The sequence below is a fragment of the Bradyrhizobium sp. WSM1743 genome, from assembly GCF_000473065.1.
Lineage (GTDB): Bacteria > Pseudomonadota > Alphaproteobacteria > Rhizobiales > Xanthobacteraceae > Bradyrhizobium.
The window spans coordinates 1-113,485 of sequence record NZ_AXAZ01000017.1 but is presented as its reverse complement, the minus strand read 5'-3'; the positions used below and the strand labels follow the sequence as shown (position 1 = coordinate 113,485).

At 64.6% G+C, this 113,485-nt stretch carries 106 protein-coding genes, 2 tRNA genes and 1 pseudogene (1 of these 109 cut by a window edge); 56 read left to right on the top strand and 53 right to left on the bottom strand.

The window, feature by feature from the left end; genetic code table 11:
- A protein-coding gene (locus tag YU9_RS0114200; protein WP_027573442.1) for an AEC family transporter crosses the window boundary here: on the top strand, positions 1-593 show its 3' portion. Its footprint begins 361 nt before the window's first position; only the last 593 of its 954 coding nucleotides appear in the window; its start codon lies off the left edge, out of view; it ends in the stop codon at positions 591-593.
- Between the two features lie 118 nt (positions 594-711).
- On the opposite strand, the gene YU9_RS0114195 is transcribed toward YU9_RS0114200, so the two are convergent.
- Positions 712-1,896: a UbiH/UbiF family hydroxylase gene (locus YU9_RS0114195; protein ID WP_027573441.1), complete on the bottom strand. Its 1,185-nt coding sequence runs from the start codon at positions 1,894-1,896 to the stop codon at positions 712-714.
- Between the two features lie 86 nt (positions 1,897-1,982).
- On the opposite strand from YU9_RS0114195, the gene pcsA reads away from it, so the two are divergent.
- The 3 genes from pcsA (at position 1,983) to YU9_RS0114180 (ending at position 4,544) form a co-directional block, all read left to right on the top strand.
- Positions 1,983-2,762: a phosphatidylcholine synthase gene (gene pcsA / locus YU9_RS0114190; protein WP_027573440.1), complete on the top strand. Its 780-nt coding sequence runs from the start codon at positions 1,983-1,985 to the stop codon at positions 2,760-2,762.
- Positions 2,759-3,493 (top strand): TerC family protein, encoded by a 735-nt coding sequence (locus tag YU9_RS0114185; protein ID WP_027573439.1) that lies wholly within the window; start codon positions 2,759-2,761, stop codon positions 3,491-3,493. The genes pcsA and YU9_RS0114185 overlap by 4 nt, the downstream gene beginning before the upstream one ends.
- Positions 3,494-3,569: 76 nt before the next feature.
- A complete protein-coding gene (locus YU9_RS0114180) occupies positions 3,570-4,544 on the top strand; it encodes a quinone oxidoreductase (RefSeq protein WP_027573438.1) in 975 nt (324 codons plus the stop codon).
- 104 nt (positions 4,545-4,648) lie between these two features.
- Here the strand turns inward: YU9_RS0114180 and YU9_RS0114175 are convergent, their stop codons facing one another.
- Positions 4,649-5,845 (bottom strand): acetylornithine transaminase, encoded by a 1,197-nt coding sequence (locus tag YU9_RS0114175; RefSeq protein ID WP_027573437.1) that lies wholly within the window; start codon positions 5,843-5,845, stop codon positions 4,649-4,651.
- 408 nt (positions 5,846-6,253) lie between these two features.
- On the opposite strand from YU9_RS0114175, the gene YU9_RS0114170 reads away from it, so the two are divergent.
- Positions 6,254-7,189 (top strand): hypothetical protein, encoded by a 936-nt coding sequence (locus YU9_RS0114170; protein ID WP_027573436.1) that lies wholly within the window; start codon positions 6,254-6,256, stop codon positions 7,187-7,189.
- Positions 7,190-7,365: 176 nt separating this feature from the next.
- Here the strand turns inward: YU9_RS0114170 and rimO are convergent, their stop codons facing one another.
- A complete protein-coding gene (gene rimO, locus YU9_RS0114165) occupies positions 7,366-8,685 on the bottom strand; it encodes a 30S ribosomal protein S12 methylthiotransferase RimO (RefSeq protein WP_027573435.1) in 1,320 nt (439 codons plus the stop codon).
- A 284-nt stretch (positions 8,686-8,969) separates the two neighbouring features.
- Here rimO and YU9_RS0114160 point away from each other — a divergent pair, with 284 nt between their 5' ends.
- The 6 genes from YU9_RS0114160 (at position 8,970) to YU9_RS47655 (ending at position 15,634) form a co-directional block, all read left to right on the top strand.
- Complete coding sequence (locus YU9_RS0114160) at positions 8,970-9,533, top strand: hypothetical protein (protein ID WP_027573434.1); 564 nt, start codon at positions 8,970-8,972, stop codon at positions 9,531-9,533.
- 278 nt (positions 9,534-9,811) lie between these two features.
- Positions 9,812-10,402, top strand: coding sequence for an ANTAR domain-containing response regulator (locus tag YU9_RS0114155; protein WP_008564898.1), 591 nt, complete (start codon positions 9,812-9,814; stop codon positions 10,400-10,402).
- Positions 10,399-11,562, top strand: a complete 1,164-nt coding sequence (locus tag YU9_RS0114150) for a CmpA/NrtA family ABC transporter substrate-binding protein (protein ID WP_027573433.1) — start codon at positions 10,399-10,401, stop codon at positions 11,560-11,562. The genes YU9_RS0114155 and YU9_RS0114150 overlap by 4 nt, the downstream gene beginning before the upstream one ends.
- Before the next feature lie 333 nt (positions 11,563-11,895).
- Positions 11,896-13,677: a NirA family protein gene (locus YU9_RS0114145; RefSeq protein ID WP_027573432.1), complete on the top strand. Its 1,782-nt coding sequence runs from the start codon at positions 11,896-11,898 to the stop codon at positions 13,675-13,677.
- Entirely contained in the window at positions 13,674-15,278 is a 1,605-nt protein-coding gene (locus tag YU9_RS0114140; RefSeq protein WP_027573431.1) for a sulfite reductase subunit alpha, read from the top strand. Before YU9_RS0114145 ends, YU9_RS0114140 begins: the two co-directional genes overlap by 4 nt.
- Positions 15,279-15,481: 203 nt before the next feature.
- Complete coding sequence (locus tag YU9_RS47655; protein WP_036017269.1) at positions 15,482-15,634, top strand: hypothetical protein; 153 nt, start codon at positions 15,482-15,484, stop codon at positions 15,632-15,634.
- A gap of 88 nt (positions 15,635-15,722) precedes the next feature.
- Here the strand turns inward: YU9_RS47655 and YU9_RS0114130 are convergent, their stop codons facing one another.
- The 3 genes from YU9_RS0114130 to pxpB are packed head-to-tail and all read right to left on the bottom strand — an operon-like array spanning position 15,723 to position 18,291.
- Positions 15,723-16,493 carry a LamB/YcsF family protein gene (locus YU9_RS0114130; RefSeq protein ID WP_027573430.1) on the bottom strand — a complete coding sequence of 257 codons (771 nt, stop codon included), beginning with the start codon at positions 16,491-16,493 and terminating at the stop codon, positions 15,723-15,725.
- A gap of 32 nt (positions 16,494-16,525) precedes the next feature.
- Positions 16,526-17,563 (bottom strand): biotin-dependent carboxyltransferase family protein, encoded by a 1,038-nt coding sequence (locus YU9_RS0114125; protein WP_027573429.1) that lies wholly within the window; start codon positions 17,561-17,563, stop codon positions 16,526-16,528.
- The gene (pxpB, locus tag YU9_RS0114120; protein ID WP_027573428.1) at positions 17,560-18,291 is read right to left on the bottom strand and encodes a 5-oxoprolinase subunit PxpB; all 732 of its coding nucleotides are present in this window, start codon (positions 18,289-18,291) and stop codon (positions 17,560-17,562) included. The genes YU9_RS0114125 and pxpB overlap by 4 nt, the downstream gene beginning before the upstream one ends.
- Before the next feature lie 258 nt (positions 18,292-18,549).
- Between pxpB and YU9_RS0114115 the strand changes: the two genes are divergently transcribed.
- Together YU9_RS0114115 and YU9_RS0114110 are read left to right on the top strand one after the other, a co-directional pair.
- Positions 18,550-19,248, top strand: a complete 699-nt coding sequence (locus YU9_RS0114115; RefSeq protein WP_027550912.1) for a ribonuclease activity regulator RraA — start codon at positions 18,550-18,552, stop codon at positions 19,246-19,248.
- A 16-nt stretch (positions 19,249-19,264) separates the two neighbouring features.
- Positions 19,265-19,669 carry a cupin domain-containing protein gene (locus tag YU9_RS0114110; protein WP_027573427.1) on the top strand — a complete coding sequence of 135 codons (405 nt, stop codon included), beginning with the start codon at positions 19,265-19,267 and terminating at the stop codon, positions 19,667-19,669.
- 152 nt (positions 19,670-19,821) lie between these two features.
- Here YU9_RS0114110 and YU9_RS0114105 read toward each other — a convergent pair whose 3' ends face one another.
- The 4 genes from YU9_RS0114105 to YU9_RS0114090 form a co-directional block, all read right to left on the bottom strand.
- On the bottom strand, positions 19,822-20,178 hold the full coding sequence (locus YU9_RS0114105) for a hypothetical protein (RefSeq protein ID WP_027573426.1): 357 nt from the start codon (positions 20,176-20,178) through the stop codon (positions 19,822-19,824).
- Positions 20,179-20,414: 236 nt separating this feature from the next.
- Positions 20,415-21,287, bottom strand: a complete 873-nt coding sequence (locus YU9_RS0114100) for a DUF2147 domain-containing protein (RefSeq protein ID WP_027573425.1) — start codon at positions 21,285-21,287, stop codon at positions 20,415-20,417.
- A 201-nt stretch (positions 21,288-21,488) separates the two neighbouring features.
- On the bottom strand, positions 21,489-21,989 hold the full coding sequence (locus tag YU9_RS0114095) for a hypothetical protein (RefSeq protein WP_051380388.1): 501 nt from the start codon (positions 21,987-21,989) through the stop codon (positions 21,489-21,491).
- A gap of 1 nt (position 21,990) precedes the next feature.
- On the bottom strand, positions 21,991-22,770 hold the full coding sequence (locus tag YU9_RS0114090; protein ID WP_027573423.1) for a transporter substrate-binding domain-containing protein: 780 nt from the start codon (positions 22,768-22,770) through the stop codon (positions 21,991-21,993).
- Between the two features lie 115 nt (positions 22,771-22,885).
- Here YU9_RS0114090 and YU9_RS0114085 point away from each other — a divergent pair, with 115 nt between their 5' ends.
- Positions 22,886-23,383 (top strand): DUF1993 family protein, encoded by a 498-nt coding sequence (locus YU9_RS0114085; RefSeq protein ID WP_036017278.1) that lies wholly within the window; start codon positions 22,886-22,888, stop codon positions 23,381-23,383.
- Between the two features lie 65 nt (positions 23,384-23,448).
- Here YU9_RS0114085 and YU9_RS48990 read toward each other — a convergent pair whose 3' ends face one another.
- The 6 genes from YU9_RS48990 to YU9_RS0114055 form a co-directional block, all read right to left on the bottom strand.
- Complete coding sequence (locus YU9_RS48990) at positions 23,449-23,922, bottom strand: hypothetical protein (protein WP_027573421.1); 474 nt, start codon at positions 23,920-23,922, stop codon at positions 23,449-23,451.
- Positions 23,923-24,091: 169 nt separating this feature from the next.
- A complete protein-coding gene (locus YU9_RS0114075) occupies positions 24,092-25,081 on the bottom strand; it encodes a hydroxyacid dehydrogenase (protein ID WP_027573420.1) in 990 nt (329 codons plus the stop codon).
- Positions 25,082-25,117: 36 nt separating this feature from the next.
- Positions 25,118-26,218, bottom strand: a complete 1,101-nt coding sequence (locus YU9_RS0114070) for an ABC transporter ATP-binding protein (protein WP_027573419.1) — start codon at positions 26,216-26,218, stop codon at positions 25,118-25,120.
- 5 nt (positions 26,219-26,223) lie between these two features.
- A complete protein-coding gene (locus YU9_RS0114065; protein ID WP_027573418.1) occupies positions 26,224-27,135 on the bottom strand; it encodes a carbohydrate ABC transporter permease in 912 nt (303 codons plus the stop codon).
- A complete protein-coding gene (locus YU9_RS0114060) occupies positions 27,135-28,073 on the bottom strand; it encodes a carbohydrate ABC transporter permease (RefSeq protein WP_027573417.1) in 939 nt (312 codons plus the stop codon). The genes YU9_RS0114065 and YU9_RS0114060 overlap by 1 nt, the downstream gene beginning before the upstream one ends.
- A gap of 100 nt (positions 28,074-28,173) precedes the next feature.
- Complete coding sequence (locus YU9_RS0114055; protein ID WP_027573416.1) at positions 28,174-29,514, bottom strand: ABC transporter substrate-binding protein; 1,341 nt, start codon at positions 29,512-29,514, stop codon at positions 28,174-28,176.
- Positions 29,515-29,993: 479 nt separating this feature from the next.
- On the opposite strand from YU9_RS0114055, the gene YU9_RS0114050 reads away from it, so the two are divergent.
- Entirely contained in the window at positions 29,994-30,788 is a 795-nt protein-coding gene (locus tag YU9_RS0114050; RefSeq protein ID WP_027573415.1) for a Spy/CpxP family protein refolding chaperone, read from the top strand.
- 111 nt (positions 30,789-30,899) lie between these two features.
- The gene (locus YU9_RS0114045; RefSeq protein ID WP_027573414.1) at positions 30,900-31,277 is read left to right on the top strand and encodes a response regulator; all 378 of its coding nucleotides are present in this window, start codon (positions 30,900-30,902) and stop codon (positions 31,275-31,277) included.
- 41 nt (positions 31,278-31,318) lie between these two features.
- Here YU9_RS0114045 and YU9_RS0114040 read toward each other — a convergent pair whose 3' ends face one another.
- Complete coding sequence (locus YU9_RS0114040; RefSeq protein WP_027573413.1) at positions 31,319-31,531, bottom strand: hypothetical protein; 213 nt, start codon at positions 31,529-31,531, stop codon at positions 31,319-31,321.
- A gap of 146 nt (positions 31,532-31,677) precedes the next feature.
- Positions 31,678-32,664 carry a glucokinase gene (gene glk, locus YU9_RS0114035; RefSeq protein ID WP_027573412.1) on the bottom strand — a complete coding sequence of 329 codons (987 nt, stop codon included), beginning with the start codon at positions 32,662-32,664 and terminating at the stop codon, positions 31,678-31,680.
- 265 nt (positions 32,665-32,929) lie between these two features.
- Here glk and pncA point away from each other — a divergent pair, with 265 nt between their 5' ends.
- The 14 genes from pncA (at position 32,930) to YU9_RS0113965 (ending at position 47,865) form a co-directional block, all read left to right on the top strand.
- Complete coding sequence (gene pncA, locus YU9_RS0114030; RefSeq protein ID WP_027573411.1) at positions 32,930-33,556, top strand: bifunctional nicotinamidase/pyrazinamidase; 627 nt, start codon at positions 32,930-32,932, stop codon at positions 33,554-33,556.
- 16 nt (positions 33,557-33,572) lie between these two features.
- Positions 33,573-34,688, top strand: coding sequence for an alpha/beta fold hydrolase (locus YU9_RS0114025; RefSeq protein WP_027573410.1), 1,116 nt, complete (start codon positions 33,573-33,575; stop codon positions 34,686-34,688).
- A gap of 140 nt (positions 34,689-34,828) precedes the next feature.
- Entirely contained in the window at positions 34,829-36,862 is a 2,034-nt protein-coding gene (locus YU9_RS0114020; RefSeq protein ID WP_027573409.1) for an NAD(+) synthase, read from the top strand.
- 30 nt (positions 36,863-36,892) lie between these two features.
- Positions 36,893-37,288: a GrlR family regulatory protein gene (locus YU9_RS0114015; RefSeq protein ID WP_027573408.1), complete on the top strand. Its 396-nt coding sequence runs from the start codon at positions 36,893-36,895 to the stop codon at positions 37,286-37,288.
- A gap of 482 nt (positions 37,289-37,770) precedes the next feature.
- On the top strand, positions 37,771-38,586 hold the full coding sequence (locus YU9_RS0114010) for a sugar phosphate isomerase/epimerase (RefSeq protein WP_027573407.1): 816 nt from the start codon (positions 37,771-37,773) through the stop codon (positions 38,584-38,586).
- Between the two features lie 30 nt (positions 38,587-38,616).
- On the top strand, positions 38,617-40,254 hold the full coding sequence (locus YU9_RS0114005) for an ABC transporter substrate-binding protein (RefSeq protein ID WP_027573406.1): 1,638 nt from the start codon (positions 38,617-38,619) through the stop codon (positions 40,252-40,254).
- 1 nt (position 40,255) lies between these two features.
- Positions 40,256-41,239 (top strand): ABC transporter ATP-binding protein, encoded by a 984-nt coding sequence (locus YU9_RS0114000; RefSeq protein WP_027573405.1) that lies wholly within the window; start codon positions 40,256-40,258, stop codon positions 41,237-41,239.
- Entirely contained in the window at positions 41,236-42,222 is a 987-nt protein-coding gene (locus YU9_RS0113995; protein WP_027573404.1) for an ABC transporter ATP-binding protein, read from the top strand. Before YU9_RS0114000 ends, YU9_RS0113995 begins: the two co-directional genes overlap by 4 nt.
- Positions 42,222-43,151, top strand: a complete 930-nt coding sequence (locus YU9_RS0113990) for an ABC transporter permease (protein ID WP_027573403.1) — start codon at positions 42,222-42,224, stop codon at positions 43,149-43,151. Before YU9_RS0113995 ends, YU9_RS0113990 begins: the two co-directional genes overlap by 1 nt.
- Positions 43,148-44,008, top strand: coding sequence for an ABC transporter permease (locus tag YU9_RS0113985; RefSeq protein ID WP_027573402.1), 861 nt, complete (start codon positions 43,148-43,150; stop codon positions 44,006-44,008). The genes YU9_RS0113990 and YU9_RS0113985 overlap by 4 nt, the downstream gene beginning before the upstream one ends.
- A 272-nt stretch (positions 44,009-44,280) precedes the next feature.
- Entirely contained in the window at positions 44,281-46,131 is a 1,851-nt protein-coding gene (ilvD, locus tag YU9_RS0113980) for a dihydroxy-acid dehydratase (RefSeq protein ID WP_027573401.1), read from the top strand.
- 398 nt (positions 46,132-46,529) lie between these two features.
- Complete coding sequence (locus YU9_RS0113975; protein ID WP_027573400.1) at positions 46,530-46,847, top strand: hypothetical protein; 318 nt, start codon at positions 46,530-46,532, stop codon at positions 46,845-46,847.
- Between the two features lie 334 nt (positions 46,848-47,181).
- The gene (locus tag YU9_RS0113970; RefSeq protein ID WP_036017268.1) at positions 47,182-47,505 is read left to right on the top strand and encodes a hypothetical protein; all 324 of its coding nucleotides are present in this window, start codon (positions 47,182-47,184) and stop codon (positions 47,503-47,505) included.
- A gap of 270 nt (positions 47,506-47,775) precedes the next feature.
- A tRNA-Ser gene (locus tag YU9_RS0113965) sits at positions 47,776-47,865 on the top strand.
- A gap of 154 nt (positions 47,866-48,019) precedes the next feature.
- Here the strand turns inward: YU9_RS0113965 and YU9_RS51050 are convergent.
- Positions 48,020-48,226, bottom strand: a complete 207-nt coding sequence (locus YU9_RS51050; protein ID WP_027573398.1) for a hypothetical protein — start codon at positions 48,224-48,226, stop codon at positions 48,020-48,022.
- A gap of 357 nt (positions 48,227-48,583) precedes the next feature.
- Here YU9_RS51050 and YU9_RS0113950 point away from each other — a divergent pair, with 357 nt between their 5' ends.
- The 4 genes from YU9_RS0113950 (at position 48,584) to YU9_RS0113935 (ending at position 52,179) form a co-directional block, all read left to right on the top strand.
- Complete coding sequence (locus YU9_RS0113950) at positions 48,584-48,880, top strand: hypothetical protein (RefSeq protein WP_027573397.1); 297 nt, start codon at positions 48,584-48,586, stop codon at positions 48,878-48,880.
- Between the two features lie 157 nt (positions 48,881-49,037).
- On the top strand, positions 49,038-51,071 hold the full coding sequence (locus YU9_RS0113945; RefSeq protein ID WP_027573396.1) for a VTT domain-containing protein: 2,034 nt from the start codon (positions 49,038-49,040) through the stop codon (positions 51,069-51,071).
- Positions 51,071-51,778, top strand: coding sequence for an endonuclease/exonuclease/phosphatase family protein (locus YU9_RS0113940; protein ID WP_027573395.1), 708 nt, complete (start codon positions 51,071-51,073; stop codon positions 51,776-51,778). The genes YU9_RS0113945 and YU9_RS0113940 overlap by 1 nt, the downstream gene beginning before the upstream one ends.
- A gap of 209 nt (positions 51,779-51,987) precedes the next feature.
- Positions 51,988-52,179, top strand: coding sequence for a hypothetical protein (locus tag YU9_RS0113935; RefSeq protein ID WP_027573394.1), 192 nt, complete (start codon positions 51,988-51,990; stop codon positions 52,177-52,179).
- A 55-nt stretch (positions 52,180-52,234) separates the two neighbouring features.
- Here YU9_RS0113935 and YU9_RS0113930 read toward each other — a convergent pair whose 3' ends face one another.
- Positions 52,235-52,447 (bottom strand): hypothetical protein, encoded by a 213-nt coding sequence (locus tag YU9_RS0113930; protein ID WP_027573393.1) that lies wholly within the window; start codon positions 52,445-52,447, stop codon positions 52,235-52,237.
- A 247-nt stretch (positions 52,448-52,694) separates the two neighbouring features.
- Here YU9_RS0113930 and YU9_RS0113925 point away from each other — a divergent pair, with 247 nt between their 5' ends.
- Positions 52,695-53,015, top strand: coding sequence for a DUF1476 domain-containing protein (locus YU9_RS0113925; RefSeq protein ID WP_036017277.1), 321 nt, complete (start codon positions 52,695-52,697; stop codon positions 53,013-53,015).
- Between the two features lie 16 nt (positions 53,016-53,031).
- On the opposite strand, the gene YU9_RS0113920 is transcribed toward YU9_RS0113925, so the two are convergent.
- Complete coding sequence (locus YU9_RS0113920) at positions 53,032-53,610, bottom strand: TIGR00645 family protein (RefSeq protein WP_027573391.1); 579 nt, start codon at positions 53,608-53,610, stop codon at positions 53,032-53,034.
- A gap of 135 nt (positions 53,611-53,745) precedes the next feature.
- Here YU9_RS0113920 and YU9_RS0113915 point away from each other — a divergent pair, with 135 nt between their 5' ends.
- The gene (locus tag YU9_RS0113915) at positions 53,746-54,060 is read left to right on the top strand and encodes a hypothetical protein (RefSeq protein ID WP_036017276.1); all 315 of its coding nucleotides are present in this window, start codon (positions 53,746-53,748) and stop codon (positions 54,058-54,060) included.
- A gap of 32 nt (positions 54,061-54,092) precedes the next feature.
- On the opposite strand, the gene YU9_RS47645 is transcribed toward YU9_RS0113915, so the two are convergent.
- A complete protein-coding gene (locus tag YU9_RS47645) occupies positions 54,093-54,236 on the bottom strand; it encodes a hypothetical protein (protein ID WP_156951867.1) in 144 nt (47 codons plus the stop codon).
- Positions 54,237-55,011: 775 nt separating this feature from the next.
- Here YU9_RS47645 and YU9_RS0113895 point away from each other — a divergent pair.
- On the top strand, positions 55,012-55,938 hold the full coding sequence (locus YU9_RS0113895; protein WP_051380387.1) for a septal ring lytic transglycosylase RlpA family protein: 927 nt from the start codon (positions 55,012-55,014) through the stop codon (positions 55,936-55,938).
- Here YU9_RS0113895 and YU9_RS0113890 read toward each other — a convergent pair.
- Positions 55,932-56,888, bottom strand: coding sequence for an alpha/beta fold hydrolase (locus YU9_RS0113890; RefSeq protein ID WP_027573388.1), 957 nt, complete (start codon positions 56,886-56,888; stop codon positions 55,932-55,934). The two genes, YU9_RS0113895 and YU9_RS0113890, sit on opposite strands and share 7 nt — an antisense overlap.
- A gap of 154 nt (positions 56,889-57,042) precedes the next feature.
- Here YU9_RS0113890 and YU9_RS0113885 point away from each other — a divergent pair, with 154 nt between their 5' ends.
- From YU9_RS0113885 to YU9_RS0113845, 9 genes are all read left to right on the top strand, one after another.
- A complete protein-coding gene (locus tag YU9_RS0113885; RefSeq protein WP_027573387.1) occupies positions 57,043-58,305 on the top strand; it encodes a D-alanyl-D-alanine carboxypeptidase family protein in 1,263 nt (420 codons plus the stop codon).
- A gap of 2 nt (positions 58,306-58,307) precedes the next feature.
- Positions 58,308-58,994, top strand: coding sequence for a dTMP kinase (tmk, locus tag YU9_RS0113880; protein WP_027573386.1), 687 nt, complete (start codon positions 58,308-58,310; stop codon positions 58,992-58,994).
- A complete protein-coding gene (locus YU9_RS0113875; protein ID WP_027573385.1) occupies positions 58,991-60,037 on the top strand; it encodes a DNA polymerase III subunit delta' in 1,047 nt (348 codons plus the stop codon). The genes tmk and YU9_RS0113875 overlap by 4 nt, the downstream gene beginning before the upstream one ends.
- 110 nt (positions 60,038-60,147) lie before the next feature.
- Positions 60,148-62,118 carry a methionine--tRNA ligase gene (gene metG, locus YU9_RS0113870; protein ID WP_084298953.1) on the top strand — a complete coding sequence of 657 codons (1,971 nt, stop codon included), beginning with the start codon at positions 60,148-60,150 and terminating at the stop codon, positions 62,116-62,118.
- 13 nt (positions 62,119-62,131) lie between these two features.
- Positions 62,132-62,908, top strand: coding sequence for a TatD family hydrolase (locus YU9_RS0113865; RefSeq protein WP_027573383.1), 777 nt, complete (start codon positions 62,132-62,134; stop codon positions 62,906-62,908).
- Positions 62,909-62,921: 13 nt separating this feature from the next.
- Complete coding sequence (locus YU9_RS0113860; RefSeq protein ID WP_027573382.1) at positions 62,922-63,719, top strand: MBL fold metallo-hydrolase; 798 nt, start codon at positions 62,922-62,924, stop codon at positions 63,717-63,719.
- Positions 63,720-63,882: 163 nt separating this feature from the next.
- Positions 63,883-64,476 carry a TRAP transporter small permease gene (locus YU9_RS0113855; protein WP_027573381.1) on the top strand — a complete coding sequence of 198 codons (594 nt, stop codon included), beginning with the start codon at positions 63,883-63,885 and terminating at the stop codon, positions 64,474-64,476.
- Positions 64,477-64,478: 2 nt separating this feature from the next.
- The gene (locus YU9_RS0113850; RefSeq protein ID WP_027573380.1) at positions 64,479-65,792 is read left to right on the top strand and encodes a TRAP transporter large permease; all 1,314 of its coding nucleotides are present in this window, start codon (positions 64,479-64,481) and stop codon (positions 65,790-65,792) included.
- A 37-nt stretch (positions 65,793-65,829) separates the two neighbouring features.
- Positions 65,830-66,807, top strand: a complete 978-nt coding sequence (locus YU9_RS0113845) for a TRAP transporter substrate-binding protein (RefSeq protein WP_027573379.1) — start codon at positions 65,830-65,832, stop codon at positions 66,805-66,807.
- 59 nt (positions 66,808-66,866) lie between these two features.
- On the opposite strand, the gene YU9_RS0113840 is transcribed toward YU9_RS0113845, so the two are convergent.
- The 3 genes from YU9_RS0113840 to YU9_RS0113830 are packed head-to-tail and all read right to left on the bottom strand — an operon-like array spanning position 66,867 to position 71,461.
- Positions 66,867-68,516, bottom strand: coding sequence for an acyl-CoA synthetase (locus tag YU9_RS0113840; protein WP_027573378.1), 1,650 nt, complete (start codon positions 68,514-68,516; stop codon positions 66,867-66,869).
- 20 nt (positions 68,517-68,536) lie between these two features.
- The gene (locus tag YU9_RS0113835; protein ID WP_027573377.1) at positions 68,537-70,426 is read right to left on the bottom strand and encodes a TRAP transporter large permease subunit; all 1,890 of its coding nucleotides are present in this window, start codon (positions 70,424-70,426) and stop codon (positions 68,537-68,539) included.
- 15 nt (positions 70,427-70,441) lie between these two features.
- Positions 70,442-71,461 (bottom strand): TRAP transporter substrate-binding protein, encoded by a 1,020-nt coding sequence (locus YU9_RS0113830; RefSeq protein WP_027573376.1) that lies wholly within the window; start codon positions 71,459-71,461, stop codon positions 70,442-70,444.
- Between the two features lie 463 nt (positions 71,462-71,924).
- Here YU9_RS0113830 and YU9_RS0113825 point away from each other — a divergent pair, with 463 nt between their 5' ends.
- Positions 71,925-73,130: a Xaa-Pro peptidase family protein gene (locus YU9_RS0113825; RefSeq protein ID WP_027573375.1), complete on the top strand. Its 1,206-nt coding sequence runs from the start codon at positions 71,925-71,927 to the stop codon at positions 73,128-73,130.
- Between the two features lie 683 nt (positions 73,131-73,813).
- Here the strand turns inward: YU9_RS0113825 and YU9_RS0113815 are convergent.
- From YU9_RS0113815 to YU9_RS0113790, 6 genes are all read right to left on the bottom strand, one after another.
- A complete protein-coding gene (locus tag YU9_RS0113815) occupies positions 73,814-74,629 on the bottom strand; it encodes a hypothetical protein (RefSeq protein ID WP_027573374.1) in 816 nt (271 codons plus the stop codon).
- A gap of 86 nt (positions 74,630-74,715) precedes the next feature.
- Positions 74,716-76,008, bottom strand: coding sequence for a siderophore utilization protein FsrB (gene fsrB / locus YU9_RS0113810; protein WP_027573373.1), 1,293 nt, complete (start codon positions 76,006-76,008; stop codon positions 74,716-74,718).
- A 55-nt stretch (positions 76,009-76,063) separates the two neighbouring features.
- The gene (locus YU9_RS0113805; protein ID WP_027573372.1) at positions 76,064-78,055 is read right to left on the bottom strand and encodes a TonB-dependent siderophore receptor; all 1,992 of its coding nucleotides are present in this window, start codon (positions 78,053-78,055) and stop codon (positions 76,064-76,066) included.
- 518 nt (positions 78,056-78,573) lie between these two features.
- Positions 78,574-79,239, bottom strand: a complete 666-nt coding sequence (locus YU9_RS0113800; RefSeq protein ID WP_027573371.1) for a methionine ABC transporter permease — start codon at positions 79,237-79,239, stop codon at positions 78,574-78,576.
- Positions 79,229-80,368, bottom strand: a complete 1,140-nt coding sequence (locus tag YU9_RS0113795) for a methionine ABC transporter ATP-binding protein (protein ID WP_027573370.1) — start codon at positions 80,366-80,368, stop codon at positions 79,229-79,231. The genes YU9_RS0113800 and YU9_RS0113795 overlap by 11 nt, the downstream gene beginning before the upstream one ends.
- Before the next feature lie 236 nt (positions 80,369-80,604).
- Complete coding sequence (locus YU9_RS0113790) at positions 80,605-82,077, bottom strand: DASS family sodium-coupled anion symporter (protein WP_027573369.1); 1,473 nt, start codon at positions 82,075-82,077, stop codon at positions 80,605-80,607.
- A gap of 244 nt (positions 82,078-82,321) precedes the next feature.
- Between YU9_RS0113790 and nthA the strand changes: the two genes are divergently transcribed.
- Genes nthA through YU9_RS0113775 form a run of 3 tightly spaced genes read left to right on the top strand, consistent with a single transcriptional unit; the run spans position 82,322 to position 83,984 of the window.
- Positions 82,322-82,951, top strand: a complete 630-nt coding sequence (gene nthA, locus YU9_RS0113785) for a nitrile hydratase subunit alpha (protein ID WP_027573368.1) — start codon at positions 82,322-82,324, stop codon at positions 82,949-82,951.
- Entirely contained in the window at positions 82,948-83,607 is a 660-nt protein-coding gene (nthB, locus tag YU9_RS0113780; RefSeq protein ID WP_027573367.1) for a nitrile hydratase subunit beta, read from the top strand. The genes nthA and nthB overlap by 4 nt, the downstream gene beginning before the upstream one ends.
- The gene (locus YU9_RS0113775) at positions 83,607-83,984 is read left to right on the top strand and encodes a nitrile hydratase accessory protein (RefSeq protein WP_027573366.1); all 378 of its coding nucleotides are present in this window, start codon (positions 83,607-83,609) and stop codon (positions 83,982-83,984) included. The genes nthB and YU9_RS0113775 overlap by 1 nt, the downstream gene beginning before the upstream one ends.
- A gap of 166 nt (positions 83,985-84,150) precedes the next feature.
- Here YU9_RS0113775 and queC read toward each other — a convergent pair whose 3' ends face one another.
- Positions 84,151-84,864: a 7-cyano-7-deazaguanine synthase QueC gene (queC, locus tag YU9_RS0113770; RefSeq protein ID WP_027573365.1), complete on the bottom strand. Its 714-nt coding sequence runs from the start codon at positions 84,862-84,864 to the stop codon at positions 84,151-84,153.
- Positions 84,865-84,990: 126 nt separating this feature from the next.
- Between queC and mazG the strand changes: the two genes are divergently transcribed.
- On the top strand, positions 84,991-85,851 hold the full coding sequence (mazG, locus tag YU9_RS0113765; RefSeq protein WP_027573364.1) for a nucleoside triphosphate pyrophosphohydrolase: 861 nt from the start codon (positions 84,991-84,993) through the stop codon (positions 85,849-85,851).
- Positions 85,852-86,062: 211 nt separating this feature from the next.
- On the opposite strand, the gene hflX is transcribed toward mazG, so the two are convergent.
- The 4 genes and pseudogenes from hflX to YU9_RS41400 all read right to left on the bottom strand — a co-directional run bounded on the left by hflX (position 86,063) and on the right by YU9_RS41400 (position 91,704).
- Complete coding sequence (hflX, locus tag YU9_RS0113760) at positions 86,063-87,442, bottom strand: GTPase HflX (protein ID WP_027573363.1); 1,380 nt, start codon at positions 87,440-87,442, stop codon at positions 86,063-86,065.
- Positions 87,443-87,453: 11 nt separating this feature from the next.
- On the bottom strand, positions 87,454-87,702 hold the full coding sequence (gene hfq / locus YU9_RS0113755; protein ID WP_007591126.1) for an RNA chaperone Hfq: 249 nt from the start codon (positions 87,700-87,702) through the stop codon (positions 87,454-87,456).
- A 248-nt stretch (positions 87,703-87,950) separates the two neighbouring features.
- The gene (locus YU9_RS0113750) at positions 87,951-89,321 is read right to left on the bottom strand and encodes a sigma-54 dependent transcriptional regulator (protein ID WP_027573362.1); all 1,371 of its coding nucleotides are present in this window, start codon (positions 89,319-89,321) and stop codon (positions 87,951-87,953) included.
- A gap of 17 nt (positions 89,322-89,338) precedes the next feature.
- A pseudogene (locus YU9_RS41400) lies at positions 89,339-91,704 on the bottom strand (ATP-binding protein).
- A gap of 176 nt (positions 91,705-91,880) precedes the next feature.
- Here YU9_RS41400 and YU9_RS48985 point away from each other — a divergent pair.
- Positions 91,881-92,027 carry a hypothetical protein gene (locus YU9_RS48985; protein ID WP_198028241.1) on the top strand — a complete coding sequence of 49 codons (147 nt, stop codon included), beginning with the start codon at positions 91,881-91,883 and terminating at the stop codon, positions 92,025-92,027.
- Positions 92,028-92,195: 168 nt separating this feature from the next.
- On the opposite strand, the gene ntrC is transcribed toward YU9_RS48985, so the two are convergent.
- The 3 genes from ntrC to dusB are packed head-to-tail and all read right to left on the bottom strand — an operon-like array spanning position 92,196 to position 95,821.
- On the bottom strand, positions 92,196-93,638 hold the full coding sequence (gene ntrC / locus YU9_RS0113735; protein ID WP_025036261.1) for a nitrogen regulation protein NR(I): 1,443 nt from the start codon (positions 93,636-93,638) through the stop codon (positions 92,196-92,198).
- 9 nt (positions 93,639-93,647) lie between these two features.
- On the bottom strand, positions 93,648-94,823 hold the full coding sequence (locus YU9_RS0113730) for a nitrogen regulation protein NR(II) (protein WP_027573361.1): 1,176 nt from the start codon (positions 94,821-94,823) through the stop codon (positions 93,648-93,650).
- Positions 94,820-95,821, bottom strand: a complete 1,002-nt coding sequence (gene dusB, locus YU9_RS0113725) for a tRNA dihydrouridine synthase DusB (RefSeq protein ID WP_027573360.1) — start codon at positions 95,819-95,821, stop codon at positions 94,820-94,822. Before dusB ends, YU9_RS0113730 begins: the two co-directional genes overlap by 4 nt.
- A gap of 277 nt (positions 95,822-96,098) precedes the next feature.
- Here dusB and YU9_RS0113720 point away from each other — a divergent pair, with 277 nt between their 5' ends.
- Genes YU9_RS0113720 through YU9_RS0113710 form a run of 3 tightly spaced genes read left to right on the top strand, consistent with a single transcriptional unit; the run spans position 96,099 to position 98,083 of the window.
- The gene (locus tag YU9_RS0113720; RefSeq protein ID WP_027573359.1) at positions 96,099-97,280 is read left to right on the top strand and encodes a bifunctional 2-C-methyl-D-erythritol 4-phosphate cytidylyltransferase/2-C-methyl-D-erythritol 2,4-cyclodiphosphate synthase; all 1,182 of its coding nucleotides are present in this window, start codon (positions 96,099-96,101) and stop codon (positions 97,278-97,280) included.
- A gap of 3 nt (positions 97,281-97,283) precedes the next feature.
- Complete coding sequence (locus tag YU9_RS0113715) at positions 97,284-97,892, top strand: CinA family protein (RefSeq protein WP_027573358.1); 609 nt, start codon at positions 97,284-97,286, stop codon at positions 97,890-97,892.
- Positions 97,889-98,083: a hypothetical protein gene (locus tag YU9_RS0113710; RefSeq protein WP_027573357.1), complete on the top strand. Its 195-nt coding sequence runs from the start codon at positions 97,889-97,891 to the stop codon at positions 98,081-98,083. The genes YU9_RS0113715 and YU9_RS0113710 overlap by 4 nt, the downstream gene beginning before the upstream one ends.
- A 12-nt stretch (positions 98,084-98,095) precedes the next feature.
- Here YU9_RS0113710 and YU9_RS0113705 read toward each other — a convergent pair whose 3' ends face one another.
- The 3 genes from YU9_RS0113705 to lipA form a co-directional block, all read right to left on the bottom strand.
- On the bottom strand, positions 98,096-98,872 hold the full coding sequence (locus tag YU9_RS0113705; protein ID WP_027573356.1) for a mechanosensitive ion channel family protein: 777 nt from the start codon (positions 98,870-98,872) through the stop codon (positions 98,096-98,098).
- Positions 98,873-99,106: 234 nt separating this feature from the next.
- Positions 99,107-99,589, bottom strand: a complete 483-nt coding sequence (locus YU9_RS0113700; protein WP_027573355.1) for a type II toxin-antitoxin system RatA family toxin — start codon at positions 99,587-99,589, stop codon at positions 99,107-99,109.
- Positions 99,590-99,595: 6 nt separating this feature from the next.
- Positions 99,596-100,552 (bottom strand): lipoyl synthase, encoded by a 957-nt coding sequence (gene lipA, locus YU9_RS0113695; RefSeq protein ID WP_027573354.1) that lies wholly within the window; start codon positions 100,550-100,552, stop codon positions 99,596-99,598.
- A 130-nt stretch (positions 100,553-100,682) separates the two neighbouring features.
- Here lipA and YU9_RS0113690 point away from each other — a divergent pair, with 130 nt between their 5' ends.
- Positions 100,683-101,285, top strand: a complete 603-nt coding sequence (locus YU9_RS0113690) for a DNA-3-methyladenine glycosylase (RefSeq protein WP_027573353.1) — start codon at positions 100,683-100,685, stop codon at positions 101,283-101,285.
- A 110-nt stretch (positions 101,286-101,395) separates the two neighbouring features.
- On the opposite strand, the gene YU9_RS0113685 is transcribed toward YU9_RS0113690, so the two are convergent.
- The 10 genes from YU9_RS0113685 to YU9_RS0113640 form a co-directional block, all read right to left on the bottom strand.
- The gene (locus tag YU9_RS0113685; protein ID WP_027573352.1) at positions 101,396-104,272 is read right to left on the bottom strand and encodes a valine--tRNA ligase; all 2,877 of its coding nucleotides are present in this window, start codon (positions 104,270-104,272) and stop codon (positions 101,396-101,398) included.
- Positions 104,273-104,397: 125 nt separating this feature from the next.
- Complete coding sequence (locus YU9_RS0113680) at positions 104,398-105,162, bottom strand: PopZ family protein (RefSeq protein WP_027573351.1); 765 nt, start codon at positions 105,160-105,162, stop codon at positions 104,398-104,400.
- 300 nt (positions 105,163-105,462) lie between these two features.
- Positions 105,463-106,848, bottom strand: a complete 1,386-nt coding sequence (locus YU9_RS0113675) for a TolC family outer membrane protein (RefSeq protein ID WP_027573350.1) — start codon at positions 106,846-106,848, stop codon at positions 105,463-105,465.
- Between the two features lie 206 nt (positions 106,849-107,054).
- A complete protein-coding gene (locus tag YU9_RS0113670) occupies positions 107,055-107,717 on the bottom strand; it encodes a protein-L-isoaspartate O-methyltransferase (RefSeq protein ID WP_027573349.1) in 663 nt (220 codons plus the stop codon).
- 140 nt (positions 107,718-107,857) lie between these two features.
- Complete coding sequence (locus YU9_RS0113665; RefSeq protein WP_027573348.1) at positions 107,858-108,037, bottom strand: hypothetical protein; 180 nt, start codon at positions 108,035-108,037, stop codon at positions 107,858-107,860.
- A 211-nt stretch (positions 108,038-108,248) separates the two neighbouring features.
- Positions 108,249-108,323, bottom strand: a tRNA-Asn gene (locus YU9_RS0113660).
- Between the two features lie 138 nt (positions 108,324-108,461).
- On the bottom strand, positions 108,462-108,830 hold the full coding sequence (locus YU9_RS0113655; protein ID WP_027573347.1) for a hypothetical protein: 369 nt from the start codon (positions 108,828-108,830) through the stop codon (positions 108,462-108,464).
- 207 nt (positions 108,831-109,037) lie between these two features.
- A complete protein-coding gene (locus YU9_RS0113650; RefSeq protein WP_027573346.1) occupies positions 109,038-110,732 on the bottom strand; it encodes a flotillin family protein in 1,695 nt (564 codons plus the stop codon).
- 31 nt (positions 110,733-110,763) lie between these two features.
- Complete coding sequence (locus tag YU9_RS0113645; protein WP_027573345.1) at positions 110,764-111,429, bottom strand: OB-fold-containig protein; 666 nt, start codon at positions 111,427-111,429, stop codon at positions 110,764-110,766.
- A 10-nt stretch (positions 111,430-111,439) separates the two neighbouring features.
- Positions 111,440-112,603 (bottom strand): PspA/IM30 family protein, encoded by a 1,164-nt coding sequence (locus YU9_RS0113640; protein WP_027573344.1) that lies wholly within the window; start codon positions 112,601-112,603, stop codon positions 111,440-111,442.
- Between the last annotated feature and the right edge of the window lie 882 nt (positions 112,604-113,485).

The window sequence follows — 113,485 nt, the reverse complement described above, 5'->3', positions numbered from 1 at the left end:
CGAAGGCGGCGGCGCCCACCGCGCTGATCTTCTGCTGCGACAGCATCTTCCTGTTCACGATCGTGCCGCTCTTGATCGAGCTCTCCGACCGCGATCATCCCTCGATCGTCCACGCCTTCGGCGTCGTGCTGAAGCAGATCGTGCTCAACCCGCTGATCATGTCGGCCTGCTTCGGCGCGGCGGTCGCAGCGCTACATATCGAGCTGCCGGTCGCGCTCGACCGCACCATCACCTTCCTGCAAAACGCGGCCGCGCCGACCGCGCTGTTCGTGCTCGGCGTGACCGTGGCGCTCCGCCCGTTCGACCGGGTGCCGTGGGAGGTGCCGGGCGTGATCGCGGTGAAGCTGCTGATCCATCCGCTCACGGCGTTCGCCCTGATGCTGGCATTCGGCCCGTTCGCGCAGCCCTGGGCCGCCACCGCCGTGCTGATGGCCTCGCTGCCGCCGGCACTGAACGTGTTCGTGATCGCCCGGCAGAACGATGCCTGGATCGAATCCGCCTCCGTGGCGGTGCTGCTAGGAACGTTCGCGTCGGTGGTCACGCTGACCAGCGTGATGTGGGCGATCCAAAGTGGGCGGGTGGCGTTTCCTTGAGCGCGAGAGATTGGCTTGATTGCTTGCCGCGGGGACGGTGAGCTCCCTCTCCCGCTTGCAAGCGGGAGAGATTGCACCGAGCCAGCGGTGAATTCGTTCAACCCAACGCGCTTCGAAGCTACCTGCGCCAGGTCGGCGTCAGGCCCTCGCGCATCGCAAACCGCCGGAGCGGGCCGATGGTGCCGAGCAGGTGCATGCCGACGGCGCGGACCGGCTGGAGCGGCAGGAAGTCGTTGAGCAGGGAGCGGTTGGCGAGGTCGATCGCAAAGGTGCGGCTCAAAATGTCCGGCCGCCGGGCGCGGTCGTAGCGCTTGAGGACCGCGTCGGCGCCGGGATCCTGTCCCGCGACGATGGCTTCGCCTGCGAGCCGGGCCATGTCGGCGGCATCGCGCAGGCCGAGATTGAGGCCCTGGGCGCCGATTGGCGGAACCACATGGGCGGCTTCGCCGACCAGCGCGATGCGGTCGCGGCCGAAGGATTTTGGCCGCTCGATCGCGAGCGGGAACAGGTTGCGCCCGGGCTCGACCGTCATGCGTCCCAGGATCGAATGCGATTGCTTCTCGATCTCGGTCGACAGCTCCTCGTCGCTCAAGCCGCGGAGCCGTTCGGCCTCCGCAGGCGCCGAGACCCAGACCACGCTAGAGCGGTTGCCGGGCAGGGGCACGAACACGCAAGGCCCGTGCGGCGTGTGGAACTCGGTCGAGACATTGCGATGCGGCCGGGCATGGCCGACGTTGAAGGTCAGCGCTGTCTGGTTCAGCTCGCGCCGCGTTACGGCGATGCCGGCGGCCTCGCGGCAAAGCGAATGCCGGCCGTCGGCACCGACCACCAAGCGCGCCGAGAGAAACTGTCCGGAGGCCGTGCGCACCGCGACGTCGTCGGCCTCGATGACGATGCTTTCGGCCTCGTCGTCGAAGCGGACGAGGTTGGCCAGCTCAGCCGCGCGCGCTTCCAGCGCCAGCATCAGCGAGCGATTGTCGATGTTGTAGCCGAACGCATCGAGGCCGATTTCGTGACAGGAGAAGCGCACCTCCGGCGCGCGGAACAGCCGGCCGGTGTCGTCGACGAGACGCATGACCTCCAGCGCTGCCGCCTTGTCCTTGCAGCGCCACCAGACGTCGAGCATCTCCAGCAGGTCGATGGAGGCACCGAGCAGCGCGGTGGTGCGATTGTCGGCGTAGGGCACGCGCCGCGCCACCAGTGCGGTCCGTGCACCCGCTTGCGCCACTGCGATGGCCGCCGCGAGGCCCGCCGGCCCGCCGCCGATCACGGCCGCGTCATGGAGTGTCGATGCGTCTGTCATGGAACGACATTTGACACGCCCCGCAGCAAATTCAAGCCCACTGATTTCGCCTGATTTTATGGCGAATTGTGCGGTCGTGCGCCGCAATGGCGGATGTGCAAACCGGTCGCATTCTGATAGCAGAAGCCATGGATACGCAGCAGGATTCCCTCAAGCCGAGACCGGCGATCCGCGCCGCGGCCTTCTCGGTGCACATCTTCACCGCATTCGGCGCGGCGATCGCGCTCTTGGCGATGCTGGAGGCCGTGCGCGAACACTGGGCGGCGATGTTTCAATGGCTTGGCGTCGCCCTGATCATCGACGCGATCGACGGGCCGATCGCGCGCCGGCTCGACGTCAAGAACGTGCAGCCGAACTGGTCGGGTGACGTGCTCGATCTCGTGGTCGACTTCGTCACCTATGTCTTCGTGCCGGCCTATGCGATTGTGGCGAGCGGGCTGCTGCTGCCGGTCGCAGCTCCCTTGCTCGGCATCGCCATCATCGTCACCAGCGCATTATATTTCGCCGATCTGCGCATGAAGGCCGACGACAATCATTTCCGCGGCTTCCCGGCGCTGTGGAATGCGGCGGCGTTCTACCTGTTCCTGCTGCACTGGCCGCCGCTGTGGTCGACGCTGCTGGTGGCCGCGCTCGTCGTGCTGACCTTCGTGCCGTTCCACGTGCTGCATCCGGTCCGCGTCGTGAGGCTGCGCTGGCTGACGATGTCGCTGATCGCGATCTGGGCGGTGCTCGGCCTCTACACGCTGGAGATGGATTTTCGCGTCGGCACCGGGGTGACCGTCGCGCTCTGCGCCATCGCGCTCTGGATCAGCTTCAGCGACGCCTTGATCCGCCTGGCGAGATTCTTGGCGAGATCCTTGGCGTGATGCACCTGTTGACCAGCCCCGAAGCCTGGGCGGCGCTGCTGACATTGACGGCGCTCGAGATCGTGCTCGGGATCGACAACGTCATCTTCCTGTCGGTGATCGTCTCGCGCATTCCGGAGCAACAGGCGCACCGCGCCCGCCAGATTGGGCTGGCGCTGGCGCTGGTGTTCCGCATTGTCCTGCTCAGCGTCCTGGTCTGGCTGATCGGCCTGACCGTGCCGGTGTTCTCGTTTGCAGGTTACGACTTCTCCTGGCGCGACCTCATCCTGATCGGCGGCGGCCTGTTCCTGATCGCCAAGGCGACGCACGAGATTCACGGTGAGGTCGAAGTCGATGACGAAGAGGGCGAGGAGAGGTCTGCTGGCAGCGCGTTCTTCTGGGTCATCGTGCAGATCGTGATCATCGACATCGTGTTCTCGCTGGACTCGATCATCACTGCAATCGGCATGGCGCAGGACATCGAGATCATGATCGCGGCCGTCGTGATCGCCTGCCTGATCATGTACATTTCGTCAGGGCCGGTGTCGCGATTCGTCGTGGAGCATCCGACCACGAAAATGCTGGCGCTGGCTTTCCTGGTGCTGATCGGCGTCGCGCTGGTTGCGGACGGATTCAAATTCCACATTCCGCGCGGCTACATCTATTTCGCAATTGCGTTCTCGGCGGCGGTGGAATTCTTCAACGTGCTGGCCAGGCGCAACCGCAAGAAGGCGAGCAAGCCGTCGGTCTAGCCGTTCCCGTGGGCGTCGAGTTGACAAGGCGGGCGCGATGTCTTTCGCTCAGCCTTCGATAAGAGGAGGTCAGGCGATGACCAAAGCCATCCGTGTGCACAAGATCGGAGGCCCCGAAACCCTGGTCTATGAGAGCGTCGACGTGCCGGCGCCTGGGCCGGGCGAGGTGCGCATCCGCCAGCATGCGGTCGGCCTCAACTTCATCGACGTCTATTACCGCACCGGCCTCTACAAGGCGCCGGGGCTGCCCTTCATCGCGGGCAACGAGGCCTCGGGCGAGGTTGTCGCGGTCGGACCCGGCGTCACGAATTTTCATCCCGGCGACCGCGTCGCCTATTACCACAATCTCGGCGGCTATACCGGCGAGCGCAACATCCCCTGGGAGAAGCTGGTCAAGCTGCCCGACCACATCACCTACGAGCAGGGCGCCGTGCTGATGCTGAAGGGGCTGACGGTCTGGTATCTGCTGCACAAGACCTTCAAGGTCGAGCCGCATCATCGCGTGCTGGTCCATGCCGCGGCGGGCGGCATCGGCCTGCTCGCCTGCCAATGGGCGAGGGCGCTCGGCGCGCATGTTATCGGCACCGTCGGCTCGCGCGAGAAGGCCGAGCTTGCCGAGGCCAACGGCTGCGACCACGTCATCCTCTATAACGAGGAGGATTTCGTTGCGCGCGTGAAGCAGATCAGCCGCAACGAAGGCTGCGACGTCGTCTATGACGGCGTCGGCAAGGCGACCTTCCCGGGCTCGCTGTCCTGCCTCAAGCCACGCGGCATGTTCGTCTCGTTCGGCAATGCCTCCGGCCCCGTGCCGCCGTTCTCGATCGCCGAGCTCAACAATCACGGCTCGCTGTTCGCGACCCGGCCGAAGCTCAACGACTATATCGGCACGCGCAAGGAGCTGCTGGAGGGCGCCGACACGCTGTTCGCCGCCGTCATCAACGGCAAGCTGCACGTGCCGATCAATCACGCCTACGCGCTGAAGGACGCCGCCAAGGCCCACATCGATCTCGAAAGCCGCAAGACCACGGGCGCGTCGATCTTGAAGCCGTAGCGCTTCCGTCATTCCCGTCATTCCGGGGCGATGCGGAGCATCGAACCCGGAATCTCGAGATTCCGGGTTCGGCTCTTCGAGCCGCCCCGGAATGAAGCAGCAACTTACGCCACCCGCCGTGCCGCGCCGGCCTTGGTCAAAATCCCGTCGAGACAATCAATCATCTCGGCGATCTCCCCCTTCGTGACGTTCAGTGCCGGCATGAAGCGCAGAGTGTCGACCTGCGGCGCGTTCAGCAGCACGCCGGACTCGAACGCCTGCGCGACGATGCTTGGTGCGATCGGCAGCTTGAGGTCGAGCGCGAGCAGCAGCCCGCGTCCCCGCACGCCGCCGAGGCCGTGCCGGGCCGAGACCTTCTGCAGCTCGCTTTCGAGCAAGAGGCCGGTCTCGGTGACCGCCTTCAGGAAGTCGGGCTTCTTGACCTCGTCCAGCACCGCAAGTCCCGCCGCGCACATGATCGGGTTGCCGTTGAACGTGCCGCCCTGGTCGCCATACGCGAAGCAGGCGGCGCGTTCGGTCGCGAGCAGGGCGGCGAGCGGCACGCCACCGCCGATGCCCTTGCCGAGCGTCATGATGTCGGGTGCGATCCCGGTGTGCTCGTAGTGGAAGAGCTTTCCGGTCCGGCCCATGCCGGTCTGGATCTCGTCAAAAATGAGCAACAGACCGTGCGCCTCGGTGAGCGCGCGCAGCTCCTGCAGGAACTGGTCGCTCGCCGGCCACACGCCTGATTCACCCTGGATCGGCTCGAGCATCACCGCGACGGTGTTGTCGTTGATCAGCTTCTCCACCGAGGCGATGTCGTTCAGCTTCGCCTTCTTGAAGCCTGATACCTTTGGCTCGAACAGCGGCTCGAACGCCTTCTTGCCCGAGGCCGACATCGTCGCCAGCGTCCGTCCGTGGAAGCCGCCTTCGAAGCTGATGATCTCGAACGCGCCGTTCCTGTGCAGGCTGCCAAATTTCCGCGCGAGCTTGATCGCGCCTTCATTGGCTTCCGCACCGGAATTGGCAAAGAACACCTGGTCGAACGCACTGTTCTCGACGAGTGCCTGCGCCAGCTTGAGGCTCGGCTCGTTGTAGAAGGCCGGGCTCGGCGTCAACAGCCGCTTGGCTTGCGCGCTAAGCGCGTCAGCAATCGCGGGCGGGGAGTGGCCGAGGCAGTTCACGGCCCAGCCCTGCACGAAATCGAGATAGCGCTTGCGGCTGTCGTCCCAGAGGTAAGAGCCGGCGCCGCGGACGAACACGGCCTTGGGCCGTGCGGTGATGTCCATCAGCGCGTCATACGGATGGGTGGCGGTGGTCATGTCGAACTCCTCTGGAGGCGGGTGAAAACGGGGCGCAAGAAGCAGAAAGGCCGCACCTTGCGAGTGCGGCCTTCTCGAAAACTGGCTGAATTCAGTGGTTCAGCGGCGTCGTCGGACATGGCGCACCCTCTCATCGTCGCGGGAGCGACGACGGAGCATTTCGGTGCGCTGATGGGTCCGGGCGTTGATCATGGGGCGCGTCCGTACAGCCGAATGGCAGGGCTTGTCAAGCGGACGCCTTCCGCAGCACGCGTCCAGCGTGTGCCACCACCGTACGGTCAATGAGCTGCTCCGGCTAGAAACCATGGCGCCTCTGCCGCGTTTGTGATCAAAGCACGCGATTTGGTTCGAACCGGACGCAACTCGGCTCAGACCAAGAGTGGCGGGACCAAAGAGACAGTTTCAGCCTTGTCCGATACGACGTACCCGATCGACCTCGACAGCATTCGCGGCGCGTTTCCGCCGGGTATCGACGCGCCGCCGCTGCTGGTCGATTTTGCCGCCTGGCTCGAGGGGCGCCCCTGGGGCAGCGTCGGCCGCTTCTCCTTGCAAGGCCAGTTCTCCGATTCCGCGCCGATCGTCGACGGCAGTCCGTTGCGCGACAGGTTCTCGCTGTTCATGCGGCTGCCGGATGGCTCTGCCGTCGGCGGCTGGTATGGCGCCGGTCTCGACCGCGACAATCCTCCGATTGTTGGGCTGGGATCGGAAGGCGATTACGAATTGCTGGCGCCAAGCCTCGACGGATTGCTTGCAAGACTGACGTCGCAGCAGTTCGACAAGGCCTGGAGTGATCTCCTGCCGGACGAGGAGGTCGGGTGTCAGACCGTCGAGCTTGCACAGTGGCTCGCACGGCGGCCGATTGGCGAGCCTTGCGAAAGTGACGCTTCGGATTTGCCAGACTTTCGGGGCTTCATGGAAGAATGGGTGCGGGAGCGCGAGGAATATTGGGCCAATCACCGCCTGATGGCCGAGCTCGGTTGGCGACTCGCCGCGCATCTGCCCGAGGGCAAGAAGCCGTGGGACCAGACGCGCTTCGAGATCGCCATCGTCGGCGCACAATATCAGGCGCGCGTGCTGAGGCGCGGGCCGCAGCCTTTCGAAGAGGCGGCCTCGATCGAATCCCTGCTGCGCGATCTGCGCGAGGAGATGCGCCGCGCGCAGCCGGACCTCGGGCTGTGGTATGCGATGAAATTCGGCCTCTATGCTGACGGCCGCATCATGCCGAGCTTCGAATACGACGTGCGCCCGACCATCGGGGGCGAGCCAGCGCTGCTAACCGAAGCGAAGGCCGATCTCGCCCGCGCGCCAAGGCCGGAGCGCTGGGTGCCGCAATGGCTGGCGTGATGGAGCTGTAGCTCCAGCGACGCTAACGGCTGCGCTTGCTTGCGCATATTCTCAAGAGGCCGTCATGCCCGGGCTTGTCCCGGGCATCTACGTTCTTCGTGCCGGGCGTCAACGCGTGGATGACCGGGACAAGCCCGGCCATGACGCTGTGGAAGCATTGGTGGGCACGAATTCCGTCAGAACCCCGTGACGCTGCCGTGCAGGTCGTATGCGTCGGCGCGCTCGATCTTGGCCGTGACGATCTCGCCGACACGCAAGGGGCGGCGGCTGGAGAGATAGACCGCACCGTCGATCTCCGGCGCATCCGCCTTGGAGCGGCCTTTCGCGACCGTCGGGCCGACCTCGTCGATGATGATCTGCTGGCGCGTGCCGACCTTGCGCTTCAGCCGCCGCGCCGAAATCTTCTGCTGGCGGGCCATCAGCGCGTTGTAGCGCTCCTGCTTGACCTCTTCGGGTACGGGGTTCTCGATCGCGTTCGAGGTGGCGCCGGCGACCGGCTCGTATTTGAAGCAGCCGACGCGGTCGATCTCGGCCTCGTCGAGCCAGTCGAGCAGATAGGCGAAATCGGCATCGGTCTCGCCGGGGAAGCCGACGATGAAGGTCGAGCGCAAAGCGAGATCGGGACACTCCTCGCGCCAGCGCTTGATCCGCGCCAGCGTCTTGTCCTGCGCCGCCGGACGCTTCATCGCCTTCAGCACTTCGGGGCTCGCATGCTGGAACGGGATGTCGAGATAGGGCAGCACCTTGCCCTCGCTCATCAGTGCGATGACCTCGTCGACATGCGGGTAGGGGTAGACATATTGCAGCCGGACCCAGGCCCCGAGTTCGCCGAGCTCGCGCGCGAGGTCGAGGAACTTGGCGCGGACCTGGCGGTCCTTCCATGGGCTCTCGGCATATTTCAGATCGACACCGTAGGCCGAGGTGTCCTGCGAGATCACCAGGAGCTCCTTGACGCCGGCGCCGACCAAGCGCTCGGCCTCGCGCAGCACGTCATCGGCCGGGCGCGAGACGAGGTCGCCGCGCAGCTTCGGAATGATGCAGAAGGTGCAGCGGTTGTTGCAGCCCTCAGAGATCTTCAAATAGGCGTAGTGGCGCGGCGTCAGCTTGATGCCCTGCGGCGGCACCAGGTCGAGATGCGGATTGTGCGCCGGCGGCAGCGCGCGGTGCACGGCGTCCAGCACACTCTCGTACTGCTGCGGGCCGGTGATGGAGAGCACGCCCGGATAGGCCTGCTCGATCTGCTCGGGCTCGGCGCCCATACAGCCGGTCACGATCACCTTGCCGTTCTCGGCCATGGCCTCGCCGATCGCCGAGAGCGATTCCTGCTTGGCGCTGTCGAGGAAGCCGCAGGTGTTGACGATGACGATGTCGGCCCCGTCATGCTTGCGGGCGAGCTCGTAGCCCTCCGCGCGCAGGCGCGTGATGATGCGCTCGGAATCCACCAAGGCCTTGGGGCAACCGAGTGATGTGAATGAAATGCGCGGCGCTCTTTCCATGTAATCGCCTGGAACCTGCATCTGAATTGTCTGGATTTACGATCCAAGTAATTGAACCGATGGCGAAACTCAATAACTAACCGTATGCGGCGCGATGCTAAAGCAGTCCTCGCGCGTATTTGGCGTGATCGGCGAGTCACTAGGGAAGGTATGGACTGACTGAGGGTTCCCAATCTGGAAGCTCATTCGGATCGAGCGAGTGGAGGATCCGAGGTGAATTGCTCGAACGTGGCCGTTTTGATTGTTGTTCTGTTTCTTGCTTGATTCCACGGAGCTTAACTGCGATGCGCCGTTTCATCTTCGGCTTGGCTTTCGTTACCGTTTCCTATGGCGCTATGTTTCCGGCGCGAGCTGAAGTCGACAAGATCATCCATGTCTGTGATCGGCAAGAACGATTGTGTCCGGAATTCAGGCCACGCGTGAAAGCGCCTGATGGGTGGATGAGGGACGAGGCCGCGAGCCTCAAGTACGGCGCATCGATGTTCGTGCCTAACGGGAAGAAATTCGGTAACGCAGAAGCCATCATCTATGCCGAAGGGCGCTACAACAAGGACCGGACCGAATTGGTTCAATGGGTCGCTGCCAGTGATCGGGATTGGGCGACGACATCCGGCAAGGATGCAAAGATCGCCACGCTTCCCTCGGTCAACCCCAAGGTCATCATCAACCGCTACGACAATCCGTCCCTGAAGGACCAGCCGATCGAAGTGATCGCGCATTACGCCGATCTCGACAAGGACGGCAACTCCTACGTCGTGCGGCTAGCGGTCTCCGGCCGCAATGAGACGGCGGTGCGGGCCGCCGTGCCACTTCTCGAAAAGATGATCGTTGGCGCGAAGATTCCCTGAGAGCATGAGTTCCGCTTCGCAGCCGAAAGCTGAAGTCTTACCTTAACGAGGACACGACCGCCTGCGCGAGCGTTTTCTTGCGAGCGGGCGGCACGGAAAGTTTACATCCGTTTTCTCAGGGCACCCGAGCGAGACGAAGCTGACCTTGGGCGCAGCCGTCGGATCCATATCTGATCTGCCTGATTGACGAGCCTGAGCTAGTCCCAATTGCCCATAATTACAACCCTTTGCAGGGCGTTCCGGCGTGCTATGGATGAATCACTGGTGGTGAGTGAGCTATGAGCGCCGAACAGTCGCCCAAAATCGTGATCGTCGACGAAAGCCCGATCCGGGCCGCGATCCTGGAGGAGGGGTTGCGGGAGGCCGGGTTCACCCAGGTCGTCCATATCCGCGAGATGCAGAGCCTGCTCGCCCGTATTTATGCGGTGGACCCCGACATCATCCTGATCGATCTCGAAAACCCCAGCCGCGACGTGCTGGAGGCGATGTTCCAGGTCAGCCGCGCCGTGAAGCGGCCGATCGCGATGTTCGTCGATCAGAGCGATTCAGCCTCGATCCAGGCTTCAGTGGAGGCGGGCGTATCCGCCTATATCGTCGACGGGCTGAAGAAGGAGCGCATCAAGCCGATCCTCGACCTCTGCGTGTCCCGCTTCAACGCCTTCGCCAAGCTCCAGGAGGAGCTGGAGCGGACCAAGTCGCAACTCGAGGACCGCAAGATCATCGAACGCGCCAAGGGCATCCTGATGAAGGTGAAGGGCCTGACCGAAGACGAGGCCTATGTGCTGCTGCGCTCCACCGCGATGCGCGAGAAGAAGAAAATCGGCGAGATCGCGCAGTCGATCATCACCGCGTCGGAGATGCTGAAATGACCGCCACCCTCCGCATCGGGTTCATTCCGCTGGTCGATGCCGCCGCCCTGATCGTTGCGGTCGACAAGGGATTTGCCGCCGCCGAAGGGCTCGAGGTCGAGCTGGTGCGCGAGGTCTCCTGGTCCAACGTGCGCGACAAGCTCAATATCGGCCTGTTCGACGCCGCGCATCTGCTGGCGCCCGTCGCGATCGCGTCCTCGCTCGGCCTCGGTCACGTCAAGGTGCCGATCGCCGCGCCCTTCAACCTCGGCATCAACGGCAATGCGATCACAGTGTCGCCGGCGCTGCATGCCGCGCTGATGGAGGAGATCGACGGCGATCGTTTTGATCCGATGGCCACCGCGAAGGCGCTGGCGAAGGTCGTTGCCGTCAGGCGCAAGGCCGGCGCCGAGCCGCTGACCTTCGGCATGACCTTCCCGTTCTCCACCCACAACTATCAATTGCGGTTCTGGATGGCGGCGGCGGGCGTTGATCCCGACGAGGACGTGCGCCTCGTGGTGCTGCCGCCGCCCTATATGGTCGACAGCCTCAAGAACGGCCATGTCGATGCGTTCTGCGTCGGCGCGCCCTGGAACTCGCTCGCGGTCGACCTCGGCATCGGTCACATCCTGCATTTCGTCTCCGACATCCTGGTCCGTGCGGCGGAGAAGGTGCTGGCGGTCCGCCAGACCTGGGCCGAGGCCCATCCGGACGTGGTCGCGAGCCTGGTGCGGGCGGCGGTGAAAGCCGCCGAGTTCATCGAGCGTCCGGAAAATCGGACCGAAACGGCGCGGATCCTGGCGCAGCCCGAGCGGATCGGCGTCGATGCCGAAGTCATCCAACGCACCCTGACAGGGCGTCTGAAGATTTCTCCCGATGGCACATTCCGGGAAAGCGGCCGCTATCTCCTGGTGGGCCGCGAGGAGGCAGGCCGCCCCGATCCGGTGCAGGCCGCCTGGCTCTATGCGCAGATGGTGCGGTGGGGGCAGACGGCGCTGACCCCTGATGGCGTCAAGACGGCGATGGCGGTGTTCAGGCCCGATCTTTACGACGCGGCGCTCGGCAACGGGGCGCCCGCCGAAGCGCCCGCAGCGTTCGGCGCCTTTGCCGGCCCCGTCTTCGACCCTGGCAACATCCGGGGACATCTCGAGGCCTTCGCGGTTGGGCGCTGGAAGGCCTGATTCGAACCTGCTTTGTTTTTGAGCACGCAAGTTCGTTGGCTAATCTTTGTGCTAGCTGCTCGAATTTCGGGAGAGTTCCGAGACCGGCATTTTCCGGGGCTTCTCCTAATCGTCTGAAACTGCAACCATTTTTATTTCGACCAAGCTGGCACGCAACTTGAATATTGCACTGCGGCCAGCTTGTCATAGGTGCCTGCTGAGCCAAGTCCCGCAGCAACGAAGCTGATCGGACCGTGGGTAACGAAGCCGGCTCCTGAGCCAGCCCGAGTTCCTCGCGGGTCGCGCCAATCCGTCGAAGCCACTTTGGTGGCCGCAGGAGCTTCGTTACCGACCATGAAAATCGATACGCTCTCAGTCGACTTTACCGACGAGCAGAAACGCTATCTCGAAGGCTTCACGACCGGTCTGCAGATCAGCCGGGTCGGCCGCGGCCTCGGTGGCGCCGCCAGCAAGGCGAATGCCGAGCCGACCGGTCCCGACGCCGTGCACATCAAGGCGCAGGACAAGGTGATCGCGTCGGGCAAGAAGCTCGCCGACCAGGAGAAGTTCAAGCGCGACGAGCATCCCTTCGACGCCTATCCGCGGCTGCGCCAGCAGGCGCTCGACAACACCCCGCCGAGCCCGGCAGACAATTTCCGCTGGCGCTATTACGGCATCTTCTACGTCGCGCCGACGCAGGACTCCTACATGTGCCGCCTGCGCATTCCGAACGGCATCATGAAGCACTGGCAGCTGTCGGGCCTTGCCGATCTCGCCGACGAGCTCTGCGGCCCCTACAGCCACGTCACGACACGCGCCAATCTCCAGCTGCGCGAGATCCCGCCGAAGCACGCGATCAGAATGATCGAAGGCATCCAGGATCTCGGCCTGTGCTCGCGCGGCTCCGGCGCCGACAACATCCGCAACGTGACGGGAACCCCGACGGCCGGCATCGATCCGCAGGAAATCATCGACACGCGGCCCTATGCGCGCGAGTGGCACTACCACATCCTCAACGACCGCTCGCTCTACGGTTTGCCGCGCAAGTTCAACGTCGCCTTCGACGGCGCCGGCAGGATCGCGGTGCTGGAAGAGACCAACGACATCGCCTTCACCGCGTATGAGGTGAAGGACGGTTTCGGCGTCGAGCCCGGCGTCTGGTTCCGGCTCGGCCTTGGCGGCATCACCGGCCACAAGGACTTTGCAAAATATTCCGGCATCATCGTCAAGCCGGAGCAGGCGACCGCTGTTGCCGACGCCATCGTGCGTGTCTTCATCGATCACGGCGACCGCACCAACCGCAACAAGGCGCGGCTGAAATACGTGCTCGACGCGATGGGCCATGACGGCTTCCTCAAGCTGGTCGAGGAGCGGCTGAAGGCGCCGTTCACGCGCGTGCCGGAAGAGGCGTTTCTCCCGCGGCCCGCCGCCGACCGCATGGCTCATATCGGCGTGCACAAGCAGAAGCAGGACGGCCTCAACTGGATCGGCGTGTCGCTGACGCTCGGCAAGCTCACCTCTGATCAGATGCGAGGCCTCGCCAAGCTTTCACGCGACCTCGGCGACGGCGAGATCCGCCTGACGGTCTGGCAGAACCTCTTGATATCAGGCGTGCGCGACGAGAATGTCGAGCTTGCGATCGCGGCCATCAAGCAGATCGGGCTCGCGGTCGAGGCTTCGCACATCCGTGCCGGCCTGATCGCCTGCACCGGCAATGCCGGGTGCCGCTTTGCCGCGGCGAATACCAAGCGCCATGCCGCCGAGATCGGCGACTGGTGCGAGCCGCGCGTCGCGATGGACAAGCCGGTCAACATCCACGTCACGGGCTGTCACCATTCCTGCGCGCAGCACTACATCAGCGACATCGGCCTGATCGGCGCGCGTGTGCCGGCCGGCGAGGAAGACACGGTCGAGGGTTATCACCTCTTCACCGGCGGCGGGTTCGGTCCCGACGCCGATGTCGGGCAGGAGGTCTATCACGACCTCAAGGCCGAGGACGCGCCGAAGACGGTCGAACGACTGCTCAAGGCCTACATCGCCCATCGCTCATCTCCCGAAGAAACCTTCCTGTCCTTTGCGCGCCGCCATGACGGCGAGACGCTGCGCAAGCTGGCCGATGCACAGGTGTCCGCATGAACCAGATCACCCCTCCGCCGAAACTCGATCTCATTCCCGCCAGCGCACCGTTCTCCGACGCGCAGCGCTCCTGGCTGAACGGCTTCTTTGCCGGACTGCTCTCGCCTGATGTCGCAACGCCGCTGTCGGCGGAGCAGGGCGCCGCCGTCATGCAGGCCGGCGATGGTGACGACGGCGAAGCGCCATGGCACGACCAGACCATGCCGATCGCCGAGCGGATGAAGCTCGCGGAAGGGCGCCCCCTGCGCCGCAAGATGATGGCGGCGATGGCGCAGCAGGACTGCGGCCAGTGCGGCTACAACTGCCACGACTATTCGGAAGCGATTGCGAGCCGCAGCGAAGCGCGGCTCAATCTCTGCGTTCCCGGCGGCAAGGAAACCGCGCGGATGCTGAAGTCGCTGTACGAGGAGCTCGACAAGGCCCCGATGGCCAAAGCGGCGGACAAGCCGGACGCTCCGGCGCCGGCCGTGACCGTGACCATCGCAGAGCCCGGCCGCTCGCGCGACAATCCGACCGAGGCGATGTTCCTGTCGCGCCGTCTTCTCAATAAGGGCAAGTCGGAGAAGGAGACCTACCACATCGAGTTCGATCTCTCCGAGAGCAAGCTCGACTACGTGGTCGGTGATTCCTTCGGCGTGTTCGCGCGCAACGATGTCGGCCTCGTCGACCAGATCATCGCGCTGCTCGGCGCCTCCCACACCACCAAGGTCAACGGCAAGACGCTGCGCGAGGTGCTGATCGACGACGTCTCGCTGTCGCCGGCGCCCGACACGCTGTTCGAGCTGATCTCCTTCATCACCGGCGGCGCGCAGCGCGAGAAGGCGCGGGCGCTGGCGCAGGGCGAGGATCCCGATGGCGATGCCGCAACCCTCGACGTCATGGCGGCGCTGCAGAAGTTTTCGGGCACGCGGCCGCATCCGGAGGCTTTCGTCGAGGCGCTGGAGCCGCTGCAGCCGCGGCTCTATTCGATCTCGTCCTCGCACAACGCGACGCCGGGAAAATTGTCGCTGACAGTCGACTCCGTGCGCTACGTCATCGGCAAGCGCAAGCGCCTCGGGGTCGCCTCGACCTTCCTCGGCGAGCGCATCGCCGAAGGCGAGAAGCTGAAGGTCTATGTGCAGAAGGCGCATGGTTTCGGCCTGCCGCAGGATCCGAAGACGCCGATCATCATGGTCGGACCCGGCACCGGCATCGCGCCGTTCCGCGCCTTCCTGCTCGACCGCAAGGCGACCGGCGCGCCCGGAAAGAACTGGCTGTTCTTCGGCCATCAGCGCAGCGATTGCGATTTCTTCTACCAGGAGGAGCTCAACGCGATGAAGACCTCGGGTCTGCTGACGCGACTGTCGCTGGCCTGGTCGCGCGACGGCGAGAAAAAGTTCTACGTGCAGGACCGCATGCGCGAAGTCGGCCGCGAGCTGTGGACCTGGCTCGCCGAAGGCGCGCATCTCTACATCTGCGGCGATGCCAAGCGCATGGCCAAGGACGTCGAGCGCGCGCTGGTCGACATCGTCGCCCAGTTCGGCGCGCGTTCGACGGATGAGGCCGTCAGTTTCGTCGCCGAGCTCAAGAAGACCGGCCGCTTCCAGGCCGACGTGTACTAACGACTGTCATTCCACTGTCATCCGAGCCGGTTCCAACTGGCTCGGATTTGAACGAATAAGATTCTCGGAACTCCCACTTCAAGAGAATTTATAGCTGCGATGCCGCCTCTTCGGAGGAGGCACATCGCTATTTCCACCACCGTCTTGCCTCCCGCTCTGGTTGATCCTTCATACTCCCGCAAATGGGGCGTTGGAGATCGACCATGCGCGAACTATCGGCTGAAGCCAGGCTGCACTTCTACGCGCGCTCGCTCTCGCGTCGGACCGGGGCCAGTATGCACCACGTTGCGATGTACGGTGCTTTTGCAGTCATTGCCGCCATTGTGTTCGGCACGCTGTCGGTGCATCCGTTTTGAGTTGTCGTTCCGGGGCGGCGAAGCCGAACCCGGAATCTCGAGATTCCGGATCTGATGCTTCCGCATCATCCCGGAATGACGACAAACCTCACGCCCCGCGTTTGAACGGCGCGACCTCAATTCCCGCAGCCTTCAAGGCCTGACGCACGCCGCGTGCGATCTCGACCGCGCCCGGCGTATCGCCGTGGATGCAGACCGTATCCGTGCGCATCTTGATGACCTTGCCTGTCACCGACACCACCGCGCCGTCCTGCACCATGCGCACCACGCGATCGGCAATCAGTTTGGCATCGTGCAGCACCGCGCCGGGCTTGTTGCGTGAGACCAGATTGCCGTCGTCCTCATAGGCGCGGTCGGCGAACACCTCGTGCACCATCGGCAGATTGGCCTCTTCGCCCGCCTTCACCAGCTTCGAATTGGCGAGCACGACGAAGATCAGGCTGGGATCGACCGCCTTGATGCCGGCGGCGATCGCCTTCGCGGTCATGTCGTCCTCGCAGGCGACGTTGGAGAGCGCGCCGTGCGCCTTCACATGGGTGACCTTGTGGCCGGCCGCGGTTGCGATCGCCTGCAAAGCGCCGATCTGGTAGGCGACGAGGTTCTCGATCTCGGAGGCCTTGAGCCCGGCGATCGGATGGCGGCCGAAGCCGTGCAGGTCGCGGTAGCCGGGATGCGCGCCGACCGAGACGCCGCGCGCCTTTGCCAGCTCCACCGTCCGGCGCATGATGTCGGGGTCGCCGGCGTGGAAGCCGCAGGCGACGTTGACCGAGCTCGCCAGCTCGATCATGGCGGCATCGTTGCCCATCTCCCACGCGCCAAAACCTTCGCCGAGGTCGCAATTAAGATCGACTGTCTTCATGGGGTGCTCTCCGCCTCTGGTCTTGTTGCCGTTTACGGTTCTGCCGTGACCTGCCACGTCCCGGCATCGACCGCGCTGACCGCATAGCCCGCCACGTTAGCATCGCTGAGCGCCTCGATGTTGAGCGCGACGGTGTCGGAGGAGCGCAGGCGATCGGGCAGGCTGCGGATCGCTTGCGCAAACTTGCGCGCCGCGTCCTGCGCTTCGGCCATGCTGACGGCCTTGAAGCGGAATGCGGTTCCTGCCGAGGTCTGGGCGAGGCGTCCGATATCGGCCGTGATCACGGTTGCGATCTTCGGATAGCCGCCGGAGGTGCCGCGGTCCATCATCAGCGCGATCGGCGCGCCGTTACCGGGCACCTGGATGCTGCCGTTGACGGTGCCGTCGGAGACGATGTTGTGGCCATGCAGATGCTTGATCGCGGGCCCCTCGAGCCGGTAGCCCATGCGGTCGGAGGTTGCCGAGATCTTCCATTCGCTGTTCAGGAACAGGGCCTTGTTGGCTTCATCGAACTCGTCGTCCTGCGGCCCCAACAGCACACGGATTGGGCCGCTCGCCGGCTTCGGCAGCTCGATGCGCAGCTCCGGTGCACCGCTCGCGGCATCGACCGTGAACTCGTCGCTGGCCTGGAGCGGGCGCGGGTAGGGACTGCCGAGGCCGGCGCGGGCATTCACGGCGAGACTGCCGAACACCGGTTCGCCCTTGATGGCGCCCCCGATTGCGAGGTACGTGAAGGCGCCGCCGCGGGCAAAGCCCAGCGTCAGCGTCTCGCCATCCTTCAGCGTCACCGATGTGTCCATCGCGACCGGGTTTCCGGCGACGTCCGCATTGCGCGGCGCGCCTGATATCGCCACGCGCACGGCGCCGTCGCGGGCGGTGAAGGAGGCGCCGAACGGGCCGATCTCGACGGCGGCCGCGAAAGGCTCGTTGCCGACGAGCGTGTTCGCCGCCGCCAGCGACAGCCGGTCCATCGCGCCGCTGACCGTCAAGCCGTAGCGCTGCGCGCCGTGGCGGCCACCATCCTGGACCGAGCTTGCAGGGCCGATGCTGGCAACAACGAGCCGGCTCATGCGACCACCTGCTCGGCGATGATCTCGCCGGCTTCCGCAGCGCGGTCCATCTCCTCGAATGTCTTGTGGTCGATGGCGAAGAACGTCACGCGATCACCGGGTTCGGTGAGGAAGGTCGGATTGCGATGGAGCTGATAGGTTCTGACAGGCGTGCGGCCCAGGAGGTGCCAGCCGCTTGGCGCGGCCAGGCATTGGATGCCGGCCTGGACGCCGCCGATCGAGATCGTGCCCGCGGGCGTCAGCAGCCGCGGATTTTGCCGCCGCGACATGTGCAGGGACTTGTCGAGGCCGCTGAGATAGGACCAGCCCGGCGTGAAGCCGATCATGGCGACCTTGTAGTCGCCGCCGACGTGCCGGGCAACGATGTCGTCGGGCGTGGTGCTCAGCGCCTTGGCGACATCCTCGAGATCGATGCCATGCTCGCCGCCATAGGCGACGGGAATGCGCCAGCGGCGCGCCTTGGTGACCGGCGGCAGCGGCCGGGTGGCGATCGGGAGGATCTTTTGGCCGAGCGCATCGAAACCGATCTTGCCGGGATCGTAATGCACCAGCAGCGAGCGATAGGTCGGTACCGTCTCGGTGATGCCGTCGATCGGGCTTGCCGCAAGCGCCTTGTCCAGCGCCAGCACGCGCTGGTTGGCGTCCTCATCGATGGTGCGGCTGAACTCGACCGTGACGGCGCTGTCGCCACTGGGCAGAAGGCGGGGCGGGGGAAGCGTCGCGGCCATGAGCTGTCGAAGAGCTGTCGAAATCGGGCTTCTGAAGAATGCGGCCCCGGGCGTTCGAGTTCCGCTTCGTCCTGCTTCGCGTAAATGCGCCCGCAAGTCCAATAAATTAATCCTGGGGCGCGCGATAAAGCCTTGTTATCGCGTCGCATAATAGCCCGGCGGCCCTGCGTTATTGCTAGCCTCTTGGCCCTTGACGCAAGGGCTGCGGCTCGCAAGATGCGCGCGTTCTTTCCCGCACCTCGGAGCTCGTTCTCGTCCATGTCGCTATCCCCCGAAGCCCGCAAGACCCTCGCCGGCATCACCACCGCCACCATCACCACGGTCCTGCTGAAGAAGGGCCTGCGCAATGTGTGGATGCGCGGCGCGCGGCCGCTGCGCCCGGGGCTGCCGCGGCTGGTTGGGCCGGCCTTCACGCTGCGCTTCGTGCCGGCGCGCGAGGATCTGGCGACGCCGGAATCCTGGTCGTCGCCGATCTCGACCCGCACCGCCATCGAGGCGATGCCGGAGGGCTGCATTGCCGTGGTCGATGCCATGGGCATCACCGATGCCGGCATCTTCGGCGACATCCTCTGCGCGCGCATGGTCAAGCGCGGTGTCACCGCGCTCGTCACCGACGGCGTCGTGCGTGACGTCGAGGGCGTGCTCGGCACCAATCTTCCGGTGTGGTGCGACGGCTATGCCGCGCCGCCTTCCGTTGCGGGCCTGACCTTCGTCGGTTGGGGCGAGCCGATCGGCTGCGGCGGCGTTGCCGTGTTTCCGAACGACATCGTCGTCGCCGACCAGGACGGCTGCGTGCTGATCCCTCAGGCGATGCTCGACCACGTCCTCGCCGAGGGCGTCGAGCAGGAGCGCATGGAGGCCTGGATCGTCAACGAGGTGAACAACGGCGCCGTGCTGCCCGGCCTCTATCCCATGAACGCCGAGACCAAGGCGCGCTACGCCGCCAGCAAGAAGTAACGGAAGCGAGGACCCCATGGAGATTACAGTCGCCGGCACGCGGCCGACCCGCCGCGCGCCCAAGGAAAACTTCACCGGCACCGTGTGGCAGGACCCTGTGATCATGGCGCCCGCGCCGGCGCGGCTGAACTGCTCGCGCGTCGCGTTCGAGCCGGGCGCACGCACCAATTGGCATCACCATCCGCTCGGGCAGACGCTCTACGTCATCTCCGGCGTCGGGCGCGTCCAGTCCAAGGGCGGCCCAATCCGCGAGATCCGCCCCGGCGATACCGTCTGGATTCCGCCGGGAGAGCTGCACTGGCATGGCGCATCGCCGACCAACGGCATGTGCCACATCGCCATGCAGGAAGCGCTCGACGGCGTCTATTCAACCTGGCTGGAGCCGGTCACGGACGCAGAGTACGGCGCGGCCGTCGGCTGACGCGCGTGCCCCGGACAAGACGCATCGCCTTAAGGCGATGCGTCGCCGAGCCGGGGCCTAGCCGGGGCCTAGAGTCCTCTGGCCACTAAAGTGCTGGGTCCCGGCTCTGCGCAGCAACGCTCCGCGTTGCCGCTTGTCCGGGATACGGAAGCTCACATCCGCTCGGCCGTCCACGTCCCCGTGCACAGCGCGCCGCGCCAGGTACCTGAGCCGGACGTGCCGCTGAGGCGGCCGAAGCCGACGGCGCGCTTGATGCCGCTGCTCAAGGTGACGTTGATGCTGCCGGCTTCGGCGACGCGGCCCGACGCAGTCACCGCAGCGCTGCTCGAGACGATCTGACCATTGTTGATGCCGATCGCGACGGTCGCGCCGTTGCCGCAAGCCTGGTTCGACGACGTGATGCGGACGTTCCATGCGCCGTCGAAGCTGCTTGTCGCAGCATCAGCCTGAGTGAGCTGGAAGGCGATGGCGACAATGGTGGCGAAAAGACCCTTGCGAAATCCAGTCATGACACGCCCCTGCGTTGATCATGGGAGGATCATGGCATGAGCGTGGAACCCGCGATGTGAGCGTTGTCACGCCCCGGTCGAGAGGTGTGAGACGGCGCACGCATTTTCCGCCGTCATTCCGGGCGGCTCGCAGAGCCGAACTATGGTGCGCAATTGCGCACCTGAGAATCTCGAGATTCCGGGTTCACGCTTCGCGCGCCCCGGAATGACTCGGTATTGGGAGAGTTCGAGAAGCTCTAGTTCACCCGCGTCCAGGTCTGGCCGCCGCAGAACATGCCGCCAAAGGCGCAGCCCTGCACGCGCAGCCGGTCGGTGCCCTTCATGGCGATCGTCGAATCGTAGGTCGAGCCGGAATTCGGATCGAGGATGCGGCCGGACCATTTCTGGTCCTTGCCGGGCTTCATGTTGATCAGGACCTGCTCGCCGTTCTGGTTCGACTTGCTGTCGACCGAATAGCCACAGAGGTTGGTGCCGCATTGCTCGATGCGGACCTTGCCTTCCTTCTCCTCGGTGAGCCAGACGCCGACCGGCGAATTGAGATCACGCGTGGGCGCAGTTGCAGGAGCAGGTGGCGCGACGGCAGCCTGAACGGGAGCGGGGGCAGGCGCCGGAGCCGGAGCGGGTGGCGGAGGCGGCGCAGGCGGGGCGGCAGCCACGGTCGGTGCGGGCGGCGGCGCCACGGCGGGCGCCGCCTGCTGCTCGACGGGAGCAGGTGCCGGAGGCGGTGCAGGGGGCGGCACGACAGCCGTGTTGGCCGGCGTGGTGGTGGCGGTCGTGGTTGCTGCCGCAGCCGGCGGTGGCGGTGCGGGAGGCGGCGCGACGGCGGCAGCCGCGGGTGCCTGCACGGCTGCGGGCGGCGCAGCAGGAGCGGGGGCTGGTGCTGGAGCTGCCGGCGCTTGCGGGTCGACCGTGGCCTGCTGCGGCGCCTGCTCGTTCTTCTTGGCCTTCTTGGCCTTGCTCTGGCCGGTGTTGTCGTAGACGCCTGGAATCTGCACCGTGCCGCGGTCGGGATCGATGCGGATGGTCCGCCCGCCATACTCGAAGGTGTATTGCGCCTGAGCAGCGGTGCTCGCCAAAAGGAATGCGGCCAACGCCAACAGCTTCTTCATTTCCGTCTCCTGAGCAGGTGGTCCCCGCGTCGACGCTTACGCTCCGGCCCCGTCACGTAGCGTGATCTAGATCACTTTCAAGCTATGAGTCGTCCTCTCACCGATCTTGGTTCAATAGTGCTGAACTCCGCCCGGAGTTGGGCCTGGCGGCGCCCGGTCCAATGCGGCGCGCCTGATGGGCGAAACATCAGTGCGCCGCGCCTACTTCGGCGGACAACCCGCTTGGGCCGCCTGTTGGGCGCGGGCAAGCGCTGCGTCGTTCGCCTTATCGGTATGGACATCGACCGAACCCACGAGGCAGGCATTTGCGCCGCTGATCGCGAACACGGAGAGCTCCTGGAGCTCCCTCTCATCTTCGTCGACTCGTCGCCAGGTGCGCATCACCGCGGCCCTTGGTACGCCGGCTCGCATGATCCATTGCACCTTTTCGCCAAACGACTTGCCGGAGCCGCGCCATTGCGCGGTCGGCCCGGACACCTTCTCGATTCCGCTCCGAGGCGCAATCGTGACCGATACGATGTTGCCTTCGTCGGCAAAGCGCATCACATAGCCGGCCGGTCCCGGGCAGGTCCACAGACCGAGCTCGTCGGTCGACTCGTCCTTGCATGCCGGCCCGGTCGCGGGTGTGAACTTCGTCTGCGCGACCGCACCGTGGACCCCGCTGATCCCGAGCGCAATTACGACCGCTAATTCCCTTCGCATGTCAGTCGAACCAGGCCGCGTAGATCTTCTTGTAGCTGCCGTCTTCCATGGAGATGTGCAGCCATTGGTCGACGAAGGCTTTTAGCGCCATGTCGCGCTGCAGCCAGTAGGCCTTCTCCGAAAAATCGAACGGCTTGTCCGGATGCACCGCGCAGAGCACGCCGGCGTGCTGCTTTTGCTGGTAGCGCGTCTCGGACGCGTCCGTCATCATCAGATCGGCATTGCCCTTGGCGATCTCGTCGAAGATCACGGTGTTGTCGGGGAAGACGGTGATCTCGGCCTCCTTGATGTTGGCACGCGCGAAGCGCTCGTTGGTGCCGCCGGGATTGACGATGACGCGGGTGCCCTTCTTGTCGATATCAGGGAGCGTCTGGTACTTGCCGACGTCGGCGCAGCGCGCGATCGGCGTCTTGCCTTCGCGCATGATCGGCATGGAGAAGAGGCCTTTCTTCTGCCGGTCGAGCGTCACCGAGACCCCGCCCATGGCAATGTCGAATTGGTCGGCCTCGAAATCCTTCATCAGCTTCGGCCAGGCCGTCGGCACGAATTCGACCTTAACCCCGAGGGCCTTGCCGAGCGCCTGCGCCATGTCGACGTCGAAGCCGCTGAACTGCTGCGTGGTCTTGTCCAGATAGGTGAAGGGCTTGTAGTCGCCGGTCATGCCGACGCGCAGCGTGCCGCGCTTCATGATCTCGTCGAGACGCGAGGGCACCTGCTGGGCATGTGCCGAAAGGTTTGTCAGCAACACCACGGCCAAAGCCGCCACGATTCGAACGATCATCTCTTTTCTACCCTTGCGCGAGCTGTCATTGTGCAGCTCTTCGGACCTGGATTTAGACCAGATGCCCGTCGCTGGCGAGACAGAATTGAAGGGAATCCTTGTGGTGACGATATCGATGTACGAGGCCTCGGTCGGCCTGTTCGTGCCCTATTTGAGCAACCTGTCCGCGCTGCTCGACAAGGGCGTGGCGTATGCAGAGGCCCGCAAGTTCAATCCGGCGATCCTGCTCGGCATGCGCCTTGCGCCGAACATGTACGACCTGGCGCAGCAGGTCGGTGAGGCCTGCCGCCACGCCACGGTTGCGCCGGCCCTGCTGGCGCAGCGCGAGCCGGTGGCGCTGCCGGCGCTGGAGCACGACATGGCTGGGCTTCAGGCGCGCATTGCAACGTCGATCGAGTTCATCGAAAGCCTGCCGCGCGCGGAGATCGATGTGGCGGCGGAACGGAATGTTTTCTTCAGGCTGAAGAACGGCACCGAGCTGCCATTCACCGGGCGGACGCTGCTGCTGACGTTCAGCGTCCCGCAGTTCTTCTTTCACGTCACCACGGCCTACGACCTGCTGCGGCACGCCGGCGTCGAGCTCGTGAAGAAGGATTATCTGGGGAGGAAGTAGTTGGCGGGCCCAGTGTGCACCTCTCCCCGACGGGGAGAGGTGCACGGAGGCCTCCGGCTGGAGCCTTACGCTTCGCCCTTGCGCTCGTAGTCGGCGAGGGAGCTGCGGCCGGCGATCTCGCTGCGCAGTTCTTCGAAGCGACGATGCGCTTCGTGCTCCTGCGCGTCGACGAAATGCACGGCGGCTTCGCTCGTCATCGGGCCGCTGATGACGGGTGCCGATTGCTCGCCGATGGTCTCGTGGACGTAGTACTGGCCGTCGTCGCCGCGATGGACCGTCCATTTCAGGCGGATCGCCACCATCGGGCCCGGGCCGACCTTGCTGTAGCCGTCGGCATCGGTGTGCTCCGGCACCAGCGGCTGTTCCTCGACCACCGGATGCTCATCGACAATTGGTTGCTCGTCGGCGGCTATGTGCTCACGTTCACCGGCGACCACCATTTCGGTCTCGGTTTCGCGAACGACGAGAACAGGCTCGGGGTTCTCCAGAATGCTGGCGATGGTCGCCAGCGCGTGGTCGGTCGGGTCGATCTCTGCCAAGGGTCCATCCTCCAGCTCGACGCGGCCGGCTGGTCTGTCCCGCCGCCGGTGCGCCCTGGCTCATTACGCGTGTTTGATTAAGGCTGAGTTGGGGCTCGATCTGCACCAAAATGGGACGCTTTCTGGCATCCCGAAGGCGGGCGAATCCGTCGCCCGCCCGGAGTTCGGCTCAGCCCAGCACGTCCTGATTGATCACGTTCTGCCGGATGGGATCGCCGTCCAGCACGCTCAGGATGTTGCGCGCAGTCTGCTCGCTCATGCGGCTCACCGCCTCGACGGTGACGCCGGCCACATGCGGGGCCATGATGACGTTTGGCAGCGCGAATAGCGCGTTGCTGACCGGCGGCGGCTCAACCTCGAACACGTCGATGCCCGCGCCGGCGAGCTTGCCGGAGACCAGGGCGTCGTAGAGCGCGGCTTCCTTCACGATGCCGCCGCGTGCGGTGTTGATGAGATAGGATCTCGGCTTCATCCGGCCGATCCGCGCCGCATCGAACAGGCCGACCGTCTCAGGCGTCTTGGGACAGTGGATGGTGACGAAGTCGGCGTGAGGGAGCGCGGCGTCAAGCTCAGTGACGGGCTCGCAGCCGGCGGCCTTGATCTCGGCGGCTCCCTTGTAGGGATCGTAGACCTGCACCTTCATCTCGAACGCCAGGCAGCGCCTGGCGGTGCGACTGCCGATGCGGCCGAAGCCGATGACGAGCACGGTCTTGCCGTAGAGGTCGAACGGCAGCATGCCGAGCCGGTCGGCCCATGTTCCGTCCTTGACGCAGGAATGCAGCTCCTGCGCGCGCTTGGCGAGCGTCAACATCATGAACAGCGCCGCTTCCGCGACCGAGGGCGAGTTGGCGCTGCCGGCGACCATCAGCGGCACCTTGCGGCGGGAGAGGGCGGGCACGTCGACGGCGTCGTAGCCGACGCCGATGCGGGTTACCACCTTCATGTCGCGGGCAGCCTCGAGCTCGGTCTCTCCGAAAGCGGTGGCGCCGAGGGCCACGCCGTGAACGGGGGCATGGCTCTTCAGCAAGGTCTCGAAATCCCTAGCCGAGATCAGGTTGGAAAACTCGACGAGCTCGATATCATCCCGCTGGGTGAGGAGGGCACGTGCCCCTTGCGACAAAGTTTGTGTAACGAAAATCTTCTTCTTGTTGGTCGCCATCGCTCCCCTGCCTGCCTCGCGCTTCTTGAGACGGCGTCACAGCACGACGCCGGTCTCTTCGTTTAGCAGGTGCATGTTGTTGAGGTCCATCGCCAAACGCATGGGAGCCCCGTCCTTGGCGCCGGCATTGGGATCGACGCGGCCGCAGACCGGCGTGCCGTCGAGGCCGAAATAGACCAGGGTCTCCATGCCCATCGGCTCGGTGACGTCGAGCACGGTGTCGAAGGTCTCGACGCCGGGTGCCAGATGCGCATGCGACTCGGTGAGATGCTCCGGACGGAGGCCGAGCAGCAGCTTGTCGGTGCGCGGCAGCGCGCTGTAACGCGCGGCGCGGGCCGGCGGCAGCGGAAAAGCGATGCGATCGGAGAGGCGGAGCTGAAGCGTGCCGCCGACATCCTCGAGCCGGCACGGGATGAAATTCATCGCCGGCGAGCCGATGAAGCCCGCAACGAAGCGCGTCGCCGGCTTGTGGTAGAGCTCGTTGGGCGTGCCGATCTGCTCGATGCGGCCCTTGTTCATCACCACGACGCGGTCGGCCAGCGTCATCGCCTCGACCTGGTCGTGGGTGACGTAGACGGTGGTGGTGCGTACCTTCTGGTGCACCTTCTTGATCTCGATCCGCATCTGCACGCGCAATTTGGCGTCGAGATTGGAGAGCGGCTCGTCGAACAGGAAGACCTTCGGGTTGCGCACGATGGCGCGTCCCATGGCGACGCGCTGGCGCTGGCCGCCGGAGAGCTGCTTCGGCTTGCGGTCGATCAGGTCGGTGATGTCGAGGAGGCGGGCGGCTTCCGTCACGCGGGCCTTGATCTCGGCCTTGGGGTAATGCTTCAGGCGCAGCCCGAACGACATGTTCTCCGCGACCGTCATGTGCGGGTAGAGCGCGTAGTTCTGGAACACCATGGCGATGTCGCGGTCCTTCGGCGGCACGTCGTTGACGACGTCGCCGCCGATCATGATGTCGCCGTCGCTGATGTCCTCGAGGCCTGCGATCATGCGCAGCGTCGTCGACTTGCCGCAGCCGGAGGGGCCGACCAGCACGATGAACTCATGGTCGGCGATGTCGAGGTCGATGCCGCGCACGGCTTCGACATCGTCGTAACGCTTAACTACCTTCCGCAAAGCAACGTCAGCCATGAGAATCAACCCTTTGTCGCGCCGGCGGTCAGGCCGGCAATGTAGTAGTCCATCAGGAATGCGTAGATGATCAGCGGCGGCGCGGCGCCGAGCAGCGCGCCGGTCATGATCTGCCCCCAGTTGAACACGTCGCCCTTGATCAGCGTGGTGGTGATGCCGACCGGCAGCACGAGCTGGTCGATGGAGGTCGTGAACACCAGGGGATAGAGGAACTGCGCCCAGGACACCGTGAACGCGAAGATGGTCGCGGCGATCAGCCCGGGCAGCGCGACCGGGATGAAGATCCTCGTCAGCGTTTGGAGCCAGGATGCGCCGTCGATGATTGCGGCTTCATCGAGCTCCTTCGGGATCGAGGCGAAATAGCCGATCATGATCCAGGTGCAGAACGGCACCGTCAGCGTCGGATAGATGAACAGCAGCACGTACCATCGGTTCAGCAGCGTGATGCCGGTCAGGTCCTGGACCAGCGCCAGCATCTTGAACAGCGGGATGAAGAGCAGGCTGTCCGGGACCAGGTAGGTCAGGAACACGCCGGTCGCGAGCGTCGCCGAGCCCCAGAACTTCATTCGCGCCAGCGCGAATGCCGCAGGGACGCTGATCAGCATGGTGACGATCACGACCACCAGCGACACGATGGACGAATTCCAGAAGAACCGGAGGAACTGGTTCGACGTCAGAAGTTCGACATAGTTCGACAGCGTCGGGTGGAATACCCACCACGGATTTGTCGCAGCCGAGATCTCCGCGCTGCTCTTGAGCGAGGTGATCACCATGTAGAGCGGCGGCGTCAGAAAGAAGATCGCAAACAGCACCAGGAAGAAGTAGGACCAGCGCAGCGCCCAGGCGCGGTCGCGGCTCATGCTGCCATATTTGACCTTACGCCGGGGTCCGGCCTTGTCGATCGCCATCGTGCTCATCAGGATTCGTTCCCGCGTTTGCTGACGTCGCGCAAAATGAAGATCGCCGCGACGGCAAGGATGGGGACCATGAACAGCGAGACGCTGGCGCCGAGCGGGATGTCGTTGCTCTCGATGCCGACGCGGAACGCGTAGGTCGCAAAGATCTGGGTCTGGTCGAGCGGTCCGCCTGAGGTCAGGATGCGGACGATGTCGAAATTGGCGAACGTGACGATCAGCGAGAACAGCGTGGTGATCGCGATGATGTTGCGCATCATCGGCAGCGTCACGTACCAGATCTTCTGCCACCAGTTGGCGCCGTCGATCGCTGCCGCCTCGTAGAGCTGGTCGGGCACGGATTTCAGCGCCGCCAGATACATGATCAGGAAGAACGGCGCGCCATACCAGACATTGACGAGAATAACGGAAAAGCGCGCCCATGCGGCATCGCCGAGCCAGTTGACGGGACCGATGCCGAACAGTGAGAGGGTGTAGTTGAATGCGCTATAGGAGGGATCGAACAGCCAGAGCCAGGCCAGAGTGCTCATTGCCGGCGGGATCACCCAGGGCACCAGCAGCATGCCGCGCCATTTGCGCTGGCCCTTCGCCGGAATGTTGTGCACGAAATGCGCGACGATGAAGCCGATCAGCGCCTTGAAGAACACGGCGGTGATCGCGAAGATGCAGGACTGCTTCACCACCATCCAGAACGTTTCGCGCTTGAACAGGAAGGTGAAGTTGCCGAAGCCGACGTATTTCTGCATCGACTTGTTCAGCGTTGCGAGGTGAACCGAGAAGAGAGCAGGGTAGAGCACGAGCAGCGCGATCAACAGGATCAGGGGCAGCGTCAGGAAGAACGCCATTGTCGACTTTCGCCGCAACGCGTTGTGCAGGCCCCTCCCTTTGCGCGCGGCCGTCGTGCCAGCGACGCGACCGTGCTCGACGACGACATCGGCCATATCAGTTTCCTCCTCGCGTCACCGGATCATGTCCATCGAACGGAGGTTGCCTCCTGGCGGCTCACGCTAGGAAGCGTGAACCGCCGTTGCACACCCCGGCTTAAGTTCGCAGGAAGCCTTCGCACTCGCCTTCGGCCCAGGTGAGCGCGGTCTCCATCTTCTCCCCTTGCGCAAACCGTAGCGCCATCTTGGTCAGCGTCGCCTGCGCGTAGATCTGCTGGGCGATCTTTGGCGGCGCCGGAGAGGCCGCAATCGACAGCGTCTGATGATTGTAGGGGTTTGGATAGTGATAGAGCGTGCCCTTCGGCGGCCCTTCCTCCACCCAGGTCTTCAGCGTCGTCATGTTCGCATAGGCCGGCAGATCGTAGCCGCCGCTCGCCGCAACGAATTTCTCGATCGACGACGGCTGCGACAGATAGGTGAGCAGGCTCTTGGCCGCCTCCTTGTTCTTGGAGAAATTCCAGAGGCCCCAGAAATAGGGCAGGAACGGCGCAAAGCGGCCTTTCGGGCCGGCCGGGAAGCCGTGCGTCCAGCATTGCTCGGCGACCTGCGGCGCGTCGCGCTTGGCGACCGCCCAGGCGCTCGGCGGATTCATGATCAGGGCACCGCGGCCGGAGATCAGCCATTTGTTGTTCGAGGCGTCGTCCCAGGATGGTGCATCCGGCGGCAGGAAGGCGATCAGCTTCTTGTAATATTCGAGCGCCTGGCGGACCTGATCGGTCTTCACGGTGAGATCGCCCTTGGCGTTGACGAGCTCGGCGCCGAACGACTGGAAGATGGCGCCCGCGGTATCGACGCTGTCAGTGGTCTCGCCGAGACCGATGCCGAATGGGAAACCGGCCTTCTGGCAGGCTTCCGCCGCCTTCAGGAAGGTGTCCATGTTCCAATTATCGGCCTTGGGCGGCGCGCCCGCGGGGTACAGTTCCTGGACGTCGATGCCTGCGTGCTTCTTCATCAGATCGATGCGGGAGCAGGGCCCCTTGATCTGGCTCCCCGGGGTTGCCGGGACCGCAAGCCATTTGCCACCGGCCTGACCGAGATATTTGACCGTGCCGTTGACGTCACCGTTCTGCTTGATCGCCGGCTCGACCACGTCGTTCACCGGTTCGAGCTGCTCGGCATAGGCATGTGGCCACCAGGTGTACATCTGAAGAATGTCATGACCGGATTTGGCCTGCGCTTCTGCGGCAACGGTCAGCTCGATCTTCTTGTTGTTGCTGGTGATGTAGTCGATCGAGACTTCGACCTTTTCTTTTGCGGCCCACTCGTTGACGAGAGCCCTGGAGCTGTCGTTGGCGCCGGGCACCCAGTGGTCCCAGAAGCCGATCGAGAGTTTGCCGGCAGCGTAAGCGCCCCGGACATAGGGCGCCGTGATCAGCGCCGCGGAGGACATTGCAGTGGCAGCCACAAATTGACGTCGCGTCAGTGTCTTTCGTGACATCTCGTTTCCTCGCTTGGGTGTTGTTGTTGGAGTTTCCTCTGAGAGACTTCTTTTGAGTTTTGTTGCTCGATTTTCTTGTTGGCGCTTTCGGCCCGCGTGGGCAATTCACGCATGCCGCAGCAAATTGGTAGCGCGATCAGATCATGATTGATCGCATCTGTCGAGAAAGCCGAATGGCTCTGCGTCTAAAACTAACGTTGTGTCCGGTAGCGTGGCGACGCATCTCGAGGCGACGTGTAGCAGGCGGAGGGCGCACGTTGTTTTGCGATGCACACTTCGCGTCGAACCGTCTCGAACGATCCGTGCGCAATTACGCCGCAGTTTCGAATAAGCCTGCATAACCGCTTCGGGTGAAAGACTTTTCGGGCGTGGACAGCAATCGGCGGCGTCTGGACCTCGAAGCGGCGGAAACGATAGAGTTGCAGCTGGCGGATGACTCCCGCCGGATAGGCCAGTCAGAAGAGACGATGGAGACGAGAATGATCAACCCGGCGCCGTCAGCGCGGCTTTACCTGCGGCGGTGCTTCGCGCTGGGGTCCGTGCTGGCGCTGTTGCTCGGTGCCGCCGCGGTGGCGAATGGCCAAGGTTTGGTCAAAGGCGTTCAGGAAGGCGCGGCAGCCGGGAACAAGGCGGCTGGTCCAGTCGGTGGCGTGCTCGGCGGCGCGATCGGCGGCGTGGTCGGCGTCTTCACCGGTGTGCTCGGTGTCGGCAACAACAACGGCAATCAGCCGCCGCCCGCCAAGGAGTCCAGCAAGGACGCCAAGCAGCAGGGCGCGGCCAAGGACAAGGATGCCAAGAGCGCCAAGGCGGGCAAGGGCACCAAGGCGAGCAAGGAGGCGAAGAACGCGCCGCAGGACAACAAGGCCAATAAAGACAACAAGGACGTCACGGTCCTCACCCAGACCGGTGCGCCGCAGCTGACTGCCGAGCAGATCGTCGCCAACAGCGATTCCTACATCGAGCGGATCAAAACCGAGCTGAATCTCACGCCGGATCAAGAGAAGCACTGGTACGGCTTCTCGAGTGCGATGCACTACCTCGGGCATAATGGTGCAGAGCGGCTCAACCTGCGGGTTGCGCGCGCCAAGCGGGATCCACCCGACGACATCATCGAGCAGATGCGCAACGAGGCCCAGTTCCTGATCGATCGCGCCGCCGACCAGCGCAACGTCGCCGACGCCGCCGAGCCGCTCTATTCGAGCCTCGACGACAAGCAGAAGCAGGTCTTCGTTCAGGAGATGGTGCGCCTCAGCCACGAGCGCGGACTGGATTGATCAAGTTGAATCGGTTCGGACGCATCTGAATTAACGCGCCCGCCACGAATTCGTGAATCCTCTCCGCAATTCGGTTATGGTTAGCTTCGCAAGGCTGACTGCGGGGTTGATATGGCGGACGGACTCTCCGTTTTCCTGGTCGAAGACGAGGCGTTGATCCGGATGATGATCGCCGACATGGTGGAGGAACTCGGCCACCACGTCGTCGCGGAAGCGGACAATGTGCGCGACGCCAGCGCCTTTGCGATGACCGCGCAATACGATCTGGCCATCCTCGACATCAATTTGAAGGGCGTTTACGTCGATCCGGTCGCCGACCTGATCGAGCGTCGCGGAAAACCGTTTCTGTTCGCCACAGGCTACGGTCCGGAACTGCTGCCGTCCTTGCTCCGGCGCAGGCCGATCCTGCGCAAGCCGATCGCGATCGATCAGCTCAAGGCGATGATCGATTCGATGTTTCCCGAGCCGTCGGCCACAATTCCAAGCTAACTGACTAACTGACCACGGCGGAAGCATGGCCGGAGAGTGATTCAGTCGGCTGATCTGCGACCGTTCCTCAGCACCGTGGCGATGGTGTGAGCCGTCATGGCCGCGCGATCTGAAGCGCGCTGGGCAGCCAGCCGGTCGCGGGCCTTCTCCTCGATCAAGAGCTCGATCAGGGCCAACCGCTTGTCTTCGTTGTCCGCCTCGCTCAGCAGGCGGTGATAGCGGTGATAGTCGAAACCCAAGTCCTGTTTACGCATGTCACGCCCCCGCAACTACGCCACACACGGTGAGATTGTTTCTCATCTGAAACACGCATGCAAGCACGTTCCTGCCTGGGGCCGGCGCGTGTGGGGAATCTGCTGTGAATTACGGGAGCCCGCGAGCAGCAGAGAGCAACGGTCCGTCAGTCCGAAGTGTGGTCGGCAAACATGTTCAGGCCGACGAAGCTCGCATCGGGCTTGATCACGAGCCGGGTCGGGATGTTGCGCAGATAGTCCTGGAAGCGACCTTTCGCTTCAAAGCGTGCCCGGAATGCGGAGGCCGCGAGGAAGTCGCGAAAGCGCGGCACGATTCCGCCGGCGATATAGACGCCGCCCCGGGCGCCGAAGGTCACTGCGAGATTGCCGGCGACCGAGCCAAGGATGGCGCAAAACATCTCCAGCGTCGCGCGGCTGACGGGACAACTGCCCTCCAGCGCGGACTTGGTGATGGCGGCGGCATCGCGATGCGGCACCTGAACGCCGTCGATCTCAGCCAGCGCTTCGTAGAGGTTCTGCAGCCCGGAACCCGAGAGTGCGCCACGCTCGATGGAGACATGGCCGAGGCGCCCGCGCATGCACGCGATCACGCGTTCCTCGCGCTCGTTCTCGGCCGGTAGGGTCGCGTGTCCGGCCTCCGTGACGACGGCCAGTCGCGAACCATGGCGTTCAACCAGACAGGAGACACCAAAACCGGTTCCTGGCCCGACGACCAGCAACGGCTCTCCGGGCAAGCCGTCGCCTCCGCCGAGCGGGACCAGGTCGGCAGGCTGCAAGGCGGGCAGGGACCAGGCCACCACCTCGAAGTCGTTCAGCACATGGACGCTGTCGAAGCCGAGCGCGGGCTGCAGCTCGTTGCCGTCGATGACCCAGGGGCTATTGGTCATGACGCAGCGGTTGTTGGTGACGGGACCCGCCACCGCCAGCACGGCTCTTTGGGGCTGCTCGGCGCCCGATCGGCGCGCCAGGAGGTCCGCGATGGCTTCGCGGACGGTCGGGAAGTCGGCGACCTTCACATAATCGATCGGCCCGGTCTGGTCGCCATCGCTGGATTCGGCCTTGCTCAGCGCGAAGCGCGCATTGGTGCCGCCGATATCGGCGAGAAGAATTTTTCCTGTCTTGCCGATGCCCATGGCCCTGCGGCTTCCGAGGCCCTGCCGGCCCTCGGGAACCTTCGCCTCCGTTCCTGATCCGATCCGCGAGCACGCGGACGGACTGAGAATCCTCGCTTGGTTGTTCCTAGTCAACACGAACAAGGTCAAACCGTTGCATTCTGAACAATCCTTGGGCATCAGCGCGGTATCGCCGCACGCGGTCGGTGGTTGCGAAGCCACGCTGGAAGATCGACATTGGGAGGGAGCGTCCGGCACTTGACGCCGGGCGGATCGGGGCCTTGCGATGATGATTTCCGACCGCGACGTGCTGCTGGTGATCGACGTACAGAACGACTTCTGTACCGGCGGCGCGCTCGCCGTTCCCAGTGGTGAGAAAGTCGTTCCCGCCATCAACAGGATCGCCCGGAAATTCGCCAATGTGGTCCTGACCCAGGACTGGCATCCGCGCGACCACGTCTCGTTCGCGGCGAACCATGCGGACAAGCAGCCGTTCGAGACGATTGAGCTCGACTACGGACGGCAGGTGCTTTGGCCGACGCATTGCGTGCAAGGCACGGCGGGTGCTGAATTTCGTCGCGATCTCGACGTGACACGGGCGAGCCTCGTGGTGCGCAAAGGCTTTCGCCGTGGCATCGATTCCTATTCGGCGCTGTTCGAGAACGACCATCGCACGCCGACCGGACTGCTTGGTTATTTGCGCGAACGCGAGCTGAAGACCGTCTTTGTCGCTGGTCTGGCGCTGGACTTCTGCGTTCGCTTCTCGGCGGAGGATGCGCGTAAGGCGGGGTTGGAGGTGGCCGTCATCGAGGATGCCTGCCGGGGCATCGATCTCGACGGCTCGGTCGCGGCGACCCATCAAAGTTTTCGGGACCTCGGCATCGCTGTCGTCAGCCTCGAGGCGTTCCTATGAGGGCATCGAGGTAGCCATGGTGGAAAGGACCGGCAAACGGACACGTGGACCAGGGCATGCTCCTGATGATCCGCGGCTGTGGCCGTTTGCGGCGGCGCAGCTTGCCATGGATGCCTGCTTCTGGTGGCTGGAACGCGGACCCCCGGAGCAGCGTGACGGCAGCCTGCCATGGACGACACCCAACAGCGTTGCGTTGGAGCTCGCGACGATGCAGCTGCGCGATTGCTCGCCGGTCGGGTCCGGCCAGCCGGCGCTGGTCTGCGCCCCCTTTGCGCTGCACCGGGCCCTGATCGCCGATTTCGCGCCGGGCCACAGCGTGGTGCAGTCATTGCAAAATGGCGGCATCGACCGGGTCTATCTCACCGACTGGCGGTCGGCGACATCAGACATGCGCTATCTCTCCATCGACAGCTATCTCGGCGATCTCAACGTCGCCATCGACGAGATCGGCGCGCCGGTCGACCTCGTCGGGCTCTGCCAGGGCGGATGGCTGTCGCTGCTCTACGCGGCGCGTTTTCCAGCCAAGGTGCGGCGGCTGGTCCTGGTCGGCGCTCCCGTGGACCTGTCGATTGATTCTTCGCTCTCCCGGCTCGCCCGCAATGCGCCCGAGCTGGTCTATGACCAGCTCGTCGCGCGCGGCGGCGGCAATGTCAGCGGCGATGAGATGCTGCGCTTCTGGTCCAAAGCGCCTGACAGCGACGATATCGTGGCGGCATTGCAGAGGGATCTCTCGGACGAGCAGGGCGCGGCGCTGCTCGCGCGCTTCGACCGCTGGAACGCCGAGACGCTCAATCTGCCGGGCACTTACTATCTCGAGATCGTCAACGGGATTTTCCGGGAGAACCTGATTGCTCGCGACAATTTCGTCGCGCTCGGCCGCCCGATTCACCTGAAGGACGTCAAGGCGCCGATCTTCCTGCTCGCCGGGCTCGACGACAATGTGGTGCCGGCGACGCAAGCGCTCGCCACCGCCGGGCTTGTCGGCACGCCGCCGGCCTTCATTGCGGCGGCTTCCGAGCCGAGCAATCACCTCGGCCTGTTCATGGGCGCGCGCACCCACGCGCATGCCTGGCCCCGGATCGCCGGGTGGCTGCGCGACGATCTGCCCGGTGTGCTGGCCCGTAGCGCCTGAGCTCGCCAGCGCTGGGCAGGTCGCCTTGCAAATCCGTTATGCATGACGGCGGATGGCTCGCACGGGACCCGGTCGATGGGCTACATATGATCCGGAGCTAACGGCTTCGGCAGCGAAGAGATTCAGGGGTACTGCGCTCGATGACTTTCCATTCGATCTACGCTCACGGATTTGCGCGCGTGGCGGCCTGTGTCACCACCTCCCATGTCGCCGATCCCACGGCCAACGCGAAGGCCGTCCTGGCGGCAGCCGATGCCTGCCACGAGCAGTCGGTGGCGGTGGCCGTGTTTCCCGAGCTGTGCCTGTCCGGCTATGCGATCGAAGATCTGGTGAAGCAGGATCCGCTGCTCGATGCGGTCGAGCGCGGCCTCGCCGCGATCGTCGAGGCCTCCTCGGGGCTGATGACGGTCCTGATCGTCGGAGCGCCGTTGCGCTTTGGTCATCGCATCTACAACTGCGCCGTCGTCATTCATCGCGGCAACGTCCTCGGTGTGGTGCCCAAGAGCTACCTGCCGACCTATCGCGAGTTCTACGAGGGACGGCATTTCGCCTCCGGCGCCGGCATCGCCGGAGAGACGATCGCCTTCGCCGGCCTGCACGCGCCGTTCGGCGTGGATCTGCTGTTCGCGGCCGAGGACGTTCCGGGCCTCACCATCGGCGTCGAGATCTGCGAGGACATGTGGATCCCGGTGACGCCGGCCTCCGAGCTCGCACTCGCGGGCGCGAGCGTGCTGATCAATCTTTCTGGCAGTCCGATCACGATCGGCCGGGCACGCTCGCGCGCGCTGCTGTGCCAATCGACCTCGGCGCGCTGCCTCGCGGCCTACGTCTATTCCGCCGCCGGGGCAGGGGAATCCACCACCGATCTCGCCTGGGACGGCCAGACCTCGATCTACGAGAACGGCGTGCTGCTGGCCGAGGGCGAGCGGTTCCGGCAGGGCGGCCAGATCACGTTGGCCGATGTCGATCTCGACCTGCTCAGGCAGGAGCGTGCGCTGATGGGAACGTTCGACGACAACCGTCGGCAGCGCGAGGCGTTTTTCCGCAAGGTGACATTTGCCCTGAAGCCGGCGGCGGCCGATATTGGCTTCCTGCGCAAGGTCGAGCGCTTTCCGTTCGTGCCGAGCGACGAGAGGCTGCTCGAGCAGGATTGCTACGAGGCCTACAACATCCAGGTTGCCGGCCTCGTGCAGAGGATGCGCGCGACCGGCACCAAGCGCGTCGTGATCGGCGTATCCGGTGGGCTCGATTCCACTCACGCCCTGATCGTCGCCGCCAAGGCGATCGACCTGCTCGGCCTGCCGCGTGAAAACATCCTCGCCTACACTATGCCGGGTTTTGCCACCGGCAGCGAGAGCAAGACCAATGCGCTCGCGCTGATGCAGGCGCTGCGAACGAGCTGGCAGGAACTCGACATCCGGACCACCGCAACCCAGATGCTGAAGGACATCGGCCACCCCTTCGGCAAGGGCGAGAACGTCTATGATGTCACCTTCGAGAACGTGCAGGCGGGCCTTCGCACGGACTATTTGTTCCGGCTCGCCAACTATCACGGCGGCATCGTCATCGGAACCGGCGATCTCTCCGAGCTCGCGCTCGGCTGGTGCACCTATGGCGTCGGCGACCAGATGGCGCATTACAACGTCAATGCAGGCGTGCCGAAGACGCTGATCCAGCACCTGATCCGCTGGGTGATTTCGTCGAAACAGTTCAGCGACGACGTCAACCGGACGCTTGGCTCGATCCTGGCCGCTGAAATCTCGCCTGAGCTCGTGCCGGTGCAGCCCGGCGAGAAACCACAGAGCACTGAAGCGTCCGTCGGACCTTACGAGCTGCAGGATTTCAACCTGTTCTACACGCTGCGCTTCGGCATGCGGCCGTCCAAGATCGCGTTCATGGCGCTTCAGGCGTGGAAGGACGCCGCCAAGGGCGAATGGCCGCCGGCGTTCCCGAGCGACCGGCGCAGGGCCTATGATCTGCCGGAGATCCGCCGCTGGCTGGAAGTGTTCCTGCGCCGCTTCTTTGCCTTCAGCCAGTTCAAGCGCTCGGCCATGCCGAACGGGCCGAAGGTTTCGGCCGGAGGCTCACTGTCGCCGCGCGGCGATTGGCGCGCACCGTCGGATTCGAGCGCGGCCGCCTGGCTCGAGGATCTCGAACGGAACGTGCCGAACTGATCGGGGCGGCGTTGGGGGAGGAACGATCTGATGTCGGGCGAGGATGGGACGGAAGCGGGCGAGGAGACCAAGGTCACTAACGGCCTCTACATTTTCGACATCGAGATGCGCGACGGCAAGCGTGGGCAGGCGAGGGGCGTGGTCGTGCTCTGCGACGGCCGCATCATGGGCGGCGACAGCTTCTTCTACTACACCGGCAGCTACACCTTCCGGAACGGCAAGTGGCGTGGCGACATGATCGTCAACCAGCACACTGAGGCGGTCGGCAGGACGCTCGCATTCGGCGGCCGGGAGGTCACCTGCGGTTTCTCGGGCGACTATTCTGCCGGCGGTGCGGAGGTCGATGGCATGGCGCTGGTCGGCAAGACGACCGTGACGTTCACGGCGCGGCTGACGCTGAAGGATCCGATTGTACGCCCGGTGTGACTGCCGCCGAGCAACAGCTGCCGGCGCAACAGAGCAACTGGCCGGTAACGGCACGGACACCAGCCGGACGGCTCCGACCAACAACGCCCAGACCGCGCCGATTGTGTTCGATGTCAAAAGTTTCGAGGTCCGGAGTGCCTAGGAGTCCGGACCTCGTCACCTTGCCCCAGCCTTCAATCCCCCGCCCCATGTGGTCCCCCAACCCCATGTTGCGCGATCAGAGGTGATGCCCGTGGAAGTGGCCGCCGATCGATGGCCGGCGATGTACGCGAAGGTTGGTTAGGATTCCATTCCGGATCACTACGGGCACGATACCGCTTGCCATGTGTTCGTTCTGCATCGGTCGTTGATCGCTGATCTGCGGCGCGCGACCGATGGGATGTCCACATCTCATCGGCACCTCGCAACCTGCATTTCACGGGCCTGTCATTGAACTGGTCTAGCGCTGCTCCCCGTCATCGCTGACGGCAAAGGAGCACGCCATGTCGAAGCCGGTACTGGGCGCCGCATTGTCCATCAAATCGATTCCCGCGCATCGCGACTGGCTTCTCGAGCGGCAGCGCGACCTGGAAATCCAGGACTTCTTCCGCGCCGATCTGCTCGATAGCGACTGGCGCGCGACCGCCGGCGAGATCAAGCAGATGCTCGCCGGTCACACCGGCCGGCTCGGCATCCACGGCCCGTTCTGGGGCTTCAAGATCGACAGCCATGATCCCATGATCCGCCAGGCGGTGACCAAGCGCCTGCTACAGGGATTGGACGCCGCCGAGTTCCTCGGCGCGACGCAGATGGTGATCCATTCGCCGTTCACGACCTGGGATCACAACAATCTCGATCTCTATCCCGATAACCGCGGCAATCTGGTCGAGCGCGTCAAGGCAACGCTCGCCGAGGTGATCGCACGCGCCGAGACGATCGGCTGCGAGATGGTCATCGAGAACATCGAGGACAAGGACCCGCGCGACCGCGTGCGCCTCGCCAAGGCGCTCGAAAGCAGCAAGGTCCGCGTCTCGCTCGACACCGGCCACGCCAATTACGCCCACATCTCCACCGGCGCGCCGCCGGTGGACTATTACATCGAGACCGCCGGCGACATGCTGACGCATGTGCACCTGCAGGACACCGACGGCTTTGCCGACCGGCACTGGGCGCCGGGGGAAGGCAATATCCCGTGGGTCGCCGTGTTCCGCGCGCTGGGACGGCTGACGTCGAACCCGCGGCTGATCCTCGAACTGCGCAACCACGACGACGTCCGCACCGGCGCAGCCCATCTCGCCGCGCTCGGTCTCGCCGAATAACCGACATCACAAAGGGCAGGGGTCACCATCATGAGCAAGCTCACCCGTCGCACCATCCTGAAGTCCGGCGGCGTGGCCGCAAGCACATTGCTGCTGCCGCGCTTTGCGATCGCGCAGGGCGACAACCGTCCGTCGGTGACCATCGCCGTGCAAAAAGTGACGAATGCGAACGTGCTCGACGTGCTGCGCGAGCAGTCCAACGTCGGCGAGCGCGTGTTCTTCTCCTCGATCTGGGAAGGCCTGATCTCCAAGAACTGGCGCGGCAATCTGGAAGCCGTGCCCGGCCTTGCCACCGAATGGCGCCGCATCGACGATCAGACCGTCGAGATAAAGCTGCGCCAGGGCGTTAAATTCCACAACGGCGACGAGCTCACTTCCGAAGACGTTGTCTTCACCTTCAGCCGCGAGCGCATGTTCGGCGACACCGAAGCCAAGAACCGCTCCACCATCAAGGCCTTCGAGAAGATTCCGACGCCGCGCCCGGGCAAGGAGCTGCCGCCGGACGTCCCGGCCGTCGCCCGCCGTATCTGGCCGGACCTGGTGCGCGTCGATGCCGTCGACAAGTACACGGTGCGCTTCTACAACGCGACGCCCGACGTCACGATCGAGGGCCGGCTGTCGCGCTACGGCTCCGACATCATGAACCGCCGCGCCTGGGAAGACGCCGCTAGCTATCTCGATTGGGCGCGCAAGCCCGTCACCACCGGTCCGTACAAGGTCGTCGAGCTCAAGCCCGACGTCTCGCTGGCGCTGGAAGCCCACGACGAATATTGGGGCGGCCGTCCGCCGCTCAAGCGCATCCGCTTCCTCGAAGTGCCAGAGGTCGCGAGCCGCATCAACGGCCTCTTGTCGGGCGAATACCAGTTCGCCTGCGACATCCCGCCGGACCAGATCGCCGGCATCGAGAAGAACGCCGCGTTCGAGGTGCAGGGCGGCACCATCCTCAATCACCGCCTGACCGTGTTCGACAAGAACCACGCCGTGCTCGCCAATCCGCTTGTCAGGCGCGCCTTCACCCATGCGATCGACCGCCAGGCCATCGTCGACAGCCTGTGGGCCGGCCGCACCCGCGTGCCGAAGGGCCTGCAGTGGGAGTTCTACGGCGACATGTTCAATGCCGACTGGAACGTGCCGGCCTATGATCCCAAGCTCGCGCAGGATCTGCTGAAGCAGGCGGGTTACAAGGGCGATCCGATCCCCTATCGCCTGCTCAACAACTACTACACCAACCAGGTCGCGACCGCGCAGATCCTGGTCGAGATGTGGAAGTCGGTCGGCCTCAACGTGCAGATCGAGACCAAGGAGAACTGGTCGCAGATCATGGAGCGTGCGCCGACGCGTGCGGTGCGCGACTGGTCGAACTCGGCCGCGTTCAACGATCCCGTGTCCTCGCTGGTCGCCCAGCACGGGCCGAACGGCCAGCAGCAGCAGATCGGCGAATGGACCAATGTCGAACTGAACAAGCTCTCGGAGTTCCTGGAAACCTCGACCGATCGCGCCGCGCGCAGGAAGGCATTCCACCGCATGCTCGAGATCGCCGAGCGCGAAGATCCCGCCTACACGGTGCTGCACCAGAACGCGACCTTCACGGCCAAGCCGAAATCGATCAAGTGGAAGGCGGCGCCCGCCTTCGCGATGGATTTCCGCGCCGGCAATTTCGAGGCCTGACGTGGCGCCGCTGGTCAGCATCGCAGGCCTGAGCGTTGCCTTCAGCGGCGTGCCTGTGCTGCGTGGTGTCGATCTTGCTCTCGGCAAGGGCGAGGCCGTCGGCCTCGTCGGCGAGTCCGGCTCCGGCAAGTCGGTGACGTGGCTTGCCGCGCTGGGCCTGTTGCCGAGGCATGCGCAGGTCACAGGCTCGGTGCGGCTCGACGGGCGCGAGCTGCTGGGCGCGCCGGCCGGCGAGCTGGACCGCGTCAGGGGCGGGCGCATCGCCATGATCTTCCAGGACCCGGCGAGCGCCCTCAACCCGGTGCTGACCATCCGCAAGCAGCTCTGCGAAGCACTGGCGCTGCATCGCGATCTCTCCGGCAACGCCGTGAAGGCGGAGGCGCGGCGGCTGCTCGATCTCGTCGGCATTCCCGATGCGGCGCGGCGGTTAGAGGCCTATCCGCACGAATTCTCCGGCGGCCAGATCCAGCGCATCATGATCGCGATGGCGCTGGCCGGAAATCCCGATCTCTTGATCGCGGACGAGCCGACCACGGCGCTTGACGCCACCATTCAGGCCCAGATCCTGGAGCTGCTCTCCACGGTCCGCCGCGAGCTGGGCATGGCGATGGTGCTGATCAGCCACGACCTCGGGGTCGTCGCGGAGAATTGCGACCGCGTCGCGGTGATGTATGCCGGCCGCATCGTCGAAGAGGCGCCGAGCAACCAGCTGTTCGCCGATCCCGTGCATCCCTATGCGCAGGGGTTGATCGGTGCCCTGCCGCCGCTCGACGGACCGCGGCGGCGCCTCACGGCTATTCCCGGCACCGTGCCCGATCCCGCGCACATGCCTGATGGCTGCGCCTTCGCGCCGCGTTGCGCGCTGGCGGCCGAGCCGTGCGGCTTGGCCGTGCCGAGCCTGGCGCCGATCGCGAACGACCGGACCGTTGCCTGCATCCGTGCCGAAGCCTCGCGCCGCGCGCTGCTCGGAATCGCTGCCGAATGAGCGCACCGCTCGTCGAAGTGTCCGCGATCTCGCGCACCTATTCGATGCGCTCCGGAATGTTCGGCCGAGCTGCGGCCGTGCATGCTGTCGACGGCGTGTCGCTGACGATCGCCAGAGGCCAAACGCTGGGCCTCGTCGGCGAGTCCGGCTCGGGCAAATCCACGACCGGCCGGATCGTGCTCGGCCTCGAGCCGCCCGATAGCGGCGAGGTGCGGTTCGACGGCAAGCCGATGGCTGCGCCCGGAACGGCCGCGTGGCGTGCGCAACGGGCACGCATGCAGATGATCTTCCAGGACCCGCTGGGGGCGCTCGACCGGCGCCTGCCGGTCGCAACGCAGATCCGCGAGCCCCTCGACATTCACGGCGTCGGCACGCCCTCGATGCGCGAAGATCGCGTCCGCGAATTGTTGCGCGCAGTCGAGCTCACGCCGGCGCATGGCGCGCGCTATCCGGGCGCGCTGTCCGGCGGGCAGCGCCAGCGCATCGTGCTGGCGCGGGCGCTGGCCACCAAGCCGGATTTCCTGGTCTGCGACGAGCCGGTCAGCGCGCTCGACGTCTCGATCCAGGCGCAGGTGGTGAACCTGCTCGCCGACCTCCAGGCACAGCTTGGGCTCACGCTGCTGTTCATCAGCCACGACCTGCGCGTCGTCAGGCAGATCAGCAATGTGGTTGCCGTGATGTATCTCGGCCGCATCGTCGAGATCGGCAGCGCCGACGATCTATTTGCGCGTCCCGAGCACCCCTACACCCAGGCGCTGGTCTCCGCGTCGCCCGCACCGGGCCGCCGCAGCGCCAGCCGCATCGTGCTGTCAGGCGATCCGCCGAATCCGGCCGCGCGCCCCCAAGGCTGCGCCTTCCATCCGCGCTGCCCGCGCGCCATCGCGCGCTGTGCAAGCGAGGTGCCGGCGCTCGAAGCCGTCGCTAGCGACAGGCAGGTCGCCTGCCATCTCGTCAGCGGCGCCGCGACACGGGACGCAGCCTGATGGGACGCTATTTCGCCATTCGGATCGGACGCGCGGCGCTGACGATCGTCCTCGTCGTCACGTTCGCCTTCGTCGTGCTTCGCCTCTCAGGCGATCCCGCGCTGATGATTCTGGGACCGGAGGCGCCGCCGGAGGTGCTCGCGGCGTTTCGCAAGGCCTGGGGCCTCGATGATCCCATCTGGTTTCAGTATCTCGACTATTTCGGCGCCATCGCCAAGGGCGAGCTCGGCCGCTCCATGCGCGACGGCCGTCCCGCGATCGAGCTCGTGCTGGAGCGGATTCCGGCCACGCTGGCGCTGACCTTGCCGGCCTTCGCCTTCAAGGTCGCGCTCGGCATTCCCGCCGGTATTTACGCCGCGCTGCATCGCGGGTCGGGAATCGACCGCGCCGTGATGACGACGGCGGTGGCTGGTTTCACAGTCCCGAGCTTCGTGCTCGCGCTGGTGCTGGTGCTCGTCTTTGCCGTGCAGCTCGGCTGGCTGCCGTCGGGCGGGCAGGACAGTTGGCGCCACGCTATCTTGCCAATTGCGACCCTTAGTCTCGGCGGCGCAGCGGTGCTGGCGCGCTTCACCCGCAGCGCGATGCTGGAGGTGCTGGGCCAGCCCTACATCCGCACCGCCTCGGCCAAGGGCGTGCCGTGGCGCAAGGTGGTGACGTCGCACGCGCTGCCGAACGCGGCGATCCCGACCATCACCATTCTCGGCTTCATGGTGGGCACGCTGATCGCGGGCGCAGTGGTGGTCGAGAGTGTATTTGCCTGGCCGGGAGTAGGGCGCCTGCTCGTCGTCGCCGTTGCCAACCGCGACCTCGCCGTCGTGCAATGCATCCTGCTGCTGGTGGCGATGACCATGGTGACGTCCAACCTGATCGTCGACTTCCTCTACGGCTTCCTCGATCCGCGCCTGCGCACCAAAGGGGCGCACGCATGACCGACGCGACGCTGAAGGACAACCTTATCCGCCGCCGCATCAGCCTGCCGGCGATCCCGGTCTCGGTCGCGCTCGCGATCAGCTGGATCGTCGCGATGCTGCTGATCGCGGCCTTTGCGGAAAAGATCGCGCCTTACGGCTTCACCCAGCTCGATCTGCGCAACCGGTTGGCGGCGCCCGGCAATGCCGCGCACTGGCTCGGCACCGACGAGCTCGGCAGGGACGTGCTGTCGCGGCTGCTCGTCTCGATCCGCATCTCGCTGCTGATCGCCTTCGGCGCCACCGCGATATCGGCGATCGTCGGCACCACGCTCGGCTTCCTCGCGGCGCATTTCCGCGGGGTAGTCGAGCAGCTCGTGCTGATGCTGTCCGACTTCCAGGCCAGCATGCCCTTCCTGATCATGGAGCTGGCGGTGCTCGCCTTCTTCGGCAACTCGCTGCCGCTCTTGATCGGCCTGATGGGCCTGTTCGGCTGGGAGCGCTACGCCCGCATCGCGCGCGGACTTGCGATTTCCGCCAATGCGCAAGGCTATGCCGCCGCCGTCCGCCAGTTAGGGGCGAGGCCATCGCGGATCTACCTCCGGCACATCCTGCCCAACATCGCCTCGACCCTGATCGTCTCGACCACGCTGGTCTTCCCCGAGGTGATCCTGATGGAATCCGGCCTGTCCTTTCTCGGCCTTGGCGTGCAGCCGCCGATGACCAGCCTCGGCAACATGGTCGGATACGGCCGGGAATACCTGACCCGGGCGCCCTGGATCATGCTGGCGCCGGCCACCACCATCGTCGTCACCACGCTGGCGGTCTCCGTGATCGGCGACTGGCTGCGCGACCGGCTCGATCCGACGCTGCAGTAGGGCTCAGGCCTCGTGTCCCGGACGCGCGAAGCGCGAGCCGGGACCCATGTCGCCGCAACTTCTGGACCCCGGTTCTGCAGCGCAGCGTTTGAGCGCTGCGCTGCGCTGCGCCCCCGGGGAAGTCCGAGAGAGCCCGCGCCGGGAGCAGGGGAGCCCTGTCCGGCCCAAGTTCCCGTTGCACCCGCCGGGTCCGTGCGCTATCCGGCCGGAAAGGCCTGAGGCGGCTTCCATTTTTCCGCCCGGCCCAAGCCAACCCGAGGACGGAAACCGCCATGCCAGCCTATCGATCCCGCACCACCACCCACGGTCGCAACATGGCGGGCGCCCGCGGCCTCTGGCGCGCGACGGGCATGAAGGATGCCGATTTCGGCAAGCCAATCATCGCAGTCGTCAACTCCTTCACCCAGTTCGTACCCGGTCACGTGCACCTGAAGGACCTCGGCCAGCTCGTGGCGCGCGAGATCGAGCAGGCCGGTGGCGTCGCCAAGGAGTTCAACACCATCGCGGTCGATGATGGCATCGCCATGGGCCATGACGGCATGCTCTACAGCCTGCCGTCGCGCGAATTGATCGCCGACAGCGTCGAGTACATGGCCAACGCGCACTGCGCCGACGGCCTCGTCTGCATCTCCAACTGCGACAAGATCACGCCCGGCATGCTGATGGCGGCGCTGCGGCTCAACATTCCCGCGGTGTTCGTCTCGGGCGGGCCGATGGAGGCGGGCAAGGTCAAGCTCGAGGGCAAGACCAAGGCCGTCGACCTGATCGACGCCATGGTCGCCGCCGCCGATTCCAAGGTCAGTGACGACGACGTCAAGGTGATCGAGCGCTCGGCGTGCCCGACCTGCGGCTCCTGCTCGGGCATGTTCACCGCCAATTCCATGAACTGCCTCACCGAGGCGCTGGGTCTCGCGCTGCCCGGCAACGGCTCGGTGGTCGCAACCCATGCCGACCGCAAGCGCCTGTTCGTGGAGGCCGGCCACACCATCGTCGATCTCGTGCGCCGTTATTACGAGCAGGACGACGCATCCGTGCTGCCGCGCAACATCGCGAACTTCAAGGCGTTCGAGAACGCCATGACGCTGGACATCGCGATGGGCGGCTCGACCAACACCGTGCTGCATCTGCTCGCCGCAGCTCATGAAGGGCAGGTCGAGTTCACCATGCGCGACATCGACCGGCTTTCCCGTCGTGTGCCCGTGCTCTGCAAGGTCGCGCCATCAGTCGCCGACGTTCACGTCGAGGACGTGCACCGCGCCGGCGGCATCATGGGCATTCTCGGCGAGCTCGACCGCGCCGGGCTGATCGACACCTCGGTCTCGACCGTGCACGCGCCGACCATGAACGAGGCGCTGGAGCGCTGGGACATCAAGCGCACCAAGAGCGAGACGGTCCGCACCTTCTATCGCGCTTCGCCCGGTGGCATCCCGACCCAGGTCGCCTTCAGCCAGGAGCGCCGCTACGACGAGCTCGATGCCGACCGCGAGAAGGGCGTCGTGCGCGATCTCGCACACGCCTTCAGCAAAGACGGCGGCCTCGCCGTGCTCTACGGCAATCTCGCGCAGGACGGCTGCATCGTGAAGACCGCCGGCGTCGACGCCTCGATCCTGAAATTCTCCGGCCCCACGCGCGTGTTCGAAAGCCAGGACGCCGCGGTCGAAGGCATTCTGGGCGGCAAGGTCGTGGCCGGCGAAGTCGTGGTGGTGCGCTATGAAGGCCCGCGCGGCGGCCCCGGCATGCAGGAGATGCTGTATCCGACCAGCTATCTGAAATCGATGGGCCTCGGCAAAGCCTGCGCGCTCGTCACCGACGGCCGTTTCTCGGGTGGCTCCTCCGGCCTGTCGATCGGCCATCTGTCGCCGGAAGCTGCCGAGGGCGGCACCATCGGTCTCGTGCGCGATGGCGACCGCATCGCCATCGACATCCCGAACCGCACCATTAGCCTTGAAGTCTCCGACGAGGAGCTCGCCAAGCGACGCGCCGCCGAGGAGGCGAAGGGCGATGCCGCCTGGCAGCCGCAGAGCCGCAAGCGCAACGTCTCGACCGCGCTTCAGGCTTACGCCGCGCTCACCACCAGCGCGGCGCGCGGCGCGGTGCGCGAGGTGAAGCGGCGCCCGAGATAGGCGCCTGATCGGCACGTCACAGGCTGGATCGACGGTCTTCGAAAACGACTCGCGGCGCCACGCGAGCGCGCAGATGTGCCGTTGCAATATACACGGAGCCGGAACGGAGATTCGGAAAGAACGGCCCCCGCTTCCCGGGGCGTGGGCTGTTGGGGGTGGGAGCGGGAGCCGTTTGCGAAGTGGGCACCCGACGTGCGGGCTCGCCCGCCAGGCACGGTCAACTTAGTGCATTTGTCCACACCTCGCCATTTAATTTTTATTAATTCACATTTTATTTGTGATTTAATCATGCCATCCTAAGAAAAATCGACGAAATCCATTTTTCCGAATCCGGCCGAGGCGGTCGCCGTGTCGAGATCCGTCCGCAACGGTCCGGATTGCCAATAGCGGAGTTAGCCATGAGTCATTCTCCATCACTCGTGCCGCAAATTGCGACAGACCGGGACGTCTATCTCGTGCTCGATGACTTCGGCCGCCGGCTGGGCCGGGCCTGGTGTGAGACGGCCGAGGAGGACGCCAATCGCGCGACCCTGCTCAGAGATCTCGCCGAAGGGCAATATCTCCATCCCGCACGTATCGTGGCCTTCAATACCGCGGAGGGATGGTCGCGGGATGCCACCGCCGAAATCGCTGACGAGCTGCGCCGCAGCTTTGTCGAGCTCGAGGAGACCGATCCCTCGCTGCTGGAGTTCCTGGAAAGAGCCGCGAGGCGTTGAAGCTCGACCATCGAAGGCATGTCAACGCTCCGACTTGCGCTCGAGCGAGTACCGCGGCGATGTCCGATCGCCGGGACAGCGATCACGCTCTCGCTTGTCGTGCGGACTTCGCTGTGAACGCCATCTCGCGTTAATGCGCGTGGTCAACGAGTTCTTACCGCTCCGCTGCGATCGGCCGTTCGCATTAAGGATGCCCCGACGAAGTTCGGCAAAGCAAGGTTTTGCGGCGTATACTCCCGCGACCTTCGCAAATCAATTTCGGGCAACTGGGGCACCACCGCAAATGTCTCGTACTCTCGCCGTTGTTTTTTCCACTGCCGTCGCCGCAATTTCCATGACGGGCGCAGCCTCCGCCGGCTGCTACAATTGCTATACGCCGCCGCCGTGCACGACCTGCTATCAGCAGCAATATGTGCCGCCGCAATACCGCACCGTCGACGAGACCGTGATGGTCTCGCCCGGCGCCGTGGTCGCGCACCGTACGCCGGCGCAGTATCGCACCGTGATGGTGCCGCAGACCGTGATGGTCGCGCCCCCGGGCGTCCAGTACGAGCGCATCCCGCCGCAATACGCCACACGCCAACGCGTCGAGATGGTCTCGCCTGGCTATTCCTATTACGCCCCGGTGCAGATGGGCTGCGCGTCCTGCGGCTACTGAGCTGACGGAAGAGACTGGCCTCAAGCGGCGCTCCTTGCGGGGCGCCGTTTGTTTTTGGCGAGGCGCAAAACGAGGCCCGGGTATGGAGACCAATCCAGCCGGGCCTCGCAACCTGCGACGCCCTGGGAGATGTCGCCGGTGTCGGGATTGCCGAGGGGCCAGACTAGAGGAACAGGCTGACGCCCGCCTGACAAAGACGCTGGAGGGTAGGGCGCCAACTTCGCGTTGCCTTACGCGGTCGACTACGTTAAGCGACACCGTCCCGGGACTGGAAGGGTGGCCGAGTGGTTTAAGGCACCGGTCTTGAAAACCGGCGTGCCCGCAAGGGTACCGTGGGTTCGAATCCCACCCCTTCCGCCATAGATCGGCTAACAGCTTGGCTCCGCAGGGTAGTCACGAAGCTTTACGAGGCAAGAAGTCCCGGAAGACCGTTTGAACCAGGCCGCCCTCGCAGGATTGCATGGCCACCGCGCATGCCCGTAGCCTTGCTGGAGCTGCTCCGGTCAACATCAGTTTAGTCGATTGATTTCTCGAGTTTCTGGGCTGCCCGGAAGTCCTCCATATGCTGCAGGTTCGGCCCGTACGCGGCCTCCTTGGTGAGCAGGTGGTAGATTCGCGCCACTACGGTTTGGAGATGTTTCATTCGTCCGCGGGGCATCGCCCGGGCCTTGCAAAGGGCGCGGACCGCATGCGCTCGGAAGTAATCAAAAGCGTCCGACATCGGGACTTAACGTCTGGTCCAAAGATTGGTTCTTACCCGCGATTTCCGGAAACGCCGGTACAAATTGAGCGCATCAGGAACGCTGTCGAACTAGAAAACTTAGCCCGGCAGGCAGCCTCACAGCGGGCTATGCATGTTCTTCTTTTTCTCGAACCGGCTGGGATGTCTCGGCTCGCTGCTGATCTCCGGCTTGGTCACTGTCGCACTTCTACTCCTGTTCGGGATTATTCGATTCTGAGCGCCCCGCGCGTGGTCCAAATCGATCCTCCAAACCATTGAGAAACACGTCTCGAAGCTTTCAGGAACTTGGCCCCAGCTCGCCCGTTGTTCGCACTCTCGACCACACGGAGAGCATCCTTGGAAAGCACGATCATCGGAGAATTCGACACGCGCCGCGGTGCCGAGCTCGCGGTTGAGCATGTCGTGCAGGAATGCGGCGTGCCGCGAGGCGATGTGTTCGTTCAGGCCGCCGGCGGCGCCAACACGGCGGGGACACAGCCGGCCGGTGCCGACGTCAAGGCTGCGCCCGCGCCGCAGGGACGGCAGAAGCTGGAAGGTCCGATCGAGGTCTCCGTGGATTTTCACGGCGATGCGCCTGAGAAGATCGCAGATGCCTTGAGGAGCGCCGGTGCAACGACTGTGCGTACCAAGTAACGGCATTCGCACCCACTGAACCGCACCCCTGAAGATCTGGAACTCCTTGAGCGTCCGGCGCGTTTTAGACGCAAACGCGAATTGCGAGGTCCACCTGCTTCAGAGTTCATCGACCCTGATGCCCGGCGACACCGTCTGGCGGCGGTGTGAAGCGCGTGTGGCGGTTCTGAACGATGCTGCCGCTTATTTCGCGGCTCTACGCCAAGCGCTGCTGGAGGCGCAAGATCTCGTCTACATCATCGGATGGGACATCCATAGTGAAACCAGGCTGGTCGGCGCTTCCGGACGCGCGGATGACGGCTTGCCGGAACAACTCGGCGCATTCCTGCGCGCGCTCGTTCATCGCCGTCCCACCTTGCGGATCGACATTCTCGTCTGGGACTTCGTCTCGTTTTACGCCTCCGAAAGGGAATGGAACTCCGCGGCGAAATTTACCGCCGACACATGTGGCCGCGTCCGGTTTCATCTGGATGCCACGCTTCCGTTTGGGTCGGCCCAACACCAGAAGATCGTCTGTGTCGACGGTTCACTGGCGTTCGTCGGCGGGCTCGATCTGACGATCAGGCGCTGGGACACGAGTGAGCATCGCGCTGTTCACGAATTGCGCTGCGACCCCGAGGGTAAGCCATACCCGCCCTTTCATGACGTTCAATGCATGGTCGACGGGGAGGTTGCGGCGTCGCTATTCGACATTGCTGAACAGCGCTGGCGTGCAGCAGGTCAAAAGGCCAACGACCGGCGCGCACCGAAGAGCAGTCGGTGGCCGGCGAATGTACCGATCGAGACTGAGCATATGCCGGTGGGTATCGCCAGGACCGAGGTCGTCTGTCCTGCAGGCGCGAGCATCAACGAGGTCGAACGCTCGTTGATTGCAGCGATCCGGTCCGCGATGAGCTTCATCTACATCGAGAACCAGTTCACCAGCGCCATCAAGATCGCGCGTGAATTGGCGGAGCAGATGCTCCGCGTGCCGTCGCTTCGGGTCCTGGTCGTCGCTCCCAAGCTGCACTCCTCGTGGCTGGAATCCCAAGCCATGCAAAACGGCCGCGGCGCCTTCATCGACTGCTTCAGTGCGGCTGGAGTCGCCGATCGTATCCGCTTCGTCTATCCGGTCTCGCGCAGTGGGGACATGGAAGCTGCCGTGATGGTGCACAGCAAGCTCATGATCGTGGATAACAGGATCTTGAGGATCGGATCGGCCAACCTGAACAATCGGTCGATGGGTGCCGACAGCGAATGTGACCTGATTCTTGAAGCCGCAACCGAGGAGCATCGGGATTTCATCGCGTCGGTCCGCCACCGCCTGATCGCCCATTTCTGCGGTCTCGACGAACAGATCATAGGGCAAAACGAGGATTGTCTTTTCGCGCTGCTGGACGACGCGGCGACGGCTGATGGGACGAAGACGCTGCGGGACGTGGAGTCCTCGATCCTGACCAGCACTCTGGCCACATTGGTTCAGCCTGTGGCGGATCCTGAGCGGCCTCTTCATCTGGAACGGGCGGCATCGCGCATGTGGCGCACGAAGACTATCATTGGCATTGCGTCGATAGCGGTGGGGCTTTTCGGACTGGGAATGGCCTGGACCTACACGTCCTTGACCGATTTTGCCGACGCCGCGCATATCTCGGCGCTACTGTCTGCCTACTCGCAGTCCATCTGGGGTCCACTGTTCGCGATCGCCGCTTTTGTCGTCGGCGGGCTGGTCGTGTTTCCAGTTCTCGTGCTCATTGCGGCTACTGCTGCCGCACTCGGGCCATGGCTGGGCTTCATCACCGCAATGGCTGGCGTCTTGCTCAGCGCCTTCGTGCTTTTTGTGATCGGACGGTCACTGGGCCGAGAACGCCTCCAGAAGTTGCTCGGCCGACGTGCAGGGCGCATCCAGGAGCGTGTCGTAGGCAAGGGCATTCTGGCTGTCGTCGTCATCCGGATGATTCCCGTGGCACCATTCTCGTTGGTGAATGTCGTGGCCGGGGCGAGCACGCTGCCGCTTCGCGACTTCCTGGTCGGAACTCTGCTGGGCATGATGCCCGGGATTCTCGCCATGGCCGTTCTGGGCGCTCAGATCGCGGATCTGGCCAGGAATGCCTCCTGGAGCAACATATCGCTGTTGGCCCTGGCGTTTCTGGGTTGGCTCGGGATCTGCGCGGGCGCACAATTTGTCGCGACGTGGCTCGCCGGGAGGCGCTGATGGCGCCGATGCGCTTCATGACGTGGAATGTGCACGGCACGTTCAATCTCAATCCGACGTTCGATCTGGAGGGTGTTTGCTCCATCATTCGCAAGTGGTCGCCGGATGTCGTCGCGCTTCAGGAGGTGGATTCGCGATCGCGGTCGGACGATCCGTTCGCGAAGCTGGCGAGTGTCGTCGGCGATCACCGCGTTCACGCCAAGTCGATCGTCGCTGAGGATGGCGACTACGGTCAGATGCTCCTGAGCTGCTTTGCGTTCGCCGGTGCGCCCGAGATCATCGACGTGTCGTATCGCGAGCGTGAGCCACGCCGAGCGATTGCCACGGATCTGCTGACGCCGGCGGGCGACGTGCGCGTGGTGGCCACTCATCTCGGCCTGAGTATCCACGAGCGCTATGCGCAAGCTCAGGCCCTGGCGAGTCTGGTGAAGCCTGGAAGGACCGTCGTCCTCGGCGATTTCAACGACTGGTTCTGGGTGAAGTCGGTGCGGCGCGTGCTCGCGCAGGTCTGTCCAAACCGTACGCGGCTGCGAACCTTCCCGGCGCGTTTACCGCTTCTGCGGCTCGACAGGATCTATGCAACGCCGGACAGCCGGTTTGAAAATGTTTGGACCGATCGAGAGGCAAGGGCCTATTCAGACCATTTGCCTGTGATTACAGACATCGAGATTGCGATGACGTCTGCTGACGAAAGAGGATCTTCGTGAGACCGATCAGCTTCCTTGATGGTTTTCCGAAGACAGCAGTGCGGCTGTTTCGCCCGGCGCGGCAACCGAGTTTTGCGCGGATGGAAAAAGCGTTGTCGCAACGGAACTTAGCTACTGTGCATGGGGTTGTTTCGCGGGTTTTTGTGTCAGCGCTTGGGCCCTCGGCTCACCCAAGCGGAACTTTTCCCTCGCCGTGACGTTCATTCGGCATGACTGAAGACCTTTCCTTCCGACGCAAACCTCTGACCCCCGAACAGCGCCACGCGCGCGATGCGGCACGCCGGATCGAGGCGGAGAAGGCCATGCGCGATCATGAGGCAGCGCAGAAGGCGTTTTACGCCAACAAGGAACGGCTGAAGGCCGAGCGGCTGGCGCGTGAAGCGGCGGCGGCGAAGGACTGAGCGAACGCGCACGTCGCCCAATCTCTGAACTGCTTCTCCCGGCGGAGTTCCGCCGCTAGTGCGGCTTTTTGCTCAAGGCCAGCTTGAGCGCGTGGACGGCTTCTGCAAACACGCCACGGGGCGGTTGTGCCTCGATCGCTTCGGCCGCGATGCGACAGTCGTCGGCGACCTTCAGCAGCCCGCTTCGTGCGAGGTCCAGGGTGGAGAGGGCGGCCTGCTCCAGGCAGACCCGTTCAAGCCGTCGAAACTCCCGCAGCTCTCTGTTCATGCGTCAGCTCTCGATGTCTCCGCGCCATGCGGCGCTGAGTCTGCTTAAGGAATGGTAAACATCCCAAGCTTAGCCGAATTGACTGGCGCGGGGCTGGCGCCTCCCGTGCAGCCGCCCTGGGGCACATCGGCAGGCTTGACGGCGTTCGGCTTCCGGGAGGAAGCTTCAAATGATCCTAAACTGACGTGAACCACGGAGACGTTCGCTCCCAGCAGGTCCTCATCAGCGAAACCAGATGGAGCTGACCATGACCACGTTCGACAAGCGCGAGCAGGGCTTTGAGGCCAAATTCGCCCATGACGAGGAATTCATGTTCAAGGCCACCGCGCGGTCCAACAAGCTGCTCGGGCTGTGGGCCGCAGGCCAGCTCGGGCTCAGTGGCGATGCCGCGGCAAGCTACGCAACCGCGCTGGTGACGGATCATCTGGAGAGCCAGACGATCGGCGATGTCGTCGGCAAGGTGTCAGGCGATCTCGCAGGCAAGGGCGTCGCCCGTGAGCAGGTCGCGCTGAAGCTTCAGGAGTGTCTGCACCAGGCGCTGGCGCAGCTCGAAGCCGACAGGCGATGACGCCGGCCGCAGCGCTTCATTCGGCGTGCCTGCGCATACCCGAATCGCTGAGCCTGTCGACATAGGCGATGCCGAGCGCCGAGACGATGAAGGTGATGTGGATCAGCACCTGCCACATCACGCCGGTCTCGGTGAAGCCGGCGCGGTCGGAGCCGAGATTGCCCGCCTCGATGAAGGTGCGCAGCAGCGCGATCGAGGAGATGCCGATGATGGCCATGGCGAGCTTGATCTTCAGCACGCTCGCATTGACGTGGCCGAGCCATTCCGGCTCGTCGGGATGGCCCTGGAGGTCGAGCCGTGAAACGAACGTCTCGTAGCCGCCGACGATCACCATCACCAGCAGATTGGAGATCATCACGACGTCGATCAGCGCCAGCACGCTCATCATGATCTGCTGCTCGGTGAGGTCGAGGGCGTGCCAGGAGAGGTGCCAGAGCTCCTTGAGGAACAGCGCGATGTAGACGCATTGCGCCACGATCAGCCCGAGATAGAGCGGTAGCTGCAGCCAGCGCGAGCCGAAGATGATCATCGGCAGCAGGCCGAGCTGCGGCGAAGGCGGGTGGGGGCCAGTCCTGGTCTCAGGCTCAACCGACATTCAGACAGCACCCTCGCTTCGAGACGATCCCGCCGTCATGTACCCCGACAAGATGGCCGGCGGAAGACGCGACGCGCTTGCCGCTGTCCACGGGCAGTGCTGTTTCGTGCTACCGTGCCGATCGGCCGTCGCGCGATGGCGACGAACGGGAGGTGGGGCGTGTCTCGGAGCGGCTTTGGTAAGTGGTCCGGTGCAATCGCATGCGCGGGGGCCATGCTGGTGGGTGCAGGCGGCGCCGAGGTTTCGGCGACACCGCTGACGCCGTTTCGCTACGAGGCGCAGGCGCAGCGTCATTGCCCACACGACAGGGTGGTCTGGCTCGATTTCAGGAAAGGCGTCTACTACCGCAAGGGCCAGAAGCGCTACGGCGAGGGCTTCGACGGCAGCTTCGTCTGCCTGAACGAGGCCCGCGACAGCTTCTATCGCCGTTCGCTGTTGGGTCTGCGCTGAGCGGCGCGTATCCCGGCTCGCGGATGCGCCGGCTATTTCTGCGCCGGCAGCTTGACCGGCACGTGCGGGGAGGTGCTGATGACCCGGGGACTTCCATCCGGATAGGTGCGGTCGCCGCGGATAAGGGATTCCAGGACCAGGAAGAATTTCTCGGCAAGCATTTGCGTCACCCTCATTGGTGATGGCCTCTTGCAATTAGTCGAGGCGCCGAACACAGAAATTCGATCAACTGAATGGGAGCGGGAGAATTTGCGCTTGTTGCGCCGCGGTGGAGCTGTGCTGGAGAAGGGAAGTGGGGCTCAGGCAAACGCCAGGGCCACGAGACTCGAGCAGAGCAGCACCAAGCCGCCCGCGGTCAATGCCAGGAAGCCATCGGATACGAGGTCATGGTTACGCATGGGACACCTGCCGCTCTCGTCTTCGATGCTCGATCGGACCGATCAAAATTGTCCGAACGCGCCGCCTTGAAAGAGGTGATGCTTGCCGCCCGCGCGAGTGCCTTTAGGCCCTCGTGCGGTAACCTTCAAACGCATGGGCCAGGAAGATCCCCGCGCTTACCAGACCCATCAGTGCCGAAACCGTCTCGATCATCGTTAAATTCCAAATCCCGCCCTTGCATCCGAGAGAACGCGTGCAGCCTTGCACAGTCAAAAGAATTTCGGTGAGCGGCGTGACAATGGGGGTGGGGTGAGGATTTGGCGCAACAGAATGTCCAGCCTTGGCACAGAGCTGGGCGCCCAGGATCCGTAGATCAACGGGGAGAAGCGAACCTCGCGTTTACCATCCCGGCGTGATCGCCGTGGGCTCCCCATTTCCGCCGTGTTCGGGTTGCGTTATCGTTACCACTTCCGACGCGGTGGTGGGCCGTCTCGGACAGCAGAGGACCGGACAGCGCGCGCCCGTGACCAACGCGGGGTGGGTACGCTTCCGGCAAAGTGGTATTTGGGGCGCATGGGGATCCGACGGTCAGATTCGGTTTTGCGGGCCGCGCGCGGTGTTGCGGCGGTCGCGACTTGCGTTGTGCTCGCCAATTGCGCCTCCTCGAACAAGTTCGCCAGCCGCGTCGATCCGAAGTACGGCGTGTCCTCGAGCCCCCGGGTGGTGGCCTGGGGCGATCCGGTCCCGAAGGGCGGCGGCACCTACCGTGTCGGCAAGCCCTATGTCGTGGCGGGTAAGACCTACGTGCCGGAGGAGGACGTCAATTACCGCGCCGAGGGCATGGCGTCCTGGTACGGCGATGATTTCCACGGCCGCCTGACCGCCAATGGCGAAGTGTTCGACATGACCTCGCTGACCGCGGCGCATCCAACCCTGCCGATGCCGTCCTACGCGCGGGTCACCAACATCTCGAACGGCAAGTCGCTGATCGTGCGCGTCAATGACCGCGGGCCCTATCACGGCAACCGCCTCATCGACGTCTCGAACAAGGCCGCCGAACTCCTTGAATTCAAAGGCAATGGCGTCGCCAAGGTCCGGGTCGAATATGTCGGCCGGGCGCCGCTCGAAGGCTCCGACGACCGGCAGCTTCTGGCGACCCTGCGCACCGGCGTTCCGGCGCCATCGCCCTCGATGGTCCGGGTCGCCTCGGCCAAGCCGTTCGTGCCGGAGCTGCCGTCCTCGACCCGCGGCGCCATTCGCGGCGAGGTCCCGATGCCGGAGGGGCGGCCCTACAATCTCGGCAACAGTTCGGCCGATATGGCCTCGCTCAACGCGACCTCGGAAATGTCGGCCTCGAGCCGCAGTCGGGGCCGGGCACTCCAGAACGCGCGCGCCGTGTCCTATGACGAGGACGGCCGCTACGCGACCGAGAGCGCTCCCTCGTCGGCCGATGGCGCCGCCGAGGCCCGCAGCATCCTGAGCGGCCGCGGCCTCTACTGAGCCGCGCTCGCCGTCAGGAATTTCACCAGCGCCGCATTCACCTCGTCGGGCCGCTCCTGCTGCACCCAATGGCCGGCGCCATCGAGAATCAGCTTGCCCTTGAGATTGGGCAGCACCCGCTCGAGCTCGTTGACGCGCTTGGCCCCGATCAGGCCGGTGATCACTGCGTCCTTTGAGCCTGCGATGAAGAGGGAAGATTGGTGAATCTGCGCGTCCTGCCAGGGCGCGGTCAGCTCCCAATTGCGGTCGATGTTGCGGTACCAGTTCAGCCCGCCGCGAAAGCCGGACTTGCGGAAGCTTTCGGTGAAATAGGCCAGATCAGCCTGGCTCAGCCAGCCGGGCAGCGGCTCCTCGGCGCCCGCATGGCCGAGAAAGCCCTTGCCCTCCTGCACGAACATGGCCGCGGTGGGATCGGCGAGGCCCCGCCCGCCGAGGACGATGCGCATGGTGCGGGCAACGTCTCGCTCGAGCTCAGCCTCGGCGACGCCGGGCGTCTGAAAGTACTGCCAGTAGAAATTGGTGACGCCGCCCTGGCGCAGCAGGTCGAGCGGCCTGCCGCGGCCGCGAAATGGCGGCGGGACGCTCAGGCCCGCGACTGCGGTGAAGATGTCGGGGCGGAACAGCGCCGCGTGCCAGGCGACCGGAGCGCCCCAGTCGTGGCCGACCACCATCGCCTTGGTTTCGCCCAGCGCCTGGACGAGGCCGACGACGTCGCCGACCGTGTCGAAGATCGAGTAGGCGTTCACGTCGGGCGGCGCCGCGCTCTGGCCGTAGCCGCGCATGTCGGGGGCGACGACGTGAAACCCGGCCCGGGCGAGCGCGGGGATCTGGTGGCGCCAGGAGTAGGACAGTTCCGGCCAGCCATGGCACAGCACCACCAGCGGACCCTGGCCGGCTTCGCGGACGAACAGCTCGACCCCATTGGCCTTGATCATGCGGGTTGCGGACATTCGCTTTTCTGCCTTGTTTCAGGGGTTTGGTCGAGGAACATGAGATGCCACGATAGGGGCGCGAGGAGAATCGTGCAATCTCAGGGACAAGCGTCGAACCGCGTGTTGTTCGCATCTGTTCCAACTGTTAGAAGGCCTCTCTCAGGGCTTCGCCATGGCATTTCGTCTTCCTTTGCTTCGTCGCAACTGGCTCCGCGCCGGCGCGCTGGCGCGCGGGCTGATCGCAACGGTTTTGGTGGCCGGCATCGGCTGGGGCGGGGCGCTCTATGCCGCCAACCAGAGCGTCCAGGGCGCCAAGAAAGCAGAAGATGCCGGCTTCGATGGCGATGCCCCGACCGCGATCCTGATCGAAGCCTCCTCAGGCAGTGTGCTGTTCGAGAAGAACGCCGATGAGTTGCGCGCGCCCTCCAGCATGATGAAGCTGATGACGGCAGAGGTCGTCTTCAACGCCATCAAGAAGGGCGACATCAGGCTGACCGACGAGTACCGGATCAGCGAGAATGCCTGGCGCAGGGGCGGGGCGCCCTCGGGCGGCTCGACCATGTTCGCCGCCATCAACAGCAAGGTCTCGGTCGACGATCTCCTCCACGGCGCGATCATCCAGAGCGGCAATGACGCCTGCATCGCACTTGCCGAAGCCATGGCGGGCAATGAACGGATCTTTGCGGCCGATTTCATGACCAAGCGCGCGCGAGAGCTCGGCCTCACCAGATCGACCTTCGCCAATTCCAACGGCTTGCCCGACCCCGGCAACAAGATGACGGTGCGCGAGCTCGGCATCCTCGCCCGGCATATCATTCTCGACTTCTCCGAATTCTACAAACTGTTCGGCGAGAAGGAGTTCACCTGGAACAAGATCCGCCAGCCCAACCGCAATCCGCTGCTCAATTCGATGGAAGGCGCTGACGGTCTGAAGACCGGCTACACCAAGGAAGGCGGCTATGGCATGGTGGGCTCGGCCGTGCAGAACGGCACGCGGCTGATCGTCGTCGTCAACGGTCTCGAGGATCCCGATGACCGCGCCACCGAAGCCAAGAAGATGCTCGAATGGGGTTTTCGCAATTTCGAGACCCGCACGCTGATCGCGGCCGAGCAGCCTGTCGGCTACGCCAAGGTGTTCGGCGGCGAGAGCCGGTCGGTCAAGCTCGTTGCCAAGACGCCGGTGAAGGTGATGGTGCACAAGAATGGCAGCGACAAGCTGATTGCGCGCATCGTCTATAGCGGCCCGGTGCGCGCACCGGTCGAGGCCGGCCAGCAGGTCGGCGTGGTCAAGGTCTGGCGCAGCGGCAACATTGCGGTCGAGACGCCGGTCTATGCCGCCGAGGCGGTCGGCACCGGCTCGACCATGCGCCGCGCGATCGATGGCGCCAGCGAGCTCGTGATCGGCATGTTCCGCGCGGGCGCCGAGAAGCTCTGATCATGAGTGAGAGCGCGGCACAGCGGCCGTCCGGACGCGGACGCTTCATCACCTTTGAAGGCGGCGAGGGCACGGGCAAGTCGACCCAGATCAAGAAGCTCGCTGACCGCCTAAAGGCGGCGAAGCTGCGCATCCGGGTCACGCGTGAGCCGGGCGGCTCGCCGGGCGCCGAGATCATGCGTCATCTGGTGCTGTCGGGCATGGGCAAGCTGCTCGGCCCCGAGGCGGAGACGCTGCTGTTTGCCGCCGCGCGCGATGACCATGTCCGCACCGTAATCCAGCCGGCGCTGAGCCAGGGCGTCTGGGTGCTGTGCGACCGCTTCGCCGACTCGACGCGGGCCTATCAGGGCAGCCTTGGCCGCGTACCTGAGGGCCTGATCAACGCCATGCAAAGGGTCACCATCGGCGATCTCAAGCCCGATCTCACCATCATCCTCGATCTGCCGGTCGAGATTGGCCTGCAACGCGCCGCCGCGCGCCGCGGCAGCGGCACGCCTGACAGGTTCGAGGCCGAGAAGCTCAGCTTCCACCAGGGCCTGCGCGAGGCCTATCGCAAGATCGCGGAGGAGGACCCCGCGCGCTGCGTGCTGATCGACGCCAATTCTGACCCCGACACGGTCGCCGGGCGCGTCTGGACCGCGCTGCGCGAGCGTCTGCTCCCCACGCCTGCATCGGTGATTTCCGCATGAGCCCGCGTCAGGCCGAGCGCGAAACCGCCATTCCGCATCCGCGCGAGACGTCGCGGCTGTTCGGCCATCGCGAGGCCGAGGCCGCGCTGCTTGCGGCCTATCGCAGCGGGCGCATCCCGCATGCCTGGCTGATCGGCGGACCGCAAGGGATCGGCAAGGCGACGCTGGCCTATCGCATGGCGCGCTTCGTGCTCGCCCATCCTCAGCCGCTCGCGCCCGCCGTGCAGCGCGCCGAAGACCTCGCGATCGGCCCTGACGACGCCGTGGCGCGGCAGGTGGCGGCCAGCTCGCATGGCGGCCTGCTGACGCTTGAGCGTACCGCCAACGATCGCGGCGTGATGCGAACCGTGATCACCGTGGACGAGACGCGCGAGACGATCGCGTTCTTTGGCTCGACCGCGGCGGCCGAAGGCTGGCGCGTCTGCATCGTCGACACGGTCGACGAGCTCAATCCAAACGCGGCCAACGCGCTTCTGAAAATTCTCGAGGAGCCGCCGCAGCAATCGCTGTTCCTGTTGGTGAGCCACGCGCCGGCGCGGGTGCTCGCCACGATCCAGTCGCGCTGCCGCAAGCTGCGCCTGCGTCCGCTCGCCACGGATGATGTGATCGGGGCAGCAGCTTTGGCAGCTGAGCTCGATCCGGACGATCCCGCGCTGCGCGAGGCGGCCGAGGCTTCCGAGGGCAGCGTCGCACGGGCGCTGACGCTGCTCGGTGGCGACGCCTTGAAGCTTCAGCAGCGCACGGCGGCGCTGCTCGCGCGCCTGCCGCAGGTCGATCCGCGCGAATTGCACACGCTCGGCGATTCGCTCGGGACCAGCGACCGCGTCGCGCTTGCCGCCTTCATCGACGGCATCGACCGCTGGATCGCGGAGCGCCTGCATGCGGATGAGGCCAATGCCAACCAGAACCTGCCGCGCCTTGCGCGCCTAGCTGAGGTATGGGAAAAGATCGTCCGCGCCGCGCGCGACACCGAAACCTACAATCTGGAGCGAAAACCCCTGGTTTTCTCGGTGTTCGGCTGGCTGGCGGACGCAACGCGCTAGAGCATGATCCGGAAAAGTGTGCAGCGGTTTTCCGAAAGGATCATGCTCAAAACAACAACCGAACACAGGTTCGTTTCCAAATTTCGGACAAGCCGGTAAAGGAATTCGTGGTGGCAACGCGAGCTAAGAAGACCGTGAAACGCAAGAGCGGCGAGCAGGCTGCCAAGAAAGCTGCCAAGAGAGCTGCGAAGAAGGCCGTGAAGGCGCGCGCGAGCAAAGCCGCCAAGAAGGTCAAGAAGACCAAGAAGGCTGCCGCCAAGAAGAGCGTGAAGAAGGGCGCAGCAAAGAAGGCCGGCAAGAAGGCTGCGAAGAAGCAGGTCGTCGTCAAGAAGGCTTCGACGAAATCAGCTGCTAAAAAGCCGGCCAAGGCTCCGGCGAAGAAGGTCGCGAAAAAGGCGGCTGCGCCTGCCGTGACCGCCGCGCCGGCTCCTGTCGTCACGCCGCCGAAGGCCGTGAAGAAGGCATCGAAACCCAAGACCCCGCGTGCGCCGAATCCCGTCGCGGCTCCGCAAGCCGCCGCGCCAAGGGTCGCGCCCGCGCGCGACAACGTTTTCTACATCACGACTGCGATCGCTTATCCCAACGGCAGCCCGCATATCGGTCACGCCTATGAGGCGATCGCGACCGACGTGCTGGCGCGCTTTGCGCGGCTCGACGGCAAGGATGTGTTCTTCCTGACCGGCACCGACGAGCACGGTCAGAAGATGGTTCAGACGGCGGCCAGTGAATGCATGTCCGCCTCCGCGCTCGCCGCTCGCAATGCGGGCCGCTTCAAGGAGATGGACGAGCGTCTGAACGTGTCGTTCGACCGCTTCATCCGCACTACCGAGGAGCAGCATCACCGCTCCAGCCAGGAAATCTGGCGGCGCATGGAAGCGAACGGCGACATCTATGCCGATATCTATTCGGGCTGGTACTCGGTCCGTGACGAGGCCTATTACGCCGAAGACGAGACGCGCGTGAACGACGACGGCGTGCGGCTCGGGCCGCAGGGCACGCCGGTGGAATGGGTCGAGGAGAAGAGCTATTTCTTCTGCCTCTCGGCGTACCAGGACAAGCTGCTCAAGCTCTACGCGGATCACCCTGATTTCATCGGGCCGGACTCCCGCAAGAACGAGGTGGTGAGCTTCGTCAAGGGCGGCCTGCGCGATCTCTCGATCTCGCGCACCACGTTCGATTGGGGCGTGAAGGTGCCTGGCGACGAAGAGCACGTGATGTATGTCTGGGTCGACGCGCTGACCAACTACATCACCGGCGTCGGCTTCCCAGATGAGAGCGACAAGAACTGGCGCTACTGGCCTGCCGACGTGCACATCATCGGCAAGGACATCATCCGCTTCCATGCGGTGTATTGGCCGGCCTTCCTTCTGTCGGCCGGGATCCCGTTGCCGAAGCGGGTCTATGCCCACGGCTTCCTGTTCAACAGGGGCGAGAAGATGTCGAAGTCGGTCGGCAACGTCGTCGATCCCTTCAACCTCGCCGACCAGTATGGCGTCGACCAAGTGCGCTATTTCTTCCTGCGCGAGGTGCCGTTCGGCCAGGACGGCAACTACAATCACGAGGCCATCGTGGCGCGCATCAATGCCGATCTCGCCAACGATCTCGGAAACCTCGCGCAGCGCTCGCTGTCGATGATCGCAAAGCAGCTCGGCGGCGTGCTGCCGGAGCCCGGCGAGTTCAGCGACAACGACAAAGCGATCCTGGCGATGGCCGACGGCATGATCGCAGCGTCCCGTGAGGCCATGACGACGCAGCAGATCCACCAATGGCTCAATGCCGTCTGGGCCGTGGTCGCGGAGGCCAACCGCTATTTCGCGGGCGAGGCGCCGTGGGCGCTCGCCAAGACCGATCCTGCCAGGCAGAAGACGGTGCTCTACGTCACTGCCGAAGTCGTGCGCCAGATCGCGATCCTGGCTCAGCCCGCGATGCCGACAGCCTCCGCATTGCTGCTCGACAGCCTCGGCATCCCTGAAGGCGAGCGCAGCTTCGCAATGCTCGGCGGAAGCAAGCGTATCGCACCGGGCTCGACGCTGCCGGCACCGAAGCCCGCCTTCCCGCGATACGTCGAGCCGGCAGCCTGAAGGCGTTCGCGTGATGCTGGTCGACAGCCACTGTCATCTGGATTTTCCGGACTTCGCCGAAGATCTCGACGGGATCGTATCGCGGGCGCGCGCGGCCGGCATCGCGCGCATGGTCACGATCTCGACGCGGGTACGGCGGCTGAAGGACCTGCTCGCGATCGCCGAGCGCTATGACGACGTCTATTGCTCGGTCGGCACCCATCCGCACAACGCGGACGAGGAGGACGGCATCTCGCCGGTCGAGCTTGTTGCGTTGACTGAGCACCCCAAGGTCGTCGCGCTCGGCGAGGCCGGGCTCGACTATTTCTACGACAACGGCTCGCCGGAGGCGCAGGCGAGGGGCTTTCGCGCCCACATCGCCGCCGCCCGCACTACCGGCCTGCCGCTGGTGATCCACACCCGCGAGGCCGACGAGGACTGCGCACGCATTCTGGAAGACGAGGCGGCCAAGGGATCGTTTCGCGCCGTGCTGCATTGTTACACGGGCGGGCGCGAGCTGGCGCTCAAGGCAGTGTCGCTCGGGCTCTATATCGGCTTCACGGGAATCCTGACCTTCAAGAAATCGGAAGCTCTGCGCGCGCTCGCCGCCGAACTGCCATCCGATCGTATCCTGGTTGAAACAGACTCGCCCTATCTTGCGCCGGGCAAGTTCCGGGGCAAACGCAACGAACCCGCTTATGTGGTCGAGGTCGCAAAAGTGCTCGCCGAGACGCGCGGCGTGTCGCTTGACGAGATTTCGCGCCAAACAAGCGAAAACTTCTTCCGTCTGTTCTCGAAGGTGAAAGCTTGAGACTGGGAGCCACATGACGCTGACGCTGACGATCCTGGGCTGCGGCTCCTCCGCCGGTGTGCCGCGCCCGGCGCTCGGCTGGGGGGCCTGTGATCCCAACAATCCCAAGAACCGCCGTCGCCGCTGCTCGCTGCTGGTCGAACGGACCTCCGAGCACGGCACGACACGCATCGTGATCGACACCTCGCCGGACCTGCGCGAGCAATTGCTCTCGACCAATGTCGACCACATCGACGCGGTGTTCCTGACGCATGAGCACGCCGATCAGACTCACGGCATGGACGATCTGCGCTCAGTCGTCATGCACATGCGCCGGCGCATCCCGACCTATTTCAACCAGTCGACCGCCAAGGACATCATGGCGCGGTTCTCCTATTGCTTCATCTCGCCGGAGGGCAGCGACTACCCGCCGATCCTGACGCGGCATTCGATCGAGGCGGGCGAGAGCCAGACCATCCTGGGGAAGGGCGGCGCGGTGACGATGACGGCCTTCCTGGTGCAGCACGGCGCCATTCCCGCACTCGGCTACCGCATCGGGGATGCTGCCTACACGCCTGATCTCAATGACATCCCGCGTGAGAGTTGGGGCGCATTGGAAAATCTCGACCTCTGGATCGTCGACGGACTGCGCTACACCGGCCATGTCAGCCATTTCAGCATCAACGACGCGCTGTCGTGGATCGAACGTTTCAAGCCGAAGCGCGCGGTCATCACGAATATGACCGCCGACGTCGACTACGAGGTCATCAGGCAGTCACTGCCCCCTGGCGTGGTGCCGGCCTATGACGGGCTGCGGCTGGAGACGCGCTGAACCTACGGTGGAAATTCCGGCGCCAGCCGGCACACTCCTTGCTTGCGCCGGTCCCATCATGTTGATCTAACGTCTGAAAGACAGGCGCTGGGCAGGGCGATATTCAAGCTGGACCGGCACCTGATGCGCAATTGCGGGGTCGGTTGAAACGCCTCGTGTGAGGATGGGGATCGCGTTGGCAGGGGATGATGTAGCGGCTCAGGGACTGGTGCGACGCGCTCTGGATCTCCTTTATCTCGGCGCGGGGTACGCCGCGGGCATCTTCCTGGTTGCGATCTTTGCAATCATGATGGTCATGTCGGTCGGACGCCAGTTTGCGATCAACATTCCCGCCGGCGATGATTTCGCGTCCTGGTGCATGGCCGCGATGGCTTTCCTCGGCCTCGCTCACACCTTCAAGCGCGGAGAGATGATCCGCGTTGGTCTGCTACTGGAACATCTGCACGGGCGGACCAAGCAGATCGCCGAGATCGTGGCGCTCGGTATTGCCACCGCCTTCATCCTCTATTTCACCCGCTATGCCGTGCAGATGACCTACGACTCCTGGCGCTTCAACGATGTGGCGCAGGGCGTCGTCGCGCTTCCGCTCTGGATTCCGCAGCTCGGCTTTGCCGGCGGCCTTGCGATCCTTTCGATTGCGCTCATCGATGAGATGGTCAATGTCGTCGGCGGCAACCGGCCGAGTTACGAGAAGGGCTCGCCGGACGAGACGCCGGATGAATTCATCGAGCGCATCTCGCAGGGCGGCGGAGGTTGACCATGGCCAATCTCGGCATGATCGAGCTGTCGTTCGTCCTGCTCGGCGTCATGATCCTGCTGCTCGGAAGCGGCGTCTGGATCGCGGTTTCGCTTGGCCTCGTCGGCTTCGTGGCGATGGCGCTGACGACCAGCCTGCCGCTCGGCGCCGTGCTCGCCACCACCACCTGGAGCGCCAGCTCCTCGTGGACGCTGGCCGCACTGCCGCTGTTCATCTGGATGGGCGAGATCCTCTTCCGCACCAAATTGTCGGAAGAGATGTTCCGGGGGCTGTCGCCCTGGGTTCAGTGGCTGCCCGGGCGCCTGACCCATGTCAATGTGATCGGCTGCGGCATCTTCGCGGCGGTCTCGGGCTCTTCGGCGGCGACCTGCGCGACGATCGGCAAGATCGCGCTGCCCGAGCTCGACAAGCGCGGCTACGACAAGAGCCTGAGCCTCGGCTCGCTCGCGGGCTCCGGCACCCTCGGCCTCTTGATTCCACCCTCGATCCCGATGGTGGTCTACGCGGTCACGGCGAACGTCTCGGTGCTCCAGGTCTTTCTCGGCGGCTTTCTGCCGGGGCTGCTCGTGATCGTGCTCTATTCCGGCTACATCATCATCTGGTCGTTGCTCAACCCGAAGAAGATTCCGCCGCGCGATCCGCCGATGCCGTTCCGGCAGAAGCTCCGCGAGTCCGCCAAGCTCGCGCCCTGCCTGCTGCTGATCCTGGCGGTGTTCCTTTCGCTCGTTCTCGGCTTTGCGACAGCCACGGAATGCGCTGCATGGGGCGTGTCCGGCGCGCTGCTGCTGGCGTGGTGGAGCGGCACGCTCACGCGCAAGAACTTTCTCGAGAGCATCATGAGCGCGACACGCCTGACCTGCATGATCATGCTGATCCTGGCAGGTGCGGCCTACACCACGGCTGCGATGGCCTATACGGGTATTCCGGCGGCGCTCGCCACCTGGGTCCAGGGGCAACAGCTCACGCCGAGCATGCTCGCGCTCTATCTGAGCATCATGTACATCATCCTCGGCTGCTTGATCGACGGCATCTCGATGATCGTGCTGACCGCCGTCATCGTGCTGCCGATGGTCAAGCAGGCCGGGCTCGACCTGGTCTGGTTCGGCGTCTATCTCATCATCCACGTCGAGATGGCGCAGATCACGCCGCCGGTCGGGTTCAATCTGTTCGTGCTTCAGAACATGAGCGGCCGCGATACGTTCACCGTTGCGCGGGCAGCGTTTCCGTTCTTCGTCTTGCTGCTGGCCGCGGTGTTCATCATCACGGAGTATCCGCAGATCGTGATGTTCTTACCTAAGCTCGCTTTCCCGGACTGAGCGTACCTATTTCAGATTGACTGTGAGGAGAAGCCCGATGATGTCCCGTTTATTCCGCGCGTCCTTGATCGCCGGCGCCGTGCTGGCCGCAACGCCCGCAATGGCCCAGACCAAATGGAATCTGCCGGCGGCCTATCCTGCCGACAATCCGCATTCCGAGAATCTCGTCGCTTTCGCCAAGGACGTCGAGGCCGCCACGTCCGGCAAGCTCCAGATCACGGTTCATCCGGGCGCCTCGCTGTTCAAGGCACCCGACATCAAGCGCGCGGTGGTGACCGGGCAGGCGCAGATGGGTGAGGTGCTGCTGTCGATCCACGAGAACGAGGACCCAATCTTCGGAATCGACGTCGTGCCGTTCCTCGCCACCAGCTTCCCCGACGCCATGAAGCTGTATCAGGCCTCCAAGCCCGCGATCACCAAGAAGCTCGATGCGCAGGGCCTCAAGCTGTTGTTCGCCGTGCCGTGGGCGCCGCAGGGCGTCTATGTCAACAAGCCGCTGGCGACGATCGAGGACATGAAAGGCCTGAAATGGCGGGCCTACAATGTCGGGACCGCGCGCATCGGCGAGCTGGTCGGCGCCCAGTCGGTCACGATCCAGGCGGCCGAACTGCCGCAGGCGCTGGCGACCGGCGTGGTGAACTCCTTCATGTCGTCGGGCGGCACCGGCTACGATGCGAAGGCCTGGGAGTCGCTCAAGTATTTCTACGACGTGCAGGCCTGGATTCCGAAGGATTACACCTTCGTCAACAAGGCCGCGTTCGAGGCGCTCGACAAGCCGACCCAGGAGGCCATCCTCAAGGCCGCCGCGACGGCGGAGACCCGCGGCTGGAAGGCCTGGCAGGACAAGAGCACCTGGTACATCGATCAGCTCAAGGCGAAAGGCATGACCGTCGAGCCGCCGAGCCCGGCACTCAAGGCCGGCTTCCAGAAGATCGGCGAGCAGCTCACGGCCGACTGGCTCAAGAAGGCGGGGCCCGACGGCCAGGCGGTGGTCGACGCCTACAAGAAGATGTGAGGGCGGAGTCTTCCGCTCGCCGCGCTCGGGGTGCGGGCGGAAGACTCTCCAGGCTGCTCTCAGGCCGAGATCGCCTTCGCCGAGCCCACCTCGTTGCGCAGCAGGAATTTCTGGATCTTGCCCGTGGACGTCTTCGGGATCGGCCCGAACACGACCGCCTTCGGCGTCTTGAAGCCGCTCATCTGCGAACGGCAGAAGGCGATGATCTCGGCCTCGGTTGCGCTGGCGCCGTCCTTCAGCTCGACGAAGGCGCAAGGCACTTCACCCCATTTCGGATCGGGTTTTGCGACCACGGCTGCGAACAGTACGGCCGGGTGCTTGTAGAGGATGTCCTCGACCTCGACGGAGGAGATGTTCTCGCCGCCGGAGATGATGATGTCCTTGGAGCGGTCCTTGATGATGACATAGCCGTGCTCGTCGAGCACCCCGAGATCGCCGGTGTGAAACCAGCCGCCTTCGAAGGCTTCCTTGGTCGCCTTCTCGTTCTTGAGATAGCCCTTCATCACGATGTTGCCGCGGAACATGACCTCGCCGATGGTTTCGCCATCGCGCGGCACCTCCTGCATCGTTTGCGGGTTGATGACGGTGACGGCTTCCTCGAGCGGATAGGGCACACCCTGCCGGCGCTTCATCCGCGCGCGTTCGGCGGGCGGAAGCTCGTCCCAGCCGGGCTGCTCGGCGCAGACGGAGGCGGGGCCGTAGACCTCGGTCAGGCCGTAGACATGTGTCAGCTTGATGCCGATGCTTTCGGCGCCTTCGAGCACCGCGACCGGCGGCGCAGCGCCGGCGATCAGGCCGATGACGCGGCGGGCGGCATCGCCTTTGGGCGCATCGGGCGCGTTGATCAGCGTGTTGTAGACGATCGGCGCGCCGCACATGTGGGTGACGCCGTGCTGTTTGATCAGCTCGAAGATCTTGGTCGGCTCGACCTTGCGCAGGCAGACATTGATGCCGGCAGCGGCCGCAATGGTCCAGGGGAAGCACCAGCCGTTGCAGTGGAACATCGGCAGCGTCCAGAGATAGACCGGATGCTGGCCGAGATTGCCGGCGAGGATGTTGCTGACCGCGTTCAAGTAGGCACCGCGATGATGGGTGACGACGCCCTTGGGATTTCCCGTCGTGCCCGAGGTGTAGCTCAGCGCGATCGCGTCCCACTCGTCATTCGGCGTGATCGCGGCGAAGTCGGGATCGCCTTGGGCAACGGCGGCCTCATAATCGATCTCGCCGATCCGCTTGCCGCCCTTGAAGGCGGCGTCGTCGACATCGATCACGAATGGCTTTGGCCCGCTCATCTGCGCCAGTGCGTCGGTGATCACGCTGGAAAATTCGGGATCGACCAGAATGATTTTCGCCCCGCCATGATCGAGCTGGAACGCGATCGAGGGCGCATCGAGGCGGATGTTGAGGGCGTTGAGCACGGCGCCGGTCATGGGCACGGCGAAGTGCGCCTCGTTCATCGCCGGGATGTTCGGCAGCATCGCCGCCACGGTGTCGCCGACGCCGATGCCCTTGCCCGCCAGATAAGAGGCAAAGCGTCGGCAGCGTTCGTGCGTCTGCGCCCAAGTGAAGCTGCGCCCCTCATAGACCGTGCTGACGTTATCGGGATACACCGCGGCGCTGCGGGCGAGGAAGCTTAGCGGGCTCAGGGGCACGTAGTTGGCGAGAGTCTTGCCGAGGCCGATATTGTATGGGTTCTGCCGCTCACTCATCGACACCTCCTGAAAACGCCTCAAAGGAATCCGATCGATATCCAGGGGAAGATCGCGACGATGATCAGTCCCACCAGTAGCGCCAGCAGATAGCCCCAGATCGGCTTGATGCCTTCGGCGGGATCGACGCGTCCGATGGCGCAGGCGGCATAATAGCCGACGCCGAAGGGCGGGGCGAATAGCCCGATACCCATGGCGAGGATGATCACCATGGCATAGTGCACCTCGTGCACGCCGACGGCGCGGGCGATCGGGAACAGCAGCGGGCCGAACAGCACGATGGCCGGTATGCCCTCCAGCACGCTGCCGAGGATGGTGAAGGCCAGGATCGACACGGCGATGAAGGTCGCGGCCCCGCCCGGCAATCCCGTCATGGCGGCGGCCAGCGAACGCGAGAAGCCTGATTGGGTCAGGCCCCACGCCATACCGGTCGCCGTGCCGATGATCAGGAGGATCGCACCCGACAGCGCCGCCGTCTCGACCAGCATCGGAAACAGCCGCCGCCAGTCGAAGCGGCGGTAGACCAGGAGGCCGACAAGAGCGCCATAGACGATGCCGATGGTGGAGACCTCGGTCGCCGTCGCGATGCCCTCGACCACGGCGTAGCGGATCACGAAGGGCAGCGCGAGCGCGGGCAGGGCGACGATGAAGGTCTTGCCGATCTCGGATGAAGTGGCGCGGCGGACGTGGCTCATGTCCTCGTGGCGGTAGCGCCACCACACCAGCATGCACAGCGTGATCGCGAGCACGACGCCGGGCAGCAGGCCGCCGGTGAACAGCGCCGCGATGGAGACGCCGGTGACCGAGCCGATCGTGATCAGCACGAGGCTGGGCGGGATGGTCTCGGTCTGGGCGCCCGTCGCCGCAAGAAGCGCGACGAGGTCGCCGGGCTTGGCGCCACGCTCTTTCATCTCGGGAAACAGCACGGGCGCAACTGCGGCCATGTCGGCGGCCTTGGCGCCGGAAATGCCTGAGACCAGGTACATGGCGCCGACGAGGACGTAATGCAGGCCGCCCCTGACATGGCCGAGCAGGCTCGCCAGGAACGCCACCATGGCCCGCGCCATGCCGGTCATCTCGATCAGGAGCCCAAGGAACACGAACAGCGGCACCGAGAGCAGGATGAGGTGGCTCATGCCCTCGTCCATCCGCCCAACCAGCACCATGACGGGCGTGCGCGTGGTCAACGCGAGATAGCCGAAGATGGCGAGGCCAAAGCCGAACGCAATGGGAACGCCGGCAAAGACGCAGAAGCCGGCGACGCCGACGAAGAAGATGACGAGGTTGAGGTTGCCGAGCGGCCGCAGCGACGGCTCTGCCAGCCAGAACAGGCCGATCACGACCGCAACCGACGTCACGGCAGCGGCGACCATCCGGTAGTCGGCTGCGCGCAGCAGCCGGAGCAAGGCAAAGGCCGCCATGAAGCCGATGCCGGCCGGCAGTGCGGCAGCGCGCCACATATTGGAGATCTGGAGCGCTGGGGTGGTGATGTAGCTCTCTTCGTACGCATAGTCGCAGGACGGCCAGACGATCAGCGCAAGGAACGCCAGTGCCGCTGAGGTTGCGACCAGATCGAGATAGGCCCGCGTCGCCGGCCTGGCGCTGGCCACGACCGCGGTCATGCGCATGTGCTCGGAGCGGCGGAACGCGACCGCCGCGCCCAGCATGGCCAGCCACAGGAACAGGATCGAGGCGAGCTCGTCCGACCAGATCAGCGGCCGGTGCAGACCGTACCGCGCGACCACGCCGGCAAACAGGATCACGATCTCGGCGACGACCAGGATCGCCGCCGGGATTTCGACGAGCAGACCGAGCGCGCGTTCAAGTGACGTCAGCAACGAAGGTCGGCGAGGGGACTGAACAGCCGCCTCGCCCGTCACTTCGATCACCTCGACCTCGACATGAGCCATGACGGCCCCAACGCGTTACGACAGCTTGCCGACGGCCTTTTCCAGGAGGTCCCAGGCCTGATCGCCATACTTACCCTTCCACTCGGCATAGAAGCCGGCGGACCGTAGCTTGTCGCGGAACGGCGCGACCGCGGGCTGGTTGAAGGTCAGGCCCTTGCCCGCGAGCTCCTGCTGCAGGTTGGCATTGAGCTTGGCAGTGTCCTCACGCTCCTTGACCGCGGCGGCATTGATGTTCTTGGCGACGATTGTGCGCACGTCCTGGGGCAGCTTTTCCCAGGCTCTGCGGTTGGCCAGGAACCAGAAGCCGTCCCACATATGGTTGGTCAGCGAGCAGTATTTCTGCACCTCGTAGAGCTTGGCCGTCGAGATGATCGCCAGCGGGTTTTCCTGGCCCTCGACGATCTTGGTCTGCAGCGCGGAATAGACCTCGCTAAAATTGATCGAGGCGGGCGCCGCGTCGAACGCCTTGAACATCGAGGTCCACAGCGGCGACACCGGCACGCGGATCTTGAAGCCCTTGAGGTCATCAGGGCCGGTGATCGGCTTGGTCGAGGACGTCGTCTGGCGGAAGCCGTTGTCCCAGATCTTGTCCATGACCTCGAGGCCGGCCTTCTTGATCTCGCCGCGGACATGGGCGCCGAGATCGCCGTCCATGGCCTTCCAGACCGTGTCGTAGTCCGGGAAGGCGAAGCCGATGCCGTTGATGGACGCCGCCGGCACCAGGGTCGACAGGATCAGGCCTGACAGCGTGAAGAACTCGACGCCGCCGGAGCGGATCTGGCTCAGCATGTCGGTGTCGGAGCCGAGCTGGTTGTTCGGGAAGATCTGGAGGTCAAACTTGCCGTTCGTCTCGCTCTTGATCGCCGCCGCCATCTCCTTGGCGCGCACGTTCAGCGGATGGGTGTCGGGCAGGTTATTGGCGTATTTGTAGGTGAACTCGGCGCTCTGGGCGCGGGCCACATGGGGCGCACCGAGGCCGCCCAGGACCGCGGTCGCGGCGGAGGCCTTGAGAAGCGTGCGTCGGGAAAAGCTCATGGGTCTGCTTCCTCGGAAGGTTTGTTGTTGTTCTGAGATGCAAACCTATACGGACGGTCGGCCTTAAGGTCATCTGCGATCTCGCGGAAGCCTCGCTTATTGCAGCCGGACAAGGGCACGGCAATATCGGCTTTTGGCACAGGGCCCGATTTCAAAATCTGAAAAACAACCCCATGCACAGTAGCCGTCAAGAGCTCAAGCGACGGTCGAGGCGCGGATCGACAACGGCACGCAAGTGGAAATGCGATGGCAGGAATTTCGTCTAAACAATTGATCTGATTGTATATATAAATATTCCATAATATACCTTATGCGAATCGTGGTGCGTCGATTGGCCAAGATCCCAGAGCTATCGGAACCCTGCTTCCGGTCGGGAGCCAACCGGCCATCCGACTGTTAATCGGATGGTCGCAAACAGGAATGTGCCGGCAGATCAAACCGCAGCGGCCATTGGAGGATCGTCATGCAGGAGACCGTTGCCCGCGCCGCGGCCGCGCGTGCCATTCCATTCGATGCCGCCAAGCTCGACCGTCTCATGGAGGCCGCCGGACTTGATGTCCTGATCGCGACCTCCAAGCACAACGTGCAGTACCTCCTAGGCGTCGAGCGTGCGATCTTCTTCGATTATATGGATGCCTTGGGAGTCAGCCGCTATCTGCCAGTGCTGGTGTATCCCAAGGGTGCGCCCGAGAAATCCGTCTATATTGGTCACCGGCTGGAAACTCATCAGCGCGCCGTCACGCCGCCCTGGGTGCCGCAGGTCCGGACCGAATCCAACGGTTCGGTGGACGCCGTCACGCGGGCTGCCGACCTCATTCGGCAATCTGGCGTACCAATGAAGTGGATCGGGATCGAGATGCCGTTCCTGCCAATGGATGCAGGGAAGGCGCTGGCCGACGCCCTGCCCGGCACCGAGCTCAAGGACGCGGTGCTGGTGCTGGAGCGGCTGCGGGCCGTCAAGTCGGTGGAAGAATTGGCGAAGCTCAAGACGGCGTCCGAGCTCGTCGTCGCATCAATGCTTGCGGTGATCGCCGGGCACGGTCGGGGCACGACCAAGCGGCAATTGTCGGATGCGTTGCGCCTCGCCGAAGCCAATCGCGGCCTAACCTTCGAATACTGCCTGCTCGCCTGCGGCAGCAGCCACAACCGTGCGCCATCATCGCAGCACTGGCAGCAAGGCGAGGTGCTGTCGCTGGATTCCGGAGGCAATTATCACGGCTATATCGGCGACGTCGCGCGCATGGCCGTGCTGGGCGAGCCCGACGGTGAACTGAAGGATTATCTTGCCGAGATCGAGGCCGTCCAGCGTGCCGCGTTCGCCGCCGTCCGTCCGGGTGCCATGGGCGGCGACATTTATGTCGCGGCCGAGCGGCAACTCGCTCAGATCACCCAGCGCGACTGCACGGAGTTCCTGGCCCACGGCATGGGCCTCGTCAGCCACGAGGCCCCTCGCCTGACCGCCAAGGGTCCGGTGCCCTACGACGACACCGACGCCCGCCAGCCGCTCGCCCCGGGCATGGTGGTCTCGATCGAGACCACGATGAAGCATCCGAAGCGCGGCTTCATCAAGCTCGAGGACACGGTCGCGGTCACACCAACCGGCTACGAGATTTTTGGCGAGGGCGGCCGCAGTTGGAATTTGGGTGGCGGCGGGCTCACCGCGAGATAGCGTTGAGCGTCTCAGCAGCCTTACGCGCAAACAGGTCGCGGCACGGCGAGAAGGGTCCCTCCTTGTCGCGCGGCGAACGGCGAGCGATCACAGTCCCTTCAATAACTTCGGCCCGGGCCAGACGAGCCGCGCGAGCCTCGCGCGCCGCGGAAGTAGCGGCACCACCCGTCCGGGCTGATAGGTCCGGCAACGATCTCGCAGCTGCCGGGTGGCCGGAAGTGGGTACAAACGCCGCAGCGTTGGGCTCCGTTTGGTTGATACTGATACTGCGCTACCTCTTTCGGGATGGGCCTGCGTGCGCGGGCATAGGCACCCGCGGCATATCCTGCCGTGCCATGGGCCCACGCCGGAGCTACAGTCGCGCCCGCAAGGGCTGCGCCGCAGAGCGATTTTTCGATGAAGCCGCGGCGAGAGAGACCTTTATCGGGCTTGTTGCTAGAGGAAGAGCTTGCACCTACCTGCTTGGATTGATCACTCATCGGTCGCCTCCTGGCGGTACCGCCTTCGGCAAATAGGATTTCCCTGTAACCCACAAACCGTGCCGGAATATTCTTAGTTCCTAATTATCCTCCGGTTACCGCGCCGGTCGCCGACTCGTCGATCCGGCGCAGCATGTCGGCGGGGTTCATCACAGGCGCGAAAAGCGCCGGATTGCCTGAGTTCGTCCGGCCCATAGCCGCGCTCTAGCGCAGTGGCAGCAAGTCCAACTGGCTCTGCGCCTTCTTGACAGCGGCCGCGAACCAGCTTTGGCTCGGCGCTTCCTTGGCAAAGCACTTGGTGTAGGCGTCCATTGCCTGGTCTTCGCGGGCCATGGCGTCCTGCGGCGCCTTCCTGGCCATCACCTGCTTCCAGACCTTCTCGCAGGCCGGGATCTCGGCCGTCTTCACGGCGTCGGTTGCGGCAAGGTAGAAGACCTTGTCGCCCTGGATCGCAACCACGCCAATCTCGCTCGGCGGCCCCTTGAGCCCGCCATTGCCGCGCACGCCGAGCACCGCGACCGCGGCGCTCGCGGCGGCGGGCTTGGTGATCGGCAGCTCCCCATATTTCGCGAAGGCGGCGTCCTGAATGGCGTAATAGTAGAAGCGGTCCGACCTCAGCGCCGCGCCGATCTCCTGTGGCATACCATCCTCGCGGTGCTCGGCAAGCCAGTGCTTGAGCAGCCCGGTCGTGGTCACCACCGCTTGCATTTTGTCGCCTTCGGAAGCGAAGCCGAGCCCGTCGAGATGGCCGAAGCCGGAGTCACCCTTGAAGAGCGTGTCGACATTCGACTTGCCGTCGGCCGGAAGCCCCTTGATCGCGACCGGGCCCACCAGTGTGCGCAGCGCGGCGGCGAGCTCCCTCAGCGCTGCGTCATGCTGCTTCGAGGTCTCTTCGCTCTCCTTGGCCTTCGAGAATTTGACGATGTAGCGATCGCGCACGTCGAGATAGTGCTGCTCGGGCGTGGCCGCATGTGCGCAGGCCCCGAAGACGAGCAGGCAGAGCAAGGCCAGCGATCTCATTGCAATTCCGGAAGACTGAGGAGCGATCTCCAATCTTTGTGCCGGCACCGGGTGCGAAGGTTCATCCCTTGACAGAAGCGGGAGCCCTACTCTGCCGGCGTGAGTTGCTGCCGGGTCAGGCGCATCGCCGCGGTCTCGCGCACGCGAACACGGGCGCGGCGCTTGCGCCACCAGACCACGACCCCGGTCACCGAGAGCGCCGCCACCACCAGTCCCATGACCGAGATCAGGATGCGCCCGAACAATCCGACGATACGGCCCGAATGCAGCGGAAACTGCGCCTGCACAAAGACGTCGGCGGCGGTGCCGACCCAGGGCAGCCGCTCGCCAATGGGGCGGCCGTCTTCGCTGTCGTAATAGAGCTGCGCCGGACCGACGCCGCCGGCACCGTGGTCGTCGCCGGGGTGGAAGAAGGCGGCAGCATAGACGCCATGAGCCGGGCCGTAATTGATCGAGCCGACCGGCGTAGTCCACCCGCGCGCCTTGCCGTCGGCAGCGGCGCGTGCGGCGATGTCGGCGAAGGTGACCTTGGGCTCAATGGGATCATCGAGATCGCGATAGGGCCGCTGCTCATAGGGCGTCGGCGTATAGTTCGACACCATCTTCATCAGCGGCGAGAACACCTCGAAATAGAGGTTCAGCGAGAACGCCGTGAAGGCGATGATGAACAGCACGCCCCAGGTCCAGAGGCTGAAGGCGCGGTGGATGTCGAAATTGATCCGGTAGGCGCTGCCCGAGGTCTTGATGGTCCACGCCGGCGCCCAGCGCGCCCAGAAGCCGCGCTCGAGCTGGCGTGCGACTTCAGGCGCCCGCGCGGCCTTGGCGCGCCGCCGCGAGGGCAGCGTCAGGTAGAAGCCGACGAAGCAATCGATGGTCCAGATGATGGCGATCACGCCGAGCACGCGCATGCCCCAGCGGTCGCTGCCCCAGAACTCCGGGATGTGCATCGTGTAATGCAGCTTGTAAAGGAACGAGACGAAGTTCTCGCGCGTGACGGGCCACACGGCGCCCCAATAACGCCGGCCGAGCTCCGCACCGGTGTTGGGATCGAGGAAGACCTGATTGTAGTCGAGTGGGTAACGCTTGCCGGTCGCGGGATCGATCCGCGGCATGACGAAGAACCACAGCGAGTGGCCCTGCTCCGGCGTCATGAAGAGATAAACGACGCGCGCGCGCGGATCGCGCTGCTCGATCATCTTGGCGAGCTCGATCGAGGGAATCGCCGGGCCCTTGCTGCTGACGTCGAACAGATGGCTGTTCAGGACGTCGTCGATCTCGTGATCCCAGGAGATGATCGCGCCGGTGATGCCGGAGAAGAACAGGAATCCGGCCGTGAGCAGTCCCGCCCAACGATGCAGCCTGCCGAATATCGCTCTCATCGTCTTCCACTCTCATCCAGCGGGTCCGGCCCCCAGCGCCGGCCCTTCTTCGAATTCACCAGCGATAGGTCAGCTTGCCGATCGCCTTGCGTCCCTCGGCATAGAAGCAGCCGGCCAGGCTGTAGCACGCAGCGACGTAGCGCGTGTCGGCAAGGTTGGTCACGTTCAGCGACAGGCGCCAATTGTCATGGGTGTAGGCAAGCAGCGCGTCCAGCACGGTCGAGGCGCCCACCTTGAAGGTGTTGGCGTCATCGCCCCAGGTCGCGCCGACATAGCGGATGCCGCCGCCGAACTGCAGGCCCGCGAGCTGCCCGTTCTGCAGCGTATAGTCGCTCCACAGCGAAGCGCGGTTGAGCGGCACGGTGACCGGCGCTTTGCCGACATTGACCGGATCCTGCGTGACCAAGGCGTCGACATAGGCATAGGCCGCACGCAGGTTCCAGCCGTCGGCGAGCGACATCGTGCCTTCGAGCTCGATGCCGCGCGACTTCACCTGCCCGATCTGTTCGTAATAGGTGGCTGCGGGCACGTACACAGCGACGTTGTCGCGCGTCAGGTCGAAGGCGGCGAAGGTGAACAGCGCGTTCCAGCCGATCGGCTGGTACTTGACGCCGACCTCGTACTGGACGCCGGACTCGGGATTGAGCATCTGTCCGCCAAACCCGGTCGCGAGCACCGGCAGGAACGATTCCGAGTAGCTGAAATAGGGCGCGATGCCGTTGTCGAAATTGTACATCACGGCGGCGCGGCCGGTGAAGGCCGAGGCGTCCTTCGCGACCGTGGTGTTGAAGATGCCATTGTCGACCTGCGTCGTCACGAAATCCTGGCGGCCGCCGAGCTGGAACGAGAGCCGGCCGAGCTTGATCTGATCCTGCGCATAGAGGCCCAACTGTGACTGCGTGACGCCAGTCTTGTCGCCCGGCAGGCCGTCCACAGCATAGTCGTAGCTATACACCGGGTTGAAGACGTTGATCGTCGGAGACGAGGTCGTCACGCCAAAGGCGGTGTCGCGGAAGGACGTGTTGCGGTAGTCGACGCCAACCAGCGTGGTGTGGCTGAGAATGCCGGTGTTGAACTTGCCCTGGAGCTGGTTGTCCACCGCGAAGGAGTTGATGTAGGAGTTGCTGTAGCTGCCATAGCGCGCGAGCTGTCCTGCGGCTTCGTCGGCATAGCCGCCGCCATAAAACACCTTCTCCTCGTTGTGCTGATAGGCGTAGCGCAGGTTCTGCCGGAACGTGAGGTAGTCGGTGAAATCGTGCGCGATCTGGTAGCCGACGGTTGCGATCTCGGTGTTGAACGCGTCGAAGCTCGGCACCCCCGCGAAGAACGAGACCGGGATGGTGCGGCCGTTGTTCGGCCACACCGTGCCCGAGGCCGGCAGGAATTGCAGGCCCCACGCTGCCCGGTCCTTCTGGTAGTTGGCGAGCAGCGTGATGGTGGTGTCCTCGTTCGGCTTGAAGGTGACGGCGGGCGCAATGAAGACGCGATTGTCCTTGCTGAAGTCGACCTGGGTTTCGCCGTCGCGCACGACGCCGGTGAGACGCCACAGCACGGTGCCTTCCTTGTTGGCGGGGCCGCCCATGTCGAACTGGCCCTGGTAGCGGTTGAAGCTGCCGCCGGAGATCGAGACTTCGCCGAACTGCTGCGCGGTCGGCAGCTTGGTCACGTAGTTGAGGATGCCGCCGGTGCCGCTGCCGCCATACATCGCGGAGGACGGCCCTTTGAGAATTTCGAGCCGCTCGGCCCCATAGGGATCGAGGCCGTTGAAATGCACATAGTTGCTGGAGGGAATCCGCAAGCCGTCGACGTAGAGGCCCGGCATGGTCATGTCGAAACCGCGGATCTGGAGGCCGCCGAAGCGGGTGTCCGAACCGCCATTGACGTCGCCGCTGACACCGGCGGTGTAGCGCAGGGCCTCGCCGATCGAGACCGCTCCCTGGTTCCTGACCTGGTCGGTGGTGATGACGGACACCGACTGCGGCGTTTCGATCAGCGGAGTATCGGTCTTGGTGGCGGTGCCGCTCCGTGTCGCGACGAAACCGCGCACCGGACCATTGGCGCGTTCGCCCGTGGCACCGTTCGATGATGCCGACTGGGTTGGCGCAGCCTGCTGCACCGGAGCGCGACGATTGGCGCGTGCGGTGCGTGTCGCCGCCGCCCTTCGCGACGAAGCAATCGCGGCCGGACGGGCGCGCTGCGCCGGCGCTTCCACGGTGACTTCAGGAATTTGCGTCTGCGCCTCCACGGAACCGAAGGGAACGACTAGGGAGAATGTGCTGACCGCGCCGAGGAAAAGCACCTGAATCTGTCGACGACGCGTGTCGCCACGCGAAGAGAATTGGAAGTCAGTCACGTCTTTCGAGGCCCCACGCACTGCCGGCTTCGCCGGTATCGTTTTTGATGCCTCGCCCTAACTCAGGCGATTTTCGAGCGCGATAGGAACGACGTTAGAATCTCTCCAGACGTGTGCGCAGCGCGTGCGGCGAATGCGCTCAGGCGTGATTCAGAGTTTGGAATGTTTCCAGACAGACGAGAATCTGCCTGTCCGCAACATCTGGAAACGGGTCAGCGATGCCGCAGCCGGCGGTTGACCCGGCGAGCCAGATAATCGCCCGCGCTCTGGACCAGCTGCACCAGCGCGATCAGCACGACCACGACGGCGAGCATCATCTCCGGCATGAAGCGCTGATAGCCGTAGCGAATGCCGAGATCGCCAAGCCCTCCGCCGCCGACCGCGCCGACCATCGCGGAGTAGCCGAGCAGACTGACCACAGCGAGCGTCAGCGCCAGAAGCAGACCCGGCAGCGCCTCGGGGATCAGGACCTTGAACACGATCTGAAGCGGCGAAGCGCCAAACGAGGACGCGGTCTCGATCAGACCGCCGTCGACCTCACGGATCGCCGCTTCGACCAGACGCGCGATGAACGGCGCTGACGCAATGGTCAGCGGCACGATGGCTGCGGTCGAGCCGATCGAGGTGCCCGCGACTAGGCGCGTGAACGGGATGATGGCGACGACGAGGATGATGAAGGGCGTCGAGCGCGTCGCATTGACGACGATGCCGAGCACGCGATTGACGATGGGGGCCGCGAACAGCTCGCCTTTGCGGCTGGTGGCAAGGAAGACGCCGAGCGGCAGGCCGAAGGCGGTGCCGAGCAGCGCCGCGATGCCGACCATGTACAGGCTTTCGCCGGTGGCCTGGATGATCAGGTTGATGAGTTCAGGCGACATAGCCGAGACGCTCCGCCGAGAATTGATATTGAGAGAGCCAGGCGAGCGTCCGCGTCACCGCGTCCTCGCCGCTGGGAATTCCGAGCGTGAGCGAGCCCACATGCTGGCCGCCGATCTCGTCGATGCGGGCCGACAGCAGCGCGACGTCGAGCCCGAGCTCGCGAGCGAGCCGGGCCACCACGGTATCGCCGGCCCCTGCCCCGCGCACCTGGACGCGGATCACGGCCTGCCCGGCGGCGTACGGCTCTGAAACGATCCGGCTCGCCAGCGACACCGGTAGGCTGTCGCCAATCACCTCGGCCAGGAAGGACTGCGTGATCGGATGCTTCGGGTGGGTGAAGATGTCGGCGACATGGCCGCTCTCGACGACGTGGCCGGCATCCAGCACCACGACTTCCTTGGCGAGCTGACGCACCACGGACATTTCGTGGGTGATCAGCACGATGGTGACCCCGAGCTCGCGGTTGATGTTCGCGAGCAGATCGAGGATCGCCCGTGTGGTCTGCGGATCGAGCGCCGAGGTCGCCTCATCCGACAGCAGCACGCTCGGCCGCGTCGCCAGCGCTCGCGCGATGCCGACGCGCTGCTTCTGGCCGCCGGAGAGCTCTGACGGATAGCGATCGTGCTTGTCGGCGATGCCGACGAGCGCGAGCAGCTCGGCGACGCGCGCGCGGATATCGGCCTTGGACCAGCCGGCGATCTCGAGTGGTAGCGCGATGTTGTCGGCCGCGGTGCGCGAGGACAGCAGGTTGAAGTGCTGGAAGATCATGCCGATCGAGCGCTGCGCCAGCCGCAGCTCGCGGCCGGCGAGCGCCGAGATATCCCTGTCGTCAACGATCACGCGGCCCGTGGTCGGCTTCTCCAGCCCGTTGATCAGGCGCACCAGGCTCGACTTGCCGGCGCCGGAGCGGCCGATCACACCGGTGATGGAACCGCGCGGAATCGCGAAATCGATGTTCTGCAGCGCGTTGACGCCGGGCTTGCCGCGATAGGCCGGATAGGTCTTCGAGATGCCTTCGAAACGGACCATCGCGTCCGGTTCGGTCGCGGCCGGTGAAATCGGCTCAAGCGTTTCGATCGGCTGTCCGATCGCCAGCGATTGGTGGGCATTCATGGAGGCAGCCTTCATGCACAATAGTTCGCGTTCCCGCGCCGAGGAGCGCATGGGAACCAGGTCGCATCGAGCGACGGGGAGAGAAACAGCGGTGAGGATCCGGACCGAACGCGCTGCACCGCAGCACGCACCATCGCCTTTTCCCGTCTTCCTTGCAATTTCAGATATTTGGCAGGAGTTGGACGAAGATTTCCCAATCCCTTCCCGGAGAAGAATATTCCTCCGCCGGGAGGATCGGCCTTCAGCCTGGCTCAGTAGACCTTTAGCCAGGGCAGCACGATCAGCAGGAGCCCCGCGAAATAGAGCACCCCGAAGATCAGCCCAAAGCCCCAGAACTGGCGCTTCCCGATATAGCCGCTGCCGAAATACATCGGCGCCGGCCCGGTGGCGTAAGGCGAGATTACGCCCATCAGGCCGAGCGAATACATGCAGAGCATGGCCAGCGTCGTGACCGGCAGATCGGCGATGCCCGAGCCGACCGCGAGCACCACCGGCAGCACCGCGGCGGCATGCGAGGTGATGCTCGAGAAGAAATAGTGGATCCAGAAGAACAGTGCGACCAGGAGGATCATCGCGGTTGACGGCGACAGTCCCGCGAGCGGTTTTGCGTATTCGGTCGCGAACCATTTGATGAAGCCGATCTCGTTGAGTCCGGAGGCCAGTGTCAGCAGCGAGGTGAAATAGAAGAACACCTCCCACGCGCTCTTCTCGCTGACGATGTCGGCAAATTCGATCACCCCGGTGACCAGCATCAAGGAGATCACGATGAAGACGACGGTGGTGGCGTTGACGAAGTTCGAGCCGAGCACGGGCACGTGGATGTCCGGGCTCGAGCCCGCGATCCACAGGAACATCGCGAGCACAATCAGCGCCAGCATGATCCACTCGTTGCGCGACATCGGGCCCATCTCCGCCAGCTCCTTCGCCGCCCATTCGGAGATTTCCGGGCTGCGCTTCACCTCGGGACGGCACACGAAGTAACTGAGCAGCGGAACGAGCACCATCAGGAGGATGCCGAGCGGCGCAAACCCTGAGAACCACTGGCCCCAGCTGACCTCGACCCCGACGGTCTTCTTGGCAATCGCCAGCGCCGCCGCATTGGGCGCGAGCGCGGTGAAGAACAGTGAGCTCGTGACCGCAGTCGCGGCGAACGCGGTCCACATCACATAGGTGCCGATCCTGCCGGCGGTCGGCCCCGGCTCGGAGCCGTAGATGCGCGGGATGTTGCTGATGATGGGATAGACGATGCCGCCGCTGCGCGCGGTGTTGGAGGGCGTCGCCGGCGCGAGCAGGAAATCCGACATGGCGACTGCATAGCCGAGGCCAAGCGTGTTGCGACCGAGCCGCTGCACCAGCACCAGCGCAATGCGCCGGCCGAGCTGGCTCTTGCGATAGCCGATCGAGAACACGAAGGCGCCGACGATCAGCCAGACCGTGCTCTCGGCAAAGCCTGCCAGCATCCAGCGCAGCGATTTGGTCGGATCAGGGTCGATATAGCCACTGATGCCGGCGACGGTGAGTCCGATCAGCCCGATTGCGCCGACGGGCATCGATTCCAGGATGAGCCCGGTGATGACGGCCGCGAACACCGCGAAATAGTGCCACTGATTGACGTTGAGCCCTGCGGGCACCGGCCACAGATAGATCGCCAGCCAAACCACAAGCGGCGCGACCAGTTTCCAGCGAAACCCTTGTCCCTCAGTCGCCTGCGAGCTAGTGGCCATGGGCCCTCCCCCTCGATTGTTGTCGCATCGTGCCAGCCCGTTGGTCGGGCCGGTTTTGTCCCAGCGCGGCGTATACGGATTGTCCGCAGCGCGATCAATGGCCTGTTCAGGACCATCTTGAAAACGGCTTTCGTGAGGCCAGCGGCGGCGGTGCTAGCGCACAAACGGCGTCACGAACACGTGGCCGGATTGCGCTGCAACGAACGCTCGACAGAAGCAGACCGTTGCGCCTATCTTTGCCGCCATGAGCCACGATCACGACCATCACCACCATCACGACCATTCCGAGCTGTCGGAGACCGAGCTGCGCGTGCGCGCGCTCGAGACAATCCTGACCGAAAAGGGCTATGTCGAGCCGGCTGCGCTCGATGCCATCATCCAGGCCTATGAGACCAAGATTGGCCCGCACAATGGCGCGCGCGTCGTCGCCAAGGCCTGGACCGATCCGGCCTTCAAGAAGGCGCTGCTGGAGGATGGCAGCAAGGCGATCGGCACGCTCGGCCATGTCAGCCGCGTCGGCGATCATCTCGTCGTGGTCGAGAACACGCCGCAGCGACACAACATGGTCGTGTGCACGCTGTGCTCCTGCTACCCCTGGGAAATGCTGGGGCTGCCGCCGGTCTGGTACAAGGCGGCACCCTACCGCTCGCGCGCGGTGAAGGATCCGCGCGGCGTGCTCGCCGATTTCGGGGTGGCGCTGCCGAAGGACATCGAGATCCGGGTCTGGGACTCGACTGCAGAGACGCGCTTCCTGGTGCTGCCGATGCGGCCCGAGGGCACGGAGGGCTGGAGCGAGGAGCAGCTCGCCGAGCTCGTCACCCGCGACTCCATGATCGGCACTGGTTTTCCCAAGACGCCGGGAGCACCGTCGTGAACGGCGTGCACGACATGGGCGGCATGGACGGGTTCGGCAAGGTCGAGCCCGAGCCGAACGAGCCGATGTTTCACGAGCAGTGGGAGTCGCGCGTGCTTGCCATGGTGCGCGCGATGGGCGCGGCCGGCGCCTTCAACATCGACACCTCGCGCTTCTATCGCGAGACCTTGCCGCCGCACGTCTATCTCTCGAGCTCCTATTACAAGAAATGGTTTCTCGGGCTCGAGGAGATGCTGATCGAGAAGGGCTACCTCACAAGGGAGGAGGTCGCCGCCGGCCACGCGATGCAGCCAGGAAAGGCGCTTAAGCACGGCACGTTCGATCTCGCCAATGTCGAGCGCGTCATGGTGCGCGGCAAGTTTGACCGCCCTGCCCCGGCGCCGGCGAAATTCAAGATCGGCGACCGGGTACGCGCGAAAAACATGCATCCGGCGACGCATACGCGGCTGCCGCGCTACGTGCGCGGCCATGTCGGCGTCGTCGAGCTGAACCATGGCTGCCACGTGTTTCCGGATACGGCGGCGATGGAACGCGGCGACAATCCCCAATGGCTCTACACCGTGGTGTTCGAAGGCCGCGACCTCTGGGGCGAGGACGGCGATCCCACGCTGAAGGTCTCGATCGACGCGTTCGAGCCCTATCTGGAGCCGGTGTGATGAGTGGCAGCGCCGCGGCCGCGGCGACGGCGGCGATCCCGAGCATTCCGCGCGATGACGACGGCCCCGTGTTCCGCGCACCCTGGGAGGCACATGCGTTTGCGATGGCGCTGACCCTGCATGAGCGCGGTGTGTTCACCTGGCCCGAATGGGCCGCAGCCCTCGCCGACGAGATCAAGCGCGCGCAGGCCGCCGGCGATCCTGATACGGGCGAGACCTACTATCTGCACTGGCTCGCCACGCTTGAGGAGCTCGTCGCGCGTAAGGGCGTTGCCTCATTGGAGACGCTGCACCGCTACCGGAATGCGTGGGACCACGCGGCAGATCGCACGCCCCATGGCAAGCCGATCGAGCTGCGGCCGGAGGATTTTCAGTAGGTCTCTCGTGTGTCCCGGACAAGCTGCAACGCATAAGCGTTACGGCGCAGAGCCGGGACCCAGCTGGGAACACGACAGATTACATAGCGAAGCATGGGCCCCGGCTCTGCAGCGCACCGCTGAAGAAGCGCTGCGCTGCGTCCGGGGCACGAGAGCAGCACACGCGCTACCTCCCCGCCACATACTCCCGCCACCCCTTCGCCCGCAGGCTGCACGCCGGGCACTCGCCGCAGCCATAGCCCCATTCATGCTGCGCGCCGCGTTCGCCGAGATAGCAGGTGTGCGAGGACTCGCGGATGAGGTCGACCAGCCCGTCGCCGCCGAGATCGTGCGCGAGCTTCCACGTCGCGGCCTTGTCGATCCACATCAGCGGGGTGTGTAGCTCGAACTTGCGCGCCATGCCCAGCGAGAGCGCGGCCTGCATGGCGCGGATGGTCTCGTCGCGGCAATCGGGATAGCCGGAATAGTCGGTCTCGCACATGCCGCCGACGATGTGGCTGACCCCACGGCGATAGGCCAGGGCCGCGGCGAAAGTCAGGAACACGAGGTTGCGGCCCGGCACGAAGGTATTGGGCAGGCCGTCCGCACCCATCGCGATCGCGACGTCGCGTGTCAGCGCCGTCTCGGACACGGCCGCGAGCGTCGGAATCGACAGCGTGTGGCTCTCGCCGAGTTTTGCAGCCCAATCCGCGCGCAGCGCCTTGATGCCGTCGAACAGGCGGTCGCGGCAGGCGAGCTCGATGGCGTGGCGCTGGCCGTAGTCGAACCCCAGCGTCTCCACGCGGGCAAAGCGGCTGAGCGCCCAGGCGAGGCAGGTGGTGGAATCCTGGCCGCCTGAGAACAGCACCAGCGCGGTTTCGGAGGAAAATGCGTCACTCATGGGCCGCGCTTTAGCACTGCGCACCTCGCCCGCCAATCGGTGGAAATCGGCCTGTTCCGCTGCGCCCCGCTGGGAACGGCGGCCCGCTTTTGGCATAAGGCTTTGGACCCAGGAGACCGCCCCGCAATGACCCCTTCCCGCGACATTTCCCGCCTGATCGAGATCATGGCGGCGCTGCGCACGCCGGTGACCGGCTGTCCCTGGGACCTCGAGCAGGACTTTACGACGATCGCGCCCTATACGATCGAGGAGGCCTATGAAGTGGTGGACGCCATCACCCGTGGCGATCTCGACGATCTCAGAGAGGAGCTCGGCGACCTCCTGCTCCAGGTCGTGTTCCACGCCCAGATGGCGTCGGAGCAGAATGCGTTCGATTTTGGTGACGTTGTCGAGGCCATCACCCGCAAGATGATCCGCCGCCATCCCCACGTCTTCGCCGACAAGGACGGCAATCTCGCCTCCTCCCACGTCAAGGAAGTCTGGGACCGCATCAAGGCCGAGGAGAAGGCCGAACGCGCCGAACGCCGCCCGCCGGAGGAGACACCGACGCGCAAGTCACTGCTATCAGGCGTCAAGGCCGGCCAGCCGGCGCTGACGCGCGCCATGGAGCTGCAGCGCAAGGCCTCCACCGTCGGCTTCGACTGGAACGACCCGCGCGCGGTCCTGCAAAAGATCCGCGAGGAAGCCGACGAGATCGAGGCGGCACTCGACCGTAACGACAAACAGGAGCTGGCGGAAGAAACCGGCGACCTGATGTTCGCGCTGGTCAACCTCGCCCGCCACGTCGATGCAGATCCTGAGACCGCGCTGCGTGCGACGAATGCAAAATTCGAGCGGCGCTTTGCTTATATCGAACGCGCGCTGGAGGCACAGGGGCGGTCGCTCGAGCAAGCGTCACTGGCGGAGATGGATGCGTTGTGGAACGCGGCGAAGGGCGAGGAGCAACCGGCCCCCGCTGCTGAGCGGAGCAATAATGCCCGCCGCTAACTCCGCCGTCGTCCCGGACAAGCGCGCCCCAAGCGCGCGCAGATCCGGGACCCGTAACCACAGCTGGGGTTGTAGCGGCGAGCTGCAACCGCGAGTCTTCGCCAAACCGCATCCTGTGGCTATGGATCCCGGATCTGCGCTTACGCTTGTCCGGGACGACAGTGTCGTTGAGGAAGCAGTTGCGCAACTCACTCGGCAGGGCCGGACCGGTCTACGCGGAAAGATGCGGCACGGCGTCGAACCTGGACACCACGATATCCCGCTTGGTCTCGTCCACCCGCACGGTCATGTCGAAGCGGCCGTCGTGCAGCTTCTTGGCCAGCACCTCGGCATTGCGATGCAGCCAGCTGATGCCGGCGCCGTCGGCGGCGTCGATGGAGAGATCGAGCGTGGTGCGTTTTGCAGCCAGCCGCTGCTCGATCGCGGCGAGCAGTGCGTCGATGCCCTCGCCTGACACGGCTGAGACCAGCATCGCCGGATGATCCTCCGGCCTGCGCGCGGCGATGTTCTGCAGCTCTTCGCGCTGCTCGGAATCGAAACGGTCGATCTTGTTCCAGACTTCGATGATGCGGCCGGAATCGTCGGGGTTGATGCCGAGCTGGCGCAACACCGCGTCGACGTCGCTCTGCTGCGCCTCGGCATCCTCATGCGAGATGTCGCGCACATGCAGGATGACGTCCGCCTCCAGCACCTCCTCCAGCGTGGCGCGGAAGGCGGCGACGAGCTGGGTCGGCAGATTGGAGATGAAGCCGACCGTGTCGGACAGCATCGCCTTGCCGCCATGCGGCAGGTTGAGCGCACGCAGGGTCGGATCGAGCGTCGCGAACAGCATGTCGGCCGCCTGCACGTCGGCGCGGGTCAGGCGGTTGAACAGCGTCGACTTGCCGGCATTGGTGTAGCCGACCAGTGCGACGACGCGATAAGGCACGCGCTGGCGTCCCGCACGATGCAGCCGCCGCGTCGCCTGCACCTTCTTCAGCTCGCTCTCGAGCTTGGAGATGCGCTCCTGAATCAGGCGGCGGTCCGCTTCGATCTGCGTCTCGCCGGGACCGCCCATGAAGCCGAAACCGCCGCGCTGGCGTTCGAGATGGGTCCAGGAGCGCACCAGGCGCGAGCGCTGGTAGTTGAGATGCGCAAGCTCGACCTGGAGCGCGCCCTCCCTTGTCTTGGCGCGCCGGCCGAAGATTTCCAGAATGAGCCCGGTGCGGTCGAGCACCTTGGCCTGCCATTCCTTCTCGAGGTTGCGCTGCTGGATCGGCGACAGCGCGCAATCCATCACCACGAGCTCGACCTCCAGACTCTTGATCAGCCCGGTAATCTCCTCGACCTTGCCCTTGCCGATATAGGTCGCGGGCCTGATCTGGCTGACCGGAGCGATGATGGCATCGGCAATGACGAGATCGATCGCACGCGCGAGGCCCGCGGCTTCATCGAGCCGGGCCTCAACGTCGCGCAGGACATAGGCTTCCGATTGCGCGTCGGCGTTCCCTGCGCGCACTCGCAAATAGGGGCCGATGACCAGCACCCGCCCCGTATGAGCCCCTGCCGACCGCGGACGGTCGGCATCCCCGCCGAAATTCCGGGGTTCCAATCAGATCACTCTCAAGCCGGCTGGTCCTCGCCGCCTTCGAACAGCTGAATCGGAGCGCCCGGCATGATGGTCGAGATCGCATGCTTGTAGACAAGCTGCGAGTGACCGTCGCGCCGAAGCAGCAAACAGAAATTGTCGAACCAGGTCACGATGCCCTGGAGCTTCACTCCGTTGACCAGAAAGATCGTCAGTGGCGTCTTGGTTTTGCGAACGTGATTAAGGAAGGTGTCCTGTAGGTTTTGTGCGCGGTCTGCCGCCATTGTTTTTTTCTCGCTTTGAGTTTCTTTTTATTGCGCCGGATGCGGCCCTCTTTGTGGAGTTCGGGGCCTCCTCCGGTTGCCGTCCCTCATGAGATCCCCCTCGGAAGGAACAGCGGTTCGATTAGAGGACAGGTCGGGATATTAGGCAAGCCGCTTCACGCGGCAGGCCACGCCCTATTGGCCCCGAAAACTACGGAAATCGATGATTTTCCTCGCCTATTGCCGAGGGCGACTGAGACGTCGCGGCCCTAGCCAACGCCGAGCGCCTTCAATTTCCGATGCAGTGCCGACCGTTCCATGCCAACGAACTCGGCCGTGCGAGAAATATTTCCTGAGAAACGGCTGATCTGTGCAATCAAATAGTCGCGCTCGAACACCTCGCGCGCTTCGCGCAGCGGCAGGCCCATGATGTGCTCGCCGTTGTTGCTGGTCGGCATAGCCGGCACCATCGAGCCGACGTCCTGCGGCAACATGTCGGCGGTGATGATCACCTCCGGGCCGCCGGCCGCCAGAATCATGACTCTTTCAACATTGTTGCGGAGCTGACGCACATTGCCGGGCCAGACATGCGATTGCAGCACCGCCATCGCGTCCTGCCCGATCTGGCGCCTGGGCAGACCGCTGCCGGCCGAGATCTGCTCCATGAAATAGTCGATCAATTCCGGGATGTCCTCGCGCCGCTCCGAGAGCGCGGGCACGCGAATCGGCACCACCGAGAGCCGGTGGTAGAGGTCCTCGCGGAAATGGCCGCCTGCGATCTCCTCTTCGAGATTCCGCGCGGTCGATGAGATGATGCGCACATCGACCTGCACCTTGGCGGTGCCGCCGACGCGCTGGAACGACTGCTCCACCAGCACGCGCAGGATCTTGTTCTGGGTCTCGCGCGGCATGTCCGCAATCTCGTCGATGAACAGCGTGCCGCCATGGGCTTCCTCGAGCGCGCCGGGCTTGCGCGGCTGCTCGCCGTTGGACTGCTCGACGCCGAACAGCTCATGCTCCATGCGCTCGGGCGTGATCGCGGCGGCATTGATCACCACGAAGGGACCGTCGGCCCGGCCCGAGGCCGCATGCAGCGTGCGCGCGGTCAGCTCCTTGCCGGCACCGGCAGGCCCGACGATCAGGATGCGGCTGTTGGCCTTGGCCGCGCGCTCGATGGTCTGGCGCAGCTGGTTCATGCTCGGCGAGCGGCCGACCAGCTGGCTGGCACTCGGCGCGAGTTGCTTCAGCTCCTTGACCTCGCGCTTGAGCCGCGAGTTCTCCAGCGCTCGGGTCGCGACCAGGATCAGGCGGTCGGCCTTGAACGGCTTCTCGATGAAGTCGTAGGCGCCGCGCTTGATCGCGGCGACCGCGGTCTCGATGTTGCCGTGGCCGGAGATCATCACGACGGGCAGATCGGCATTGTCCTTCTTGACCTGCTCCAAGAGCTGCAAGCCGTCGAGCTTGGAGCCCTGCAGCCAGATGTCGAGAAACACCAGATGCGGCCGACGATTGGCAATCTCTGCGAGTGCCGTATCGCTGTCGCGCGCGGTTCGGGTCACGAACCCCTCGTCCTCGAGAATGCCCGCAACGAGATCCCGAATATCGGCCTCATCATCGACAATCAGAATTTCACTTGCCATGGATCGCGCCTGTCTTGTCAGCTGCCTGTTGAGGCTTCGATTTGGTTGAATCATTGGTCTTTTCAGCCGGCTCTTTGGTTCCGGCGGCCGGCTCTTTTGTTTCCTGGTTCCTGACGGATTCCGTCACCGTTTGCTTGATGTCGGGCTCGGCTGTCTCGGACTTCGCAGGTTGCCCTGAGATGGCAAAGCGCATCCGCATCCAGGCGCCGCGCTGGCCTTCACGGAAGTCGGAGGCGTCCTTCAGCTCGATCCGCCCGCCATGGTCTTCCAGCACGCGACCGACGATGGCCAGGCCGAGCCCGGTGCCCTTGGCGCGTGTTGTCACGTAGGGTTCGAGGAGCCGCGAGCGCGCGACCTTGGGCAGGCCGATGCCGTTGTCGATGACGTCGATCAGCACGTCGTCGCCCTCGCGCGACACCACGACGTCGATACGGCCTTTGCCGAGCTCCTCGGGCGGGACCTGCTCGATCGCCTCGGCGGCGTTCTTGACGATGTTGGTGACCGCCTGGGAGATCAGCCGGCGGTCGAACTGGGCGCGCAGCGGATCCTGTTTGAACTCGGCCTCGATGTCGATCTCGGGATGGGCGACCTTCATCAGGAACACGGCCTGCCGCACCGTGTCGGCGACGTCCTCGCCTTCCATCACAGGCTTGGGCATCCGCGCAAAGCGCGAGAACTCGTCGACCATGCGCCTGATGTCATCGACCTGGCGCACAATGGTGTCGGTGCACTGGTCGAAGATCTGCTTGTCCTTGTCCTCGGTGATGGTCTTGCCGAACTTGCGGCGGATGCGCTCGGCCGAGAGCTGAATCGGCGTCAGCGGGTTCTTGATCTCGTGCGCGATGCGCCGCGCGACGTCGCCCCAGGCCGAGGTGCGCTGTGCCGAGACCAGCTCCGTGATGTCGTCGAGCGTGATGATGTAGCTGTCGTGCGGCTGGTTCTTCTCGGCACTGACGCGGACCGACAGGTTGCGCTCGGTGCCGTCGCGGGTGATCGTGATCTGGCCCTGCACCAGGCGCTGGGTGCCTTCCCGCGCCGCCTTCATCATCTCGTCGAGCTCGGGCAGCACGTCGGAGAGCGGATGGCCGAGCGTCTCCGCTTCGGAGTGCCCGATCAGCTTCTCGGCGGAGCGGTTGAGGATGCCGACGCTCCCGGACGCATCGACGCCGATGATGCCGGCGCTCGCCGAGGACAGCACGGCCTCGATGAAGCGGCGGCGGCTGTCGATGAGATCGCTGGCGTTGACGAGCTCGTCGCGTTGGCTGCGCAATTCCTGCGTCATCTTGTTGAAAGTCTCACCCAGCTGGGCGAGATCGCCTTCCGACTGATGCACGGGCACCTGGACATGGAGATCGCCGGTCGAGACCGTGTGCGCCGCGTTCATCAGCCGCCGGATCGGCGAGACCAGCGAATTGGCGAAGTTGAGGCCGATCAGCACCGAGGCCATCAAGATGGTCAGCGCGATCACCGCGAACATCAGCGCGAAGGCGACCTGGATGCCGAGCCGGCGTGACTCGATCTGGGCGTATTCGGCGACGCTGACTTCGGTCTGCTTGAGCTGATTGACGACGTTCGGGTCGAGCGGACGGGCGACATAGAGGAAAGTGTCGTTGAAGGCGCGCAGGCGGATCACCGCGGCGACGAAGCTCGCATCAGGCAGCACCGCGATCTCGGGCTCGTTCTCGTTGACGTTGCTGAGAAAGTCCGGCGCCGGCGGCGAATAAGCGAGCCGCATGCCGGTGTCGGCGGACTCCAGAATGTTGGTATTTTTGTCGATGATCATAGCACCCGGCAGGTTCCGGGAGGCGGCGCTCGCCGTCAGCATCTCGCGGAACGAGCGGCGGTCCTGGTCGTAGAGCGGCCGGGCATGGGCGATGTCGTTGGCCATGCCGATAATGTCGCCACGGATCAGCTGCGCATGGTCCTGCATATACGCGCGCGCGATCGTCAGCGAGTTCTGGATCACCTCCTTGGTCGGCCCGGAGAAGAGCCGGTCGAGACCGCGCTCGATCGTGACGTTGGCAACGACGGCGACCAGCACCGCCGGCAGCACCGCCACAATCGAGAACAGGCTAACGATCTGGACATGAAGGCGCGCCGCCGCCCTGCCCCGCCGCCGCGCCAGGATCAGCTGCCAGAGTTCGCGGACGATGATCCCGACCAGCAGCAGGATCGTGGCCGCATTGATCAGGTAGAACGAGCGGACAACCTCGGGCGTCGGCTCGATCTTGGTGAGACCGGTCAGGACCAGGAAGGTCAGGAAGGCCGACAGCAGCGCCAGCGCCACGGCAACGGGTGCCAGCCAGCGCCGCACCGACCAACGCCGGGGCTCTTCCGCTGGGGCCGTGTCAAAGTGTGCGGCCGAGGTGTCTGCGCTGGTCATTCCGGCAATGGTGGTGCTGAAAACGGGTCCGCGACGGGCGGATACTGATGTATTCGTACCACAATGTTGCCGAATTGCGACAATTCCGCGGCGCGCCGCCCGCGGCGGAGCGGCGCAATCCACAGGCACGAGCCGGTGAGACGGGAACGGATTCCGCCATCCCAGCTTGATCCAGCATGGATAGGATCTTTCTCGCGACGATGATTTCGGCGGTTCTTCTGCTGATCGTGGCCGCCGACCTCCTGGTCAACGGCGTCGCCCTTCAGCAGGCTCCGGTGAATCTCGCCAGCGTGATGCCGGCATCCGGCCGGCTGGTCAGATAGATGTGATGCCGCGCGTCGCGGTCGAACGACCAATTTGAATGTACGAGCGGAACATTTAGGTCCTATCAGGACTTCTGCTCACCGCGTCAGCCACAACGGCCAGCGCGATCCGGACAGGCTCAGCTCTGCCTTGGTAGGAGGAGCTGAGCCACCGTCCGCTTCGAGCAACTAGCCCCCGCTCCGATAGACTTGGATGTCGAGATCCCGGATCTTCTTCCGCAGCGTGTTGCGGTTGAGGCCGAGCAGGTCCGCGGCGCGGATCTGGTTGCCGCGGGTGGCGGCGAGCGCGGCCGTGAGCAGCGGCACCTCGATCTCCTTGAGGATGCGGTGGTAGAGGCCGGGCGGCGGCACACCGTTCGGAAAGCCCTGGAAGTGCGAGGACAGATACGCTTCCACGGCGCCGCCGAGATTGTCGACGCCCTGCTGGACCGCGGCGCCCGGACTGACCGAGGGGGGCGCGAGCTCGCCGTCGATGACGGAGGCCGTGATCACGTCCTGCGGATAAAGCGCGGCGAGGCGCCGGGCAAGATTTTCCAGCTCGCGCACGTTGCCGGGCCAGCGATGCTGTTTCAGCCGCTCCAGCGCCAGCGTATCCAGCTTCTTCGGCGGCAGGCCGTCCTTCTCGGCCAGCGTGAAGAAGTGACGCACGAGATCGGGCAGGTCCTCGATGCGCTCGCGCAAGGGCGGCAGCCGCAGCGGGACGACGTTGAGACGGAAGAACAGATCTTCGCGGAACAGGCCCTGCTGGATCAAGACGCGCAGGTCCTTGTTCGAGGCCGCGACGATGCGCACGTCGGTCTTGATCGGGGTGCGGCCGCCGACCGTGGTGTATTCGCCCTGCTGCAGGACGCGCAGCAGGCGGGTCTGCGCCTCCATCGGCATGTCGCCGATCTCATCCAGGAACAGCGTGCCGCCTTCGGCCTGCTCGAACCGGCCGGAGGCGCGGGTGTTGGCACCGGTGAAGGCACCGCGCTCGTGGCCGAACAGTTCGGACTCGATGAGATCGCGCGGGATCGCCGCCATGTTGACCGCGACGAACGGGCCGTTGCGGCGCTTGCCGTAATCGTGCAGCGCCCGCGCCACGAGTTCCTTGCCGGTGCCGGACTCGCCCGTGATCATCACGGTGAGGTCGGTCTGCATCAGCCGCGCCAGCACGCGGTAGATTTCCTGCATCGCCGGCGAACGGCCGACCAGCGGGATCGCCTCCATCTCGGCGTCCTCGTCCGGCGTCGAGGTCCGCTCCTTCGGCTCGGCGAGCGCGCGGCCGACGATGGCGATCAGCTCCTTGAGGTCGAAGGGTTTTGGCAGATATTCGTAAGCTCCGCGCTCGGAAGCTCGGATCGCCGTCATGAACGTGTTCTGCGCGCTCATGACGATGACGGGCAGATTCGGCCGCATCTTCTTGATCCGCGGCAACAGGTCGAAGGCGTTCTCGTCCGGCATCACCACGTCGGTGATGACGAGATCGCCCTCGCCCTGGCTGACCCAGCGCCACAGCGTTGCGGCATTGCCGGTCAGCCGCACTTCGTAACCGGCGCGGGACAGTGCCTGATTGAGAACGGTGCGGATGGCGGTATCGTCATCGGCTACGAGAATGCTACCTGCGGGCATCGTTGATCCTCATTTTGCCCCCTGTGATGCAGGCGACGACTTCCCGGCAGAGCCGTCGCGACTGCTTTGATCGGCATGTTTCACCGATGTGGAATACATCGGCATCAGCACGCGGAAGGTGGTCTTGCGTGGCTGAGATTCGCATTCGATGATGCCCCCGTGATCGCCGACGATCTTGGCGACCAGCGCCAGGCCCAGACCCGAGCCGGTCTGCTTGGTGGTCACGAAGGGGTCGAACAGGTTGGGCAGGAGATCGTCGGGCACGCCAGGTCCGTTGTCCCTCACGCAGAATTCGAGCGGCAGGGATACCCGGGATTTTTGACCGGGGACTGACAGGCGCACGCCAGGGCGGAAAGCAGTGGTGAGCTGGATCTCGGCGTCGGGCACGTCGATCAGGGCTTCTGCGGCATTCTTCACGAGGTTAAGGAACACCTGAATCAGCTGGTCCTGGTTCGCCAGCACCGGCGGCAGCGAGGGATCGTAATCCTCGATGAAGCGGATGTTGCGGGCAAAGCCCGACTGCGCCAGCCGCTTCACGTGGTCGAGCACGGAGTGGATGTTGACGGGGCCGCGCACCACGGGACGTTCGTCGCCGAACACCTCCATGCGGTCGACCAGCGTCACGATGCGATCGGCCTCGTCGCAGATCAGGCGCGTCAGCATGCGGTCCTCGGACGAGGCCTGCTGCTCCAAGAGCTGCGCCGCGCCGCGAATGCCCGAAAGCGGATTCTTGATTTCGTGCGCGAGCATTGCTGCTAGCGCTATCACCGAGCGCGCGGCGCTGCGATGGGTGAGCTGGCGGTCCATCTTGTCGGCGATGGTGCGCTCCTGCAGCATCACCACGATGTGACCGGGCCGCTCGGTGAGCGGCGCCACGTGCAGATCGACCTGGCGATCGCCGCCCATGCGCGGCGTGCCGAGATCGACCTTGTATTCGTTGACCGGCGAATTCGACGAGCGCACCTGGTCGATCAGCGCCAGCAAGGGGCTGCCAAACGGCACCAGCTCCTTCAACGACTGCCGCTTCAAGAATTGCGTCGAGATCTCGAAGAAGGCTTCTGTTGCGATGTTGGCCGCGACGATCTTGCCGTCCGGCCCGATCATGAGCACGGGATTGGGCAAGGCATCCAGAATTGCGTCGCTGTCGGACTGAAGCGGCCGACGATGTTCAGCGGCTGAGCTCATGCAGCAGCGCTCCATGCGAAGTCGTCGAAGGCATCTTGCAGTGAATTGTGAACCAGGCGCGGATCCTCCGAGACCAGGATCTTTTGGCGCCAGGATCTCAGCTTCTCGGCCGGCGCACGGCTCGCCTGCGCTGCGACATCAAGCGCCCAGCCCAGATGCTTGCGGGCATGCCTCAGTCCGACGCGCAGACCATAGAGTGCGCAAACGCCATCATAGAGCGTGCGGACATAATGCAGCTGGGTTTCGAGCGAGGGCACAGCTTCCTCAGCCCCGCCCTGCAGGCGGCGGCCGATCTGACCGGGCAGCCAGGGCTGGCCCTGCGCACCGCGGCCGATCATCACGCCGTCGGCGCCTGAGGCTTCCAATGCCGCGAGCGCCTTTTCGTAGGACGTGATGTCGCCGTTGACGACGAGCGGAATGGAGATGGCCTCGCGCACGGCGCGGATCGCATCCCAATCGGCCTCGCCCTTGTAGAACTGGCAGCGGGTGCGGCCGTGAACGGTGACGAGCTTGACCCCGGCGGCCTCCGCGCGCCGCGCCAGCTCCGGCGCGTTGCGGGTGCGGTCGTCCCAGCCGAGCCGCATCTTCAGCGTCACCGGCACCTTCACCGCCGCGATCGTCGCATCGATCAGGCTGACGGCGTGGTCGAGGTCGCGCATCAAGGCCGAGCCGGACTGGCCGCCGGTGACGTGGCGGGCCGGACAGCCCATGTTGATGTCGATGATGTCGGCGCCTTCGGCTTCGGCGATCCGGGCGCCTTCGGCCATCCAGTGCGTCTCGCAGCCGGCGAGCTGGACCACATGGGGGCCGACGCCGGTAGCTTCGCAGCGCAACCGGGACATCCGGTGCCCATTGGCGAGCTCATCGCTCGCGGTCATCTCGGACACGACGAGACCCGCCCCAAGCTCGGCGGCCAGCCGGCGGACGGGCGAGTCAGTCACACCCGACATCGGTGCCAGGAAGACCGGGGTGGCGACATCAATATCGCCAATTTTCAACGGCTTAGAGCCTGATACTGCCGAGCCGGTCACAGGGGTCTCGTTGACTGGGCAGGGCCTCATCGCGCCTGCCATGATCTATCTTGCGCACAATTCTTGTGCAGTCAAGCGTCATGCCTACAGTTTAGACAGTTCTGCAAATCTTTCAAGTGCAGTGCAGCAAAATGCTGTTTCCCACAATCCGGGGAAACCCCCTTTTTTTGCGGGCCTGCCGTGCTAGAGGCATGCCGGCAAATCACCCCCTGCTCTTTCATTAGCAACTGAGTATTTGAGTCCTATGGCGAAATCACAACGCACCGCTGTCGTCCTCGTGGCGGCCGGACGCGGCCTGCGCGCCGGCGCGGGCGGGCCGAAGCAATATCGCGAGATCGGCGGCGTGCCTGTGATCTACCGCGCCATGGAAGCCTTCAGCCGCCACGCTGATGTGTTCGCGGTGCAGCCGGTGGTGAACCCCGACGACAGCGCCGTGTTCACCGCAGCGATCGCAGGGCTCAAGCACGAGCCGCCGACCAGTGGCGGCGCGACCCGGCAGGCCTCGGTGCTCGCCGGCCTCGAAGCGCTGGCGAAGCACAAGCCGGACATCGTGCTGATCCACGACGCCGCGCGCCCCTTCGTCTCTGAAGGCGTGATCTCCCGCGCGATCGAGGCGGCGAGCCGCACTGGTGCTGCGATCCCCACCGTTCAAGTCACCGATACCATCAAGGTCACCGGCGAGAGCGGCAACGTCGAGGACACGCCGGACCGCGCGCGCCTGCGAATCGCACAGACGCCGCAATCGTTTCGTTTCGACGTCATCCTCGAGGCGCATCGTCGCGCGGCAAAGGACGGACGCTCGGATTTCACCGACGATGCCGCGATTGCCGAATGGGCGGGATTGACGGTTGCAACCTTTGAAGGCGATGTTGCCAATATGAAGCTCACCACTCCCGAGGATTTCGTGCGCGAGGAAGCGCGCCTGGCCGCCCAGCTCGGCGACATCAGGACCGGAACCGGCTACGACGTGCATGCCTTCGGCGAAGGCGACCATGTCATGATCTGCGGCGTGCGCGTGCCGCACAGCAAGGGTTTCCTGGCTCATTCCGACGGCGATGTCGGCCTGCATGCACTGGTCGACGCCATCCTCGGCGCGCTCGCCGACGGCGACATCGGCTCGCACTTCCCGCCGAGCGATGCCAAGTGGAAGGGTGCCTCGTCCGACCAGTTCCTGAAATATGCCATCGAGCGTGTGACGCAGCGCGGCGGCCGCGTCGCCAATCTCGAGGTGACGCTGATCTGCGAACGGCCGAAGATCGGCCCGTTGCGCGACACCATGCGCGCGCGCATCGCCGAGATATCCGGCGTCGACATCTCCCGCGTCGCGGTGAAGGCGACCACCAGCGAGCGGCTCGGCTTCACCGGCCGTGAGGAAGGCATCGCGGCCACCGCGAGCGCCACCGTCCGCCTGCCCTGGAGCATCTAGGCCATGGGCGGCAGCGACGCACGCGCCCTCTCCCGCTCGTTGCTGGATTTGTGCCGGATGCGCAAGCTGACGATCGCGACCGCTGAATCCTGCACCGGTGGCCTCGTCGCCGGCGCACTGACCGACATCCCCGGCTCCTCTGACGTCATCGATCGCGGCTTCGTCACCTATTCCAACGATGCCAAGCGCGCGATGCTTGGCGTCGAAGCGAGCACGCTGACGAATTTCGGCGCCGTCAGCAGGGAGACCGCAACCGCGATGGCGATCGGCGCGCTGGAGCGCGCGGATGTCGATCTCGCCGTCGCCATCACCGGCATCGCCGGCCCCGGCGGCGCCACGCCCGGCAAGCCGGTCGGTCTCGTGCACTTTGCCGCCGCGGCGCGCGACGGCCGCATCATCCATCGCGAGCACCGCTTCGGCGCAATCGGCCGCAGCGCAGTTCGCGCCCGCTCGGTGGTCGAGGCGCTGCGCATGCTGATGGATCTCGCCCGCGGTCCGCAAGTCGTGGCCAAGCCGCAACGTGCCGCCGCAAGTCGCCTGCGCCCGCGCGTGACCCGCTCGCCGCGCCGGCACGTGGTGAAGCGCCGGCCGCCACGTTCGCCGCGGGGATGAGTCCGGACATCCGCGACAAGGCGCGAACAGTGATCTTCGGCGAGCTGTCTCTGGCGGACAGTCCCGACGCGAAGCTGCTGCCGCAACAAGGCGTCAACGTTGCCGTGGTCTCGAACGCCGGACACGGAATCGCCGTCGACAATCCTGCAGGCCTCGATGCCGCAATCGGCCGAGCGCTGCCGCGAAGCTGAGATTCCGGCGCTTCAGGCCGCCAGCAACGCGCTCGCGTGATCCAGCACGCACTGCTTGACCGCATCGGCTTCGGACGGCTTTGCTTTCGCGCTGACCGTCAATTCCAGGATCGGCGCCGCGGGATTGGCGACATCGAGGACCTTGGTGACGGAGACGGCAGGTTGCGCCTGATCGTCGATGCGGGAGTCGTTGCGCAATTCCTTCAGGATCCGATCGGCCAGCGTATTGGCGGCGCCTGCCGGGACCGGAAACGCCACCTTGACCTCACCCGTGCCGGGATAGGCGCTGTGATTGACGATCGCGGCACCCCACACCTGTCCGTTCGGCAGCAGGATCTGCGTGTTGTCGGGCGCGACCAGCTCGGTCATGAACAGCGACAGCGACCTCACCTTGCCCGCCTTGCCGGCGACCTCCACGTCGTCGCCGATGTGAAACGGCCGGAACAGCAGCAGCATCACGCCGGCGGCGAGATTGGAGAGCGTGCCTTGGAGCGCGAGGCCGATCGCGAGTGATGTCGCGCCCAGCACGGCGACGAGGCTCGCGGTCTGGATGCCGAACAGCTGCAGCACAGCGATGCCGACCACAGCCAGGACGCCGTAGCGAGCGAGGCTGCTCACGAACAACGTCACCAGCGGATCGACGCGGTGCGTGACGGTAAAGACACGCGTGACGAAACGCTGCGTCGCGCCAGACAGATACCAGCCGGCCGCAAGCAGCAGGATTGCGTAAATCGCGTTCAGTCCGTACAGGACGAGCGATGCTATCAACGTGTCGAAATTGATGGTCATGGCGGCTCCGACCCGGACGACCGGTTAAGAACGCGCCCCGATGCGAAATGATCCCGGTAGATGTTTGATGGGGAACACGGTACGACGGCGGATTGAGAGGGCGCGCCGGCCTCTCCATCGTCATTGCGAACGCAGCGAAGCAAATCCAGACTCTTTCCGCAGAGGGATTCTGGATTGCTTCGTCGCAAGGGCTCCTCGCGATGACGGCGGAGAGAGCGTGCCCGGCCGCAACAGCTATGTCGGCGCCAGCTTCGGCCGCCCGTAGATCGCATCCGCCCGCTTCTCGAAAGCGGTGGAAAACCGCGCGAATGCAGCGTCGAACATCGAGCCCATCAGCATCGCCAGCATGCGGCTCTTGAATTCGTAGGCGAGGAAGAAGCCGACGTCGCAGACGTCTTTGCCGTCTTGCTGGCCCTTGGGCTCGAACGTCCAGCGGTTTTCCAGATTGCTGAAAGGGCCTTGCAGATATTCGACCAGGATTTTCAGATTGGCGCGGTCGAGCGTCACCCGGCTGGTGAAGGACTCCTTGACCAGCTTGAACGACACCGTCATGTCGGCGATCAGCACCTCAGTGCCGTCGGGCTTTGCCATGCGCTGACGCACCTTCAGCGCGCTGCACAGCGGTACGAATTCCGGGTAGCGCTCGACATCGGCGACCAGGTCGAACATCTCGGACGCGCTGTGGTTGACGCGGTGCTTGCTCGAAACTCGATGCATGATACGTCAGCGGGCGTGAGCTGCCCGCGCAGCCTTCAGTCTCGCGAAATCCTCGCCGGCATGATGCGACGAGCGGGTGAGCGGGCTCGCCGACACCATCAGGAATCCCTTGGTGTAGGCGATCTTTTCATAGGACGAGAACTCGTCGGGCGGCACGTAGCGCATCACCGCGTGATGCTTGCGGGTCGGCTGCAGATATTGGCCGATGGTCAGGAAGTCGACGTCGGCCGAGCGCAGATCGTCCATCACCTGCTGCACCTCGTGGCGCTCCTCGCCGAGCCCGACCATGATGCCGGACTTGGTGAAGATGGTGGGATCGAGCTCCTTGACCCGCTGCAACAGCCGGATCGAGTGGAAGTAGCGCGCGCCGGGCCGTACCGTGAGATAGCGCGACGGCACGGTCTCGAGATTGTGGTTGAATACGTCCGGCTTCGCCGCGACGACGACTTCAAGCGCGCCCTCCTTGCGCAGGAAGTCCGGCGTCAGGATCTCGATCGTGGTCGAAGGGCACGCGGCCCGGATCGCGCGGATCGTCTCTGCGAAATGCTCGGCACCTCCGTCAGTGAGGTCGTCGCGGTCGACGGAGGTGATGACGACGTGGGCAAGGCCCAGCTTGGCGGTCGCCTCGGCGACGTGCTGCGGCTCGCCCGCATCCAGCGCATTCGGCAGTCCGGTCTTGACGTTGCAGAAGGCGCAGGCCCGGGTGCAGGTGTCACCCATGATCATGAAGGTCGCGTGCTTCTTGTCCCAGCACTCGCCGATATTCGGGCAGCCCGCCTCCTCGCACACCGTGTGCAGACCGTTGGACCTTACGATGTTGCGGGTGTCGGCATAGCCGCGGGTATTCGGCGCGCGCACGCGGATCCAGTCCGGCTTCGGCGGCGAAGCGGAGTCAGGCCGGTTCACCTTTTCGGGGTGGCGCGGGCGCAGCGGATTCGAGATGGTATCGACAATAACGACCATGGGGTGTCCGGTCTGTTCAGGTCCTACCTAGTCGGTCTGGGCAAGCATCGCAACCCGGCTCGCACCGCTTCAGGGAACATGGCAGATATGGGCAATATCCTGCTCCGTTCTCAGGCGATTCTCTCCTCGAATGGCTCCAATCTCAAAGACCTCATCCCCACGGCTTGGCAAGCAGCTGAAGCGGACCTTTTTCGGACGCAGCGTCCACGAGGTCGCGCCCGACCTGATCGGCGCCACCATGCTCGTCGAGGGCGTCGGCGGGATCATCGTCGAGGTCGAGGCCTATCACCATACCGACCCGGCCGCACACTCCTATCGCGGGCCGACGCCGCGGAACCAGGTGATGTTCGGCCCGCCTGGCTTTGCTTATGTGTATCGCTCCTACGGCATCCACTGGTGCGTGAACTTCGTCTGCGAGGAGGAAGGCTCGGCCAGCGCCGTGCTGATCCGCGCGCTGGAGCCGACGCATGGCTTGGCTGCGATGCGCCGACGCCGGCATCTGCAGGACGTGCACACACTATGCTCGGGCCCGGGCAAGCTGACCGAGGCGCTTGGTATCACTATCGCGCACAACGCGCTGCCGCTGGACCGCCCGCCGATCGCGCTGCATGCGCGGACGGAGGATGTGGAGATCTCAGCCGGCATCCGCATCGGCATCACCAAGGCGGCCGAGCTGCCCTGGCGCTATGGCGTCAAGGGCTCGAAGTATTTGAGCAAGCCGTTTCCTCGCTAATGGTCATTCCGGGGCGGCTCGAAGAGCCGAACTACGGTGCGCAATTGCGCACCGGAGAATCTCGAGATTCCGGGTCGGGTCCTTCGGACCATCCCGGAATGACAACGAGATCACGACGCCTGCTTCAGCCGCTCGAGCGCCTCGAGCAGCTTGGCCTTGCGCGCCAGCGCGGCTTCGCGCTTTTCGCGCTCCTCCTCGACGACCTCCTCGGCCGCGTTGGCGACGAACTTCTCGTTCGCGAGCTTGGATTCGGCGCGCTTGATGTCGGCGTCGGCCTTGCCGATCTCCTTGTCGAGGCGCGTGCGCTCGGCGGCGACGTCGATCACACCCTTGAGCGGCAGCGCAGCCACCTCGCCGCGCACCAGCAGCTGAACCGCACCGTCAGGCGCGCGGTCGGCGAAGGAGATATCCGACAGCCGCGCCATGCGCTTGATGACATCGGTCCAGCGCGGCGCGCGCTCCCTGGTCTCGGCCGAGGCGCCCGCCAGCACCAGCGCCGTCAGCGTCGCCGGCGAGATGTTCATCTCGGCGCGCACCGAGCGGATCTGGGTGATGAGGTCGATCACCCAGCCGATCTCGGCTTCTGCCTTGGGATCAGTGAAATCGGCATGGTCGAAGATCGGCATGACCAGCGCCGGCGAGATCAGGGGATCAGCCGGCCCGGCGGCTGCGGCGAGCATCGCGAGTTGCTCCGGCGAAGGCTGAGTCGGCTTCAGCGGCCACGGCGCCAATGCGAGCAGGCCGTCGCGCTTGGCCGTCACTTCCCACAGCTCCTCGGTGATGAAGGGCATGAAGGGGTGCAGCAGCTTGAGGATCTCGTCGCGCGCCCAGGCCACCATGGCGCGGGTCTCGTCCTTGGCAGGGCTGTCTGGGCCGAGCAGCACCGGCTTTGCGAGCTCGACATACCAGTCGCAATAGACGTTCCAGACGAAGCGATAGATGCTGCCTGCAGCATCGTTGAAGCGATAGGCTTCGATTGCCTCGGTCACCTCACGCGTGGTGTGCGCGCTTTCATGCGCGATCCAGCGGTTCAGTGTCTCCTTCGCGTTCGCCGGCTCGAATCCTTCAGGCACGGCGCAATGGTTCATCTCGGCGAAGCGACACGCGTTCCAGAGCTTTGTCGCAAAGTTGCGATAGCCCTCGACGCGGCTGGTGGCGAGCTTGATGTCGCGGCCCTGCGCCGCCATCGCGGCCAGCGTGAAGCGCAGCGCGTCCGCCCCGTATTCGTCGATCAGATGCAAGGGATCAATGACGTTGCCCTTCGACTTCGACATCTTGGCGCCTTTCTCGTCGCGGACGAGGGCGTGGATGTAGACGGTCGAGAACGGCACCTCTTTCATGAAGTGCAGGCCCATCATCATCATGCGGGCGACCCAGAAGAAGATGATGTCGAAGCCGGTCACCAGCGCATTGGTCGGATAGTAGCGCTGCACCTCGGGCGTATCGTCGGGCCAGCCGAGCGTCGAGAACGGCCACAGCGCCGACGAGAACCAGGTATCGAGCACGTCCTCGTCGCGGGTGATGAAGCCTTCGCGCTTGTTGCGGTCGAGCGCCATCTCGCGGCCCTGCTCGACCGTGATGACCTCCTGCTCGACGTAATAGCCGAGCGCGTGGCTGACGGCCTCCTCCTCGGTCTCGGCGACGAATACCTTGCCGTCAGGACCGTACCAGGCCGGGATCTGATGACCCCACCAGAGCTGGCGCGAGATGCACCAGGGCTGGATGTTCTCCATCCAGTCGAAATAGGTCTTTTCCCAGTTCTTCGGCACGAATGTCGTTTCGCCCGAACGCACCGCCGCGATCGCTGGCTTAGCCAGCGTCTTGGCGTCGACATACCACTGGTCGGTCAGATACGGCTCGATCACCGTGCCGGAACGGTCACCATGCGGCACCGTGTGCGTGTGCGGCTCGATCCGCTCGACGAAGCCGAACGATTCCAATCGCTCGACGATGCGCTTGCGCGCCACGAAACGGTCGACCTTGTGGAACTCCTCGGCGAATTGCGCGGCGCCTTCGGGGAGGTCGCGCAGATAGTCCTCGTTGCCGAGGAGATCGAGACAACCCTCCCTATCGAGCACGCTGATCCGGCGCAGCCCGTGACGGTTGCCGACCTCGAAGTCGTTGAAGTCGTGCGCCGGCGTCACCTTCACCGCGCCCGAGCCCTTCTCCGGATCGGAATAGTCGTCGGCGACGATCTGGATCTTGCGGCCGACCAGCGGCAGGACGACGTTCTTGCCGATCAGCTTCTGATAGCGCTCATCCTCGGGATGCACGGCCACGCCGGTATCGCCGAGCATGGTTTCGGGGCGCGTGGTGGCGACGACGATGAAGCTCGAGGGATCCTCGGGGCTGAAGGTCTTGCCCTCGACCGGATAGCGCAGATACCAGAGGCTGCCCTTGACCTCGGTCTGCTGCACTTCGAGATCGGAGATCGCGGTCAGGAGCTTGGTGTCCCAATTCACCAGCCGCTTGTCCTTATAGATCAGGCCCTCGCGGTGCAGCTCGACGAACACCCTGACGACGGCCTTCGACAGGCCCTCGTCCATGGTAAAGCGCTCGCGCGACCAGTCGCAGGAGGCACCGAGGCGCTTGAGCTGGTTGATGATGGTGTCGCCGCTCTCGGCCTTCCACTGCCAGACCCGCTCGAGAAACTTCTCGCGGCCCATTTCGCGGCGACCTGGCTGCTGGCGCTCCATCAGCTGCCGCTCGACCACCATCTGAGTAGCGATGCCGGCATGGTCGGTGCCGGGCTGCCACAGCACGTCGCGGCCACGCATGCGCTCGAACCGGCAGAGAATGTCCTGCAGGGTATTGTTGAGGGCGTGACCCATGTGCAGCGAGCCCGTCACGTTCGGCGGCGGGATCACGATGGTGAACGGCACCGCGTCGCGACGGTCGGGACGGCCGGCCTTGAAGGCAAGGCTGTCCTCCCACACGACGGACATGCGGGTTTCGATATCGGCGGGCTGGTAATTTTTCTCGATCATGGGGGTGCTAGAAAGCCGCGCGCGCGGTCCAAGTCAACGGGAAGCTCAACGACAGGCACTCCGGCCTGGGTCGCAGGCCGAATACGACGCAGGAGCAGGGCTTTATCGGGGCCGTACGGCCCTTCTTAACGGCCGCCGCGCGAGACCCGCTCGATTTCGGCCTTCACGATGCGTTCAACGAGGCCCGGCAGGTTGTCGTCGAGCCAGGACTTCAGCATCGGCCGCAGCATCTCCTTGACCAGGTCCTCCAACGTCCGTGCATTGCTGCTGAGCACCGTATGGGCCAGGGAGTTGAAGGCGGATTCGACTGCGGAGACCGTCGATTGCGCGAGGATCGGCTGCTGCGGCGGCAACGGCGGGGCGTCAAAGTCTACCGGCGCGTAGGGGTGCGACGTAGGACGTGGTGGCGGCGATTCGGTGAATTCCAGATCGTCGCGCGGCTCGACCTTGCGGAAGCTCGGCGGCGGCGGAGGTGGTGTCGGATCCACCGCCATCTCGTCCGTCAGTTCGAGCACGTCGGGCTCTGGCTCTGGCTCGGGAGCGCGGGCCTCGGGCGAAGGCGTGGCCGCGTCTAACCCCGCCAGCAGCGCGTCGATATCGTCCTGGCTGTTGGACGCGTCCGCCGCAGGCGCGGGTGGCGGCGGTGCCGGAGCAGGAGCCGGCTTCGCAGCCGGAGGTGACGCGGGCTTCTCGGCGGCTGGTTTGGGCGGTGCGACCTTGGATGGCGGAATGTCGTTCATCGGCTTCGGCGACGCGGCGGGCGCCGCAGCCTTCTCGGGCTTGGCGGCCTCGGCCGGCGGCGGCTTTGCCTCATCGTCGGCAATGATGCGCCGGATCGAGGCCAGAATCTCCTCCATCGAGGGTTCTGTGACCTTTGCAGGCTGCGTCATCTCCGACTCCACATCATCAACGCCCTCGCATGCGTTGTTTTACACCAAGCACGACAGGATTGGCCGGTTCCGGACGGGAGGCCCGTGATTTTCGTCGCGGCAGCCCGACTTGTCCCCAGATCACGGCTCAACGTGCAACGGTGCGCCCCTGCCCCCGGCACTCAAGCGATACGCACACGACAACGCGGGGCGAATCGACCCGCATCATCTTGGCAAGGCTATGTCAGGGATTTTGATGATTGCAAGCAAAGCGCCGGTCGACCTCGGCTGTTCGCGAGGCCGACCGGATGAGAACGGGAATCAGCGCCCGTCGGGCGTGCGCACGCCGGCCCAGCTGTCGCGGACCTGATGGTAGTGAACGCTGGCGTCGTAGGTTGTGGTCGGCAAGCCAAGGACCTGCGGCGATAGACGGCCTACGGCACTCAGCACGGAATAGGATGCAACCACGCGATCATGTTGTGCGGTGACGAGTGCGACACGCGCGTTCACCAGCGCCTGCTGCGCGTTGAGCACGTCGAGCGTGGTGCGCTGGCCAGCCTTGGCCTCTTCACGGACGCCGTTCAGCGCGATCTCCGAGGCCGCGACCTGTGCCTGTGCGGACTGCACTTGCGCCTTGCTGGCCTGCAACTGGCCCCACGTCTGCACCACCGTGGCACGAGCCTGATCGCGGGTCGTCTCCAGATTGAGGCGCTGCTGCGCAAGGTTCTCCTTGGACTGACGAATCAGCGCGTATTCGGCACCACCCTGATAGATCGGAGCCGAGAGCTGCGCGACCGCAGAGGCGCCGAACGAGCGGTATTGGATCAGGGACTGCTCGAAGGCTTGGGTGACCGATGCTTGCAGGGTGACCGTCGGCAGCAGCGCGCCTTCGTTGATCTTCACCTGAAGATGATTGACGTCGATACCGTACATGCCCGCCGTGACGTTGGGGTTCTCGACGAGGGCAAGCTCGATTGCAGCTGCAAGCGTCGGAGGCAGGAACCGATCGACAGGCGAGCCCGGCGCGAGGTTCGTCGGCTCGTTACCGATGATGCGCCGGAAGTTCGCCCGCGTCGTGGTCAGATTTGCTTCGGCAGTGAGCGCCTGCGTCTTGCCGGCAGCCAGTTGCGCCTCCGATTGCGCGACGTCAGTGCGGGTCACTTCACCGACGTTGAAGCGGTCACGGGTCTGCTTCAGCGTCTGCTCGAGCACGCGTACGTTGCTACGCTGGACTTCCAGCGTGGCGGCGTCGCGCAGATAATCCATGTATGTCGTCGCGGCCTGGAGCAGCACGCTCTGATCAAGCACACGCAACCCCTCGCGGGCTCCGGAGACCTGGCTCTCGGCGGCGCGCGTCCGGTTGGCAGTCTGATTGCCATTGTACAATGTCTGGGAGGCGGTCAGTCCCACACTGCGGGGAATGCCCGTACCGTTGACGGGGTCGCTGGTGGTGCTGCTCTTGAAGTCCGAGTACTGGTAACCAGCGCTCGCGGTCAGCGAAACCCTCGGGCGATAGCCCGACAAGGCCTGAGGCACGTTTTCGTCAGTCGAGCGCACCTGGGCACGCTGCGCGTTAAGCTGCGGATTGTTCTGATAGGCGCGCACCAGCGCGGCTTCGATGGTATCCGCCAAGGCAGGCGTCGGCCCGGCCAGCGCCAGCAGCAGGACCGAAACCGCAGCTCCGGTGAAGAGCTTCACCCCATGCATCCCTGAAATTCCGTTCATTCTAACGCCCGGCTCGTGCCCGCGAGCTGGGTTACCGTCTACCGAGTGGAGTCGTTGCCCCGCCGCAACATAGGACGCGGATTGGCGCGACGGAACTACCTCAAGGTAGTTCTCAGTGGAAACTCTTCACGTGCAGCATCCCGGCCACACTTCTGATTCAGAACGGGATTTGGGCGGCTTTTAGGCCGTCAGAAGACGAAGGCAGCCGCCCGTTCCAGCCCGGGAAGGACCGGGGCTGCGGCATCGAACAGCGCCCGATGGCCGAATTCGCCGTGGGTACGGGTCACGATCGTGGCGCGCGGCGGCTTGGATTTGGCCAACACACCCACCAGACGCCCGCCCTCCTTCAGCTGCCCGAGCAGAGCTTCCGGCATCACCTCGGCCGCACCGTTGAGGACGATCACGTCATAGGGAGCGGCAGACGGTTCCCCGTCGGGGCAGGCCGCCGCCTTGCAGGTGACATTGGCAAGCCCCAGGGCGGCGAAGGCGTCCCTGGCCTTCGCGGCCAAAGCCGAATCGCATTCGGTCGCGGTGACCTGCCGCGCGAGCTTGGCGGTCAGCGCGGCGAGGTAGCCCGTGGCGCAGCCGACGATCAGCACGTTGTCGCCCTCGCGGATTTCGGCGGCCTGAAGCAGCTTGCCAGTCAGCTGCGGCTTGATCAGGAACCGCTTGGCGGCGCCTTCGCTCACGTCGAGGTCCAGGTCGAGGTAAGCCAATGCCTGCCGGCCGGCCGGCACGAAGGCCTCGCGCGGAACCGTGAGCATGGCGTCGAGAATACGGCGGTCGGTGACGTCATTGGTGCGCACCTGGCCATCGACCATTTTTTGGCGCGCGGTCGAAAAACCGGACATTTGCGGACCCTGCAATGCGGACGATGCCGCGGAGGAAATTCGCGGCATCTTTGAAGCATGCTCAGTCAAAACGCAACATGGCCGTCGGCCTCGAGCGACCACGGCTTCCGCAACTCCGCAATAGAGGGGCCCGATCAGCCTTATTCGATCGCCACCGCGAGGCGGCCGATCAGAGCGGCGACCTCGTCCAGCCGTGCCGAATCCGGCGTCTCGACCGCCCGCGCCAGACAGGCGAGGCATTCGTCATCGCTGAGCTCAGGAATGCCGGCCGGCAGAATCGAGGGGGCCACCCGAGAATGGTCGACCTGGATCTCTGGCATGGGAATCAGCTCCGTAAATGTCCGGCGCTACCATGCTCGGTTTGAATTGAGTCGATTTGGCGCCGCCCGCATGGCGCGACCGCGCCCGCCCACACATCTGTTTGAGATCGATTCCACGCTGGATCGTGGATGCAGGCTTCAAAGATCACGACAAGAAGATCGCACGTCGCACGAGGATGCGGGCGCAAATCCTTGAATTGTCGGCAAGATTTGGCTCCCCGGGCTGGATTCGAACCAGCGACCATCCGATTAACAGTCGGATGCTCTACCGCTGAGCTACCGAGGAAAAGGCGAACCGTTCGTTCGCGCGCGGCTGCGTATAACAAAGCCGCTTGCGCTTGCAAAGGACGAATTCGTCATCATCCGCAACGCGCCGCAAGGAAGGGCCTGGAATGGCCCCTCCTCCGGCCAGGTCAGCCAAACATCATTCTGCGAGAAACGAGGTGGTCTTGGTGCCGGAATCATAGCGCAGGCGGAGCGCGGTGAACTTGCAGAGGTTGACGTTTTTCCACAGCACCGCCTCGTCGTAGTTCTGCCAGTCGACGCGGATGTTCCAGACGCAGCCTTCGTCGTCATCATCGAACTCGACATAGGTGCTGGCCTGGTTCTGCAACACCTTGTCGAGCTCGTTCTCCCATTCGTCCAGACCATCATCCGGCGCGTTGAAGCCCAGGAATTTGATGGCATAGCCGGTCTCGTTGACGACAGTGACGTTGCGGGCATCAGCCGCGAACGACGGCGCGGCGGCGATCGAAACGCCGATGGCGATCAGTCCAGACAGAAAATGCTTCATTGAAAATCCTCCGATCGAAACAGGCTCCAGCGCCTGGCCTCGATCGGCGCAGGCGCCACGGCAACCAATGTTGTTGCCTCGAAAGCGTCGACCGGAGTGCAGTCGACGGGTTCACCATCGACCACCACTCCGGAACGTTGCGCGACGCGAGACGCGCAACGTTCCTGCTTTTATCGGTTCGAATTCTCCGCAGCAATGAACGGGCATTCATAGATCGGCGGCGTTTGTCTTCTCCGGCACTGGCGCCGGCACGGCCGCGCCGTTGCTCTTGCCCGTCACTGCGCCGACCAGCGCCTTGACGGGATCGTCGCCCGGCGCAAAGCCGCTCTGGCGCAGGATCTCGTCGATCATCGGACGCAGCGCATGCACCTTGAGGAGCTCGCCAGCGAGACCTTCGCCGAAGCCCACATTGCCTGCGCCGGCGCCGTTGCCGCCGAACGCGCCGCCGGTGTGTAGGATGCGGACATCCTTGAGGTTGGCGATCGGCTTCACCATCTCGGCCAGTGCCGAGGGCATGGTCTCGATCCGCTTCTTGGCGATCTCGAAATCGATCACGTTGCTGCCGAGCTTGTTCTGCGCCTCGTTCTTCATGGTGATGACGGCAGCTTCCGCCTCGCCGATGTTCCTGACGCCGACCGCCTTGATCTTGTTGGACTCCGCTTCCGCGGTGGCCAGCGTCTTGGTGGCCTCGGCGCGATCGAGCGCGGCCTTCTTTTCGGCTTCGGCCGCGACGATCACCTCGGTCGATTTGCGTTCGGCCTCTGTGCGTGCGGCCAGCACCTGGGTGAGACGGGCACGATCGGCGACCTCGACCGCGCGTGCAGTCACGACCTTTTCTTCGGCCGACACGGCGAGCGCTTCGGCGGCCTTGGCCTCGGCGACGGCTTCCGAGGTCTGTTTGCTCTTCGCCGCGATCTGGATCTCGTTTTCCTGGGTCGCGATTTGGATCTCGCGCTGGGCATCGGTCTTGCGTTTGTTGATGGCCAGATCCGACTCGATCACCGCGGTTTCCTTGACCTGCTTGGCGCCGGCCTCCTTCTCGGCAACCGCCCTGTCGGTGTCGATGCGGGCATTCTCCTCGGTCAGGCGCGCGGTTTGCGTCGCGGTTGCGACCTCGGCGCGGGTGCTCGCGGTCTTGTTGGCGATGTCGCGCTCCTGGGACAGCTCGGCCTCTTTCTTGGTGCGTTCGATGGTCAGGGTCTGCTGCCGCGCCTCGAGGTCCTTCTGCGCGATCGCGACCTCGTTGTCGCGCACGATGGCGTTGCGGTCGCGGCGGCGGGTCTCGGTGATGGTCTTTAGTTGGGTGAGACCTTCGGCGTCGAAGAAGTTTTCCGGGTTGAAGAACTTGACGTCGGTCTGGTCGAGCTTCGTCAGGGACACCGATTCCAGCTCGAGGCCGTTCGACTTGACGTCGGACTCGACCGTCGACTGCACGTGCTTGACGAAATCCGAGCGCTTCTCCTGGAGTTCCAGGATGGTCATGGTCGCAGCGACCGAGCGCAAGCCGTCGACGAATTTCGCCTCGACCTGGTTCCGCAGCGCCTCGGCATCGTTGGTCAGCGCGCCCAGCGTCTGGCTCGCGAGCGCGATGCTTTCCTCGTCGGGACGGACACGGACGTAGAACTCGGCAACGATGTCGACGCGCAGGCGGTCCTTGGTGATGAGGGATTCCCGCTCCTTGCGCTCGACGGTGAGCCGCAGCGTCTTCAGATTGACGCTGGCGTAGGAGTGGAAGATCGGCAGGATCATGGCGCCGCCGTCAAGCACGACCTTCTTGCCGCCAAGGCCGGTGCGCACAAAGGCCTCGTCGCGGGTGGCGCGCTTGTAGAGAATGGTGAAGACGATCCCCAGGACGACGATCAGCGCGACGCCGATCATGGCCGGGACTGCGATGTCGAACATGACTTTCTCCAATGAATGACTTGCTAACTGCTTAGAGGTGACCTGTTAGAGGTGGCTTGGACGGCTTGAGTTCATCGTCGGCCTTCACCGCGACGAAGCGCGTGCCATCGCGGTCGACCAGGAGCACCATGGTTCCCTGCGGCAAAGGTCCCGATGACGGCGCCGCGACCGCCGAGACGAAATGGCGGTTGCCATGGACATCGGCGACGCTGACGCGGCCGGGCGGGCCCTGGTCGAGCGGGCCGATCACGACCTCCCCGATGCGCCCGACGAGGTCCCCCAAGCCGACGACATAGCTTTCGTCCTTAGGAATGACCCGCGCGATGGCTCTGCTTGCGGCGCGGACCAGCGGAACCGAGACCATGACCGCCCCGGTCGAAGCGATCGTCGCCGGCAAGGGACCCGCAACCATTCGCGCGATGTCCTGGATCAGGAAGCCGGTGATGGAGAAGGCGCCGAGCAGCAGCAGCAGGAAGATCAAGAGCGGCACGCCGCCGACATTGATCCAGGAGATGGCGTTGATCACGCCATTGTCGCTGGGATGAGCGAAATCGATGTTGGTGCCAAGCATCTCGCTCAAGGAGGCCCCGACCAGCATCGAAATCACCTCGACCGAGCCGACGATGACGATCATGGCCGCCGCGATCGCGAACGGCCTGACCTCCGGCGCCATGACGTGTTCGAGCAGAGTGCTCATGACACGGCACTCAGGAGCGCGACTTCAACCGCGCGAGCCTCGCCGCAATTTCCTTGTCGCGATGGAGCGCGCTGAGCTCGTCGATGTCGCTCGAATAGGGGATGCCGGGGGGCACCCCGGTGGCGCGTGCCACTGCCCTGCCCGCCCGCAGCGCCTTCGCCGCCGCAGACGCGCCGCCCTGCTTCCGCGGTGACGTTGCGGCTTGATGGCTCGCAGCACTCTCGCTCTTTTCCAGATCGGCGCGGCGCTGCTCAGCATCCTGGAGTGCCGACAGCACCGCGCGCAGCGAGGTGACGCATTGCTCGATCTTCTCGTTGTTCTCGTCGATGGCGCGGGAGAGCACCTCGAACTGCGCCTCCAGATCCATTTGCCGCGCGATGCCCGCGCGCGCGAGATCGTCGCGGCTGTCAGCGATCGCACCCTCGATCTTGGGTGCTAGATCGGCCATCTCGCGTTCGATCTCGGTGCGGCGGGCGTTGAGGCGATATTCCTCGGCACGCGCAGCGGCGAGCGCGTCACGCGCCTCGCTCTCGGCACGCTCGATCTCACGGATGGCCTGACCGACCACCTTCAGCTTGTTCTTGCCTTCCGCCTGCTCGATCGCGTCATAGGCGATCCCGGCGATCAGGCGCCCGACCCGGGACAGGAAATTGTCGGGAGCGGCAGCAATGGTATCCATGGCGTTCTCCTCCTCTGGCAGGCTGTTCGGCGTGACGCCGTAGTGAACTTCAAGACCGTCGTCGGTGCGGATGAGGCGCGCGGGCACGCTCTGCCCCCAGCCTTCGGCATAGCCGGCGTAGTCGAACGGCACGCTGAACCGCCCTTGCACGGTCGCGATCGAAATGGTGGCGGGCCCCTTGATCTTGGCGAGCTTGTCGTCGAGCGGCAGGCGGCGCCCTTGCGCGGCGCGATACTCGGCGCGGTCGCGCAGGCCCAGCGTCACCAGCCGCGAGGGCAGCGCGGTCTCCTTCCGGATCGGATCATAGGCATGGGCATGGAGCAGGACGACGTTGGAACCCACATTGTGGGCCCGCGCCACCTCGTCGAGGATCTCCATCATGCGGTCATAAGCCCTAAACGTCGCCTCGATGGCGGCCTTGGCGGCCGGGTCAGGGGCAAGCCTGTAACGCAGCGCGAACGGAGCGTTTTTGGGCGACGGGGTCATGAAAAGCACTAAAGCACCATTTTGGTACTTTAGAAAGAGGAAGCTCGATCACGTTCCACTGATCCCTGTGCACTCTGTCGGTTAGTCGCTGCCGGCGTGCGGCCCGTTCAAGGCCTGCGATCACCCCTAACTCACGGCCGATCAAGACTTCTTGCACGCCCGAGTTGCAATTTGAGATGAAATGCGGGGAGTGTTTGGCAATCCGTGACCGGGCCCCGCCACTCTCATGTCCCGGACAAGCTGCAACGCCAAAGGCGTTGCGGCGCAGAGCCGGGACCAAGAAAGTCGCACAGAACGCTGTGGGATGGGCCCCGGCTCTGCAGCGCACCGCTCGCTGGACGATGCTTCGCATGGCCAGCGAAGCGCTGCGCTGCGTCCGGGGCACGAGACTGAGCTTGATACGCACCTCTCACTCCTCGTCATTGCGAGCGCAGCGAAGCAATCCAGAATCCCTCCACAGCAAGAGTCTGGATTGCTTCGCTGCGCTCGCAATGACGGAGCAAGTAGAAACGCTGTTCTCCGCTAACTCGCATCTCACTCGCAGACACGGCTCCGCATCCTCGCGGCTCATTTCGCCCGAGTTTTGATTCATCACCCCCAATGTCAGAGGGCGCAGGGAAGACCGCATAGGCGTTAAGGTAGCGCGAGCATCGATTGATACGGACGTTTTCGAGGAGGCTCGCGCAGGTGCCGCCCAAGCGCTCGCTTTCTGCGGCGGAAGCAACGGATGGTTGGTTGTGGAATGATCGCTTGTAGCAAGGATGCAACGAGTTGTTGCAAAACACGCCAAGCGCCAGGTGCCGTCAGGCGGCCTGCATCCAGCGGGGAGAGTCCTCGAAGTCGCGGGCAAGCGGCTCGAGCAGCAGGATGATCAAGAGGTGTGCCAGCAAG

Coding starts and splice junctions, on each gene's coding strand:
- fsrB (WP_027573373.1), bottom strand. CDS start 76,008: ATGAGAGCGATATTCGGCAGGCTGCATCGTTGGGCGGGACTGCTCACG.
- YU9_RS0113710 (WP_027573357.1), top strand. CDS start 97,889: ATGAGTCCGGACATCCGCGACAAGGCGCGAACAGTGATCTTCGGCGAG.
- YU9_RS0113885 (WP_027573387.1), top strand. CDS start 57,043: ATGGCATTTCGTCTTCCTTTGCTTCGTCGCAACTGGCTCCGCGCCGGC.
- YU9_RS0113825 (WP_027573375.1), top strand. CDS start 71,925: ATGCAGGAGACCGTTGCCCGCGCCGCGGCCGCGCGTGCCATTCCATTC.
- YU9_RS0114175 (WP_027573437.1), bottom strand. CDS start 5,845: ATGACCACCGCCACCCATCCGTATGACGCGCTGATGGACATCACCGCA.
- YU9_RS0113645 (WP_027573345.1), bottom strand. CDS start 111,429: ATGAGCACTCTGCTCGAACACGTCATGGCGCCGGAGGTCAGGCCGTTC.
- YU9_RS0113795 (WP_027573370.1), bottom strand. CDS start 80,368: ATGAAGGCTGCCTCCATGAATGCCCACCAATCGCTGGCGATCGGACAG.
- glk (WP_027573412.1), bottom strand. CDS start 32,664: ATGGGCATCGGCAAGACAGGAAAAATTCTTCTCGCCGATATCGGCGGC.
- rimO (WP_027573435.1), bottom strand. CDS start 8,685: ATGGAAAGAGCGCCGCGCATTTCATTCACATCACTCGGTTGCCCCAAG.
- YU9_RS0114155 (WP_008564898.1), top strand. CDS start 9,812: ATGAGCGCCGAACAGTCGCCCAAAATCGTGATCGTCGACGAAAGCCCG.
- pcsA (WP_027573440.1), top strand. CDS start 1,983: ATGGCGGATGTGCAAACCGGTCGCATTCTGATAGCAGAAGCCATGGAT.
- YU9_RS47645 (WP_156951867.1), bottom strand. CDS start 54,236: ATGAGGGTGACGCAAATGCTTGCCGAGAAATTCTTCCTGGTCCTGGAA.
- YU9_RS0113895 (WP_051380387.1), top strand. CDS start 55,012: ATGGGGATCCGACGGTCAGATTCGGTTTTGCGGGCCGCGCGCGGTGTT.
- YU9_RS0114180 (WP_027573438.1), top strand. CDS start 3,570: ATGACCAAAGCCATCCGTGTGCACAAGATCGGAGGCCCCGAAACCCTG.
- YU9_RS0113685 (WP_027573352.1), bottom strand. CDS start 104,272: ATGATCGAGAAAAATTACCAGCCCGCCGATATCGAAACCCGCATGTCC.
- lipA (WP_027573354.1), bottom strand. CDS start 100,552: ATGGTCGTTATTGTCGATACCATCTCGAATCCGCTGCGCCCGCGCCAC.
- YU9_RS0113920 (WP_027573391.1), bottom strand. CDS start 53,610: ATGTCGGTTGAGCCTGAGACCAGGACTGGCCCCCACCCGCCTTCGCCG.
- YU9_RS0114025 (WP_027573410.1), top strand. CDS start 33,573: ATGGTGGAAAGGACCGGCAAACGGACACGTGGACCAGGGCATGCTCCT.
- YU9_RS0113890 (WP_027573388.1), bottom strand. CDS start 56,888: ATGTCCGCAACCCGCATGATCAAGGCCAATGGGGTCGAGCTGTTCGTC.
- YU9_RS0113845 (WP_027573379.1), top strand. CDS start 65,830: ATGATGTCCCGTTTATTCCGCGCGTCCTTGATCGCCGGCGCCGTGCTG.
- YU9_RS0113800 (WP_027573371.1), bottom strand. CDS start 79,239: ATGTCGCCTGAACTCATCAACCTGATCATCCAGGCCACCGGCGAAAGC.
- YU9_RS0113835 (WP_027573377.1), bottom strand. CDS start 70,426: ATGGCTCATGTCGAGGTCGAGGTGATCGAAGTGACGGGCGAGGCGGCT.
- YU9_RS48985 (WP_198028241.1), top strand. CDS start 91,881: ATGGATAGGATCTTTCTCGCGACGATGATTTCGGCGGTTCTTCTGCTG.
- nthA (WP_027573368.1), top strand. CDS start 82,322: ATGAGCCACGATCACGACCATCACCACCATCACGACCATTCCGAGCTG.
- YU9_RS0113850 (WP_027573380.1), top strand. CDS start 64,479: ATGGCCAATCTCGGCATGATCGAGCTGTCGTTCGTCCTGCTCGGCGTC.
- YU9_RS0114195 (WP_027573441.1), bottom strand. CDS start 1,896: ATGACAGACGCATCGACACTCCATGACGCGGCCGTGATCGGCGGCGGG.
- YU9_RS0114145 (WP_027573432.1), top strand. CDS start 11,896: ATGAAAATCGATACGCTCTCAGTCGACTTTACCGACGAGCAGAAACGC.
- YU9_RS0114050 (WP_027573415.1), top strand. CDS start 29,994: ATGATCAACCCGGCGCCGTCAGCGCGGCTTTACCTGCGGCGGTGCTTC.
- YU9_RS0113925 (WP_036017277.1), top strand. CDS start 52,695: ATGACCACGTTCGACAAGCGCGAGCAGGGCTTTGAGGCCAAATTCGCC.
- YU9_RS0113650 (WP_027573346.1), bottom strand. CDS start 110,732: ATGTTCGACATCGCAGTCCCGGCCATGATCGGCGTCGCGCTGATCGTC.
- YU9_RS0113865 (WP_027573383.1), top strand. CDS start 62,132: ATGCTGGTCGACAGCCACTGTCATCTGGATTTTCCGGACTTCGCCGAA.
- hfq (WP_007591126.1), bottom strand. CDS start 87,702: ATGGCGGCAGACCGCGCACAAAACCTACAGGACACCTTCCTTAATCAC.
- ntrC (WP_025036261.1), bottom strand. CDS start 93,638: ATGCCCGCAGGTAGCATTCTCGTAGCCGATGACGATACCGCCATCCGC.
- YU9_RS0114115 (WP_027550912.1), top strand. CDS start 18,550: ATGTCGCTATCCCCCGAAGCCCGCAAGACCCTCGCCGGCATCACCACC.
- YU9_RS0113680 (WP_027573351.1), bottom strand. CDS start 105,162: ATGACGCAGCCTGCAAAGGTCACAGAACCCTCGATGGAGGAGATTCTG.
- YU9_RS0113990 (WP_027573403.1), top strand. CDS start 42,222: ATGGGACGCTATTTCGCCATTCGGATCGGACGCGCGGCGCTGACGATC.
- YU9_RS0113750 (WP_027573362.1), bottom strand. CDS start 89,321: ATGGCAAGTGAAATTCTGATTGTCGATGATGAGGCCGATATTCGGGAT.
- YU9_RS0114125 (WP_027573429.1), bottom strand. CDS start 17,563: ATGAGCCGGCTCGTTGTTGCCAGCATCGGCCCTGCAAGCTCGGTCCAG.
- mazG (WP_027573364.1), top strand. CDS start 84,991: ATGACCCCTTCCCGCGACATTTCCCGCCTGATCGAGATCATGGCGGCG.
- YU9_RS0114075 (WP_027573420.1), bottom strand. CDS start 25,081: ATGGCGACCAACAAGAAGAAGATTTTCGTTACACAAACTTTGTCGCAA.
- YU9_RS0113690 (WP_027573353.1), top strand. CDS start 100,683: ATGGCTCCAATCTCAAAGACCTCATCCCCACGGCTTGGCAAGCAGCTG.
- queC (WP_027573365.1), bottom strand. CDS start 84,864: ATGAGTGACGCATTTTCCTCCGAAACCGCGCTGGTGCTGTTCTCAGGC.
- YU9_RS0113815 (WP_027573374.1), bottom strand. CDS start 74,629: ATGAGATCGCTGGCCTTGCTCTGCCTGCTCGTCTTCGGGGCCTGCGCA.
- YU9_RS0114065 (WP_027573418.1), bottom strand. CDS start 27,135: ATGAGCACGATGGCGATCGACAAGGCCGGACCCCGGCGTAAGGTCAAA.
- YU9_RS0114105 (WP_027573426.1), bottom strand. CDS start 20,178: ATGACTGGATTTCGCAAGGGTCTTTTCGCCACCATTGTCGCCATCGCC.
- YU9_RS0113940 (WP_027573395.1), top strand. CDS start 51,071: ATGGCGCCGATGCGCTTCATGACGTGGAATGTGCACGGCACGTTCAAT.
- YU9_RS0113930 (WP_027573393.1), bottom strand. CDS start 52,447: ATGAACAGAGAGCTGCGGGAGTTTCGACGGCTTGAACGGGTCTGCCTG.
- YU9_RS0114010 (WP_027573407.1), top strand. CDS start 37,771: ATGTCGAAGCCGGTACTGGGCGCCGCATTGTCCATCAAATCGATTCCC.
- YU9_RS0114045 (WP_027573414.1), top strand. CDS start 30,900: ATGGCGGACGGACTCTCCGTTTTCCTGGTCGAAGACGAGGCGTTGATC.
- YU9_RS0114005 (WP_027573406.1), top strand. CDS start 38,617: ATGAGCAAGCTCACCCGTCGCACCATCCTGAAGTCCGGCGGCGTGGCC.
- YU9_RS0114160 (WP_027573434.1), top strand. CDS start 8,970: ATGCGCCGTTTCATCTTCGGCTTGGCTTTCGTTACCGTTTCCTATGGC.
- YU9_RS0113730 (WP_027573361.1), bottom strand. CDS start 94,823: ATGAGCTCAGCCGCTGAACATCGTCGGCCGCTTCAGTCCGACAGCGAC.
- YU9_RS0114090 (WP_027573423.1), bottom strand. CDS start 22,770: ATGATCGTTCGAATCGTGGCGGCTTTGGCCGTGGTGTTGCTGACAAAC.
- YU9_RS0114055 (WP_027573416.1), bottom strand. CDS start 29,514: ATGTCACGAAAGACACTGACGCGACGTCAATTTGTGGCTGCCACTGCA.
- YU9_RS0113705 (WP_027573356.1), bottom strand. CDS start 98,872: ATGACCATCAATTTCGACACGTTGATAGCATCGCTCGTCCTGTACGGA.
- YU9_RS0113720 (WP_027573359.1), top strand. CDS start 96,099: ATGGCGAAATCACAACGCACCGCTGTCGTCCTCGTGGCGGCCGGACGC.
- YU9_RS0113790 (WP_027573369.1), bottom strand. CDS start 82,077: ATGGCCACTAGCTCGCAGGCGACTGAGGGACAAGGGTTTCGCTGGAAA.
- YU9_RS0114070 (WP_027573419.1), bottom strand. CDS start 26,218: ATGGCTGACGTTGCTTTGCGGAAGGTAGTTAAGCGTTACGACGATGTC.
- YU9_RS0113830 (WP_027573376.1), bottom strand. CDS start 71,461: ATGAGCTTTTCCCGACGCACGCTTCTCAAGGCCTCCGCCGCGACCGCG.
- YU9_RS0113995 (WP_027573404.1), top strand. CDS start 41,236: ATGAGCGCACCGCTCGTCGAAGTGTCCGCGATCTCGCGCACCTATTCG.
- YU9_RS0114130 (WP_027573430.1), bottom strand. CDS start 16,493: ATGAAGACAGTCGATCTTAATTGCGACCTCGGCGAAGGTTTTGGCGCG.
- pxpB (WP_027573428.1), bottom strand. CDS start 18,291: ATGGCCGCGACGCTTCCCCCGCCCCGCCTTCTGCCCAGTGGCGACAGC.
- YU9_RS0114015 (WP_027573408.1), top strand. CDS start 36,893: ATGTCGGGCGAGGATGGGACGGAAGCGGGCGAGGAGACCAAGGTCACT.
- YU9_RS0114150 (WP_027573433.1), top strand. CDS start 10,399: ATGACCGCCACCCTCCGCATCGGGTTCATTCCGCTGGTCGATGCCGCC.
- YU9_RS0114140 (WP_027573431.1), top strand. CDS start 13,674: ATGAACCAGATCACCCCTCCGCCGAAACTCGATCTCATTCCCGCCAGC.
- YU9_RS0114110 (WP_027573427.1), top strand. CDS start 19,265: ATGGAGATTACAGTCGCCGGCACGCGGCCGACCCGCCGCGCGCCCAAG.
- YU9_RS0113775 (WP_027573366.1), top strand. CDS start 83,607: ATGAGTGGCAGCGCCGCGGCCGCGGCGACGGCGGCGATCCCGAGCATT.
- YU9_RS0113715 (WP_027573358.1), top strand. CDS start 97,284: ATGGGCGGCAGCGACGCACGCGCCCTCTCCCGCTCGTTGCTGGATTTG.
- YU9_RS0113855 (WP_027573381.1), top strand. CDS start 63,883: ATGGGGATCGCGTTGGCAGGGGATGATGTAGCGGCTCAGGGACTGGTG.
- YU9_RS0114060 (WP_027573417.1), bottom strand. CDS start 28,073: ATGGCCGATGTCGTCGTCGAGCACGGTCGCGTCGCTGGCACGACGGCC.
- YU9_RS0113665 (WP_027573348.1), bottom strand. CDS start 108,037: ATGCCAGAGATCCAGGTCGACCATTCTCGGGTGGCCCCCTCGATTCTG.
- YU9_RS0113915 (WP_036017276.1), top strand. CDS start 53,746: ATGGCGACGAACGGGAGGTGGGGCGTGTCTCGGAGCGGCTTTGGTAAG.
- YU9_RS0113875 (WP_027573385.1), top strand. CDS start 58,991: ATGAGCCCGCGTCAGGCCGAGCGCGAAACCGCCATTCCGCATCCGCGC.
- YU9_RS0113675 (WP_027573350.1), bottom strand. CDS start 106,848: ATGCATGGGGTGAAGCTCTTCACCGGAGCTGCGGTTTCGGTCCTGCTG.
- YU9_RS47655 (WP_036017269.1), top strand. CDS start 15,482: ATGCGCGAACTATCGGCTGAAGCCAGGCTGCACTTCTACGCGCGCTCG.
- YU9_RS0113860 (WP_027573382.1), top strand. CDS start 62,922: ATGACGCTGACGCTGACGATCCTGGGCTGCGGCTCCTCCGCCGGTGTG.
- YU9_RS0113985 (WP_027573402.1), top strand. CDS start 43,148: ATGACCGACGCGACGCTGAAGGACAACCTTATCCGCCGCCGCATCAGC.
- YU9_RS0114085 (WP_036017278.1), top strand. CDS start 22,886: ATGTACGAGGCCTCGGTCGGCCTGTTCGTGCCCTATTTGAGCAACCTG.
- YU9_RS0113975 (WP_027573400.1), top strand. CDS start 46,530: ATGAGTCATTCTCCATCACTCGTGCCGCAAATTGCGACAGACCGGGAC.
- YU9_RS0114100 (WP_027573425.1), bottom strand. CDS start 21,287: ATGAAGAAGCTGTTGGCGTTGGCCGCATTCCTTTTGGCGAGCACCGCT.
- YU9_RS0114040 (WP_027573413.1), bottom strand. CDS start 31,531: ATGCGTAAACAGGACTTGGGTTTCGACTATCACCGCTATCACCGCCTG.
- YU9_RS0114020 (WP_027573409.1), top strand. CDS start 34,829: ATGACTTTCCATTCGATCTACGCTCACGGATTTGCGCGCGTGGCGGCC.
- pncA (WP_027573411.1), top strand. CDS start 32,930: ATGATGATTTCCGACCGCGACGTGCTGCTGGTGATCGACGTACAGAAC.
- tmk (WP_027573386.1), top strand. CDS start 58,308: ATGAGTGAGAGCGCGGCACAGCGGCCGTCCGGACGCGGACGCTTCATC.
- YU9_RS0113970 (WP_036017268.1), top strand. CDS start 47,182: ATGACGGGCGCAGCCTCCGCCGGCTGCTACAATTGCTATACGCCGCCG.
- YU9_RS0114095 (WP_051380388.1), bottom strand. CDS start 21,989: ATGCGAAGGGAATTAGCGGTCGTAATTGCGCTCGGGATCAGCGGGGTC.
- YU9_RS0113935 (WP_027573394.1), top strand. CDS start 51,988: ATGACTGAAGACCTTTCCTTCCGACGCAAACCTCTGACCCCCGAACAG.
- YU9_RS51050 (WP_027573398.1), bottom strand. CDS start 48,226: ATGTCGGACGCTTTTGATTACTTCCGAGCGCATGCGGTCCGCGCCCTT.
- YU9_RS0113840 (WP_027573378.1), bottom strand. CDS start 68,516: ATGAGTGAGCGGCAGAACCCATACAATATCGGCCTCGGCAAGACTCTC.
- YU9_RS0113670 (WP_027573349.1), bottom strand. CDS start 107,717: ATGTCCGGTTTTTCGACCGCGCGCCAAAAAATGGTCGATGGCCAGGTG.
- YU9_RS0113700 (WP_027573355.1), bottom strand. CDS start 99,589: ATGCATCGAGTTTCGAGCAAGCACCGCGTCAACCACAGCGCGTCCGAG.
- YU9_RS0113655 (WP_027573347.1), bottom strand. CDS start 108,830: ATGAAGCATTTTCTGTCTGGACTGATCGCCATCGGCGTTTCGATCGCC.
- ilvD (WP_027573401.1), top strand. CDS start 44,281: ATGCCAGCCTATCGATCCCGCACCACCACCCACGGTCGCAACATGGCG.